General features: G+C 73.5%; 96 protein-coding genes and 4 pseudogenes. 57 read left to right on the top strand and 43 right to left on the bottom strand.

Annotated elements, in window-relative coordinates:
- Positions 1 to 181: 181 nt before the first annotated feature.
- A complete protein-coding gene (locus ABZ920_RS14650; RefSeq protein ID WP_361503551.1) occupies positions 182 to 715 on the bottom strand; it encodes an alkyl hydroperoxide reductase in 534 nt (177 codons plus the stop codon).
- A gap of 2 nt (positions 716 to 717) precedes the next feature.
- Complete coding sequence (locus ABZ920_RS14655; protein WP_361503554.1) at positions 718 to 1,272, bottom strand: peroxiredoxin; 555 nt, start codon at positions 1,270 to 1,272, stop codon at positions 718 to 720.
- A 133-nt stretch (positions 1,273 to 1,405) separates the two neighbouring features.
- Here ABZ920_RS14655 and ABZ920_RS14660 point away from each other — a divergent pair, with 133 nt between their 5' ends.
- The gene (locus ABZ920_RS14660; RefSeq protein ID WP_361503557.1) at positions 1,406 to 2,350 is read left to right on the top strand and encodes a hydrogen peroxide-inducible genes activator; all 945 of its coding nucleotides are present in this window, start codon (positions 1,406 to 1,408) and stop codon (positions 2,348 to 2,350) included.
- Positions 2,351 to 2,627: 277 nt separating this feature from the next.
- Here ABZ920_RS14660 and ABZ920_RS14665 read toward each other — a convergent pair whose 3' ends face one another.
- The 5 genes from ABZ920_RS14665 to ABZ920_RS14685 all read right to left on the bottom strand — a co-directional run bounded on the left by ABZ920_RS14665 (position 2,628) and on the right by ABZ920_RS14685 (position 7,546).
- Complete coding sequence (locus ABZ920_RS14665) at positions 2,628 to 4,967, bottom strand: FtsX-like permease family protein (RefSeq protein WP_361503560.1); 2,340 nt, start codon at positions 4,965 to 4,967, stop codon at positions 2,628 to 2,630.
- Entirely contained in the window at positions 4,964 to 5,662 is a 699-nt protein-coding gene (locus ABZ920_RS14670) for an ABC transporter ATP-binding protein (RefSeq protein WP_361503563.1), read from the bottom strand. The genes ABZ920_RS14665 and ABZ920_RS14670 overlap by 4 nt, the downstream gene beginning before the upstream one ends.
- On the bottom strand, positions 5,659 to 6,183 hold the full coding sequence (locus tag ABZ920_RS14675) for a PadR family transcriptional regulator (RefSeq protein WP_361503566.1): 525 nt from the start codon (positions 6,181 to 6,183) through the stop codon (positions 5,659 to 5,661). The genes ABZ920_RS14670 and ABZ920_RS14675 overlap by 4 nt, the downstream gene beginning before the upstream one ends.
- 104 nt (positions 6,184 to 6,287) lie before the next feature.
- The gene (locus ABZ920_RS14680) at positions 6,288 to 6,605 is read right to left on the bottom strand and encodes a hypothetical protein (RefSeq protein WP_361503569.1); all 318 of its coding nucleotides are present in this window, start codon (positions 6,603 to 6,605) and stop codon (positions 6,288 to 6,290) included.
- On the bottom strand, positions 6,602 to 7,546 hold the full coding sequence (locus ABZ920_RS14685; RefSeq protein ID WP_361503572.1) for an SPFH domain-containing protein: 945 nt from the start codon (positions 7,544 to 7,546) through the stop codon (positions 6,602 to 6,604). The genes ABZ920_RS14680 and ABZ920_RS14685 overlap by 4 nt, the downstream gene beginning before the upstream one ends.
- A gap of 285 nt (positions 7,547 to 7,831) precedes the next feature.
- Here ABZ920_RS14685 and ABZ920_RS14690 point away from each other — a divergent pair, with 285 nt between their 5' ends.
- Positions 7,832 to 10,126, top strand: coding sequence for a transglycosylase domain-containing protein (locus ABZ920_RS14690; RefSeq protein ID WP_361503575.1), 2,295 nt, complete (start codon positions 7,832 to 7,834; stop codon positions 10,124 to 10,126).
- An 804-nt stretch (positions 10,127 to 10,930) separates the two neighbouring features.
- Here ABZ920_RS14690 and ABZ920_RS14695 read toward each other — a convergent pair.
- The 4 genes from ABZ920_RS14695 to ABZ920_RS14710 form a co-directional block, all read right to left on the bottom strand.
- A complete protein-coding gene (locus ABZ920_RS14695) occupies positions 10,931 to 13,078 on the bottom strand; it encodes a SpoIIE family protein phosphatase (RefSeq protein WP_361503578.1) in 2,148 nt (715 codons plus the stop codon).
- Between the two features lie 319 nt (positions 13,079 to 13,397).
- Positions 13,398 to 14,090: a DUF402 domain-containing protein gene (locus ABZ920_RS14700; RefSeq protein WP_361503581.1), complete on the bottom strand. Its 693-nt coding sequence runs from the start codon at positions 14,088 to 14,090 to the stop codon at positions 13,398 to 13,400.
- Positions 14,091 to 14,162: 72 nt separating this feature from the next.
- Positions 14,163 to 15,563, bottom strand: a complete 1,401-nt coding sequence (locus ABZ920_RS14705; protein WP_361503584.1) for a class II fumarate hydratase — start codon at positions 15,561 to 15,563, stop codon at positions 14,163 to 14,165.
- 201 nt (positions 15,564 to 15,764) lie between these two features.
- On the bottom strand, positions 15,765 to 17,453 hold the full coding sequence (locus ABZ920_RS14710) for a fumarate hydratase (RefSeq protein WP_361503587.1): 1,689 nt from the start codon (positions 17,451 to 17,453) through the stop codon (positions 15,765 to 15,767).
- Positions 17,454 to 17,662: 209 nt separating this feature from the next.
- On the opposite strand from ABZ920_RS14710, the gene ABZ920_RS14715 reads away from it, so the two are divergent.
- Together ABZ920_RS14715 and ABZ920_RS14720 are read left to right on the top strand one after the other, a co-directional pair.
- Positions 17,663 to 18,361, top strand: a complete 699-nt coding sequence (locus tag ABZ920_RS14715) for a DUF1707 domain-containing protein (protein WP_361503590.1) — start codon at positions 17,663 to 17,665, stop codon at positions 18,359 to 18,361.
- A gap of 580 nt (positions 18,362 to 18,941) precedes the next feature.
- Positions 18,942 to 19,319: a WhiB family transcriptional regulator gene (locus ABZ920_RS14720; RefSeq protein ID WP_361503593.1), complete on the top strand. Its 378-nt coding sequence runs from the start codon at positions 18,942 to 18,944 to the stop codon at positions 19,317 to 19,319.
- Positions 19,320 to 19,485: 166 nt separating this feature from the next.
- Here the strand turns inward: ABZ920_RS14720 and glpX are convergent, their stop codons facing one another.
- The gene (gene glpX / locus ABZ920_RS14725; RefSeq protein ID WP_361503596.1) at positions 19,486 to 20,520 is read right to left on the bottom strand and encodes a class II fructose-bisphosphatase; all 1,035 of its coding nucleotides are present in this window, start codon (positions 20,518 to 20,520) and stop codon (positions 19,486 to 19,488) included.
- Between the two features lie 127 nt (positions 20,521 to 20,647).
- On the opposite strand from glpX, the gene ABZ920_RS14730 reads away from it, so the two are divergent.
- The gene (locus ABZ920_RS14730; RefSeq protein ID WP_361503599.1) at positions 20,648 to 21,181 is read left to right on the top strand and encodes a DUF4245 domain-containing protein; all 534 of its coding nucleotides are present in this window, start codon (positions 20,648 to 20,650) and stop codon (positions 21,179 to 21,181) included.
- A 285-nt stretch (positions 21,182 to 21,466) separates the two neighbouring features.
- Here ABZ920_RS14730 and ABZ920_RS14735 read toward each other — a convergent pair whose 3' ends face one another.
- Positions 21,467 to 21,718, bottom strand: a complete 252-nt coding sequence (locus ABZ920_RS14735) for an exodeoxyribonuclease VII small subunit (RefSeq protein WP_361503602.1) — start codon at positions 21,716 to 21,718, stop codon at positions 21,467 to 21,469.
- 10 nt (positions 21,719 to 21,728) lie between these two features.
- On the bottom strand, positions 21,729 to 22,946 hold the full coding sequence (gene xseA / locus ABZ920_RS14740) for an exodeoxyribonuclease VII large subunit (protein WP_361503605.1): 1,218 nt from the start codon (positions 22,944 to 22,946) through the stop codon (positions 21,729 to 21,731).
- Positions 22,947 to 23,125: 179 nt separating this feature from the next.
- On the opposite strand from xseA, the gene ABZ920_RS14745 reads away from it, so the two are divergent.
- Together ABZ920_RS14745 and ppgK are read left to right on the top strand one after the other, a co-directional pair.
- Complete coding sequence (locus ABZ920_RS14745) at positions 23,126 to 24,145, top strand: 4-hydroxy-3-methylbut-2-enyl diphosphate reductase (protein WP_361503608.1); 1,020 nt, start codon at positions 23,126 to 23,128, stop codon at positions 24,143 to 24,145.
- Positions 24,146 to 24,220: 75 nt separating this feature from the next.
- Positions 24,221 to 24,967: a polyphosphate--glucose phosphotransferase gene (ppgK, locus tag ABZ920_RS14750; protein ID WP_361503611.1), complete on the top strand. Its 747-nt coding sequence runs from the start codon at positions 24,221 to 24,223 to the stop codon at positions 24,965 to 24,967.
- 562 nt (positions 24,968 to 25,529) lie between these two features.
- Here ppgK and ABZ920_RS14755 read toward each other — a convergent pair.
- Positions 25,530 to 25,898: a DUF6542 domain-containing protein gene (locus ABZ920_RS14755; RefSeq protein ID WP_361503614.1), complete on the bottom strand. Its 369-nt coding sequence runs from the start codon at positions 25,896 to 25,898 to the stop codon at positions 25,530 to 25,532.
- Positions 25,899 to 26,397: 499 nt separating this feature from the next.
- On the opposite strand from ABZ920_RS14755, the gene ychF reads away from it, so the two are divergent.
- The gene (gene ychF / locus ABZ920_RS14760) at positions 26,398 to 27,486 is read left to right on the top strand and encodes a redox-regulated ATPase YchF (RefSeq protein WP_361503617.1); all 1,089 of its coding nucleotides are present in this window, start codon (positions 26,398 to 26,400) and stop codon (positions 27,484 to 27,486) included.
- A gap of 111 nt (positions 27,487 to 27,597) precedes the next feature.
- On the opposite strand, the pseudogene ABZ920_RS14765 reads toward ychF, so the two are convergent.
- From ABZ920_RS14765 to ABZ920_RS14775, 3 genes and pseudogenes are all read right to left on the bottom strand, one after another.
- Positions 27,598 to 28,175, bottom strand: a pseudogene (locus ABZ920_RS14765) (Uma2 family endonuclease).
- A 144-nt stretch (positions 28,176 to 28,319) separates the two neighbouring features.
- Entirely contained in the window at positions 28,320 to 29,258 is a 939-nt protein-coding gene (locus ABZ920_RS14770) for an NADP-dependent oxidoreductase (RefSeq protein ID WP_361503620.1), read from the bottom strand.
- A 159-nt stretch (positions 29,259 to 29,417) separates the two neighbouring features.
- Positions 29,418 to 30,056 carry an HD domain-containing protein gene (locus ABZ920_RS14775; RefSeq protein WP_361503623.1) on the bottom strand — a complete coding sequence of 213 codons (639 nt, stop codon included), beginning with the start codon at positions 30,054 to 30,056 and terminating at the stop codon, positions 29,418 to 29,420.
- A 135-nt stretch (positions 30,057 to 30,191) separates the two neighbouring features.
- Here ABZ920_RS14775 and ABZ920_RS14780 point away from each other — a divergent pair, with 135 nt between their 5' ends.
- From ABZ920_RS14780 to ABZ920_RS14790, 3 genes are all read left to right on the top strand, one after another.
- Positions 30,192 to 31,160 carry a GlxA family transcriptional regulator gene (locus tag ABZ920_RS14780; RefSeq protein ID WP_361503626.1) on the top strand — a complete coding sequence of 323 codons (969 nt, stop codon included), beginning with the start codon at positions 30,192 to 30,194 and terminating at the stop codon, positions 31,158 to 31,160.
- A gap of 170 nt (positions 31,161 to 31,330) precedes the next feature.
- A complete protein-coding gene (locus ABZ920_RS14785) occupies positions 31,331 to 32,008 on the top strand; it encodes a DUF429 domain-containing protein (RefSeq protein WP_361503629.1) in 678 nt (225 codons plus the stop codon).
- 339 nt (positions 32,009 to 32,347) lie between these two features.
- Positions 32,348 to 33,178 carry an SDR family NAD(P)-dependent oxidoreductase gene (locus ABZ920_RS14790; protein ID WP_361503632.1) on the top strand — a complete coding sequence of 277 codons (831 nt, stop codon included), beginning with the start codon at positions 32,348 to 32,350 and terminating at the stop codon, positions 33,176 to 33,178.
- A gap of 282 nt (positions 33,179 to 33,460) precedes the next feature.
- Here the strand turns inward: ABZ920_RS14790 and ABZ920_RS14795 are convergent, their stop codons facing one another.
- A complete protein-coding gene (locus ABZ920_RS14795) occupies positions 33,461 to 34,567 on the bottom strand; it encodes a threonine synthase (protein WP_361503635.1) in 1,107 nt (368 codons plus the stop codon).
- A gap of 443 nt (positions 34,568 to 35,010) precedes the next feature.
- Here ABZ920_RS14795 and ABZ920_RS14800 point away from each other — a divergent pair, with 443 nt between their 5' ends.
- The 19 genes and pseudogenes from ABZ920_RS14800 (at position 35,011) to ABZ920_RS14890 (ending at position 60,767) form a co-directional block, all read left to right on the top strand.
- Positions 35,011 to 35,763, top strand: a complete 753-nt coding sequence (locus ABZ920_RS14800; protein WP_361503638.1) for a GntR family transcriptional regulator — start codon at positions 35,011 to 35,013, stop codon at positions 35,761 to 35,763.
- Positions 35,764 to 36,344: 581 nt separating this feature from the next.
- A complete protein-coding gene (locus ABZ920_RS14805) occupies positions 36,345 to 36,539 on the top strand; it encodes an SPOR domain-containing protein (protein ID WP_361503641.1) in 195 nt (64 codons plus the stop codon).
- Between the two features lie 48 nt (positions 36,540 to 36,587).
- Positions 36,588 to 37,013 carry a (deoxy)nucleoside triphosphate pyrophosphohydrolase gene (locus tag ABZ920_RS14810; RefSeq protein WP_361503644.1) on the top strand — a complete coding sequence of 142 codons (426 nt, stop codon included), beginning with the start codon at positions 36,588 to 36,590 and terminating at the stop codon, positions 37,011 to 37,013.
- A gap of 365 nt (positions 37,014 to 37,378) precedes the next feature.
- Positions 37,379 to 37,807, top strand: a complete 429-nt coding sequence (locus ABZ920_RS14815) for an ATP-binding protein (RefSeq protein WP_361503647.1) — start codon at positions 37,379 to 37,381, stop codon at positions 37,805 to 37,807.
- A 252-nt stretch (positions 37,808 to 38,059) separates the two neighbouring features.
- A complete protein-coding gene (locus ABZ920_RS14820) occupies positions 38,060 to 40,675 on the top strand; it encodes a SpoIIE family protein phosphatase (RefSeq protein ID WP_361503650.1) in 2,616 nt (871 codons plus the stop codon).
- Between the two features lie 983 nt (positions 40,676 to 41,658).
- A pseudogene (locus ABZ920_RS14825) lies at positions 41,659 to 42,690 on the top strand (hypothetical protein); the annotation flags it as partial.
- A 397-nt stretch (positions 42,691 to 43,087) separates the two neighbouring features.
- Positions 43,088 to 45,223: an ABC transporter family substrate-binding protein gene (locus ABZ920_RS14830; protein ID WP_361503653.1), complete on the top strand. Its 2,136-nt coding sequence runs from the start codon at positions 43,088 to 43,090 to the stop codon at positions 45,221 to 45,223.
- Between the two features lie 374 nt (positions 45,224 to 45,597).
- Complete coding sequence (gene typA, locus ABZ920_RS14835) at positions 45,598 to 47,505, top strand: translational GTPase TypA (protein WP_361503656.1); 1,908 nt, start codon at positions 45,598 to 45,600, stop codon at positions 47,503 to 47,505.
- 687 nt (positions 47,506 to 48,192) lie between these two features.
- A complete protein-coding gene (locus ABZ920_RS14840; RefSeq protein ID WP_361503659.1) occupies positions 48,193 to 49,854 on the top strand; it encodes an ABC transporter substrate-binding protein in 1,662 nt (553 codons plus the stop codon).
- Positions 49,855 to 50,035: 181 nt separating this feature from the next.
- Complete coding sequence (locus ABZ920_RS14845) at positions 50,036 to 50,962, top strand: ABC transporter permease (protein WP_361503662.1); 927 nt, start codon at positions 50,036 to 50,038, stop codon at positions 50,960 to 50,962.
- Between the two features lie 33 nt (positions 50,963 to 50,995).
- The gene (locus ABZ920_RS14850; protein WP_361503664.1) at positions 50,996 to 51,919 is read left to right on the top strand and encodes an ABC transporter permease; all 924 of its coding nucleotides are present in this window, start codon (positions 50,996 to 50,998) and stop codon (positions 51,917 to 51,919) included.
- Positions 51,920 to 51,970: 51 nt separating this feature from the next.
- Positions 51,971 to 53,017 (top strand): ABC transporter ATP-binding protein, encoded by a 1,047-nt coding sequence (locus ABZ920_RS14855; protein ID WP_361503666.1) that lies wholly within the window; start codon positions 51,971 to 51,973, stop codon positions 53,015 to 53,017.
- Positions 53,010 to 54,158, top strand: a complete 1,149-nt coding sequence (locus ABZ920_RS14860) for a dipeptide ABC transporter ATP-binding protein (RefSeq protein WP_361503669.1) — start codon at positions 53,010 to 53,012, stop codon at positions 54,156 to 54,158. Before ABZ920_RS14855 ends, ABZ920_RS14860 begins: the two co-directional genes overlap by 8 nt.
- Positions 54,159 to 54,273: 115 nt before the next feature.
- Entirely contained in the window at positions 54,274 to 54,669 is a 396-nt protein-coding gene (locus tag ABZ920_RS14865; protein ID WP_361503671.1) for a VOC family protein, read from the top strand.
- Positions 54,670 to 55,062: 393 nt separating this feature from the next.
- A complete protein-coding gene (locus tag ABZ920_RS14870) occupies positions 55,063 to 56,685 on the top strand; it encodes an ABC transporter substrate-binding protein (protein WP_361503883.1) in 1,623 nt (540 codons plus the stop codon).
- 6 nt (positions 56,686 to 56,691) lie between these two features.
- On the top strand, positions 56,692 to 57,615 hold the full coding sequence (locus ABZ920_RS14875) for an ABC transporter permease (RefSeq protein WP_361503674.1): 924 nt from the start codon (positions 56,692 to 56,694) through the stop codon (positions 57,613 to 57,615).
- Between the two features lie 166 nt (positions 57,616 to 57,781).
- Positions 57,782 to 58,714 carry an ABC transporter permease gene (locus tag ABZ920_RS14880; RefSeq protein ID WP_361503677.1) on the top strand — a complete coding sequence of 311 codons (933 nt, stop codon included), beginning with the start codon at positions 57,782 to 57,784 and terminating at the stop codon, positions 58,712 to 58,714.
- Positions 58,715 to 58,720: 6 nt separating this feature from the next.
- Entirely contained in the window at positions 58,721 to 59,713 is a 993-nt protein-coding gene (locus ABZ920_RS14885; protein ID WP_361503680.1) for an ABC transporter ATP-binding protein, read from the top strand.
- Positions 59,706 to 60,767, top strand: coding sequence for a dipeptide ABC transporter ATP-binding protein (locus ABZ920_RS14890; protein ID WP_361503683.1), 1,062 nt, complete (start codon positions 59,706 to 59,708; stop codon positions 60,765 to 60,767). The genes ABZ920_RS14885 and ABZ920_RS14890 overlap by 8 nt, the downstream gene beginning before the upstream one ends.
- A 193-nt stretch (positions 60,768 to 60,960) precedes the next feature.
- Here the strand turns inward: ABZ920_RS14890 and ABZ920_RS14895 are convergent, their stop codons facing one another.
- A complete protein-coding gene (locus ABZ920_RS14895; RefSeq protein WP_361503686.1) occupies positions 60,961 to 63,078 on the bottom strand; it encodes a prolyl oligopeptidase family serine peptidase in 2,118 nt (705 codons plus the stop codon).
- A 176-nt stretch (positions 63,079 to 63,254) separates the two neighbouring features.
- On the opposite strand from ABZ920_RS14895, the gene ABZ920_RS14900 reads away from it, so the two are divergent.
- Positions 63,255 to 63,449, top strand: coding sequence for a hypothetical protein (locus ABZ920_RS14900; RefSeq protein ID WP_003992731.1), 195 nt, complete (start codon positions 63,255 to 63,257; stop codon positions 63,447 to 63,449).
- A gap of 173 nt (positions 63,450 to 63,622) precedes the next feature.
- On the opposite strand, the gene ABZ920_RS14905 is transcribed toward ABZ920_RS14900, so the two are convergent.
- The 3 genes from ABZ920_RS14905 to ABZ920_RS14915 are packed head-to-tail and all read right to left on the bottom strand — an operon-like array spanning position 63,623 to position 64,930.
- A complete protein-coding gene (locus ABZ920_RS14905; protein ID WP_361503689.1) occupies positions 63,623 to 63,832 on the bottom strand; it encodes a DUF397 domain-containing protein in 210 nt (69 codons plus the stop codon).
- A 13-nt stretch (positions 63,833 to 63,845) separates the two neighbouring features.
- Positions 63,846 to 64,055, bottom strand: a complete 210-nt coding sequence (locus ABZ920_RS14910; protein WP_361503692.1) for a DUF397 domain-containing protein — start codon at positions 64,053 to 64,055, stop codon at positions 63,846 to 63,848.
- Positions 64,052 to 64,930 carry a helix-turn-helix transcriptional regulator gene (locus ABZ920_RS14915; protein ID WP_361503695.1) on the bottom strand — a complete coding sequence of 293 codons (879 nt, stop codon included), beginning with the start codon at positions 64,928 to 64,930 and terminating at the stop codon, positions 64,052 to 64,054. Before ABZ920_RS14915 ends, ABZ920_RS14910 begins: the two co-directional genes overlap by 4 nt.
- A 148-nt stretch (positions 64,931 to 65,078) precedes the next feature.
- Between ABZ920_RS14915 and ABZ920_RS14920 the strand changes: the two genes are divergently transcribed.
- From ABZ920_RS14920 to ABZ920_RS14940, 5 genes and pseudogenes are all read left to right on the top strand, one after another.
- A complete protein-coding gene (locus tag ABZ920_RS14920; RefSeq protein ID WP_361503698.1) occupies positions 65,079 to 65,522 on the top strand; it encodes an ATP-binding protein in 444 nt (147 codons plus the stop codon).
- Between the two features lie 181 nt (positions 65,523 to 65,703).
- Positions 65,704 to 66,600 (top strand): N-acetyl-1-D-myo-inositol-2-amino-2-deoxy-alpha-D-glucopyranoside deacetylase, encoded by an 897-nt coding sequence (gene mshB / locus ABZ920_RS14925; RefSeq protein WP_361503701.1) that lies wholly within the window; start codon positions 65,704 to 65,706, stop codon positions 66,598 to 66,600.
- Entirely contained in the window at positions 66,597 to 67,013 is a 417-nt protein-coding gene (locus ABZ920_RS14930; protein ID WP_361503704.1) for a DUF6113 family protein, read from the top strand. Before mshB ends, ABZ920_RS14930 begins: the two co-directional genes overlap by 4 nt.
- A gap of 195 nt (positions 67,014 to 67,208) precedes the next feature.
- Entirely contained in the window at positions 67,209 to 69,527 is a 2,319-nt protein-coding gene (locus tag ABZ920_RS14935) for a hypothetical protein (protein ID WP_361503707.1), read from the top strand.
- Positions 69,528 to 69,672: 145 nt separating this feature from the next.
- A pseudogene (locus tag ABZ920_RS14940) lies at positions 69,673 to 70,073 on the top strand (ATP-binding cassette domain-containing protein); the annotation flags it as partial.
- Between the two features lie 21 nt (positions 70,074 to 70,094).
- Here the strand turns inward: ABZ920_RS14940 and ABZ920_RS14945 are convergent.
- Together ABZ920_RS14945 and ABZ920_RS14950 are read right to left on the bottom strand one after the other, a co-directional pair.
- Positions 70,095 to 70,946, bottom strand: coding sequence for a transglutaminase-like domain-containing protein (locus ABZ920_RS14945; protein ID WP_361503710.1), 852 nt, complete (start codon positions 70,944 to 70,946; stop codon positions 70,095 to 70,097).
- 599 nt (positions 70,947 to 71,545) lie between these two features.
- Positions 71,546 to 72,538, bottom strand: a pseudogene (locus ABZ920_RS14950) (GNAT family N-acetyltransferase); the annotation flags it as partial.
- A gap of 140 nt (positions 72,539 to 72,678) precedes the next feature.
- On the opposite strand from ABZ920_RS14950, the gene fdxA reads away from it, so the two are divergent.
- Both fdxA and ABZ920_RS14960 read left to right on the top strand, forming a co-directional pair.
- Positions 72,679 to 72,999 (top strand): ferredoxin, encoded by a 321-nt coding sequence (gene fdxA, locus ABZ920_RS14955; RefSeq protein ID WP_361503713.1) that lies wholly within the window; start codon positions 72,679 to 72,681, stop codon positions 72,997 to 72,999.
- 140 nt (positions 73,000 to 73,139) lie between these two features.
- Positions 73,140 to 74,234 carry a bifunctional succinyldiaminopimelate transaminase/glutamate-prephenate aminotransferase gene (locus tag ABZ920_RS14960; protein ID WP_361503716.1) on the top strand — a complete coding sequence of 365 codons (1,095 nt, stop codon included), beginning with the start codon at positions 73,140 to 73,142 and terminating at the stop codon, positions 74,232 to 74,234.
- A 672-nt stretch (positions 74,235 to 74,906) separates the two neighbouring features.
- Here ABZ920_RS14960 and ABZ920_RS14965 read toward each other — a convergent pair.
- Together ABZ920_RS14965 and ABZ920_RS14970 are read right to left on the bottom strand one after the other, a co-directional pair.
- Positions 74,907 to 75,353 carry an ATP-binding protein gene (locus ABZ920_RS14965; RefSeq protein WP_361503719.1) on the bottom strand — a complete coding sequence of 149 codons (447 nt, stop codon included), beginning with the start codon at positions 75,351 to 75,353 and terminating at the stop codon, positions 74,907 to 74,909.
- A 306-nt stretch (positions 75,354 to 75,659) separates the two neighbouring features.
- Complete coding sequence (locus ABZ920_RS14970) at positions 75,660 to 76,703, bottom strand: heavy metal transporter (protein WP_361503722.1); 1,044 nt, start codon at positions 76,701 to 76,703, stop codon at positions 75,660 to 75,662.
- 92 nt (positions 76,704 to 76,795) lie between these two features.
- On the opposite strand from ABZ920_RS14970, the gene dapE reads away from it, so the two are divergent.
- Complete coding sequence (gene dapE, locus ABZ920_RS14975) at positions 76,796 to 77,875, top strand: succinyl-diaminopimelate desuccinylase (protein WP_361503725.1); 1,080 nt, start codon at positions 76,796 to 76,798, stop codon at positions 77,873 to 77,875.
- A 730-nt stretch (positions 77,876 to 78,605) separates the two neighbouring features.
- Positions 78,606 to 79,367 carry a TIGR00730 family Rossman fold protein gene (locus ABZ920_RS14980; RefSeq protein ID WP_361503728.1) on the top strand — a complete coding sequence of 254 codons (762 nt, stop codon included), beginning with the start codon at positions 78,606 to 78,608 and terminating at the stop codon, positions 79,365 to 79,367.
- Between the two features lie 369 nt (positions 79,368 to 79,736).
- Here ABZ920_RS14980 and folP read toward each other — a convergent pair whose 3' ends face one another.
- Positions 79,737 to 80,597: a dihydropteroate synthase gene (folP, locus tag ABZ920_RS14985; protein ID WP_361503731.1), complete on the bottom strand. Its 861-nt coding sequence runs from the start codon at positions 80,595 to 80,597 to the stop codon at positions 79,737 to 79,739.
- 339 nt (positions 80,598 to 80,936) lie between these two features.
- On the opposite strand from folP, the gene ABZ920_RS14990 reads away from it, so the two are divergent.
- Both ABZ920_RS14990 and ABZ920_RS14995 read left to right on the top strand, forming a co-directional pair.
- Positions 80,937 to 81,290, top strand: coding sequence for a DivIVA domain-containing protein (locus tag ABZ920_RS14990; RefSeq protein ID WP_361503734.1), 354 nt, complete (start codon positions 80,937 to 80,939; stop codon positions 81,288 to 81,290).
- Complete coding sequence (locus ABZ920_RS14995) at positions 81,287 to 81,865, top strand: DNA-3-methyladenine glycosylase I (RefSeq protein WP_361503737.1); 579 nt, start codon at positions 81,287 to 81,289, stop codon at positions 81,863 to 81,865. The genes ABZ920_RS14990 and ABZ920_RS14995 overlap by 4 nt, the downstream gene beginning before the upstream one ends.
- Before the next feature lie 35 nt (positions 81,866 to 81,900).
- Here ABZ920_RS14995 and ABZ920_RS15000 read toward each other — a convergent pair whose 3' ends face one another.
- A complete protein-coding gene (locus ABZ920_RS15000) occupies positions 81,901 to 82,704 on the bottom strand; it encodes an enoyl-CoA hydratase-related protein (RefSeq protein WP_361503740.1) in 804 nt (267 codons plus the stop codon).
- A gap of 371 nt (positions 82,705 to 83,075) precedes the next feature.
- On the opposite strand from ABZ920_RS15000, the gene ABZ920_RS15005 reads away from it, so the two are divergent.
- Positions 83,076 to 83,243, top strand: coding sequence for a DUF3117 domain-containing protein (locus tag ABZ920_RS15005; protein WP_069086806.1), 168 nt, complete (start codon positions 83,076 to 83,078; stop codon positions 83,241 to 83,243).
- Positions 83,244 to 83,364: 121 nt separating this feature from the next.
- Here the strand turns inward: ABZ920_RS15005 and ABZ920_RS15010 are convergent, their stop codons facing one another.
- The gene (locus ABZ920_RS15010) at positions 83,365 to 84,063 is read right to left on the bottom strand and encodes an O-methyltransferase (protein WP_361503886.1); all 699 of its coding nucleotides are present in this window, start codon (positions 84,061 to 84,063) and stop codon (positions 83,365 to 83,367) included.
- A gap of 234 nt (positions 84,064 to 84,297) precedes the next feature.
- On the opposite strand from ABZ920_RS15010, the gene sigE reads away from it, so the two are divergent.
- The 5 genes from sigE (at position 84,298) to ABZ920_RS15035 (ending at position 89,635) form a co-directional block, all read left to right on the top strand.
- Positions 84,298 to 84,999: an RNA polymerase sigma factor SigE gene (gene sigE, locus ABZ920_RS15015; protein WP_361503889.1), complete on the top strand. Its 702-nt coding sequence runs from the start codon at positions 84,298 to 84,300 to the stop codon at positions 84,997 to 84,999.
- Positions 84,996 to 86,018, top strand: a complete 1,023-nt coding sequence (locus ABZ920_RS15020; RefSeq protein WP_361503743.1) for a zf-HC2 domain-containing protein — start codon at positions 84,996 to 84,998, stop codon at positions 86,016 to 86,018. Before sigE ends, ABZ920_RS15020 begins: the two co-directional genes overlap by 4 nt.
- Positions 86,019 to 86,149: 131 nt before the next feature.
- Positions 86,150 to 88,111 carry a trypsin-like peptidase domain-containing protein gene (locus ABZ920_RS15025; RefSeq protein ID WP_361503746.1) on the top strand — a complete coding sequence of 654 codons (1,962 nt, stop codon included), beginning with the start codon at positions 86,150 to 86,152 and terminating at the stop codon, positions 88,109 to 88,111.
- A gap of 179 nt (positions 88,112 to 88,290) precedes the next feature.
- Positions 88,291 to 88,719, top strand: a complete 429-nt coding sequence (locus tag ABZ920_RS15030; protein ID WP_361503748.1) for a sec-independent translocase — start codon at positions 88,291 to 88,293, stop codon at positions 88,717 to 88,719.
- Positions 88,720 to 88,963: 244 nt separating this feature from the next.
- Complete coding sequence (locus ABZ920_RS15035) at positions 88,964 to 89,635, top strand: hypothetical protein (protein WP_361503751.1); 672 nt, start codon at positions 88,964 to 88,966, stop codon at positions 89,633 to 89,635.
- A gap of 762 nt (positions 89,636 to 90,397) precedes the next feature.
- On the opposite strand, the gene ABZ920_RS15040 is transcribed toward ABZ920_RS15035, so the two are convergent.
- The 3 genes from ABZ920_RS15040 to ABZ920_RS15050 are packed head-to-tail and all read right to left on the bottom strand — an operon-like array spanning position 90,398 to position 93,446.
- The gene (locus ABZ920_RS15040) at positions 90,398 to 91,531 is read right to left on the bottom strand and encodes an Mrp/NBP35 family ATP-binding protein (RefSeq protein ID WP_361503754.1); all 1,134 of its coding nucleotides are present in this window, start codon (positions 91,529 to 91,531) and stop codon (positions 90,398 to 90,400) included.
- Between the two features lie 42 nt (positions 91,532 to 91,573).
- The gene (locus ABZ920_RS15045) at positions 91,574 to 92,173 is read right to left on the bottom strand and encodes a DUF1003 domain-containing protein (protein WP_361503757.1); all 600 of its coding nucleotides are present in this window, start codon (positions 92,171 to 92,173) and stop codon (positions 91,574 to 91,576) included.
- Positions 92,163 to 93,446, bottom strand: coding sequence for a CBS domain-containing protein (locus ABZ920_RS15050; RefSeq protein ID WP_361503760.1), 1,284 nt, complete (start codon positions 93,444 to 93,446; stop codon positions 92,163 to 92,165). The genes ABZ920_RS15045 and ABZ920_RS15050 overlap by 11 nt, the downstream gene beginning before the upstream one ends.
- 220 nt (positions 93,447 to 93,666) lie before the next feature.
- Between ABZ920_RS15050 and ABZ920_RS15055 the strand changes: the two genes are divergently transcribed.
- On the top strand, positions 93,667 to 94,410 hold the full coding sequence (locus ABZ920_RS15055; protein ID WP_361503762.1) for a hypothetical protein: 744 nt from the start codon (positions 93,667 to 93,669) through the stop codon (positions 94,408 to 94,410).
- A gap of 56 nt (positions 94,411 to 94,466) precedes the next feature.
- Here ABZ920_RS15055 and ABZ920_RS15060 read toward each other — a convergent pair whose 3' ends face one another.
- Together ABZ920_RS15060 and ABZ920_RS15065 are read right to left on the bottom strand one after the other, a co-directional pair.
- Positions 94,467 to 94,979 (bottom strand): hypothetical protein, encoded by a 513-nt coding sequence (locus tag ABZ920_RS15060; RefSeq protein WP_361503765.1) that lies wholly within the window; start codon positions 94,977 to 94,979, stop codon positions 94,467 to 94,469.
- Between the two features lie 22 nt (positions 94,980 to 95,001).
- Positions 95,002 to 96,117: a magnesium and cobalt transport protein CorA gene (locus ABZ920_RS15065; protein ID WP_361503768.1), complete on the bottom strand. Its 1,116-nt coding sequence runs from the start codon at positions 96,115 to 96,117 to the stop codon at positions 95,002 to 95,004.
- Between the two features lie 492 nt (positions 96,118 to 96,609).
- Here ABZ920_RS15065 and ABZ920_RS15070 point away from each other — a divergent pair, with 492 nt between their 5' ends.
- Positions 96,610 to 97,194, top strand: a complete 585-nt coding sequence (locus tag ABZ920_RS15070; protein WP_361503771.1) for a suppressor of fused domain protein — start codon at positions 96,610 to 96,612, stop codon at positions 97,192 to 97,194.
- 50 nt (positions 97,195 to 97,244) lie between these two features.
- On the opposite strand, the gene ABZ920_RS15075 is transcribed toward ABZ920_RS15070, so the two are convergent.
- Positions 97,245 to 98,498, bottom strand: coding sequence for an MFS transporter (locus ABZ920_RS15075; protein ID WP_361503774.1), 1,254 nt, complete (start codon positions 98,496 to 98,498; stop codon positions 97,245 to 97,247).
- Between the two features lie 404 nt (positions 98,499 to 98,902).
- Between ABZ920_RS15075 and ABZ920_RS15080 the strand changes: the two genes are divergently transcribed.
- From ABZ920_RS15080 to ABZ920_RS15090, 3 genes are all read left to right on the top strand, one after another.
- Entirely contained in the window at positions 98,903 to 99,544 is a 642-nt protein-coding gene (locus ABZ920_RS15080; RefSeq protein ID WP_361503777.1) for a DUF6758 family protein, read from the top strand.
- Positions 99,545 to 99,707: 163 nt separating this feature from the next.
- A complete protein-coding gene (locus ABZ920_RS15085) occupies positions 99,708 to 100,565 on the top strand; it encodes a PHP domain-containing protein (protein WP_361503780.1) in 858 nt (285 codons plus the stop codon).
- Positions 100,566 to 100,940: 375 nt separating this feature from the next.
- On the top strand, positions 100,941 to 101,546 hold the full coding sequence (locus tag ABZ920_RS15090; RefSeq protein ID WP_361503783.1) for a MarC family protein: 606 nt from the start codon (positions 100,941 to 100,943) through the stop codon (positions 101,544 to 101,546).
- Between the two features lie 140 nt (positions 101,547 to 101,686).
- Here ABZ920_RS15090 and ABZ920_RS15095 read toward each other — a convergent pair whose 3' ends face one another.
- Positions 101,687 to 101,863 (bottom strand): hypothetical protein, encoded by a 177-nt coding sequence (locus ABZ920_RS15095; RefSeq protein WP_361503895.1) that lies wholly within the window; start codon positions 101,861 to 101,863, stop codon positions 101,687 to 101,689.
- 192 nt (positions 101,864 to 102,055) lie between these two features.
- On the opposite strand from ABZ920_RS15095, the gene ABZ920_RS15100 reads away from it, so the two are divergent.
- Positions 102,056 to 102,961, top strand: a complete 906-nt coding sequence (locus ABZ920_RS15100) for an NYN domain-containing protein (RefSeq protein WP_361503892.1) — start codon at positions 102,056 to 102,058, stop codon at positions 102,959 to 102,961.
- Positions 102,962 to 102,970: 9 nt separating this feature from the next.
- Here the strand turns inward: ABZ920_RS15100 and ABZ920_RS15105 are convergent, their stop codons facing one another.
- Together ABZ920_RS15105 and ABZ920_RS15110 are read right to left on the bottom strand one after the other, a co-directional pair.
- A complete protein-coding gene (locus tag ABZ920_RS15105) occupies positions 102,971 to 103,861 on the bottom strand; it encodes an alpha/beta hydrolase (protein WP_361503786.1) in 891 nt (296 codons plus the stop codon).
- A 788-nt stretch (positions 103,862 to 104,649) separates the two neighbouring features.
- Positions 104,650 to 107,115 (bottom strand): DEAD/DEAH box helicase, encoded by a 2,466-nt coding sequence (locus ABZ920_RS15110; protein ID WP_361503789.1) that lies wholly within the window; start codon positions 107,113 to 107,115, stop codon positions 104,650 to 104,652.
- Positions 107,116 to 107,603: 488 nt separating this feature from the next.
- On the opposite strand from ABZ920_RS15110, the gene ABZ920_RS15115 reads away from it, so the two are divergent.
- The gene (locus ABZ920_RS15115; protein ID WP_361503792.1) at positions 107,604 to 108,350 is read left to right on the top strand and encodes a ferritin-like fold-containing protein; all 747 of its coding nucleotides are present in this window, start codon (positions 107,604 to 107,606) and stop codon (positions 108,348 to 108,350) included.
- A 57-nt stretch (positions 108,351 to 108,407) separates the two neighbouring features.
- On the opposite strand, the gene ABZ920_RS15120 is transcribed toward ABZ920_RS15115, so the two are convergent.
- The 4 genes from ABZ920_RS15120 to ABZ920_RS15135 form a co-directional block, all read right to left on the bottom strand.
- A complete protein-coding gene (locus ABZ920_RS15120) occupies positions 108,408 to 108,677 on the bottom strand; it encodes a hypothetical protein (protein WP_361503795.1) in 270 nt (89 codons plus the stop codon).
- A 207-nt stretch (positions 108,678 to 108,884) separates the two neighbouring features.
- Positions 108,885 to 109,112 carry a DUF3107 domain-containing protein gene (locus tag ABZ920_RS15125; RefSeq protein WP_030854792.1) on the bottom strand — a complete coding sequence of 76 codons (228 nt, stop codon included), beginning with the start codon at positions 109,110 to 109,112 and terminating at the stop codon, positions 108,885 to 108,887.
- A gap of 164 nt (positions 109,113 to 109,276) precedes the next feature.
- Positions 109,277 to 109,921, bottom strand: coding sequence for a TetR/AcrR family transcriptional regulator (locus ABZ920_RS15130; protein WP_361503798.1), 645 nt, complete (start codon positions 109,919 to 109,921; stop codon positions 109,277 to 109,279).
- A gap of 264 nt (positions 109,922 to 110,185) precedes the next feature.
- Positions 110,186 to 110,413 (bottom strand): hypothetical protein, encoded by a 228-nt coding sequence (locus ABZ920_RS15135; RefSeq protein WP_361503801.1) that lies wholly within the window; start codon positions 110,411 to 110,413, stop codon positions 110,186 to 110,188.
- Positions 110,414 to 110,605: 192 nt separating this feature from the next.
- Here ABZ920_RS15135 and ABZ920_RS15140 point away from each other — a divergent pair, with 192 nt between their 5' ends.
- Together ABZ920_RS15140 and ABZ920_RS15145 are read left to right on the top strand one after the other, a co-directional pair.
- Positions 110,606 to 111,805: an alpha/beta hydrolase gene (locus ABZ920_RS15140; RefSeq protein WP_361503804.1), complete on the top strand. Its 1,200-nt coding sequence runs from the start codon at positions 110,606 to 110,608 to the stop codon at positions 111,803 to 111,805.
- An 8-nt stretch (positions 111,806 to 111,813) separates the two neighbouring features.
- On the top strand, positions 111,814 to 113,664 hold the full coding sequence (locus tag ABZ920_RS15145) for a DUF3152 domain-containing protein (RefSeq protein WP_361503807.1): 1,851 nt from the start codon (positions 111,814 to 111,816) through the stop codon (positions 113,662 to 113,664).
- The last annotated feature ends 226 nt before the right edge of the window (positions 113,665 to 113,890 follow it).

Below are 113,890 nucleotides of genomic sequence, written 5' to 3' on the forward strand. Positions count from 1 at the left end.
CGGACCTGGTGCCGAGCGGCGAGCAGTCGGCCGCGGGCCTGCTGGAGGACTGGCTCAAGACCACAACCGGGTCTTGAAGGCCGACGTCACGCACAGGCCCGAATAAACCAACAGCATCCGTGCCGGTGGGCGGGGCCTCGCTCGGCCTCGAATCCGGACGCCTCCGGACCCGTGACGCGGACTACTCGGACAGGACCGCTTCCGCGTCCAGGGTCGTGGCGACCGCCTGGATCACCGCGGCGATCTTGAACGCCTCCTGGATGACGTCACGGTCCAGGCCCGCCTTGCGCAGGACCTGCTCGTGCGAGTCCAGGCACATGCCGCAGCCGTTGATGGCGGAGACCGCGAAGGACCACAGCTCGAAGTCGACCTTGTCGACGCCGGGGTTGCCGATGACGTTCATCCGCAGACCGGCGCGCAGGGTGCCGTACTCGTGGTCCGACAGCAGGTGCCGGGTGCGGTAGAAGACGTTGTTCATCGCCATGACGGCGGCCGCGGACTTGGCCGCGGTGTACGCCTCCGGCGTGAGGTTCGCCTTCGCCTCGGGCTCCAGCTCACGCAGGACGATCGGCGAGCGCGCGGCGATCGCCGTGGCCAGCACGGTGCCCCACAGCTGCTGCGCGGGCAGATCGGAGTTGCCGATGACCGAGCCCAGGTTGAGCTTCAGGTCCTTGGCGTAGTCCGGTACGGCGGACTTCAGGGAGTCGAGCGACACGGTCACTCACCCGCCAGCAGCGCGACCGGGTCGAGGGTCTCGTCGCCCTTGCTCCAGTTGCAGGGGCAGAGCTCGTCGGTCTGCAGCGCGTCCAGGACCCGCAGGACCTCCTTCGGGTTACGGCCGACGGAGCCCGCGGTCACCATGGTGAACTGGATCTCGTTGTTCTGGTCGACGATGAAGACGGCACGCTTGGCGAAGCCGTCCTCGTCCTCGATGCCCAGCTGGCGCATCAGCTCGTGCTTGGAGTCGGCCATCATCGGGAACGGCAGCTCGCGCAGGTCGTCGTGGTCCTTGCGCCAGGCGTGGTGCACGAACTCGGAGTCGCCCGAGAAGCCGAGGATCTGGGCGTCACGGTCGGCGAACTCGTCGTTCAGCTTGCCGAAGGCGGCGATCTCGGTCGGGCACACGAAGGTGAAGTCCTTGGGCCAGGCGAAGATGACCTTCCACTTGCCCTCGTAGGTCTTGTGGTTGATCGTCTCGAACTCCTTGCCCTTCTCCAGCGAGACGCAGGCGGCCAGTTCGAACTCGGGGAACTTGTCACCGACAGTGAGCACGCGCTCTCCTTGCAGCGAAGAAACACCTGGTTTGCGGGCGTTTCCCATGGGTTGGACGTAGGTGATGTTGGCACAGGGTGCATTGATTGCGGAAATAGCTACACTCGGTCGTGTTGATCGGAGGTAGCTATCAGTGACTGGTAGGAAGAGGCAGCCGAGCCTCGCTCAGCTGCGCGCTTTCGCCGCCGTCGCCGAGCACCTGCACTTCCGGGACGCCGCCGCCGCGATCGGGATGAGCCAGCCGGCGCTCTCCGGCGCGGTCTCGGCGCTGGAGGAGGCACTCGGTGTCACCCTGTTGGAGCGTACGACGCGCAAGGTGCTGCTCTCACCCGCCGGTGAGCGGCTGGCCGTGCGGACCAAGGCGGTGCTCGCCCAGGTCGGGGCGCTGCTGGAGGAGGCCGAGGCCGTCCGGGCGCCCTTCACCGGGGTGCTGCGGCTCGGCGTCATCCCCACCGTCGCGCCGTACCTGCTGCCCACGGTGCTGCGCCTGGTGCACCAACGGTACCCGCACCTCGATCTCCAGGTCCACGAGGAGCAGACGGCCAGCCTGCTGGAGGGGCTGGGCGCCGGGCGGCTGGACCTGCTGCTGCTCGCCGTGCCCCTCGGGGTGCCCGGTGTCGTCGAACTCCCCCTGTTCGACGAGGACTTCGTCCTGGTCACCCCACTCGACCACGAGCTGGGCGGCCGTGAGGGGATACCCCGGGAGGCGCTGCGGGAGCTCAATCTGCTGCTCCTGGACGAGGGCCACTGCCTGCGCGACCAGGCTTTGGACATCTGCCGCGAGGCCGGCCGCGAGAACGCGCCGGTCACCACGACGGCCGCGGGCCTGTCCACGCTGGTGCAGCTCGTCGCCGGCGGCCTCGGGGTGACGCTGCTGCCGCGGACCGCCCTGAAGGTCGAGATCTCCCGCAGCAACCAGCTGCTCACCGGCTACTTCGCCGAACCCGCCCCGTCCCGGCGCGTGGCCCTCGCCATGCGCACCGGTGCGGCCCGGGGCGCCGAGTACCGGGAGCTCGCGGCCGCACTGCGGGAGGCACTGCGGCCGCTGCCGGTCCGGGTGCTGGAGGGCGCGGACTGACGGTGCGCCGGTGAGGGGGGCCCGGTGCCCCCGGCTCGCCGTCGGCCGTGCGGCGGGCCGGGGGCACCGGCCGGCCGTCCGCACCGGCCGGCGGTCCGCACCGGCCGGCGGTCCGCACCGGCCGGCGGTCCGCACCGGCCGGCGGTCCGCGCCGGGCGGGCGTCCACGCCGCGCCCGTGCCCGGATGCCGGCCGCCGCGGGCCGGCACCCCGGCACGGTGGTCGCGGGCCGCCGTGCGTGCCCGGGCACCTGGGGTCACCCGCGGCGGGCCCTCGGCCTACTCCGTGCGCAGCCCGTCCGGGCGCATCAGGCGCAGCAGCGGCGGCAGGCTGAGCAGCGTGACCGTCAGGACGACGGCCGCGCCGATACCGGTCATCGCGAGCACGCTGGGCCAGTCCACGCCGACCGTCGTCCCCGTCATCTTCAGCAGCACCGCACCCAGCGTGAGACCCACCGCCGAGGCCAGCAGCAGGCCGAGCACGATCGGGACGGCGGTCTGCCACAGCACCGACAGGCCCAGCGTGCGCCGCCGGGTGCCGAAGGCGACCAGCGCCGACAGCAGTTTCCTCCGCTCGCGCAGCTGCTCCAGCTGGGACACCAGCAGGCTCGCCCCGATCAGCGCCAGGACACAGGACGCGCCGATGAACAGCCCGGTGCGGATGGAGGTGAACCTGCGGGACTGCTCGCCGGCCGCCCAGGTCGTCGCGCCGGCCAGCGGGTCGATCGCGCTCGCGGTGTTCCGCACCCGCTCGCGCACGTCCGGCACGGACTCGTCGAGCGCCAGGTAGACCGTCCCGGTGAGCTGCGCGGCCAGCCCCGCCGGCACGGCCTGCGGCGTCATCAGGAGACCACCGCGCCGCACCCCGGTCGGGTCGTCCACCGACCGGGCCGGCCTGAGCCCCCGCGGCACCGTCCAGGTCAGCTCCGGGCCGCCGTCCGTGCCGCGGGAACCGCTGAAGTACAGCGTGCGTCCCGGCACCGCCAGCTTCGGGGTGTCCTGGTCGTACGCGCCGCCCCGCAGGGCGAAGACGTCGCCGTTCCGGCAGGAGGGCATGCGGGCCACCTCGCGCAGGGCCGCGCAGTCGCCGATCGTCACCTGGCTGGTGCGGTCGGGCCCCCGGTCGTCCCAGGTGCGGTCGCCGACGTCGGCCCACGTCAGGGCGGTCGCCCTGCGCACGCCCCGGGTGGCGGCGAGGTCGCCGGCGGCGGCGCCGGGCTCGACGCCGCGCGGCAGCGACACCTGCATCTGGGCCCGGGACAGGTCGTTGTGCGACTGCCTGGTGTAGTCGCCCTGGACCCCCGCGAACAGCATCTGCAGCGCGATCGCCCCCGCCACCGCCACGGCGATGCCGTTGACCGGGCGCGCCGCCGAGCCGCTGCTCAGCTGGAGCCGCCTGACCGCGAGTTGCCAGGCCACGCCACCGGAGCCGAGCCGGGCGACGACCGCCTCCACGATCCACGGCAGCAGCGCGGTCACGCCGACGAGCAGCAGGACGACACCGCCGGTCACCAGATACTGGTTGAAGTTCCCGTGGTCGCGGCCCTGCCCGACCATGGGGTAGAGCATGGCCAGGCCGCCCAGCGGCAGCAGCAGCCGCCACCACAGCCGGCGCCGCGCGGTCCTGGCGGTGCGCACCACGCCGAGCGGCTCGATCACCACCCCGCGCAGGGCGAACAGGGTGACCAGCACCGCCGCCGCCGGCACGGCGACCGCGACCAGGGCGGCGAGCGCCGGGGAAGGGTCGAGGTAGCCGGGGAACACGCTGATGCCGAGGATCTCCACGGACCCGGCCACCTGGCGGCCGGCCAGGAAGAAGCCGGTGCCGAAGACCAGGCCGAGCAGGGAGCCGGCGAGGGCCTCGCCGGCCGCGATCCGCCGGGTCGTCCGGCCGTCGGCGCCGACCAGCCGCAGTGCGGCGAGCCTGCGGTCGCGCCGCTCGCCACCGAAGCGCACGGCGGCGGCGATGAACACCGCGACGGGCATCAGCAGCACCACGAACATGACCAGGACGAGCAGGATCAGCACCGGGTCCATCTGCTCGGGCGTCGGGTCGGGGTCGCCGAACTCGCTGATCCGGGCCACCCGGTAGCCGTCGATGCGCCCGGCCAGGCCGTCGGCGCCCGCGTAGTAGGCCAGTTCGCGGGAGCCGATGAGCCCGCTCTCCCCGATCGTCCCGGTGACGCGGTAGGGCAGCCGTTCGCGCAGCATCTTCCCGTCGCCGGAGCCGAGCAGGTCCCGCAGGGCGGGGGAGACGACCATGTCGCCCGGGGCGGGATACCGGCGCAGACCCGGCGGGAGCGGGGCCCGTGCCCCCTCGGGCTCCACCAGCCGCCCGCGGACCTCCGCCTGGTGGTACGTCGTGTCGACGTCGGCGATCACCAGGGTGTCGTCGGCCCTGGGCACGGGTTCCCGGCCGTAGGTGTAGTCGAGGCGGGCCTCCTCCCGGTCGTGGCGCACGGCCAGGGCGTTCGGCAGCGCGGTGGTGAGCAGCAGCAGCGCCACGCCCAGGCCGACGCCCACGGCCGTGAGCACCGCCCTGACCCAGCCCTCCCGCCCGCCGGCCAGGGCGAAGCGGACCCCCATCGCGAGGTCGCGGGCCCAGCGGCGCGTCCTCATACGATCCGCTCCATGTCCCGCGACCTGCCGTCCCGTACGACGATCTCGCGGTCGGAGTAGGCGGCCACGCGCGCCTCGTGCGTGACGAGGACGACGGCGGCGTTGGCGGTCCGTGCCGCCTCGGTGAGCAGCTCCATCACCCGCTCGCCGTTGAGGGAGTCCAGGGCGCCGGTCGGCTCGTCGGCGAACAGCACCCGCGGGCCGGTGACCAGGGCGCGGGCGACGGCGACCCGCTGGCCCTGGCCGCCGGACACCTCGCCGGGCCGCTTCCTGCGCAGGTCGTCGACCTCCAGCCGCTCCATCCAGGCCAGCGCGGCGCGTTCGGCCTCCTTGCGCGGGGTGCCGTTCAGCCGCAGCGGCAGGGCCACGTTCTCCACGCAGGTCAGCTCGGGCACGAGCTGGCCGAACTGGAACACGAAGCCGAACTCCGAGCGGCGCAGCGCGCTGCGCCGGGCGTCGGTCATCGCCGACAGCTCCCGCCCGTCGTAGGTGATGGTGCCCGAGTCGGGGGTCACGATGCCGGCGAGGCAGTGCAGCAGGGTCGACTTGCCGGAGCCGGAGGGTCCCATGACGGCGACGACCTCCCCGGGGTGGATGGAGAACTCGGCGCCGGCGAGCGCGGTGGTCGGGCCGTAGGCCTTGTGCAGGTTCTCCGCCGCCAGCAGGGTGCCGGCGGGAGGGGCCGCGTGCGTCATGCGGTCACCGCCTCGCGGAGCCGGTCCAGGCGCGCCGCGGTCAGTTCCAGCCACCGCAGGTCCGCCTCGAGGTGGAACAGGGCGTGGTCGCAGATGAGCTGGTCGGCCAGGTCGCCCTTGCGCTTGCGGTCGGTCAGGATCCGCATGCCGCGCAGGTGTTCGGCGCGCTGGGTGTCCAGGATGTCGGCGGCGTCGCGGTGGGTCAGCAGCGCGAGCACGACCTTGGTGTAGAGCGTCGACTGCAGGTACGGCTCGGGCTTCTCCGGCGTGGCCAGCCAGCGCTCGACGTCCGTGATGCCGGCGTCGGTGATGGCGTAGCGCTTGCGCTCGGGGCCGTCGCCCGCCTCGATGCCGTCGACTTCGACGAGCCCGTGCTTCAGCAGGCGGGACATCGTCGAGTAGACCTGGCCGTAGTGCAGCGGCCGGTCGTGACCGAACTTGTCGTCGAAGGCCCGCTTGAGGTCGTAGCCGTGGCGGGGCCCGGACTCCAGGAGTCCCAGAAGGGTGTGACCGATGGACATGGCCGCACTCTACACACGGTGTATACGCCGGGTGTATACAGCGCGTGCCGCGATCGTGGCAGCCGGTGGGAGGGCCCAGGTCGGGGCCGATTGTCACAGTTCCGCTACCGGGACGCGGACGGGCCGCCGCGCGGAGGGTCCGGTGGAGGGCCGGACGGACCGCCGGACGCAGGGGGCGGTGACCCGGTGCCGCCGCGCGGCGGGCGGCCCCGGCGGGGGAGCGGGCCGGCCTCTCCGGGGAGCCGGCCCGCCTCCGCGAGGGCGCGCCGCAGCAGGAACTCGATCTGGGCGTTGGCCGACCGCAGCTCGTCCGACGCCCACCGGGCGAGCGCCTCGTACACCGACGGGTCCAGCCGCAGCAGCACCTGCTTGCGCCGCTGCGGCCGCCGCTCGGGGGCCGGCCCCCCGGAAGCGTCCGTCACTGGTAGAGCGTCCCGGTGTTCAGCACGGGCTGCGGCGCCCGGTCCCCGCAGAGCACCACCATCAGGTTCGACACCATCGCCGCCTTCCGCTCCTCGTCCAGTTCCACGATGTCCCGCTCGGCGATCCGGGCGAGTGCCGCCTCGACCATGCCGACCGCTCCGTCCACGATCTCCCGCCGGGCGGCGACGACCGCGCCGGCCTGCTGCCGCTGGAGCATCGCCGAGGCGATCTCGGGAGCGTACGCCAGGTGCGTGAAGCGGGACTCGACGATCCGCACGCCGGCCGCCTCCACCCGCGCGTGCAGCTCGGCGGCCAGCTTCTCGGTGATCTCCTCGGCGTTGCCGCGCAGCGACAGGCCGTCGGCCTCGTGGGCGTCGTAGGGGTACTCGATGGCGATGTGCCGCACGGCCGCCTCGGTCTGCGTGGCGACGAACTCCAGGAAGTCGTCCACCTCGAAGGTGGCCTGCGCGGTGTCCTGGACCTTCCACACCACGACCGCGGCGAGTTCTATCGGGTTGCCGTAGGCGTCGTTGACCTTCAGCACGGCGGTCTCGTGGTTGCGGACGCGGGTGGAGATCTTCGTGCGCGAGGTGAGGGGGTTCACCCAGCGCAGCCCGTCCTCGCGGATCGTGCCCCGGTACCGGCCGAAGAGCTGGACGACGCGGGCCTCGCCCGGCGCCACCATGTTCAGCCCGCACATCCCGAGGAACGCCGCGAGGCCGGTCAGCACGCCCAGCAGGATCAGCACGACCTGGACGCCGGTCGCGGTGACGGCCGAGGCGGTGACGAACAGCGCCGCGGCGAGCAGCAGTCCCAGCAGCCCGAGCAGCAGCGCCAGTCCGCCGCCGATGCTGCGCGCGGGGAACTCCCGCACCCGCGGGGCGGGCATCTCCGGCAGGTCGGGCGCGCCGGCGGTGGGCGCGCTGTCGTGCGTGGACATGGAGGTCCCCCGATCTCGTCGTGGCGGTGGCCGCGGGCGCCCGTGCGGGCCGGTGACCACCGCCGGTCATCTATCTAAGTGATAGCACTTTATCCCGCCACGGCAACCCCCAACAGCCCTGGGGCGTCGGTTCCTTGGGATGGGTGCTGATTCTCACGTCCGTAAAAGAGCGGATCGGACGCTCTTTGTCATAGAGGGCGGTGTTAGCTTTCAGAGCTGATCCGGGCCACGCACCGGTCTGACGACCGAGAAGGACGACCGAGAAGGAAGCGGAGTCAGGGACCGATGGGACGAGCGGAAGAGAGACGAGCGCGGCGGCGCGGTGGGCACCGCGCGGCGCCGAGGCGCCGCTCGTCGCAAGCGGCCGGCAAGCCCGGCAGGAGCGGCATACGACGCCTGTTCACCTGGAGGAGGCTCCTCGGCACCTTCCTCGGCGCGTGCCTGCTCGCGATCGGCACGTTCGTCGTCCTGTACCTCGTGGTGGACGTCCCCCAGGGCAACGCCGCCGCCCGCCAGCAGAGCAACGTCTACAAGTACAGCGACGGCACGATCATGGCCCGGGTCGGCACCGTCAACCGCGAGAGCGTGGACCTGGCCAAGGTGCCCAAGAAGGTCCAGCGCACCTTCGTCGCGGCGGAGAACAAGACCTTCTACACCGACTCCGGCGTCGACCTGAAGGGCACCGCCCGCGGTCTGCTGAACACGCTCACCGGCAAGGGCATGCAGGGCGGTTCGACGATCACCCAGCAGTACGTCAAGAACTACTACCTCAACCAGGACCAGACGGTCACCCGCAAGCTGAAGGAGATGGTCATCTCCCTCAAGGTGGACCGCCAGATGTCCAAGGAGGACATCCTCGCCGGCTACGTCAACACCAGCTACTACGGCCGCGGCGCCTACGGCGTCCAGGCCGCCGCGCAGGCGTACTACCGCGTCGACGCCGAGGACCTGACGGTCGAACAGGGCGCGTACCTCGCGGCCCTGCTGCAGGCGCCGAGCCAGTACGACTGGGCCGTGGCGAGCGAGACCGGCAAGCGGCTGGTGCAGAACCGCTGGAACTACGTCCTGGACAACATGGTCCAGCAGCACTGGCTCGACCCCTCCGCGCGGCGGGCCATGCGGTTCCCCGTGCCCCAGCCGCCCAGGGGCACGCCGGGCGAGGAGGGGCAGAAGGGCTACCTGGTCCAGCTCGCCAACCAGCAGCTCGAACGGCAGCTGATGAAGGAGCAGGGCATCAGCCAGGCCCAGGCCGAGGCCGAGGTCGTGGACCGCGGGTGGACCATCACCGTCAACATCGACCGGAAGAAGCAGGCCGCGCTGGAGAAGGCGGTCACCGCGGAGCTGACCCGCAAGCTGGACCCGGAGGCGCGCGACGTCGACGCCGACGTCCAGGCCGGCGCGGTGTCCGTCGACCCGCAGACCGGGCACGTCGTCGCCCTGTACGGCGGCCGGGACTACTTCAAGCACTACGTCAGCAACGCCACCCGCAGGGACTACCAGCCCGCGTCGACGTTCAAGCCGGTCATCCTCGCCGCCGCGTTGGAGGAGGGCTCCACGACGCAGGGCGGGCAGCCGATCGACGCGAACACCGTCTACGACGGCTCGAACCGCCGCCAGGTCGTCGACCACGGCGCCGAGGTCGGCTTCGCCCCGCCGAACGAGGACGAGGCCGGCTACGGGCCGATCACCGTCCAGACGGCGATGAACAAGTCCGTCAACTCCGTCTTCGCGCAGATGGGCGTCGACGTGGGCATGGACAAGGTGATGAGCACCGCCGGCCGGCTCGGCATGGACACCCGGGACATGCAGGCGGTGCCCGCCCAGACCCTCGGCTCCATGGGCGCGAGCCCGCTGGAGATGGCCGGCATCTACGCCACCTTCGACCACCACGGCAAGAAGGTCACCCCGAGCGTCGTCAGGACCGCCGAGCAGAAGAACCGCACGGTCAGGATGCCGGACCCGGTCGGCGGCCAGGTGATCAGCCGGGAGGCCGCCGACACCGTGACCTCCGTGCTGACCGGTGTGGTCGACGACGGCACGGCCCGCGAGTCCGTGCGCGACAACCCGCTGCGCGACGGCCAGCAGGTCGCGGGCAAGACGGGTACGTCGGACAACGACAAGTCGGCCTGGTTCAGCGGCTACACCCCGGACCTGGTCACCTCGGTCGGCCTGTTCGGCGAGGACCCGGAGAGCCACGCGCAGGTCACCCTGAAGGGCGCCACGGGCCAGGTCCCGGGCAGCGGCCGCATCAACGGCGGCGGCTACCCGGCGCGGATCTGGGCGGCGTACACCTTCGGCGTGACCGACCGGGCGACGTTCGACCTGCGGACCACGCAGGGCGCGGCCGTCCAGCCCGAGACGCCCTCCGGGACGCCGTCGCGTACGCCGTCCGAGACCCCGTCGGAGACCCCCAGCGAGACGCCGTCGCAGACGCCCTCGCAGTCGCCGAGCGAGACGCCTTCCCGGACGCCGTCGCAGACGCCCAGCCAGACGCCGTCGCAGACGCCGTCCGAGTCGGCGACGACCAGGGAGCCCACGGGCGGCCTCACCCGCAGCCCGCTGCTTCCGGACGTGCGGTAGGAGTGCGGTAGGAGCCGGTGGACCAGGGGCGCCCGGCGGAAGGCGGGCGCCCCTGGTCCGTGCGCGGACGTGAGGGCCGTGTGCGGCGCCTGACGGGCCGTTGACGGGCCGTCGGCGGGAGGCGGCGCAGGGCAGGCCGGCCGGCGGGACCGCGGCGGACGCGTTCGCACCAGCCCGGCCCGATCCGAACGGAACCGCCCCGGCCCGCCGCCCGGCACGGCGCGCCGCCCCGGCCGGCGCGCACCGTGGCGCCGCCGGGCGGGCTGTGGCGCCGTCGCCCTCCGTGGCGGGTGCGCCGGGGCGGGTGGGCCGTGGCGCCGCCGTCCTCCGTGGCAGCCGCGCCGGGCCGGGCAGGCCGTGGCGCCGTCGGCCTCCGTAGCAGGCGTGCCGGGGCGGGTGGGCCGTGGCGCCGTCGCCCTGGGTGGCAGGTGCGCCGGGTCGGGCGGCTGTGGCGCCCGCCGGGCTCCGTGGCAGCCGCGGCGGGCCCGGGTGGGCTGTGGCGCCCGTCGGCCTCCGTGGCAGCCGCGCCGGGCCGGGCAGGCCGTGGCGCCGTCGCCCTCCGTGACGGGTGCGCCGCGGCGGGTGGGTCGTGGCGCCCGCCGGGCTCCGTGCAGCCGCGGCGGGCCGGGTGGGCTGTGGCGCCCGTCGGCCTCTGTGGCGGGTGCGCCGGGCTGGGTGGGCTGTGGCGCCCGTCGCCCCCCGCGACGGGTGCGCCGGGCCGGGTGGGCTGTGGCGCCCGTCGGCCTCCGTGGCGGGCGCGCCGGGCCGGGCGGGCCGTGGCGCCGCCCGCCCATGCGGCAGGCGCTAGCCCCGGTTCAGCTCGAACCAGACGACCTTCCCCGTGCTCAGCCGGGTGGCGCCCCACCGCCGGGCCAGCCGGTTCACCAGGTACAGGCCGCGGCCGCCCTCGTCGGTGGCCCGGGCCTGCCGCAGCCTCGGCAGCTGCGGCACGTCGTCGCCGACCTCGCAGCGCAGCACGTCGGTGCGCAGCAGGCGCAGGGTGATCGGGCGGGACGCGTAGCGGACGGCGTTGGTGACGACCTCGCTGACCAGCAGCTCCACGGAGTCGGTGAGCTCCTCCAGGCCCCAGCGGGCCAGGGCGCGACGGGCCAGCCGGCGGGCCCGGCCGGGGGCGGAGTCCTCCGGCTCCAGGAACCAGTACGCCACGTCGCTCGGCGCGATCCCGTCGAAGCGCGCGGCGAGCAGCGCGATGTCGTCGTCCCGGTCGCCCGGGCCGAGCATGTCGAGCACCTCGTCGCACAGCGCCTCCAGCGGCGGCGCGTGGTCCGGCCCGGTGAGCTGCGCGGTCGCGGACAGCTTCTCGCGCAGCTGCTCTATGCCGGTCCACACGTCCCGCAGGCGCGACTCCACCAGTCCGTCGGTGTACAGCAGCAGCGTGGCACCGGCCGGTGCGTCCAGCTCCACCGCCTCGAAGTCCACACCGCCCACGCCGATCGGCGCGCCCGCCGGCACCCGCAGCACCTCGGCCCGGCCGCCCAGGTGCAGCAGGACGGGCGGCGGATGGCCCGCGTTGGCGATGGTGATGCGGTGCGCGACCGGGTCGTAGACGGCGTACAGGCAGGTCGCCATGCGGTCGGTGCCCAGGCGCTGCGCCTGCTCGTCGAGGTGGTGCAGCACCTCCTGCGGCGGCAGGTCGAGGCCGGCCAGGGTCTGCGCGGTGGTGCGCAGCTGGCCCATGATCGCCGCCGAGGTCATCGAGTGGCCCATGACGTCGCCGACGACGAGGGCGACCCGGCTGCCGGGCAGCGGGATCGCGTCGTACCAGTCGCCGCCCACCCGCGCGGTCTCGGCGGCGGGCAGGTAGCGCGACGCCAGCCGCACGCCCGTCGGACGGGGCAGCGTCTCCGGCAGCATGGTCCGCTGCAGCTCGTCGGCGATGTACGCCTCGCGCCCGTACAGCACCGCCTTGTCGACGCCGAGCGCGCTGTGCGTGGCGAGCTGGGCGGCGACCAGCAGGTCGTCCTGCTCGAACGCGGGGCGGTCGGGGCGGCGCAGGAAGAGCGCCGCGCCGATGACACGGCGCCGGCCGCGCAGCGGGGCCAGGATGGCCCGCTGCCCGCCGGGCACCGCCAGGTCGGTGTCCTCGCCGAGCAGTTCGCACAGGGCGGCACGGGCGGACGGCGTCTCCGTGAACACCGGCCGCACCCCCCGCAGCACCTCGCCGAGCGCGCTGCCGGGCCGCACCTCGCACAGTTCGTTGGTGACCGCCGACAGCGCGGCGGGCTGCTCGGGCTGCGGCGCGGGCATGAAGCCGTTCTCGCTGTCGCGGTCCGCCGGTATCCGGTCGGTGCGGCGCAGCCGCAGCACGAGCGGGCCGACGGGCCGCTCGTCGCCCACCGGCAGGGGTTCACGCAGGTAGACGAGGATGGCGTCGGAGAAGGTGGGCACGGTGGCCCGGCACAGCCCCATGACGATCTCGTCGAGGTCCATGCCGCGGGCGATGCGCCGGGTGGCCGCCCCCACGAACCGCAGCCGGTCGCCGTCCCTGCGCATCGGCATCGGCCCGCTGCCCGGCAGCCGCTGCCCCGTGCGCCGTTCCCCGCCGGGCCGCTCGGGTGCCGCGCCCGGCTGCTCCGGGACGGCGTCCGCCGGCCGCGGCCGGTGCGCGTCCTGCTCGGCGGTCGCGGGCTGGGCGTGCTCCGGGCCTTCGCCGGAGGCCAGGGGCGCCCCGGGGCCGGTGGAGGTGCCCGCCTGCGCGCCCGCCGCGGGCACGCCGGAGGACGCCGGCTCCACGTCACGGCCGCACGCCGGCGTGGCGCGCGGGCCGGAGGGGGGCTCGGCGGCGGTGGAGGGCTGCAGCGGTAAGGCCGGGCTGCCGGGGGAGGAGCCGGGCGCGCGGAGGTCCTCCGAGGTGCGCAGGAGCGCCCCGCGGTCGTCCGCGGGGTCGACGCCCGCCTGGGGGCGCTCGAAGGAGGTCGGCTGCTCCGTCACGCGTGTCGCATCCATCCGTCCGGGGCCGCGCGCCGGGCGCGCAGTTCGTCCCGCCGAAGACCCGATACCCGCAATACGTGCCCCGGGAACGGATTCGGGTGGTCACGGGTCGGTCCCGCGCCGCCGGCGAACCGTCCACGGCCCGCACGGGTGTTGCCGTCGTACCCCTCGCTCACGTCCTGCCGCCCCTCGGTGACGTCCGGTCGGACTTGCGTGCTGTGGTGGAAAGGCCGCTCTCAACGACCGTGCTGCGCACCGCCCTTGCCCATTGTTGCGGAGGACGATCCTACGTTTGCCGCCCGGGGGTGCTACAAGGGTCTCATGGGGACACGTGCGCCGGCGTGCGGTCCCAGTCCCGCGGCAACGACGGTACCGGCCAGGACGGATCGGGGCGCCAGTGCTGCCAGCCGTCCGAGAACGGCGGGCCCCATGCGGTGATCACCTCCACCGCGGACCGGCCCGCCGCGCGCACCCGCTCGGCCAGTGCTGCGTCCATCAGGCCGTCGCGCTGGGCCTGCGCGAACTCGTCCTCGTCCCGCCAGTGCCAACTGCGGTCCGGGCTGACGGAGATGTCCAGGAAATGGTCCTCGGAGTCCACCCCGCCGGCCCATCGGGCGAGCGGCTCCTCCAGGTTCACGTACCAGTTCTTGAACTGCCAGCCCGGCTCCCAGAACAGCCACACCGACCAGGGCTCGCCGGGCCGCGCCAGCTTCAGCACGCCCGTGCCGAACCAGCGGTCCCGCAGCACCGTCCGCGGCTTGGTGTACCGCGAGGCGAGCGGCTCCAGGTGGACGGGCGTGCCGTCGGCGAGCACGGGCTTGACGCACTCGGTCCCGGGCGCCATCCAGACGGCGAGCAGACCGGGGTCGTCGCGCACGACGGTCACGGGCCGGGCGATGTGGAAGCCCGCGCCGCCGTTCTCCCGGTACCGCCACAGGATCTGGCTTCCGGGGGCCCAGTGGGCCGTCGCACCGCCCGCCTTCACGTCTCTCACCGCTCCGTCCTCTGCCATGAACAGATACTAGGTGCCCCAGGCACACGTCGCCGCGGCACGCCTCGGGGGTTCACGCCCGGGACGGGGAGTTCACGGGCGCGTCATCCGCAGGACGTCCAGCGCCTCGTCGAGCTGCTCCTCGGTGAGGTCGCCACGGTCCACGTACCCGCTCTCCAGCACGACCTGACGGATCGTCTTCTGCTCGGCCAGCGCCTTCTTGGCCACCTTCGCGGCCTCCTCGTACCCGATGTACTTGTTCAGCGGCGTGACGACGGAGGGCGAGGACTCGGCGTACTCCCGCGCCCGTTCGCGGTGCGCGGTGATGCCGTCGACGGTCCGGTCGGCCAGCAGCCGGGAGACGTTCGCGAGCAGCCGGATCGACTCCAGGACGTTCTTGGCGATGACGGGCAGCATCACGTTGAGCTCGAAGTTGCCCGAGGCGCCGGCGGTCGCGACGGTGGCGTCGTTGCCGATGACCTGGGCGCACACCATCAGCACGGCCTCGGGGACGACCGGGTTGACCTTGCCGGGCATGATCGAGGAACCCGGCTGCAGGTCGGGCAGGGCGATCTCGGACAGGCCGGTGCGCGGGCCGGACGCCATCCACCGCAGATCGTTGGCGATCTTCGTGAGGCCGACGGCGATGGTCCGCAGCTGCCCGCTGGTCTCGACGATGCCGTCCCGCGCGCCCTGCGCCTCGAAGTGGTCGCGGGCCTCGGTCAGCGGCAGGCCGGTGGCGCGCGCGACCTCCTCGATGACGGCGGCGGAGAAGCCGGGCGGGGTGTTGATGCCGGTGCCGACGGCGGTGCCGCCCAGCGGCAGCTCGGCCAGCCGCGGCAGGGAGGCGGTCAGCCGCTCGATGCCGTACCGCACCTGGGCCGCGTACCCGCCGAACTCCTGGCCCAGGGTCACGGGCGTGGCGTCCATCAGGTGCGTCCGCCCGGACTTGACCACGTCGGCGAACTCCTCCGCCTTGCGGCTCAGGGCCCGCGCCAGGTGGTCCAGGGCGGGGATCAGCTCCCGGTCGACGGCGGCGGTGGCGGCGATGTGGATCGACGAGGGGAAGACGTCGTTGGACGACTGCGAGGCGTTGACGTGGTCGTTGGGGTGCACGTCCCGGCCGAGCCGCTCGCCGGCGAGGGTCGCGATGACCTCGTTGGCGTTCATGTTCGACGAGGTCCCGGACCCGGTCTGGAACACGTCGACGGGGAAGTGGTCGTCCCACCTGCCCTCGGCGACCTCCTCGGCCGCCTCGTGGATCGCCTCGGCGACGTCCTTGTCCAGCACGCCCAGCCGCGCGTTCACCCGGGCGGCGGCGGCCTTGATCCGGGCGAGCGCCTCGATGTGGGCCCGCTCCAGGCGCTGCCCCGACACGGGGAAGTTCTCCACGGCCCGCTGCGTCTGGGCCCGCCACTTGGCCTGTGCCGGGACGCGCACCTCGCCCATGGAGTCGTGCTCGGTGCGGTAGCGCCGCTCGTCGTCGGTCGTCATCGTCGTCGTACCTCCGGAAGGTCGGAGCACGGCGGAAGGAAGGCCTGTTCCCGTCCGCCGGCCTGGCGTGTCCGGTGGTCCGGGTGCCCTCGCCGCGCTGCGGCAGACCCCCGGCACGGCGGCGGGCGGCCCCCACGGCGAGGTGGGGACCGCCCGCACGGCGGCGTCCGGCCGGTGCTGCCCGCGGCCGGGAAGCCGGCTCTACGCCAGGCCCGGGCCGCGGACCGGGATCGACGTGAACGTGGGCGGCTGCGCCGGGGCCTGGAAGAAGTCGTTGCCCTTGTCGTCCACGACGACGAACGCGGGGAAGTCCTCGACCTCGATCCGCCAGACGGCCTCCATGCCGAGCTCCTCGTACTCGACGACCTCGACCTTCTTGATGCAGTCCTGGGCGAGGCGGGCCGCCGGGCCGCCGATGGAGCCCAGGTAGAAGCCGCCGTGCGCCGCGCACGCCTCGGTGACCTGCTTGCTGCGGTTGCCCTTGGCCAGCATCACCTTCGAGCCGCCCGCCGCCTGGAACTGCTCGACGTAGGAGTCCATGCGGCCGGCCGTGGTCGGGCCGAACGAACCGGAGGCGTAGCCCTCGGGCGTCTTCGCCGGACCCGCGTAGTACACCGGGTGGTCCTTCAGGTACTGCGGCATCTCCTCGCCGCGGTCCAGCCGCTCCTTGATCTTGGCGTGCGCGATGTCGCGCGCCACGACCAGCGGGCCGGTCAGCGACAGCCGGGTCTTCACCGGGTACTTCGTCAGCTCGGCGAGGATCGCGTCCATCGGCTGGTTCAGGTCGACCTTCACCACGTCGCCCTCGTCGAGCTGGGCGTCCGTCGTGTCCGGCAGGAAGCGGGCCGGGTCGGTCTCCAGCTGCTCCAGGAAGACGCCCTCGGGGGTGATCTTCGCCAGCGCCTGGCGGTCGGCGGAGCAGGAGACCGCGATCGCGACCGGACAGGAGGCGCCGTGCCGGGGCAGACGCACCACGCGCACGTCGTGGCAGAAGTACTTGCCGCCGAACTGCGCGCCGATGCCGATCTTCTGCGTCAGCTCGAAGACCTTCTCCTCCAGCTCCTTGTCCCGGAAGCCGTGCCCGAGCTCGGAGCCCTCGGCCGGAATCGAGTCCAGGTAGTGCGCGGAGGCGTACTTCGCGGTCTTCAGGGCGAACTCGGCGCTGGTGCCGCCGACGACGATCGCCAGGTGGTACGGCGGGCAGGCGGCCGTGCCCAGCGAGCGGATCTTCTCCTCCAGGAACTTCATCATGGAGGACTCGTTCAGGACGGCCTTGGTCTCCTGGTACAGGAAGGACTTGTTGGCGCTGCCGCCGCCCTTGGCCATGAACAGGAACTTGTAGGCGCCGCCGTCGGTCGCGTACAGCTCGATCTGCGCGGGGAGGTTCGAACCGGTGTTCTTCTCCTCCCACATCGTCAGCGGGGCCATCTGCGAGTAGCGCAGGTTGAGCTTGGTGTAGGCGTCGAAGATGCCGCGCGACAGGGCCTCCTCGTCGGCGCCCCGCGTCAGCACGTTCTGGCCGCGCTTGCCCATGACGATCGCCGTGCCGGTGTCCTGGCACATCGGCAGGACGCCCGCCGCCGCGATGTTCGCGTTCTTCAGCAGGTCCAGGGCGACGAACTTGTCGTTCGCGCTGGCTTCCGGGTCGTCGATGATGCGGCGCAGCTGCGCCAGGTGGGCCGGGCGCAGGTAGTGCTGGATGTCGTGGACGGCCTCCTCGGCCAGCTTGCGCAGCGCCTCCGGCTCCACCTTGAGGAACGTCCGCCCGTCGGCCTCGAAGGTGGAGACACCCTCGGAGGTCACCAGCCGGTACGGAGTGGTGTCCTCTCCCATGGGGAGCAGGTCGGTGTACGCGAACTCAGGGCGGACAGGGGGGGAACTATGCGGCATCTCGCCCATTCCTCACTCGACAGACGGCGGCCCGCCTCCGTCGGCGGGCGCCCACCAGCGTAGAACCTGCCGCTGAGGGCGGACCTGTGAGGTAAGGCTCAGTCCCCCGGCCGGGGTACGGCCGGGTACGGCCGGGGTGTGGCCGGGTTTTCCACAGGGCGGCAACCGGGGGGTAGTCGCGATCTATCGCGTTTCGCTAGGCTGCTGCCGTGGACCTTCACCAGCAGACCGGAGCGCGTACCGCCGCGCTGCGCGCCTCGGACGCCGACCGTGACCGCATCGCCGACATCCTGCGCGACGCCCTCGCCGAGGGCCGCCTGACCGCCGACGAGCACGCCGAGCGCGTCGAGGGGGTGCTGAGCGCCAAGACGGTCGGTGAGCTGGAGGTCTTCATCCAGGACCTGCCCGCCGCCCACCAGGCCCGCACGGGCCCCGGGTACAGCCACGTCCCGCACCGCCCGGCGGCCGGCACCGTGCCGCCGGAGGCCGACGAGAACGTGGTCGCGGTGTTCAGCGCGGCCGTGCGCAAGGGCCGCTGGCGCGTCGGGCGCCGGATGCACGCGTTCGCCGTCTTCGGCAACGTCGAGATAGACCTCAGCGAGGCGCTGTTCGAGTACCAGCAGATCGTGATCAAGGCGGTGTCGGTCTTCGGCAACGTCGAGATCCGCGTCCCGGAGAACGTGTCGCTGCGCGGCACCGGAGGCGGCGTCCTCGGCACCTTCGAGGTGGACACCCTGGACGCGGCCGACCCCGACGCGCCCGTCGTCTACGTCGACGGCTGGGCGGTGCTGGGCAACGTGGAGGCACGGCCCAAGCGGGGCCGGCTGGTCGCGGACATCCTCGACCGGGTGCAGCGCAAGGTCGACCGCGCGGTGGACCGGCACACCCGCCGGCACCTCGGGCGCTGACGAACCGGCCCTCGCCGGCACCCTCGGGCCGTGCCCAGGCACGGCTCCGCACGGCTCGGGCACGGCTCGGGCACGGCTCCGGCGGGCGGGCGCGGAACCGGCGTGCGGGGCCGCGGCTGGGGGCCGGAGTGCCGGAGTGCGGGGCGGCGGTCCGGGGGTCGGAGTGCCGGCGTGCGGGGTGCCGGCCCGGAGGCCGGCGTGCGGGGCGGCGGTCCGGGGGTCGGAGTGCCGACCTGCACAGCGGGGCGCGGGGGCGGAGTGCCGGCGTGCAAGGCGGCGGCCCGGGGGCGGAGTACCGGCGTGCGCTTCCGGTGTTCGGCGTGGGCCGGCGTCGGGGGAGCGGCGTGCGCGCCGGCAGGACCGCTGGCGGCGAACCCGGACCGGGCGCGGCAGCGCGGGCCGTTGGCGGGCGGCCGCCCGGCCGCTCGGCGGACGGAAGCCTTCCGTGCCCGCCGTGCCGACGGCGGCTCCGGCGCGGCACTGCGGGCCGGCGGACGGGAACTCAGTGCATAGGCGCGCGTACAGCGGGTAGGCCTTGCGCATCGTCTCTCGCTCGCGAAGCCGTCGTCAGGAGAAGACCGTGCTGCAACCGCCGCATTCGTCCGTGCAGGTAGCTGCCCTTCCGGCACAGCGGGTGCCAGCGCGGGACAGGGACCACGACGCACCGTGGCACACCGAGGCGGTGTGCCGGCGCGACGAGGCCGGCCTGTTCTTCGCCCCGTCCAAGGAACCCACCGCCGCCCGGCTCTCGCGCGAGGACGCGGCGAAGCGGGTCTGCGCGCGCTGTCCGGTGATGGTCGAGTGCCGCGAGCACGCCCTGCTGCAGCCCGAGCCGTACGGCGTCTGGGGCGGCCTGACCGCCGCCGAGCGCCGGGTCGTCCTGGCCCGGCGCCGCCGCCGGGACCTGGAGCTGAAGAAGGCCACCCGCGCGACGGGCCGGGTCGCCGCGGCCGGCTAGGCCGGACACGTCACCGGCCCGCGGTGCCGCCGCGACCGTGACACGCGTACGGGGCGCCCCCTCTGCACAGGGGGCGCCCCGTCGTCGTACGGCCGCGGCCGGCCGGGGTCACCGGGACGCCGCCCGGACGATGCCGGGCCGCCGGCCGCGGCCGGCGGCCCGGCGGCTACAGACCCCGGTCGAAGTCGATCGCGCTGTAGGCGCGCAGCTTGCTCAGCCGGTGCTCGGAGTCGATCCGGCGGACCGTCCCGGACTTCGAGCGCATCACGATCGAGTCGGTCGTGGCCGTCTCCGAGCGGTAGCGCACGCCCCGCAGCAGCTCACCGTCCGTGATGCCGGTGGCGACGAAGAAGACGTTCTCGCCGGAGACCAGGTCGTCCGTGGTCAGCACCCGGTCGAGGTCGTGGCCGGCGTCGACCGCACGCTGCCGCTCCTCGTCGTCCTTCGGCCACAGCTTGCCCTGGATGGTGCCGCCCAGGCACTTCACGGCGCAGGCCGAGATGATGCCCTCGGGCGTGCCGCCGATGCCGAGCAGCAGGTCGATGCCGGTCCCCTCGCGCAGCGCCAGGATGGAGCCGGCGACGTCGCCGTCGGAGATCAGCTTGATGCGGGCGCCCGTCTCGCGGATCTCGTTGATGATGCCCTCGTGCCGCGGCCGGTCGAGGATGACCACCGTGACGTCCTCGGGGGTGGCCCGCTTGGCCTTGGCGACGCGGCGGATGTTCACCGACACCGGCGCGTTGATGTCGACGAAGTCGGCGGCGTCGGGGCCGGTGACCAGCTTGTCCATGTAGAAGACGGCGGACGGGTCGAACATCGCGCCGCGCTCGGTGGCCGCGAGGACGGCGATCGCGTTCGGCATGCCCTTGGCGGTGAGCGTGGTCCCGTCGATCGGGTCGACCGCGATGTCCACCTCGGGGCCGGTGCCGTCGCCGACACGCTCCCCGTTGAAGAGCATCGGGGCCTCGTCCTTCTCGCCCTCGCCGATGACGACGACGCCGTTCATCGACACGGTGGAGACGAGGGACCGCATGGCGCGCACCGCGGCACCGTCGGCGCCGTTCTTGTCGCCGCGTCCCACCCAGCGGCCCGCGGCCATCGCCGCGGCCTCGGTGACCCGGACCAGTTCCAGTGCGATGTTGCGGTCGGGGGCCTCGGAGGGGACTTCGAGCTCGGACGGCAGGTGATGATGCTCGGTCATCGGAGCGCACCTTTCTGATACGACGACGGCCGGATGAGGGTCTTGGCCAAGACTCTATCGCCGAGCAGACAAAATGAGCAGGGGACCCCACGGATGAGCGGTCGGGACACCTGCGACGATAGGGGGCGTGGCAGGTTCGAACGGCAAGCAGAAGTCGGTCTGGGACATGGTCCTCTCCCTGGGCCTGATCGTGATGGCGGCAGGGGTCATCTACCTCTTCATCCCGCACGACGACCACGCCCCCGACATCAAGCGGGTGGACTACGGCGTCGAGCTGGAGACGGCGCGCCGGGCGTCGTCGTACCCGGTCGCCGCGCCCGTGGGCCTGCCCGAGACCTGGAAGGCCACCTCCGTCCGCTTCCAGGGCGACAGGGGCGACTCCTGGCACCTGGGTTTCCAGGACCCCGAGGGCCAGTACGTGGCGGTGGAGCAGTCCACCCGGAGCCGCGCGCAGTTCATCGACGAGGCCAGCCAGGGCGCGCACGCGACGAAGACCACCCAGAAGATCGACGGTCGCACGTGGACCCGCTACACCGGCGGCCGCTACGACGCCCTCGTGCTGGAGAGGACCGGCTCCTCCGACTCCCCGACGACGGTGGTGGCCGGCACGGCGTCGTTCGCCCGGCTGACGACGATGGCGGACGCGCTGGAGATGAAGTGACCGCCCGCACGGTCCTGACGGCCGTGCCCGCCCGGACGGCGGCGGACGCGCGGGCCTGAGACGGTCCCGGCACGGACCACCGCCCACGCCTCCAATGGCTACGCGCGCGCCTGGTGGCTACGCGCGCCACGGCGCCTCCGTACGGCTGTGACGGCGTACGCCCACGGCTGCCGCGGCGCAGGCGGGCCCCGACGCGCGTGCACGGCCGCCCGCATCCGTCCGCGCCCCCTGTGCGGGGGCCGGAAGGCGGGCGGGCGCCCCGGCGCCGTCCGGCCGGGCGGCAGATCACCCGGCGGCCCCTTCCTCGTCCTGCTCGGCCTCCTCGGCCAGCGCCGCGTCCAGCCGGGCCCGCGCCCCTTCCAGCCAGCGGCGGCACACCTTGGCCAGTTCCTCGCCCCGCTCCCACAGCGCGAGGGACTCCTCCAGGCTCGTGCCGCCCGCCTCCAGGCGCCGGACCACCTCGATCAGTTCGTCCCGCGCCTGCTCGTAGCCGAGGGCCTCGCCGGCCTCGGCCGTCCCGCTCACGTTGCTGGTCATGCGTCCCACCTCAGGTATCGGTTCGGTCGACTCGTACGGAGAACTCGCCCTCGGCGACCCGCGCGCGCAGCGCCTCGCCCGCCGTCACCTCGGCCGGGTCGCGGACCACGTGCCCGTCGGCCCTCTGCAGCACGGCGTACCCGCGCCGCAGGGTGGCGGCGGGGGAGAGGGCGACCACGCGCGCGTGCGTGTGGGTCAGCTCCGAGTCCGCGCGGTCCAGCAGGTGCCGCAGCGTCCGCCGGCCGCGGTCCAGCAGGGACGCGACGTGATCCGCCCGCTCGTCGACCATGCGGTGCGGGTCCTCCATGCAGGGCCGGGCCAGCGCGTGCGCGAGGCCGCGCTCCTCCCGCTCGACGAGCGCCCGCACGCACCGGCGGGCCCGGTCGCGCAGCTGCCGCACCCGCTCGGCCTCCTCGCCGACGTCCGGCACGACCTTCTTCGCGGCGTCCGTCGGGGTCGAGGCGCGCAGGTCGGCGACGTAGTCGAGCAGCGGCGTGTCCGGCTCGTGCCCGATCGCGGACACCACCGGCGTGCGGCAGGCGGCGACCGCCCGCACCAGCTGCTCGTCGGAGAACGGCAGCAGGTCCTCCACGCTTCCGCCGCCGCGCGCCACGATGATGACGTCGACGCCGTCGATCTCGTCGAGCTCCTTCACGGCCTGCACCACCTGCGGAACGGCGTGCACGCCCTGCACCGGGACGTTGCGCACCTCGAAGCGGACCGCAGGCCAGCGGTGCCGGGCGTTCTCCAGCACGTCCCGCTCCGCCGCGGAGGCGCGGCCGCACACCAGGCCGATCAGCTGCGGCAGGAACGGCAGGGCCTTCTTCCGCTCGGCCGCGAACAGCCCCTCCGCCGCCAGCGACTTCTTCAGCTGCTCCAGCCGCGCCAGCAGCTCGCCGACGCCCACGGGCCGTATCTCGACGGCCCGCAGCGACAGCTGCCCGCGCGGGGCGTACCACTCCGGCTTCGCGTGCACGACGACGCGGGCGCCCTCGCTGACGACGTCGGCTACCGCGTCGAACACCTGGCGGTAGCAGGTCACGCCGACGGAGATGTCGTACGACGGGTCGCGCAGCGTCAGGAAGACCACGCCCGCGCCCGGCCGCCGCGACAGCTGCGTGATCTGCCCCTCGACCCACACGGCGCCGAGCCGGTCGATCCATCCCCCGATCATCCGTGAGACCTCGCCGACGGGCAGGGGCGCTTCGGGGGACGTGGTGACAGCCATGACCGCGAGGGTAGCCGCCGTCTGTGACAACGCCCCGGCACACCGGGCGGCGGCCCGGCGCGATCCCGCCCCGGGCGGGACCTCGTCCGCCACCGCCGCCCCTCCACCGCTGCTCCCCGTCACCGCCCTCGGCTCCGGCGGGTGGCAGGTGATCTCGGCCGGCCGCCCACCCCCTTACGATGGGTGCCATGACTGCTTCGCCTGGCCGCCGTGTCCTGCTCGCCGCCCCCCGGGGCTACTGCGCGGGTGTGGACCGCGCCGTGATCGCCGTCGAGAAGGCCCTGGAGCAGTACGGGGCCCCGATCTACGTCCGGCACGAGATCGTCCACAACAAGTACGTCGTGCAGACGCTGGAGAAGAAGGGCGCCGTCTTCGTCGAGCGGACGGAGGAGGTGCCGCCGGGCAACATCGTGATGTTCTCGGCGCACGGCGTGGCCCCCGTCGTCCACGAGGAGGCCCAGCGCGGCCGGCTCGCCACCATCGACGCGACCTGCCCCCTGGTCACCAAGGTGCACAAGGAGGCGGTCCGCTTCGCCAACGAGGACTACGACATCCTCCTGATCGGGCACGAGGGCCACGAGGAGGTCATCGGCACCACTGGCGAGGCCCCCGAGCACATCCAGCTCGTCGACGGGCCGGAGGACGTCGCGGGCGTCGAGGTGCGCGACCCGTCCAAGGTCGTCTGGCTGTCGCAGACCACGCTCTCGGTCGACGAGACCATGGAGACCGTCGACGCGCTCCAGCGGAAGTTCCCGCAGCTGCTGTCCCCGCCGAGCGACGACATCTGCTACGCCACGCAGAACCGTCAGCTGGCCGTCAAGCAGATGGGCGCCCAGGCGGACCTGGTGATCGTGGTCGGCTCCCGCAACTCCTCCAACTCCAAGCGGCTGGTGGAGGTCGCCAAGATCGCGGGCGCGCGCGCCGCGTATCTGGTCGACTTCGCCGACGAGATCGACGAGGCCTGGCTGGAGGGCGTCTCCACGGTGGGCGTCACGTCGGGCGCGTCGGTGCCGGAGCTCTTGGTCGAGCAGGTCCTCGAGTGGCTCGCGCAGCGCGGCTTCGAGGACGTGGAGATCGTCAAGGCGGCCGAGGAGTCCATCACCTTCTCCCTGCCCAAGGAGCTCCGCCGGGACCTGCGCGAGGAGGCGGCGGACCTGGTCGCGGAGCGCGGCGGAGCCGGTGCCCCGGCCCGGGACTGAGCACGGCACGGATCGCCCGGCACCGATCCCGGGGGTACGGGCGTGACCGTCCGTCGTACGTCGTAACGTGGAGCCATGCAGATCTTCGGCGTGGACATCGGTGGGTCCGGGATCAAGGGTGCCCCGGTTGACCTGGACAAGGGCGATCTGGCCCAAGAGCGTTTCAAGGTGCTCACCCCGCACCCGGCGACGCCCGACGGCGTGGCCGACGGTGTCAGGCAGGTCGTCGAGCACTTCGGCTGGGACGGCCCGGTCGGGCTGACCTTCCCGGGTGTGGTGACCGGCGGCGCCACCGTCCGCACGGCGGCCAACGTCGACAAGGGCTGGATCGACACGGACGCGCGGGCGTTGTTCGGCGAGCGGCTGGGCGGGCTGCCGGTGACGGTGGTCAACGACGCGGACGCGGCGGGCGTCGCGGAGATGAGCTTCGGCGCCGGCCGGGGCCGCAGGGGCACGGTCATACTCCTGACGTTCGGCACCGGCATCGGCAGCGCGGTGTTCGTCGACGGCGTCCTCGTCCCTAACACCGAGCTGGGCCACCTGGAGCTGGACGGCCACGAGGCGGAGAAGCGGGCCTCCAGCAAGGTCAAGGAGGACCAGGACCTGAGCTGGGAGCAGTGGGCCCGCCGGGTGCAGAAGTACCTCGCCCACGTCGAGATGCTGTTCTCGCCGGAGCTGTTCATCATCGGCGGCGGCGTCAGCCGCAAGTCCCACAAGTTCCTGTCCCTCATCGAGGGGGTCCGGGCGGAGATCGTCCCGGCGCAGCTGCAGAACAACGCGGGGATCGTCGGGGCCGCGATGCGGGCGGCGAAGGAGCAGTAGGGGCCGGCGCCCCGGCACGCCCGCCGTCCGGAGCCCGGACGGAGGGCCGCCGGGGTCTCGGGCGCCCCGGCACGCCCGCGCGCGGAGGCGGGGCGACGGCCGGCCGGCGGCCGGTGGCGAACCCGAGCGGGTCGCCGGAGTCTCCGGTGACCGGTGCTCCGGTGCACCTGCGCGCGGAGGCGGGGCGGGGCGACGACTCGCCGGTGGCCTGGGGGGCACGCGGCCGGAGGTCGGGCTGGGCGACGGCCGGCCGGTGGCCTGGACGGCAGGCGCCCGGAGATGGCCCCGAGCGGGCTGCCGAGGGCTCCGGTGACCGGTCGCGCGTGCCGAAGGCGCGGTGGGGCGACGGCCGGCCGGTGGCCCGGGGCCACGCGCCCGGAGGCGACCCCGAGCGGGCCGCCGGCGGCCGGCGGCCTGACGGGCACGCGCGCCCGGAGGCGGCCCCGAGCGGACCGCTGGGGTCTCCGGTGACCCGTGCTCCGGTGGCCCGGAGCACACGCGCGCGGAGGCGGGCCGGATCGCGGCCGGCCGGCCGGCCGGGCCGCTCGGCCGGGGCGGCGGATCACGCCCGCGGACGCGGCGGCCCCACGGGCCGCCGGCGCGCGAGGCCCGTCTCGCGCACGTACACCACGCGCCGCACCAGAGTGATCACCCCCGTGATCAGGGTCCCCAGGTACAGCCACCCCGCCTGTGTGGCGAGCCCGGTGACCAGCCACATCAGCCTGCCGCCGAGGCCCCCGCCGCCGTCGCCCAGGGGCAGCAGTCCGACGGCGAACCCGATCGGCGCCACGACGGGCGCGGTCAGCAGGTCGCCGGCCCGCACCCAGACCGCGGTCAGCACGCACACCGGCAGGAACAGCACGCCGTACGCCGTGAGGGAGCCGGCGAAGAGCAGCCGGTCCAGGCAGCCGAGCGCGAACATCGCGGCCATGCAGAACAGCCCGCCGCCCAGGCCGGTCAGCCGTGGATTGGGCAGCTCCCGCGCCCGCCGGAGCAGGGCCGGCAGCGGTAAGGCCGGAGCCGGTGCCCTCCCGGGGGCCGGCCTCCGCACGGCGTGCGGGCCGGGCGCACGGGCGGCCGGCGGACGCCGGGACGCGGACCGCTCGGGCCCCGCGCCGGCCTCCGGACCCCCCGCTCCCCGCTCCCTCCGTGCGGCGGCTCGCGCCTGCCCTCCCGGGCCCGCGCGGTCGCCTCCCGCCTGGGGAGGCAGTGGCGGCCTGCCGGGTCGCGGTCCGTCCTGCTGGCGTCGCGTCCTGTGTTGCTCCACTCGACCAACCTAGGTCTGATGATGTGCCGATTAGCCCATCAGACACGCCGTCGGGGCCAGCTTGGCCGAGCTCGATCCGTCGCCGGGACGGGCGCGGGCACGCCGTAGACTGGTGGATCGGCCCCCTGGCCCCCAGTCCTCTCACGTACGGGAAGTCGCAAACGTGTCGCTCACGATCGGAATCGTCGGCCTGCCGAACGTCGGCAAGTCGACCCTGTTCAACGCCCTGACCAAGAACGACGTGCTCGCGGCCAACTACCCGTTCGCCACGATCGAACCCAACGTCGGTGTCGTCGGCGTCCCGGACGGCCGCCTCGCCCAGCTCGCCTCGATCTTCAAGTCGGAGCGGATCCTGCCCGCGACGGTCGACTTCGTCGACATCGCCGGCATCGTGCGCGGCGCCAGCGAGGGCGAGGGCCTGGGCAACAAGTTCCTCGCCAACATCCGCGAGTCGGACGCCATCTGCCAGGTCATCCGCGCCTTCAAGGACGAGAACGTCGTCCACGTCGACGGCAAGGTCTCGCCGAAGGGCGACATCGAGACGATCAACACCGAGCTGATCCTCGCCGACCTCCAGACCATCGAGAAGGTCCTCCCGCGCCTGCAGAAGGAGTCGCGGATCAAGAAGGACGTCGCCCCGAAGGTGAAGGCCGTCGAGGAGGCCAAGGAGATCCTGGAGAAGGGCGACACGCTCTTCGCGCACGGCATCGTCCAGGGCGGCGAGCGCGCCGAGCTGCTGCACGACCTGCACCTGCTGACCACGAAGCCGTTCCTCTACGTCTTCAACGTCGACGAGGACGAGCTGGTCGACGAGGACTTCAAGAACGAGCAGCGCGCCCTGGTCGCCCCCGCCGAGGCGATCTTCCTCGACGCCAAGCTGGAGGCGGACCTCGCCGAGCTGGACGAGGAGGAGGCCCTGGAGCTGCTGCAGTCCGTCGGCCAGGAGGAGCCGGGCCTCGCCACGCTCGCCCGCGTCGGCTTCGACACGCTCGGCCTGCAGACCTACCTGACGGCCGGCCCCAAGGAGTCCCGCGCCTGGACGATCAAGAAGGGCGCGACGGCCCCTGAGGCCGCCGGTGTCATCCACACCGACTTCCAGAAGGGCTTCATCAAGGCCGAGGTCATCTCCTTCGAGGACCTGGTCGAGGCCGGCTCGGTCGCCGAGGCCCGCGCCAAGGGCAAGGCCCGCATGGAGGGCAAGGACTACGTCATGAAGGACGGCGACGTGGTGGAGTTCCGCTTCAACGTCTGATCGGTGCGTTGCCGGGCGCCGGGCATCGCGTCGGGCGTGCGGGTGAGAGAAAGGCCGGGCTCTGCCGAGCCCGGCCTTTCCACGTCTCCCGTGCCCCGCCGTGCCGGCCCCCTAGCCGCGCCGTGGCGGGGTGAGCCCGTCGAGATCCAGGCTGATCTCGAACGGCACCGGGCGCTTCAGGGTGCCCCGGAAGAAGCCCGCGGGCGCGTAGTGGCCGGTCGGTTCGTCGAGTTCGTACACGCGGACGACGGGAGCGCCGTCCTCGTCCTCGACGCACCAGTAGTGCGGGATGCCGGCCTCCGCGTACTTGCGGAGCTTGACCGTGCGGTCCCGGTGGGCGGACCCGGGTGAGACGACCTCGATGACCAGTCGTACCTCGTCCGGTGCGAACCAGGTACGGTCTCCGTCGTAATCGGCCGTCGTGACCAGCAGATCCGGTTCCGGCCGGTTTCGCTCGTCGAGCCTTATGGTCATCCCGCAGCCGACCCTGACATCGCTGGGCGCCTGCTCCATGAGGGCTACGGCGAGCATGGTGACGAGGTGGCCGTGCCACCACCTCTGCGGCGCCCTCACGAAGACGAGGGCTCCGTCGATCAGCTCGGTGTGGCGGCCTCGGGGAGGCGGTCCAGGTCCTCCGCGAACCAGCCTTCCTCGCGCGGCGGGCGCATCCAGTCGGGCAGTGCGGTCATGGCTCAACGGTAGGGATTCGACCAGGCGCGGGCCAGGAGATCGTCAACGGGACGACCGCCCCACCCGTCGTCCCGCAGCCCGGACCTGCCGCCGGTCCTGGTCCGTGCCGGCTCGGATCCAGCCATGGGGCGTGCAGGAGGCATTCACCCCACCCCCTCACTCTCGTCCTCGGCGACGCGGATGATGGTGCGGCCGGGGACGTGCTGCCGGGAGGCGAACGAGGCGGCTGCCTCGGCCAGCGGCGGCACCGCGCCGACCCGCACCTGGAGCCGGCCGTCCCTGAGGCGCCGGGCGAGGTCGGCGAGGCGTGCGCGGTCGGGTTCCACGACGAAGAACACGGCCCGCCCGTCCTCGGGGCGCACGGTGGGCGGGTGAGCGATGGTGACGAGTGTGCCGCCGGGACGCACCAGCGCGGCCGAGCGGTCGAGGATCTCGCCGCCGATCACGTCGAACACGACGTCGGCCTGCCCGGCGTCCTCCAGGCGATCGTTGTCCAGGTCGAGGAACGCGTGCGCGCCCAGGTCCAGGACGGTGTCCCGGTGGGCGGCGCGGCCGGTGCCGACCACCCGGGCCCCCGCTTCGCGGGCGAGCTGGACGGCCACCGAGCCGACAGCGCCGGCGGCGCCGTGGACGACGGCGGTCTGGCCCGTGGTGAGACCCGCGTGGTCGAACAGGCCCTGCCAGGCGGTGAGCCCGGAGACCGGCAGTGCGGCCGCCACCGTGTGGGCGACGTCGGCGGGGAGCGGGGCGAGGTTGCGGGCCTCCACGGCGACGTACTCGGCGAGCGATCCGTCGCGGGCCCAGTCGGTCAGCCCGAAGACCCGCTGGCCGACGGTGAGGCCGGTCGTTCCGTAGCCGAGTTCCGCCACCACCCCCGAGACCTCGTGGCCGGGCACGCTCGGGATGCGGTCACGGCCGGCGCGGTCGCTCCAGGTCGCGGGCCAGTCGAGCTCTCCCCGGGTGAAGCCCGCGGCGTGCACCCGCACGACGACGTCGTTCTCGGCGGCGTGCGGATGGGGAAGGTCTTCCAGGGTCAGCCCCGCGACCCCGGCCTCGCGGTCCCGGACGGTGATGGCTCGCACGAGCACTCCTTCACTGCTGTCTGCTGCTGTCTGCTGCTGTCTTCTGGTGTCTGCCGGTGTCTGCCGGTGTCTGGTGGGGGACGAGGACGTGGCGCGGCGCCGCACGGCCGGTCACGTCACGGCCGGGAACGCACCGGCCCGCCACCGGCTGCTGCCGGGTCACCGCGGCCAGGGAGCGTCGAGGACGCGCTCGACCATGGACGCGCGGCGGAATCCGGGAACGAAGTGCTCCAGGACGTCCGCGTTGATGGTTCCGTACGTGGTGTCCGGGCGGTCCTTGAGGCCGTCGACGAATTGCTGCAGGAACTCCTTCTTGAAGTCACCGCGCGGATGAGCGGCGACTATCTCGTCGACCCGGTCGCCGTCCAGTCCGTCCAGCCCCCAGCCGAGCGCGTCGGTCAGCACGCCCTGGTTCATGGCGGCCGTCTCGGGACCCATCCGGCCGGGAATCGCCGGCGTCGTGTGCAGGGCGATCGCCGTCCAGACCACCTCGGCCGCGTCCTCGGAGAACCCGCGGTCGAGCAGGAACTTCCGCGCGTGGTCGGCGCCGTCCAGCTCGAAACGCTGCTGCGTCTCCGAGAACGGGATGGAAAGACCCGTGTCGTGGAACATCGACGAGATGTAGAGCAACTCGGGATCGGGCTGGAGGCCGAGTTCGCGGGCGTGCAGTGAAGCGAAGAGGAATACCCGCCGGGAGTGGTGGAAGATCAGGGGATTCGTCCTCTCCCGGAGGAAGTCCGTGGCCTCCGCGACGGCCGAGGTTCCGGGTATTTCCACTCCTGCGATGATGTCGGTCATGGTGTCCGTGCTTTCCGGTGCGATGGGGGGCGAGTGGACCGTGCGTCCGTTTCCCACGGTGCCGACCACGCGGCCCCCGGCGCCGCCTCGGTCCGGCCATGAACCACTCGAATCCAGTCACCTCAGGATGGGCCTGTGAGCTCCGGCACGCATCGGGTGGCGGTCCTCGTCTACGACGGGGTCAAACTGCTGGACGTCGCCGGCCCCGCCGACGTGTTCGGGGAAGCGAACCTGCTCGGTGCCGACTACCGGATCACCCTGGTGTCCACGACGGGGGCCGACGTCGCCTCCTCGATCGGGATGCGGATCGCCGCCGACGGCAGCGCCGCCACGCAGCCGGACCCCGACACGTTCCTGATGCCGGGCGGAGACATCTACCCCAGGACCCCGGTCACGCGTGATCTGGTCGAAGCCGCCAGGGACCTGGCAGCCCGTTCCGGCCGGGTCGCCTCCGTGTGCTCCGGTGCCTTCGTCCTCGGCGCGACCGGCCTCCTGGACGGCAGACGGGCGACCACCCACTGGAAGATCGCGGACAGACTCGCCGCCCGGCACCCCAGGACCCGCGTCGAACCCGACGCCATCTACGTGCGCGACGGCACGGTGTACACCTCGGCGGGTGTCACCGCGGGCATCGACCTCGCGCTGGCCCTCGTCGAGGAGGACCACGGTCCCGGCCTCGCCCGGGAGGTGGCCCGCTCCCTGGTCGTCTACCTGCAGCGGGCGGGCGGCCAGTCGCAGTTCTCCGCTCCCCTGCAGGGCCCGCCGCCCCGGTCGCCCGCCCTGCGCAGGGTCGTCGACCTGGTCACGGCGCAGCCCGCCGGCCACTACTCCCTCGCCGAACTGGCCGCGCGTCTCAACCTCAGCACGCGTCACCTCACGAGGCTGTTCCGGGAGGAACTGGGCACCACGCCGGCCCGGTACGTCGAGTCGATCCGGTTCGGCATCGCCAAGTCGCTGCTCGACCAGGGGTACACCGCGACGCAGTCGGCGTCCTTGGCCGGATTCCCGAGCTACGAAAGCCTCCGCCGCGTCTTCGCACGGGAACTGTCCCTCAGCCCCGTCGCCTACCAGCGCCGCTTCGCCACGACCCGCAACGCCGAGTAGGGCCCGACGGGCGGCGGTACGGGTGGGTCACGGCCGCCGCGCCGGGCCGGCCCTGTGCCCGGGCATGCTGCGAGGCCGGGCCCGGAGCGGGATCCTCGTCATCGTCGGGGCAAGGGGCCCGGGCACCGGCCCGGCTCCCGGACGGGTTCTTGCGGTGAGGGGTGGAGCGGATGGATGTCCTCGGAGTCGACGCCTGTGGCAAGCAGGGGTGGGTGGGCGTCGCGCTCACGGACGGCTCGTACGCGGGCAGCCTCGTGGACCGGCGGCTCGGTGCGCTGATCGAGCGTGCCGGCGACGTGCGGGTGATCGCGGTCGACATGCCGCTGGGGCTGATCGAGAGGGGCTGGCGCGCCGCGGACCTCGAGGCCCGGACGCTCCTCGGGGCGCGGCGCAGCAGCGTCTTCCTGGTGGCGCCCAGACCGGCGTGGCAGGAGACGGACTTCGGGGCGGCCGGAGACCGGTGCCGGGAACTCACCGGCAGCCGCCTGAGCCGGCAGGCGTGGGCCCTGGCACCGAAGCTGCTCGAAGCGAGGGAGTGCCGGGCCGTGGACGAGCGGATCCACGAGGTGCACCCCGAGCTGTCCTTCCAGGCCCTGGCGGGCGGGGTGCCGCCGGCGTACGCCAAGAAGACCTGGCGTGGGCAGAACCTGCGCCGCTCCCTGCTGTCGCGGGCGGGGCTGGTGCTCCCGGACGAGCTCGGCGAGGCCGACCGGGTGCCCGCGGACGACGTGCTCGACGCCGCCGCGGCCGCCTGGTCGGCCCACCGGATCGCGCTCGGAACCGCCGTCCGGGTGCCGGAGACGCCGGAACTGGACGCGGAGGGACGGCTGGTGGAGATCCGCTACTGACCGGCTGCCGCCGGCCCGTCCAGGTCATGGCCTCGGCGGCGCCGGAGGCAGCGTTCTCGGGGCCGCCCTCCGTTGCACGCCCAGAGACCGGTCGGCAGGGGGTCGCCGGCCCCGACCCGGCGGCGCGCGGATCCGCTCGCCGGGCGCCGGCTGGGGCACGTGCACCCGCTCGGCCGTACGGGTGCAGCGCGGCTCCCCGGTCACGCGTGCCCGATCGGCGCAGGTCCCGGGCCCGGGCGCTCCTCGTCACGGCCGCCGGCCGGCACGGCGGATCCCGGGCGCGTCACCGGTTCCGGCGCGAGCCTGGAGGCGTGGCCGGTGGCGAGGCGAGGAGTGGTCATGGACAGGGTGTGGCTGGTGACCGGCGCGAGCAGCGGCTTCGGCCGGGCGATCAGCGAGGCGGCGCTGGCCGCCGGTGACGTCGTGGTGGGCGCGGCCCGGCGGACCGAGGCGCTGGAGGACCTGGTGGCCGCCCGGCCCGGCCGGATGGAGGCGCTGCGCCTGGACGTCACCGACACGGCCGCGGCCGAGACGGCGGTCCGGGAAGTGGTGGCCCGGCACGGGAGGATCGACGTCCAGGTCAACAACGCCGGCCGGACGCACGTCGGCGCCGTCGAGGAGACGACCGACCAGGAGCTGCGCGGCCTGTTCGACGTGCACGTCCTCGGGCCCGCCGCGCTCGTCCGCGCGGTCCTGCCGCACCTGCGTGAGCGGCGCTCGGGCGCGATCGTGCAGATGAGCAGCGTGGGCGGACAGAGATCCTTCGCGGGCTTCGGGGGCTACAGCGCGGCGAAGTTCGCCCTGGAGGGGCTGTCGGAGGCGCTCGCCGACGAGGTCGCCGAGTACGGCATCAGGGTGCTGATCGTCGAACCGGGCGCGTTCCGGACGTCGGTGTTCGCGGCGAGCAGGGCCGGCGCCAGCCCGGACAGCGGCGTGTACGAGAAGGTGACCCGCAGCCGCGCGTGGGTGTCCGGGGGCGACGGCACCCAGCCCGGTGACCCCGCGAAGGCGGCGGCGCTCATCCTCGCCGCCCTGGACGCGGACGACGCCCCGCTGCGGCTGCCCCTGGGCGAGGACGCGGTCACGGGCGTGCTCGAACACCTCGACGCCATCCGCGGCGACATCGCCGCCTGGGAGGAGCGCACCCGCGCCACCGCCATCGGCGACTGACCGCCGGACACCCCGACGCTGCCCGACCTCGCCGGGCACCCGACGCTGACCGACCTCGCCGGGCACCCGACGCTGACCGACCTCGCCGGGCACCCGACGCTGACCGACCTCGCCGGGCACCCGACGCTGACCGACCTCGCCGGGTCGGAGCGGGGGCGAACACCCGTGAGGCGCCGCGTCCTCGGGTCCGGAGGTGCCGGGTGCGCGGCCGGGCGCCGGGTGCGGCCTGGCGTCGGGGTGGGGCGGGGCACCGGGGTGCGGCGCCCGCGGGACGCGCGGTGGCTACGGCCGGGCCAGGCCCGACTTCAGTCCCGCCCCGCACAGCGGCACCACCGCCGACTTCTGGCCGAGCGCCCCCTCCCGCACCGCCGCCCAGCAGGCCACGGCCGTCGTCTCCACGTACAGTCCACGGGACGCCAGGTCCAGCTGCGCGTGCCGGATCTGATCCTCCGTCACGGTCAGGAAGGTGCCCCCCGACTCCCGCACCGCGCGCAGGATCTGGCGGGCGCGGGGCGGACGGGGAATGGCGATGCCCTCCGCGTAGGTGGGGGCCATCGGCGTCACCTCGGTCAGATCCTCCGCGCCCTGCTCCCAGGCCCGGGCCAGCGGGGCCACCGCCGCCGACTGCACCGCCCACAGCGCCGGTCGGCGGTCCAGGAGCCCGGCCCCGTACAGCTCGGAGACCGCCAGTGCCGCGCCCAGCAGCAGCGTGCCGTTGCCCACCGGGAGGACGAGGACCTCGGGCAGGCGCCCGCCGAGGTCCTCCCACAGCTCGTGGACGTAGGTCTTGGTGCCGTGCAGGAAGTACGGGTTGAACACGTGGGAGGCGTAGAAGACGCCCGGCTCGTCGGCCGCCGCGCGGGCGGCCTCGGCCGCCGCCTCCCGGTCGCCGTCGACCACGTTCAGCCGGGCCCCGTGCGCCTCGATCTGCTCCAGCTTCTTGGCGGACGTGCCCTGCGGGACGTACACCGTGCAGGGCAGCCGCGCCCGGGCGCAGTACGCGGCGACCGCCGTGCCCGCGTTGCCGCTGCTGTCCGCGACCACCAGGCGCGGCCCGAGGCGCAGCGCCAGCCCGGCCAGCAGCACGGCGCCCCGGTCCTTGAACGACAGGGTCGGCATCAGGTAGTCGAGTTTCGCCGACACCTTGTCCGTCAGTTCGACCAGCGGGGTCCGGCCCTCGCCGAGCGAGATCGAGGGCGCTGACAGCGGCAGCGTCTCGGCGTACCGCCACAGCGAGTTCACCCGTCCGGTCAGGGACTTCAGCGGGGCGGGAGTGGGGGCGAAGTCGAGATCCAGGGGGCCGTGACAGGACGGGCAGCGCCAGGCGAGGGAGTCGCTGGGGACGCGCACGCCGTCGGTGGGGCAGTAGCGGTCCGGCAAAGGTGTCATGTGCGCAGGTTAGAGCCCGCGTTCACGCGGGTTCGCCGGACACGGCCGACGGTGGCCGCCGATGCGGCGGACGTGAGCCGTCGTGCTGTCCGGCGTCCGGTGTCCCGTCGTGCTGTCCGGCGTCCGGTGTCCCGTTTCGCGCTGTCCGGCGTCCGGTGTCCCGTCGTGCCGCGAGTTCCGGGGGCGCGTCCGCCGGTTCGTCACCGCTCGCGAGGCTCCGGGGCCTGCCACGGCAGGCCCCGGAGACCGGCGGGCGGGTGGCGGCGGGGGTGACGGTGTCGCGGCGGAGGTGTGACGGCGGCTGGAGCGGGGAGAAAACCGCCTGCGTAATGCCTTCGGGCCGCTCCTGTCATCACATCGGGTGATTCTCTGGCCTCCACTTGCGTGGCACAACCCACGGTTGCCAGTCTGTTGCTGTCTGTACAACCTGATGGGAGCGGCCAGTGACTTTCGGTGAGCAGCCGGCGTATCTGCGCGTCGCGGGTGATCTCCGCAAGAAGATCGTCGACGGTCTGCTGCCACCGCACACCCGTCTGCCGTCCCAGGCCAGGATCCGCGAGGAGTACGGCGTCTCGGACACGGTCGCGCTGGAGGCGCGCAAGGTGCTGATGGCCGAGGGGCTCGTCGAGGGCCGCTCCGGCTCGGGGACGTACGTACGGGAGCGGCCCGTGCCCCGCAGGATCGCCCGCTCCGGCTACCGGCCGGCCGGCGGGGCCACGCCCTACCGCCAGGAGCAGGCCGACGCCGAGGCGCGCGGCACCTGGGAGTCCAGCAGCGAGCAGACCGAGGCCGGCAGCGCCATCGCCGAGCGGCTCGGCATCAAGCCCGGCGACCGCGTGATGCGCACCAGGTACCTGTTCCGGGAGGGCGGTGAGGCGATGATGCTGTCCACGTCCTGGGAGCCGCTCGCCGTCACCGGCCGCACGCCCGTCATGCTTCCGGAGGAGGGCCCGCTCGGGGGCATGGGCGTCGTCGAGCGGATGCGGGCCATCGACGTCATCGTCGACAACGTCACCGAGGAGGTCGGCGCCCGCCCCGGACTCGCGGAGGAACTGCTCACGCTCGGCGGTGTCCCCGGCCATGTGGTGCTCGTCGTCCAGCGCACCTTCTACGCCTCCGGCCGCCCCGTCGAGACGGCGGACGTGGTCATCCCGGCCGACCGCTACCGGGTCGCGTACCACTTGCCCGTGAGGTGACCCGCGGCCGGGCGGGCAGCCCGCTGGCGCCTGCCCCGGTGACCGGTCGCGTGCTGTCTCTGCCAGCGCTGGTGGCCGGTCGCGTGCTGCTCTGCCGACGCGGTGACCGGCCGGGTGCCGCCTCTGCGGGTGCCGTGGCCGGCCGGGTGGGGCCCCGCCGGTGTCGGAGGCCGGCGGCCCCCGGCGGAAGCCCGCTGCCCCGCGAGCCGGCGCGGGGGCGTTTCAGCGCCCTGGCCCGCGCGTGAACCGACGGAGCGGGCGTCACCCCGCCGGGGTGGCGCACGCCCCCGGCGGCGGCACCCGGCACTTACCTGCGCGCGAGGTCCCCGACAGGCGCAGCAATCCGGCCGTTCTCGCAGGTCGCCCCGGCACCCGCCGCAGGCCCCTGACCGGAAACACCTCCGCACGGCAGGGCGCATTCGTCTCCGTGCGCCCCCTGCGTACTGGCCGGTTGCCTACCTCTTTGTAAAAAGCCGTATTCGCTCAGTGAAGGTAAGGCGTAGGCTCGGGCATATGCGGACTGCGGTTTCCTTATCGGGCGGGTCACGGCGGGAGCCGGGATCGGGCAGTGGAGGGGCGCGATGAACGACAGCACGATCACTCTCCCCTGGCTCGTCATACGGCAGGACGACAACGGCAACCGCTACCGCGTGGGCCAGTACGCCACCCGCGCCGAGGCCCAGAGGATCGCCGACAGCCTCGACAGTCGCGGTCACCAGCGGCTGTACTGGGTCGAGCGCGTCGGAGAGCAGGGCGCCGCGGGCGTCGGCGACTGAGCCCTTCCCCCGCCGGACGCGCCACCTCGCTCCCGTAGGCTCCGGCGTATGACCGAACGCATCGTGGTGGTGGGTGCCGCCCTGCTCGACGGCGGGCGCCTTCTCGCCGCACGGCGCAGCGCGCCCGCGGAGCTGGCCGGGCGCTGGGAGCTGCCCGGCGGCAAGGTCGAGCCCGGTGAGCGGCCCGAGGCGGCCCTGGTGCGCGAACTGTGCGAGGAACTGGGCGTCGACGCGGAGACCGTCGACCGGGTTCCCGGCAGCTGGCCGCTGAAGGCCCCTTACGAACTCCAGGTGTGGACCGCGCGTCTGCGCCCCGGCTCCGCCGCACCCGCCCCCCTCCAGGACCACGACGCGCTGCGCTGGCTGGGACCCGGCGAGATCTGGGACGTGGCGTGGCTCGACCAGGACGTTCCCGCGGTACGGGAGACGCTCGCGCACCTCACGACCGGCGCGCGGGAGGGCGGCGGCGCCTGAACCGGCGGGCAAGCGGGATGGCCGGAATCACCGCGCATCCTGGCATGCCGCGCGCTCCCTCCGGACGTCCCGCGCCTCCTCCGGATGTGCCGTGCTTCCTCCGGATGTCCCGTGCTCCTTCGAGCGGTCCGAGCGCCCTCGTGCGCCCGGAATGCCTCCGGCCGCTTCCGTCCCCGCCGGCCCCCTCGGACGCGCCTGACACCCCCGGCACCCCGGCGGCACCCAACGCCCCGCACGCTCCGCGCGACCTGAGCACTCCGCACGTCCCGAGCTCCTCTGGGCCGTTCGCGGCGGGCTTCCGTCACGGGCGGTACTGCCACCCCGATACCGGGTATGGGCCCATTGACCGCCTGAAACCCGACGTGATGGGCTTGCCGGCCTGGGAAGTGATCGGCGTGATCGACACCGTAGGCGAGTGCGCCGAGTGGACCTTCGCCGAGGACCCGGGTGCCGTGCGCACCGCCCGCGCCGTGGTCCGCGGCCAGTTGCACTCCTGGGGTCTGGACAGCCTCGGCGACACCGCCGCCCTGCTGGTGAGCGAGCTGGTCACCAACGCCATGCGGTACGCCACCGGACCCATCGGGGTGCGCCTGCTGCGTCCCGCCGGCCTGCCGGCGGTGCTGCTGGTCGAGGTCTCCGACGCGCTGCCCGAGCCGCCCCACGAACGTCCCGCGGGCGTCGACGACGAGCGCGGCCGCGGCCTGCAACTGCTCGCGTCGGCCTCCCGCCGCTGGGGCACGCGGCCCGACGGAGCCGGCAAGACGGTCTGGTTCGAGCTGGCGCTGCCCGACTGAGGGGCTGTACAGGCGCGACGGCGGTGTCGAACGGCCGGGCGGGGCCGGGGCGGCCGATGCCCGCGGACGGGGTTGGACCGGGTCCTGCCTGGTTAGAAGACAGGTTGTGTTGTCGCAGGCCCGGACCGAAAACCGTCGGGACGGCCCTGTGATCGTGAACACCGTGTTGCGCGGCGCCGTAGTGCTGGATACTGCGGGCAGCCGCCCCCGGTGACCGGTGCCGGACGCGGTGAGCTGGAGGGGACGGTTCGCGTGAGCGAGATACCAGCGAAGGCCACGGAGTCCGAGGACCCGTCGGACGGCGCGAGGGCTGAGGCCGCAGGTGGTACTCCCGCCGGGGAGGCGCCGCCCGCGGGCGCCATGTGGCAGAGCAGTCCGCCCGGCTCCATGTACGACTACATCAAGGTCGCCTCCTTCTCCATCGGCCCGGACGGGCACGTCGACCAGTGGAGCCTGCGCGCCGAGCAACTGTTCGGCATTCCCGCCGCGCAGGCGGTCGGCATGGACCCCATCGAGGCCTTCGTCGACCCCGACCTGCGTGAACAGAGCCAGCGCAAGATGGCCGAGATCCTCGACGGACGGGAGTGGACCGGTGTGGTCCCCTTCCGCATCCCGGACGGTGAGGACGGCGGCGGGCACGGCGAGGAGGGACTCGCCGAGGTCTACGTCATGCCCACGCGGACCGCCGAGGGCGAGAAGGCCGCCGTCTGCATCGTCGTCGACGTCCGCACCCTGCGCCGTATCGAGACCGACCTCGCCGCCTCGCAGGCGATATTCGGCCAATCTCCCTTCGGCTTCCTGCTCATCGACGCCGACCTGCGGGTCCGCCGCGCCAACCAGCGGTTCGCCTCCATCTTCGGCGGCACCGTGGACGACCACCGGGGCAAGGGAGTCCACGACTACCTCCCGCGCGGTGAGGCCGAGCGGGTCGCCGCCACCCTGCGCCGGGTGCTGGACACCGGCGAGTCCATCACCGACATGCACGTCACGGGCTACGTGCCCGACTCGGACGAGCGCCGCCACTGGTCGGTCAACCTCTACCGCGTGCACAGCGGCAGCGGCCGCCCCATCGGCATCGCCTGGCTCGGCGTCGACATCACCGCCCGCCGCGCCGCCGCCCGGGAGGCGGCCGCCGCGCGGCGCAATCTCGCCATGCTCAACGAGGCCGGGGCCCGCATCGGCAACTCCCTGGACCTGGAGACCACCGCCCGCGAACTCCTCGACGTCGTCGTCCCCGGCTTCTGCGACCTCGCCACCGTCGACCTGTACCAGGGCCTGCTGGCCGGCGACGAGACCCCGCCCGGCCTCGCCGACGGCAGCGCCGAACTGCGCCGGGTCGCCTTCGCCAGCGCCGTCTCCGACGCGCCCTTCACCGGCACCGGCGCGCCCGTTCCCCTCGGCGCCGTGCACCACTACCCCTTCAACTCGCCGTGCGCCGACGCCCTGCGCACCGCCCGTCCGCAGGCCGTCCCCGGCGAGGACGGCGGGCTGGTGCACTCCACGCTGGCCGTCCCGATGGTCGCCCACGACACGGTCGTGGGCCTCGCGCAGTTCTCCCGGACCAAGGGCAGCGAGCCGTTCGGCGAGCGCGACCGGGACCTGGCCGTCGAACTCGCCGCCCGCGCCGCCGTCTGCATCGACAACGCCCGCCTGTACCGGCGCGAGCACGAGCGGGCGCTGATACTGCAACGCTCCCTCCTGCCACCCGGCGACCCGGAGGCCTCCGGCCTCGACATCGCCTGCCGCTACCTGCCGGGCAACGCCAACACCGGCCGGCCGAGCGAGGTCGGCGGCGACTGGTTCGACGTCATCGAACTGCCCGGCCACCGCACCGCGCTGGTCGTCGGCGACGTCATGGGACGCGGTCTGCGCGCCGCCGTGGCCATGGGCGAACTGCGCACCGCCGTACGGACCCTGGCCCTGCTCGACCTCGAACCGGCCGAGGTCCTCTCCCAGTTGGACGAGATCGCCCGCGGCCTCGGTGCGCCGGGCGGTGTCCAGCAGGCGACACGCGCCGCCCGCCGCCCCCGCGAGGCCGACCTGTCCGAGGTGTACCTGGCGACCTGTATCTACGCGGTCTACGACTCGGTGACGCGCCGCTGCACCTTCGCGAACGCGGGGCACCTGCCGCCCGTCCTCGTCGAGCCCGGCGAGGCCGCCCTCATGCTGGACGTGCCGCCGGGCATGCCGCTCGGCGTGGGCGGCGAGCCGTTCGAGGAGGTGGAGGTCGAACTGCCCGAGGGGGCCCTGCTCGCGCTCTACACGGACGGACTGGTCGAGTCCCGCGACCACCCGCTGGACGAGGGGCTGCAGGCGTTCGTCGGAGCCCTCACCGACCCGACCCGGCCCCTGGAGGACGTGTGCGACCAGGTCCTGCACACCCTCGACACCCACCACGGCGAGGACGACATCGCGCTGCTGATGGCACGCGTCCAGGGCCTGCCCGCCGAGTCCGTGGGCGACTGGACGCTGCCGCGCGAGCCGCGCAGCGTGGGGCGCGCCCGTGAGTACGCCCGCGCCCAGCTGATCGGCTGGGACCTGGAACCGCTGGTCGACACGACGGAACTCCTCGTCAGCGAACTGGTGACCAACGCGCTGCGGTACGGCGAGGGCGAGATCAGGCTCCGGCTGCTGCTCGACCGCACGCTGGTGTGCGAGGTGTGGGACTCCGGGCTGGTCCAGCCGCGGCGCCGCCGCGCCCGCGACACCGACGAGGGCGGGCGGGGACTCCAGCTCGTGGGGCTGCTGAGCGCCGCCTGGGGTTCCCGGCGGACACCGCGCGGCAAGACGGTGTGGTTCGAACTCCCGCTCCCGGACGGCGAGAACGGCCTCACGGATCCCGCCGAGGCGCTGCTGAGCCTGTTCTGACGACGGCCGCCCCCGCAGGGCAGGGCGGCTGCGCGGCCGCATTCCGCACGCGGGGGAAGACGCGCGTTCCGCGTTCCGGGGGCCGTGTGTCCCTGCCCGGTCCGTGGTGTTGGTCCGGTGTCCCACGGCGGTGGGGCGGAGCGTGAGGCGCCCCACCGGACGGGCTTCTCAGGACGGCCCCTGCCGGGCCTCCGGGCGGCCGGGAGTCGTCCGCGTCCTGGCCCGCCGGGCGCGGCGCACGCGGGCGCACCCGGCGAACACGCCCGCCGCGCCGGCGGCCGCGAGGGGCGGCAGCAGATCGACGGCGGACGTCCCGTCGTGCGGCTGCGCGGGCACGCCGGGCCCGGGCGACGCAACCGCCGCCCCATGAGTGATCGTCATCCCCGTCAGTACCCACCACAGGACCACGGCCGCGCACCCCGGCACGACGCGCACCGTCCGCGCGGACGTACGCGGTCGCGTTTGCCGCGGCCGGTCCGCCCGGCCCCCGGAAGACGTCACACCGGGGAGCGTAGGGCCGCCGTCGCGGCCCCGCGACCGGGGCCGCGTCCGTGGTGGGGCGGACGAGAAGCGGTGCGGCGGGAGGGGACACGGGGATGGACGACGTCACGGGCACCGGACCGGACGCGCAGCCGGAGAGGCCGTCGGGCGTGGAGCGCGGGCGCTCCACGCCCGACGAGCACGGCACGGACGTGGGCTGCCCGGTGCCGAGAAAACCCGGCACCGTCACCCGAGCCGCCCCGGAACCCCGAGCCGTCCCCGGCACCGCCGCTGAAGCGGTCGGCCCCCAGACCGCCCCCGGACCTGACTCGGTGTCGGGTGCCGTTGCGGAGACCGCGGCTGCTGCCCGAGCCGCCCGGGACTGCGGTGCCGAAGCCGGAGCCGGCCCTGGCACCGGGGCCGAAGCGGAGGCCGCTTGCGACAGTGGTGCCGAAGCGGAGGCCGGCTCTGACAACGGTGCCGAAGCCGCCCCCCGTACCCGCGCCGGGGCGCCCCGCCGGGCCCGCCGGTCTCGCTGGGTCAGGCGGGGCGTCCTCGTCGTCGTGCTGGTGGTGCTCCTGCCGCTGCTCGCCGCCGAGACCGCGCTGCGGGTGAACTACACGGGCGACCCGGCCCGCGGGACGCACACCCGTGGCCGGGACGCGATCTGGCTGGGGCACGCCTGGGTGGACGGGCGGAAGAAGGACGCCGACGTCGCGGCGCTGGCCGGGCGGCTGCGCGGGACCGGCATCCGGGACCTCTACGTGCACGCCGGCCCGCTGGAGCACGACGGCACGCTGCCGGCGTCGGCGTATGCGAACGCCCGCTGGCTGGTACCTGCCGTGCACCGGGCGCTGCCCGGAGTCCGGGTGCAGGCCTGGCTCGGCGACGTGCTGGCGACCGAGAGCCCGGAGGGCCTGCGCCTGGAGCGGGCGGCGACCCGCGCGGCCGTGGTCCGCTCCACCCGCGCGGTCCTGGCCGCCGGATTCGACGGCGCCCACTTCGACCTGGAGCCGCTGCACTCGGGCGACCGCGACTACCTCGCCCTCCTCGACGCCCTCCACGACGTCACCCGGGCCCGGGGCGTCCCCCTGTCCGTCGCCGCGCACCAGATCGACCCGCTGCCGGGGTTCCACTCCATCTGGGGCACGCTCACCAACCACCCGAAGTGGTGGTCCCAGGCGTACTTCGCCGAGGTCGCCCGCCGCGTCGACCAGATCGCGGTCATGTCGTACGACACCATGCAGCCGCTGCCGAGCCTCTACGGCGGGTACGTCGCCCAGCAGACCTCGCTCGCCCTGGAGGTCACCCCGCCGACGACCGACCTGCTGATGGGCCTGCCCTTCTTCCACGACAACCGCTTCGGCCACCGCGAGGCCGCCGAGACCGTCCCGGCGGCCGTGCGCGGCGTCCGCCTCGGGCTGTCCCGCACGGACGCGGACCGCGAGCGCTTCGGCGTCGCCCTGTACGTGGACTTCGCGGCCACGGAGGAGGACTGGACCGCGTACCGCGAGGGCTGGATACCGTCGTCCTGACCCCATTCGCCGCGCGTCCCGGCCCACGACCGTCCCGACCACGACCGTTCAGGTCCGGCGGCCGCGCGTCCCGACGACGACCGTTCAGGCCCGGCCCGCGCCTCCTGACCACGGTCGTTCAGCCCCCACCCACCCGGAACGCCGGCCGGTGGCGGCGACACCCCACGAACCGGTCGGTGGAAGCGACACGAACCGGCCGGTGGCAGCGGCGCCGCACGGGCCGGCCGGTGCCTGCGGACAGGTGTGCACGGGTTGCGCCGCACGGGTGGGCTTGCAGCTCCCGTCGCCGTGTCGCCGCCCGCTGCCGAACCCTTTCCTCTTCAGTGGCCGCATAGATCTGATCAGCTCCATATACCGCCGAACGTGACCGGAACCCGCGCTCCCGGAGGTACCACAGATGACCCACGACGGCGTCGGACTGCGGGCGGTCATGCGCTCGGTCGCCTTCCTGACGGCGGGCGCGCTCGCGGTGCCCGCGCTCGCCGGCTGCGGATCCGACGACGACGACGGGAGCAAGCCGCTGGCCGGGCAGGACATCGGGCCCGCCGCACGCGAGCGGATCGCCGACGGCGGCACCCTGCGCTGGGCGGTGGACTCCCTGCCGGAGACGCTGAACGCCTTCCAGGCGGACGCCGACGCCGGCACCACGCGCGTCGCCCAGGCCGTGCTGCCCGCGATGTTCCGCCTCGACGCCGCCGGACGCCCGCAGCCCAACCGGGACTACCTGGACTCGGCGAAGGTCGTCGACACCGAGCCGAAGCAGGTCGTCGTCTACCGGCTCAACCAGCAGGCCGTCTGGAGCGACGGCCGCGAGATCGGCGCGGCCGACTTCGTCTCGCAGTGGCGCGCCCTGTCCGGCAAGGACACCGCCTACTGGACCGCCCGCAACGCCGGCTACGAGCGCATCGAGAAGATCGAGCGCGGTGCCGGCGACCTGGAGGTCAAGGTCACCTTCGGCCGGCCCTACGCCGACTGGAGGTCGCTGTTCTCGCCGCTGTACCCGAAGGACGTCACGGGCACCCCGGACGCCTTCAACGACGGGGCGCGCAGGAAGCTGACCGTCACCGCCGGCCCGTTCGCGGTGCAGAAGGTCGACACCGCCGCGAAGGACGTCGTCCTCACCCGCAACCCGCGGTGGTGGGGCCGGCCGGCCAGGCTGTCGCAGCTGGTGCTGCACGCCGTGCCGCGCGGCAAGCGGGCGGACGCGCTCGCCGACGGCACGGTGGACGTCGCCGACGTCGACCCCGCCGAGGCCGAGCGCGTCACCTCCGCGGCCGCCGCCAAGGGCAGCGCCCCTCTCCGCGGGTCCGGCGGCCGTACCGCCGCCAGGGCGCTGCGGTCGTGGGCCGTGCTGCACGGCTCCGACAGGAAGTCGGCGCGGGCGGAGCGCGCCGCGCTGACCACGTACCTGCGCCGGGAGCAGGCGCTGCGCGGCATCGAGGTGCGCAAGTCCCTGGAACCCGCCTACACCCAGCTCGCCCTCAACGGCGCCGACGGCCCCCTCGCCGACGAGCGGGTGCGCCGGGCGGTGGCCCGGGCCCTGAACCGCCAGGAGCTCGCCGAGACCGCCCTGAAGCCGCTCGGCCTGCCCGCGGTCCCGGTGGGCAGCCACCTCGCCCTGTCCGGCCAGGCCGCGTACGCCGACAACAGCGACGCGCTCGGCGGGCAGGACGCCGCCCAGGCGAAGGCGCTGCTCGCGGACGCCGGATGGAAGCCCGGCCCGGTCGAGAAGCGCAAGAAGGGCGAGAAGGCGGCGGGCGCCGAGGCGCACACCTCCGAGAGCCCGTCGCGGGGCGGCGACGACGGTACGTACATCGTGGGGGAGGACGACCGGACGGGCACCCCGACGGCGGGCGCGACGGCGGCGGGCAGCGAGCGGCCGGACGACCACAAGTCCGACGACCGCAAGGACCACGACGCGCCGGTGAAGCAGGACGGTGCGAGCGGGGCGTACGCCCCCAAGGGCACCGCGGCGCCGGCGGGGACGGGGACCAAGCCGCTGGCCAAGGACGGCAAGCCGCTGACGCTGCGCTTCGTGCTCCCCTCCGGCCCCGGCTCGCAGACCCTGCACAAGGTGGCCGAGCGCATCACGGCGATGCTGGACAAGGTCGGGATCGGCACCGAGACGACCAAGGTCGCCGACGCCGGCTACTTCAAGGACCACATCGCCTCGGGGCAGTACGACCTGGCGCTGTACTCCTGGCCCTCGTCCGCCTTCCCGGCGACCGACGCGCGTCCCATCTACGCCAAGCCCGTGCCCGGCGCCGACGGCTCCCTGAACGTCCAGCAGAACTACACGCGCGTCGGCACCGACCAGGTCGACCAGCTCTTCGACCAGGCGCTGACCACGCTGGACGAGGAGGAGGCGCGCGACCTGGTCCGCAGGGCCGACGCCCGCATCTGGGCGGTGGCCGGCTCGATCCCCCTCTACCAGCGCCCCCAGCTGACGGCCGTGCGCAGCAACCTGGCCAACGTGGGCGCCTTCGGCTTCCGCACACCGGTCTACGAGGACATGGGCTTCCTGAAGAAGTAGCCCGGCCCACCCCCGGCCGCCGGCCGCCGTACGTCCTCGCCCGCCCGCCCGGCCCCGTACCCGTACCCGTACCGGTCCGGGGCGCCCGGGCGGCGAGGGCGGCGGCGGACCCTCCTCGGGCGAGTCCCGTGGCGCCGGGTCCGGCCCGTCGGCGCCGGGCCGCGTCCCGCGTCGCCCGCCGGCCGCCCGGGCACCTTCCGCACCGCACCTGAGCTGCGCGGACGTGGGCGGCGGCCGCTCCCGCACCACGGCCGGGCAAGCCTCCCGGCCACAACGCCGTACCATGGGGTGAGGCCGTGGCACGCGCCCGGCAGGGCCCGCGTAGGACCGACATACGCGACGGCCGTCCTCACACTCCCGGGAGTACGCCTTATATGGCCACGCGCCACGACATCCGTAACGTCGCCATCGTCGCCCACGTCGACCACGGCAAGACCACCATCGTCGACGGCATGCTGAAGCAGGCCGGTGCCTTCGCCGCCCACCAGCTCGACCAGGTCGACGACCGCGTCATGGACTCGAACGACCTGGAGCGTGAGAAGGGCATCACGATCCTCGCCAAGAACACGGCGGTCAAGTACCACCCGAAGGACGGCGGGGACCCGATCACGATCAACATCATCGACACCCCCGGCCACGCCGACTTCGGCGGCGAGGTCGAGCGCGGTCTGTCGATGGTGGACGGCGTGGTCCTGCTCGTGGACGCCTCCGAGGGCCCGCTGCCCCAGACCCGGTTCGTGCTGCGCAAGGCGCTCCAGGCCCGGCTGCCCGTCATCCTGTGCATCAACAAGACGGACCGCCCGGACGCCCGCATCGACGAGGTCGTCAACGAGACCTACGACCTCTTCCTCGACCTGGACGCGGACGAGGAGCAGATCGAGTTCCCGATCGTCTACGCCTGCGGCCGTGACGGCATCGCCTCGCTGACCAAGCCGGAGAACGGCACGGTCCCGGCCGACTCCACCAGCCTGGAGCCGTTCTTCTCCACCATCCTGGAGCACATCCCGGCCCCGACCTACGACGAGGCCGCCCCGCTCCAGGCCCACGTCACCAACCTGGACGCCGACAACTTCCTCGGCCGTATCGCGCTGCTGCGCGTCGAGCAGGGCGAGCTGCGCAAGGGCCAGACGGTCGCGTGGATCAAGCGCGACGGCTCCGTGCAGAGCGTGCGCATCTCCGAGCTGATGATGACCGAGGCCCTCACCCGCAAGCCCGCGGAGAAGGCCGGCCCTGGTGACATCTGCGCCGTCGCCGGCATCCCGGACATCATGATCGGCGAGACCCTCGCGGACCCGGAGAACCCGGTCGCGCTGCCGCTGATCACGGTGGACGAGCCCGCGATCTCCATGACCATCGGCACCAACACCTCCCCGCTGGTCGGCCGCGGCGGCACCGGCAAGGGCGCCGACGCGAAGGCGGCCGTCAAGGACCGCAAGGTCACCGCCCGCCAGGTCAAGGACCGTCTGGACCGCGAGCTGATCGGCAACGTCTCGCTCCGCGTCCTCGACACCGAGCGCCCCGACGCCTGGGAGGTCCAGGGCCGCGGCGAGCTCGCGCTCGCGATCCTCGTCGAGACCATGCGCCGTGAGGGCTACGAGCTGACCGTCGGCAAGCCGCAGGTCGTCACCAAGGAGGTCGACGGCAAGGTCTACGAGCCCGTCGAGCGCATGACGGTCGACGTGCCCGAGGAGCACATGGGCGCCGTCACGCAGCTCATGGGCGTGCGCAAGGGCCGGATGGACAACATGTCCAACCACGGCTCGGGCTGGGTGCGCATGGAGTTCGTCGTGCCCTCCCGCGGTCTGATCGGCTTCCGCACCGAGTTCCTGACCCAGACCCGCGGCACCGGCATCGGCCACTCCATCCACGAGGGCTTCGAGCCCTGGTTCGGCACGCTGACGACCCGCAACAACGGCTCGCTGGTCGCCGACCGCGCGGGCGCCGTCACCGCCTTCGCGATGACCAACCTCCAGGAGCGCGGCGTGCTGTTCGTGGAGCCGGGCACCGAGGTGTACGAGGGCATGATCGTCGGCGAGAACTCGCGCTCCGACGACATGGACGTCAACATCACCAAGGAGAAGAAGCTCACCAACATGCGGTCCTCGACGGCCGACGTCGCCGAGTCCATCGTGCCGCCGCGCAAGCTCTCCCTGGAGCAGTCCCTGGAGTTCTGCCGCGACGACGAGTGCGTGGAGGTGACCCCGGAGGCCGTGCGCATCCGAAAGGTCGTCCTCGACCAGCGTGAGCGCGCCCGCGCCGCGAGCCGGGCGAAGCATGCCTGACCCACCCGCACCGTCCGACAGGCCGGGCACCTCCGTCACGGGGGTGCCCGGCCTGTTTGTTGCGCCGGTGCCTCCCCCGGCCGCTCACCGGGCGTCAGGTCCGGGCGCACGGGCGGGCACCGTAGGGCCGGCCGAAGGGTAGGGAAAACCCTGCGTTCCGGAGCGGAACCGGCACTCGGCCACCGGTTCCCATTAGGCTTCGCCGGGCGTGCGTGCCGCCGGTGCACGGTGATTCCGGCACCGCGGCCGCGGCCACGCTGGGTGAGATGGGGCAACGGCCCCGGCGCACGGCGGCGTTGGCCGGATCTCGACGTCCGGGGCGCTTCGCGGGCATGGCTCGGCCACCCCGCACGGAGACCACCGTAGGCGCAACGGGTTTTCATCTCATCGACGTCCGGAATGCGGACACCCGAGACCGATAGATGTGTAACAAGTCCGTTTCGCAGGGATCTTTCGCGAAACCCTTTGTCCGGATTTTGGAAGAAGTAGGCGGCAGGTGTGATCGGATCGCAACCTTCTCGGTGTGGTTCGTCCACGGCCCATGGCAGATAGTTAGGCGCGTAGAGCTCGGATCAACGGGTCACGCGCTAGCCGGCGCCGACTCACGAGCGCGGGGGCGTCTGACTATCTCCGGCACCGGTGACGGTGTACGTCGGCCGCCCCTCCATGCGGTGAACCATTGGACTCATGAGGAGGAACCCCATGCGCGGTGCCAACAGCGCCAAGTGGGTCGCGGGGGCAGTAATCGTTGCTCTTGCTGCGACTGCCTGCGGAGGCAGCGACAACGACGGCGGCAGCAAGGGCGCGGGCAAGGCCGGCGGCACCTTCCGGATGGGCATCACCGAGCCGGTCGCCATCGACCCGTACAACGCTCAGGAGTCCGAGGGCATCCTGGTCACGGACAACCTCTTCACGGGGCTGTACGAGCCGACGCCCGACGGCAAGGTCAACCCGGCCCTGGCCACCTCCAAGGAGGTCAGCAAGGACGGCAAGACCTGGACCTTCAAGATCAAGGAAGGCACCAAGTTCTCCAACGGTGAGCCGGTGGACGCGCAGTCCTTCATCCGCGGCTGGAACCGTGTGGCGCAGAAGGTCGCCGCCTCCGACGTCGCCTACCACATGGCGGGCATCGAGGGCTTCGAGGACGTCCAGGCGGGCAAGTCGGACAGCATGTCCGGCCTGAGCGCCCCGGACGCGAACACCCTTCAGGTGAAGCTCTCCGCGCCGGACTTCGAGTTCTACATCAAGACCACGCACACGGTCTTCAGCCCGGTTCCCAAGGTCGCCGGCAACGCCAAGAACAAGACCTTCAACGAAGCCCCCATCGGCAACGGGCCCTTCAAGGTGCAGGGCAAGTGGGAGCACAACAAGTCGATCACCCTCGTCCGCAACGACGACTACGGCCTGACCAAGGCCAAGCTGGACAAGGTCCAGATCGACATCCTGAACTCCAACAACGGTGTGACGCTGGAGTACCAGGGCTTTGAATCGGGTCAGTACGACTGGGCCCGCATGCCCACTCCGCAGCAGCCGGCCGCCAAGGCCAAGTACGAGCCCCAGGGCGAGTGGCTGCAGGAGGACACCAACGGCATGAACTACCTCCTGCCGATCACCGACAACGGCCCGCTGAAGGACGTGAAGGCGCGTCAGGCGGTCTCCTACGCGATCGACCGTGACGCCATCATCAAGGGCGTCTTCCAGGGCATGCAGACCAAGTCGACGACGATCCTGCCGCCCGCCTTCGCCGACGTGTACCAGAAGGACCTGTGCGCCACCTGCGTCAAGCAGGACAAGGCCAAGGCCAAGCAGCTCGCGGCGCAGTCCGGCCTCAAGCCCGGCACCACCATCGAGCTCGGCTACAACACGGGCGCCGGCCACGAGGAGTGGATCCAGGCCGTCAAGCAGCAGCTCGAGGACGTCCTCGGCGTGAAGGTGAAGGCGACCGGCAAGCCGTTCGCCGAGCTGCTCGCCGACCAGCAGAAGCCGAAGGCCAGCGGCGCCTACCGCTTCGCCTGGGGCGCGGACTACCCGACGCCGGACAACTTCCTGTACCCGCTGCTCGACACCGCGTCCATCAACAAGGACGCCTCGGGCAAGGTCACGGGTGACAACCGCGGCCGCTACAGCAACAAGGCGTTCGACGCCCTGCTCGCCAAGGCCCGCGCCACCGAGGACCAGGCCGGCCGCAACGCCCTGTACAAGCAGGCGGAGAAGGTCGCCCTCGACGACCAGGCCCTGATCCCGCTGTGGAACCGCACTCAGCTGCGTCTCGCCAACACCAAGAAGTTCGCCGACCTGAAGATGGACTTCCACGAGGACCCGAACCTCGCCGAGATCAGCCTGAAGTAACCGGGCACCGCGTAGCGCGGAGTCGATGACGGGGGCCGTGGTACCGGGCGTGACTCGGATGCCACGGCCCTCGACGACCGTCGGGAGCGGCGCGATCCGCCCTCCCGTCCCCCAACCCACCCCCACCGATCTTGGGGTGAGGGAGCTGCTCAGGAAGCGGCAGCGAGGCAGAGAGGCAGTCATGGGAAGGTATGTGGTCCGCAGGCTGGGCCAGTTGGTCGTGGTCGTGCTCGGCGCGACGATGATCCTGTTCGCCTGCCTGTTCGTGCTCCCGGGCGACCCGGTCGGGCAGATCGCGGGCAGCGACAAGGCGCGCGACCCCGCGGTGATCGAGCAGCTGCACAAGCAGTACGGACTCGACAAGCCCCTGGTCGTCCAGTACGGCAACTACGTCGGGAAGCTCGTCACCGGCGACCTCGGCGAGGACTACACGCAGGGCCGGCCGGTCTCGGAGATCCTGGCGCCGAAGCTGGGCAACACGGCCAAGCTGGCGGTCGCGGCCATCGTGATCGACATCGTCATCGGCATCTCCGTCGGTGTGCTGGCGGCGATGCGCAGATACTCGGTCTGGGACGTGTCGGCCACCTTCATCACCACCCTCGCCATCGGCGTGCCCTCCATCGTGCTCGGCATGATCATGCAGCGCTTCTTCGTGGTCGAGCTGAACTGGTTCCCGCTCATCGCCGACGGCAGCTTCAACTCGATGGTGCTTCCCGCCTTCACCCTGGCGATCATCGACGCGGCGCTCGTCGCCCAGCTGGCACGCAGCACGATGCTGGAGGTCCTGCGGGCCGACTACGTCAAGACGGCCGTGGCCAAGGGGCTTTCGCGTCGGACCGTGCTCTTCCGGCACATCCTGCGCAACTCGGTCATTCCTGTGATCACCTACCTGGGCATCTCCTTCGGCGCGCTGCTCGGCGGCGCGATCATCACGGAGACGATCTTCAACTGGAACGGCATCGGCCTCGCGCTGATCCAGGCGATCCAGCAGAACAACAACCCCATCATCGTGGGAGTGGTGACGATCAGCGTGGGCGTGTTCGTCCTGCTGAACCTGATCGTCGACCTGTTGTACGCCGCCCTCGACCCGCGCATCCGCCTTGCCTGACCCGCAGGGTCGCCCCCATCTAGGAGTCACACCATGACCGAACTCGTCACGGGCACGGGAGAGCCGACCACGGCCGGCCCCGCCGCGGCGCGGCAGGACGCCGAACCCAGCGTCGCCAGGGTCAGCCAGTGGGCCGACATCCGGCACCGCTTCTTCGCCAACAAGCTCGCCGTCCTCGGCCTGGCGATCATCGTCCTCCTCATCCTCGTCGCCATCTTCGCGCCGCTCCTCGCGCCGCACGACCCGCTGCGGCAGGACCTCAACGCCACCCTCCAGGCCCCCGGCTCCGGGCACGTGCTCGGCACCGACGCACTCGGCCGGGACCAGCTGTCCCGCCTCATCTACGGCAGCCGCATCGCCGTGATCGTCGGCCTCGCCTCGATCCTCGTCGCCATGACCATCGGCATCCTGTTCGGCGCGCTGGCCGGCTACTACGGCCGCTGGGTCGACACGGTGATCATGCGCACGGCGGACATCTTCTTCGCCTTCCCGCTGCTGATCGGCGCCATCGTCATCATCCTGCTGATGGGCCGCGGCGTGCTGCCGGTCGTGCTCTCGCTCGGCATCTTCTCCTGGGCCACGTACGCCCGCCTGCTGCGCAGCCAGATCCTGTCCGTGCGCGAGATGGACTTCGTGCACGCCGCCAAGGCGCTCGGCGCGAGCCAGGGCCGGATCATCCGCAAGCACATCCTGCCCAACTCGATGACGGCGGTGCTGGTCTACGGCACGAGCAACGTCGGTATCGCCATCGTGGCCGAGGCCTCGCTGTCCTACCTGGGCGTCGGCGTGGACCCGGAGGTCGCCGAGTGGGGGAACATGATCTCCGCCGGCCGCGGGTTCATGGGCGTCAAGGACTTCATGTGGACCTACCCGAGCCTGGCGATCGTCATCACCGCGCTGGGCTTCATCCTGCTGGGCAACGGTCTGCGCGACGCGCTCGACCCGAAGCTCCGGTGAGGCGCGACCATGACTCGACCCCCCTTGAGCAAGCAAGACGAAGGTGACGGCATGACCAGCCTGGAGATGGTCCCCACGAACGCGGGACCGGACGGGACCGCACCGCTCCTCGAAGTCCGCGACCTGCACGTGGAGTTCAAGATCCGCGACTCCGTGACCAAGGCGGTCAACGGCGTCAACTACAGCGTCAGGGCGGGCGAGACGCTCGCCGTCCTCGGCGAGTCGGGCTCCGGCAAGTCCGTCACCGCGCAGGCCGTCATGGGCATCCTGGACAGCCCGCCCGGACGGATCTCCAAGGGCGAGATCCTCTTCCAGGGCCAGGACATCCTGAAGCTGCCGGAGCACGAGCGCCGCAAGCTGCGCGGCGCCAAGATGGCGATGATCTTCCAGGACGCGCTGTCCTCCCTGAACCCGGTGCTGTCCGTCGGGTTCCAGCTCGGCGAGATGTTCCGGGCGCACCAGGGCATGTCCCGCAAGGACGCCAAGGCCAAGGCGATCGAGCTGATGGACCGGGTGCGCATCCCGGCCGCCCGGGAACGCGTGGGCGACTACCCGCACCAGTTCTCGGGCGGCATGCGCCAGCGCATCATGATCGCGATGGCGCTCGCCCTGGAGCCGGACCTGATCATCGCCGACGAGCCGACGACGGCTCTCGACGTGACGGTCCAGGCGCAGGTCATGGACCTGCTCGCGGAACTGCAGCGCGAGTACAACATGGGCCTGATCCTCATCACGCACGACCTGGGCGTCGTCGCGGACGTGGCCGACAAGATCGCCGTCATGTACGCGGGCCGGATCGTCGAGACCGCGCCGGTCCACGAGCTGTACAAGCGCCCGGCGCACCCCTACACCCGGGGCCTGCTGGACTCCATCCCGCGCCTGGACCAGAAGGGCCAGGAGCTCTACGCCATCAAGGGCCTGCCGCCCAACCTGCAGCAGATCCCCTCCGGCTGCGCCTTCAACCCGCGGTGCGGCCGGGCGCAGGACATCTGCCGTACCGAGATCCCGCCGCTGGCCCCGGTGACCGAGCGGGACGGTACGGAACTGGTGGGACGCGCGTCCGCGTGCCACTTCTGGAAGGAGACGATCCATGGCTGAGCTCAGCAAGAACGACGAGCCGAAGGACGCCACGCCGAACGTCTCCGAGGTGGACGTCGTCGACGCCCGCACCGAGGAGGCGGCGGTCAGCGCGATCGAGGCGCCGGTCGAGCGCGGGGAGCCGATCCTTCAGGTGCGCGGCCTGGTCAAGCACTTCCCCCTGACCCAGGGCGTCCTCTTCAAGAAGCAGATCGGTGCGGTCAAGGCCGTCGACGGCGTCTCCTTCGACCTGCACCAGGGCGAGACCCTGGGCATCGTGGGCGAGTCCGGCTGCGGCAAGTCGACGGTGGCCAAGCTCCTGATGAACCTGGAGCGGGCCACGGCGGGCGAGATCTTCTACAAGGGCCAGGACATCACCAAGCTGTCCGGACGCGCCCTGAAGGCCGTGCGCCGCAACATCCAGATGGTGTTCCAGGACCCCTACACCTCGCTCAACCCGCGCATGACGGTGGGCGACATCATCGGGGAGCCCTTCGAGATCCACCCGGAGGCGGCGCCGAAGGGAGACCGGCGCAGGCGGGTGCAGGAGCTGCTGGACGTCGTCGGCCTGAACCCCGAGTACATCAACCGCTACCCGCACCAGTTCTCCGGCGGCCAGCGCCAGCGCATCGGCATCGCCCGCGGCCTCGCGCTCAACCCCGAGATCATCATCTGCGACGAGCCGGTCTCCGCGCTGGACGTGTCCGTCCAGGCCCAGGTCATCAACCTGATGGAGCGCCTGCAGAACGAGTTCGACCTCTCCTACCTCTTCATCGCGCACGACCTGTCGATCGTCCGGCACATCTCGGACCGCGTGGGCGTGATGTACCTCGGGAAGATGGCCGAGATCGGCACCGACGAGCAGATCTACGACCACCCGACGCACCCCTACACCCAGGCGCTGCTGTCGGCGGTCCCCGTGCCGGACCCGGACGCCCGCGAGCACCGCGAGCGGATCATCCTCACCGGTGACGTGCCCTCCCCGGCCAACCCGCCGTCGGGCTGCCGCTTCCGCACCCGCTGCTGGAAGGCGCAGGAGAAGTGCGCCCAGGAGGTGCCGCTGCTGGCGGTGCCCGAGCGCTTCAAGGGCTCGGACTCCCCGGCGGCCCACGAGTCGGCGTGCCACTTCGCCGAGGAGAAGGACGTCGTGCACGCCGGCTGAGCCGCCCGGCCGCACGCACCGACCGGAGGTGCCCGGACCCGCGAGGGGTTCGGGCACCTTCTCCTTTGCCCCCTCCGCCTCCACCTGCCGCCGCTGCCCGGAAGGAAGCCGGACGATGCTGCACCACGTCGAGCTGTGGGTCCCCGACCTGCCGCGTGCCGCCCGTGAGTGGGGCTGGCTGCTCGGCCGCCTCGGCTACCGCCCCTACCAGGAGTGGCCGCACGGCCGCAGCTGGCGGCTGGGCCCGGCGTACCTCGTCGTCGAGCAGTCGCCCGCGATGAACGGCACCCGGCACGACCGGATGCGCCCGGGCCTGAACCACCTCGCCTTCCACGCCGGAGACCCCCGCGACGTCGACGCGCTCGCCGCCGAGGCGCCCGCCCACGGCTGGCACCCGCTGTTCGCCGACCGCTACCCGCGTGCCGGGGGCGCGGATCACTACGCGGCCTACCTCGCCAACACGGACGGCTTCGAGGTCGAGCTGGTCGCGGGGGAAGAGCCGCAGGCCTGACCGGGACGGGCACCGCGAGGCGGACGGAGCCGGCCCGCCGGTGCCAAGGGGAGCGCCGGCCGGACGGAGCCGCCCCGGCACTGCGTACGGGTCCGCCGGCCGGACGGAGCCGCCCCGGCACTGCGTACGGGTCCGCCGGCCGGACGGAGCCGCCCCGCCGGCGCGAACGGGCTCGTCGACCGGGCGGGCCGGCCCGCCGTCCCGCCCGCACCGAGCCGGCCCGCCCGCCCGGACGAGGCAGGGCTCGCAGAGGCGTACGCACATTCGGCGGGAGTCGGGGAGCCCCCGGTGAGGCGACCATGTGATAGGCCGGTTATGTGCTGATATAGGCCCGTCAGGGCAGCGTGAACGGCGCCGGCGGCACAGCGCACTGCGAGGGAGGCACCCATGCGTATGCGGGGAGCCAGGCACGCCCGCCGGGCGGCGTGCGCGGTGGCGCTGGCACTCCTGCCCACCGCCTGCGTGAGCGGCGCGGGCACCGGCGCGGGCGCCGGGGTGCTCACCTCCTCCTGGGGAGACCCGCAGAACCCGCTCGAGCCGGCCAACACCAACGAGGTGCAGGGCGGCAAGGTCCTGGACATGATCTTCCGCGGGCTGAAGCGGTACGACCCGAGGACCGGCGAGGCCGAGAACATGCTCGCCGAGAGGATCGAGACGTCCGACTCGCGCAACTTCACGATCACCGTCAAGGACGGCTGGCGGTTCAGCAACGGCGAGGCCGTCACCGCCAGGTCCTTCGTCGACGCCTGGAACTACGGCGCAAGCCTCCGCAACAACCAGAAGAACGCGTACTTCTTCGGCTACATCGAGGGCTACGACAAGGTCCACCCCGAGCGCGGCGCCCAGCGCGCCGACACGCTCTCCGGGCTGCGGGTCACCGGGCCGAGGACGTTCACCGTCAGGCTGAACCAGAAGTTCTCCACCTTCCCGGACACCCTCGGCTACGCCGCCTTCGCCCCGTTGCCCCGCGCGTTCTTCACCGACCACGCGGCCTGGGTCGGCAAGCCGGTCGGCAACGGCCCGTACGTGATCGACAGGTACACCAAGGGCTCGGCGATGTCCCTGAAGAGGTGGGACGCCTACCCCGGGGACGACAAGGCGCGCAACGACGGCGTGACGCTGCTGGTCTACACGGACAGCAACACCGCGTACACCGACGTCCTGGCCGGCAACCTGGACCTCGTCGACGACGTCCCCATCACCCAGCTGAAGAACGTCAGGACGGACCTCGGCGGCCGCTACCTGAACACCCCGGCCGGCATCCTGCAGACCCTCGCCTTCCCGTTCTACGACCCCGCGTGGAAGAGCGAGGGGGCGCGGAAGGTCCGCACCGGCCTGTCGATGGCCATCAACCGCCGGCAGATCACCGACACCCTCTTCCGCGGGACCCGCACCCCGGCCACCGACTGGACCTCCCCGGTGCTCGGCGCCGACGGCGGGTACCGGGCGGGCCTGTGCGGCAGGGTGTGCGCGTACGACCCGGCCGAGGCCAGGAGGCTGGTCAAGGAGGGCGGGGGGATCCCCGGCGGGCAGGTCAGGATCACGTACAACGCGGACACGGGCTCGCACAAGCAGTGGGTGGACGCCGTGTGCAACTCCATCAACAACGCCCTCGGCAACGACAGGGCGTGCGTCGGCAACCCGGTCGGCACCTTCGCCGACTTCCGCGGCCAGATCTCCCGGCACACGATGCCCGGCCCGTTCCGCGCCGGCTGGCAGATGGACTACCCGCTCATCCAGAACTTCCTCCAGCCGCTGTACTACACGGGCGCCTCCTCCAACGACGGCCAGTGGTCCGACGAGCGGTTCGACCGCCTCGTCGACCGGGCCAACGCCGAGACCGACACCGCAAGAGCGGTACGGCTCTTCCAGCAGGCGGAGGAGGTGGTGCGCGACAACATGGCCGCGATCCCGCTCTGGTACCAGAACGGCAGCGCCGGCTACTCGGAACGGCTGTCCCACGTGACGCTGAACCCGTTCAGCGTGCCCGTCTACAACGAGATCAAGGTCGGCTGAACGGCCGTGGAACGCTACGTCCTCAGGCGCCTGCTCCAGATGGTCCCCGTGTTCGTCGGGGCGACCCTGCTGATCTTCCTGATGGTCAACGTGATGGGCGACCCGGTCGCCGGGCTGTGCGGGGAACGACAGTGCGACCCCGCGACGGCCGCGCAGCTGAGGCGGGACTTCGGCCTCGACAAGCCGCTCTGGCACCAGTACCTGACCTACATGGGGAACGTCTTCACCGGCGACTTCGGGACGGCGTTCAACGGCCAGCCGGTGACGGAGCTGATGGCGACGGCGTTCCCCGTCACCCTGCGGCTGACCGTCGTCGCGGTCCTGTTCGAGATCGTCGTCGGCATGACCCTCGGGGTGCTCACGGGGCTGCGGCGCGGCCGTCCGATCGACACGGCGGTCCTCGTCCTCACCCTCGTCGTCATCTCCGTCCCCACCTTCGTCACCGGTCTGCTGCTCCAGCTGCTGCTCGGCGTCCAGTGGGGCTGGATCAAGCCGTCGGTCTCCCCGGCGGCGGCCCTCGACGAGCTGATGGTGCCGGGACTGGTCCTCGCCTCCGTCTCCCTCGCCTACGTGACCCGTTTGACCCGCACCTCGATCGCGGAGAACAAGCGGTCCGACTACGTCCGCACGGCCGTCGCCAAAGGACTGCCCCGGCGCCGGGTCGTCACCCGGCACCTGCTCCGCAACTCGCTCATCCCCGTGGTCACCTTCATCGGCACCGACGTGGGCGCCCTGATGGGCGGGGCCATCGTCACCGAGCGGATCTTCAACATCCACGGCGTCGGCTACCAGCTCTACCAGGGGATCCTGCGGCAGAACACCCAGACCGTCGTGGGCTTCGTGACCGTGCTCGTCCTGGTCTTCCTGTTCGCCAACCTGCTCGTCGACCTCCTGTACGCCGTACTCGACCCGAGGATCCGCTATGCCTGAGCAGCCGTACGGGCCCGAGGCTCTCCGTGAAGCGGGCGGAGCCGGCGGGCCCGGGGGATCGCGACGGCCCGACGGAGCGGGCGCGTCCGGCGGACCGGGGGGCTCCGGAGGTACCGGGGAATCCGGTGGCCCTCCTCCCGGGGGCGGCCGGGTCGCCGGGACCGGCATGGGCGGCGGGATGGACCTCGCGGCGAGCGAGGCGACGGCGGCGGAGCGGGCACCGGGCGGCCCGGCGCGGGGCGGGCCGCAGGACAGGCCGCGCTCCCTGTGGTCGGACGCCTGGCGCGACCTGCGCCGCAACCCGGTCTTCGTGGTCTCCGCACTGGTGATCTGCTTCCTGGTCCTCATCTCCCTGTGGCCGTCCCTGATCGCGTCCGGCAACCCCCTGCAGTGCGACCTGGCCAAGGCCCAGGAGGGCCCCCAGCCCGGCCACCCCTTCGGCTTCGACGGACAGGGCTGCGACGTCTACACGCGCACCGTGTACGGCGCCCGGGCCTCCGTCACGGTCGGCGTCTGCGCCACGCTCGGGGTCGCGCTCCTCGGCTCCGTGCTGGGCGGCCTCGCCGGCTTCACCGGCGGGACCTGGGACGGGCTGCTCTCCAGGGTCGCCGACATCTTCTTCGCCATCCCCGTCGTCCTCGGCGGCCTGGTGCTGCTGTCGGTGGTGACCAGCAACAGCGTCTGGCCGGTCGTCGGGTTCATGGTGCTGCTCGGGTGGCCGCAGATCTCCCGCATCGCGCGCGGCTCGGTCATCACCGCCCGGCAGAACGACTACGTCCAGGCGGCCCGCGCCCTCGGCGCCTCGCCGTCCCGCATCCTGCTGCGGCACATCGCGCCCAACGCGGTCGCACCGGTCATCGTGGTGGCGACCATCGCGCTCGGCACGTACATCGCGCTGGAGGCGACCCTGTCCTACCTCGGGGTCGGGCTCAAGCCGCCGAGCGTGTCCTGGGGCATCGACATCTCCGCGGCCTCCCCCTACATCCGCAACGCCCCGCACGCGCTGCTGTGGCCCTCGGGAGCCCTGGCGGTGACCGTCCTCGCGTTCATCATGCTCGGCGACGCGGTGCGCGACGCCCTCGACCCGAAGCTGAGGTGAGCCGCCGTGCTGCTCGACGTCCGCGACCTGCGGGTGGAGTTCCGCACCCGCGAGGGTGTCGCCCACGCCGTCAACGGCGTGACCTACCACGTCGACGCGGGGGAGACGCTCGCCGTGCTCGGGGAGTCCGGCTCCGGGAAGTCGGTCACCGCCCAGGCGGTCATGGGCATCCTCGACGCGCCCCCCGGCAGGATCACCGGGGGCGAGATCCTCTTCCGCGGCCGCAACCTCCTGACGCTCAAGGAGGAGGAGCGGCGCAGGATCCGGGGCGCGGAGATGGCGATGATCTTCCAGGACGCGCTGTCGGCGCTGAACCCGGTGCTGTCCGTGGGCGACCAGCTCGGCGAGATGTTCGTCGTGCACCGGGGCATGTCGCGCAAGGACGCCCGCGTCCGGGCCGTGGAGCTGATGGACCGGGTGCGCATCCCGGCCGCCCGGCAGCGCGTGCGGGACTACCCGCACCAGTTCTCGGGCGGCATGCGCCAGCGCATCATGATCGCGATGGCGCTGGCGCTGGAACCGGCGCTCATCATCGCCGACGAGCCGACGACGGCCCTCGACGTCACCGTCCAGGCGCAGGTCATGGACCTGCTCGCGGAACTGCAGCACGAGTACCGCATGGGGCTGATCCTCATCACGCACGACCTGGGCGTGGTCGCCGACGTCGCCGACCGGATCGCGGTGATGTACGCGGGACGGATCGTGGAGTGCGCGCCGGTCCACGACCTCTACAAGGCGCCCGCGCACCCGTACACCCGCGGCCTGCTGGACTCGATCCCGCGCCTGGACCACAAGGGCCGGGAGCTGTACGCCATCAAGGGCCTGCCGCCCAGTCTCCTGGCCATCCCGCCGGGCTGCCCCTTCCACCCGCGCTGCCCGATGGCACGGGACGTGTGCCGGACGGACGTGCCGTCGCTGTACGCCGTGGACGAGGCCGGCGCGGCCGCGGGGGCGCGGGGGAGCGCCTGCCACTTCTGGAGGGAGTGCCTGCATGGCTGAGCCGATCCTGGAGGTCACCGGGCTCGTCAAGCACTACCCGCTCACCCGGGGCGTCCTGTTCAAGAAGCAGATCGGCGCGGTCAGGGCCGTCGACGGCGTCGACTTCACCCTGGCCCGCGGGGAGACGTTCGGCCTGGTCGGCGAGTCGGGCTGCGGCAAGTCCACGGTCGCCAGGCTGCTGTGCAGCCTGGAGCGGCCGACGGCCGGCGCCATCCGGTTCCGGGGCGAGGACGTCACCGGGCTGTCGGGACGCGCCCTGAAGGCCGTGCGCCGCAACATCCAGATGGTCTTCCAGGACCCCTACACCTCGCTCAACCCGCGCATGACGGTGGGCGACATCGTCGGCGAGCCCTTCGAGATCCACCCGGAGGCGGCGCCGAAGGGCGACCGGCGCAGGCGGGTGCAGGAGCTGCTGGACGTCGTCGGCCTGAACCCGGAGTACGTCAACCGCTACCCGCACCAGTTCTCCGGCGGCCAGCGCCAGCGCATCGGCATCGCGCGGGGCCTGGCGCTGCGCCCGGAGGTCATCGTCGCCGACGAGCCGGTCTCCGCGCTGGACGTGTCGGTGCAGGCGCAGGTGATCAATCTGATGGAGCGTCTGCAGGACGAGTTCGACCTGTCCTATGTCTTCATCGCGCACGACCTGTCCATCGTGCGGCACATCTCCGACCGGGTCGGGGTGATGTACCTCGGGCGGATCGTGGAGACCGGCACGGACACCGAGATCTACGACCACCCGACCCACCCGTACACCCAGGCACTGCTGTCCGCCGTGCCCCTGCCGGACCCGGCGGCCCGCGAGCACCGCGAGCGGATCATCCTCGCCGGCGACGTGCCCTCGCCGGCGGACATCCCCTCCGGCTGTCGCTTCCGCACCCGCTGCTGGAAGGCGCGGGAACGCTGCGCGGTGGAGGTGCCGGCGCTGGCGGTGCCCACCGCGTTCCGCCATGACACCGGGCCCGCCGCCCACGACTCGGCCTGCCACTTCGCGGAGGAGAAGCAGGTGGTGCCGCCCGAGGAACCCCCGGGCCCCCGCGGGACGGTTCCGGCGTAGCGGGACGGGGGGCCAAACGCGTTAACACACAGGCAACTTCACCGAAGCCGTACCGATATGCGGACGCGTCATCGTGGAGGGTGTACGGCCGTGCGGGTGCCGTGGACGGGCCGGGGACGCTTCGTGCGGCCCCGGCCCGTTGCCGTGCCCAGGACAGCCCGTGGCCGTGCCCCAGGACAGCCCGTGGCCGCGCCTAGGACAGACCCAGCGCGCGCCTGAGGAAGTCCACCTGGAGCAGCAGCAGGTTCTCCGCGACCTGTTCCTGCGGGGTCATGTGCGTGACGCCCGAGAGCGGCAGCACCTCGTGCGGGCGGCCGGCGGCGAGCAGGGCGGAGGACAGGCGCAGGGAGTGGGCGACCACCACGTTGTCGTCCGCCAGGCCGTGCACGACCATCAGCGGGCGGTGCTGCCCGGCCGGGGCGGACAGGCCGTCGTCGGTGACCAGGGAACTGCGGGCGTACGCCTCCGGGGACGTGGCCGGGTCGCCCAGGTACCGCTCCGTGTAGTGGGTGTCGTACAGCCGCCAGTCGGTGACCGGGGCGCCCGCGATGCCCGCGTGGAAGACGTCCGGGCGGCGCAGCACGGCCAGCGCCGACAGATAGCCGCCGTAGGACCAGCCGCGGATCGCGACCCGGGACAGGTCGAGCGGGTACCTCTTCGCCAGGTCCTGCAGGGCCTCGATCTGGTCGTCGAGGCTGACCGTGAAGTCGTGGTGGACGGCCTTCTCCCAGGCGGGGGAGCGGCCCGGGGTGCCGCGGCCGTCGGCGACGACCACCGCGAAGCCCTGGTCGGCGAACCACTGGGAGGTCAGGTGCGCGTTGTGCGCGGCGACCACGCGCGAGCCGTGCGGACCGCCGTAGGGGTCCATGAGGACCGGCAGGGGAGTGTCACCGGGGTAGTCCGCAGGCATAAGCAGGGCGCACGGAATTCGGCGTGCGCCCCCCTGGGTGAGCGTGACGCGCGGGGTCAGACCGGGATCCTCGGCGCAGGAGGCGACGGTCGCCACCGGCGTGCCGTCGCGCAGGATCCGCACCCGGGCACCGGGCCGGTCGAGCGTGGCGGAGACCAGTACGGTCACGTCCGCCGCCCGCACGGCCGTGTGCACGCCGGGCTCCTGCGAGACGCGCTCCACGCCGCGCTCGCCGACCCGGTAGACGTGCACCTCCCCGGTCTCCGGCTCGGCCGCCTCCTCGCCCGCCGAAGCCGAGACCAACACGTCCTCGTCGCTGACGTCGAGCACCGCGCGGACGTGCAACTGCGCTCCGGTGAGCGGGCGTTCCCCGACCGCCAGCACCCGCGCGCCGCCCTCGTCCGCGATCCGCACGAGCCGGCCCGACGGGGTCCAGCAGGGCACACCGGGGAAAAGTTCAAGCCATGTTGGATCTTCGTCGGCGTGCACCATCCGGGTGGTGCCCGAGTCCGCGTCCACCGCCAGGTAGAGCTGGCTGCGCTGGTCCCGCGCCTGCACCAGAAGCAGCGGCGCACCCGCCTCCGACCAGTGCACTCGTGCCAGATACGCGTACCGCTCCCGGTCCCAGACCACCTCGGTGCGCGTCCCGTCGAGGCCGATCACGAACAGCCGTACGTCCGCGTTGTCCGTGCCCGCCGCCGGGTACGCGACCCGCTGCGGCTCGGTGTCCGGGCGCGCCGGATCGGAGATCCACCACCGCCGCACCGGCGTGTCGTCCACGCGCGCGACCAGCAGCCGGTCCGAGGAGGGCGCCCACCAGAAGCCCCGCGACCGGCTCATCTCCTCGGCCGCGACGAATTCGGCCAATCCGTAGGTGACGGACTCCGACTCCGGCTCGGCCAGCGCGCGGTCGCCCTCCCCCTCGGCGCCCACCACGCGCAGGGCGCCCCGGGCGACGTAGGCGACGTGCCGCCCGTCCGGGGAGGGGCGCGGGTCGATCACCGGTCCGGGGACGTCCAGTTCGCGTGCCGTGCCGGCCCGCAGCTCGGCCGTGAAAAGCCGCCCTGACAAGGTGAAAGACGCCAACTCGACAGCCCGGTCGGTGGCGTGGCCGACGATGCCGGCGCCGCCCTCACGACTGCGTTCGCGGCGTGCGCGCTCCTCGGGCGAGAGGTCCTCCGAGGCCCCGCCGAGCAGGGCGCGCGGATCGGCGGCCACGCGCTCCGCACCGTCCGCCAGGTCGAGGACCCACAGCGCGTTGGCCCGGTCCGTACCGGACCGGGAGCGCAGGAACACGACACGTGAGGCGTCGGGCGCCACGGTGAACGCACGGGGCGCGCCGAGCGTGAACCGCTGGGTGCGGGCGTGCCGTCGGGGGAAGGAGACAGGCTCGGTCGTCATCCCCTGACCATATTGGCCATGCGCCCCCTTGTGCGGCCGTGCGCCGATCGATGCGCGCGTACGGATAGTTATGATCACTGGCGCAGAGTGGGTAAGTACCTGCTGCCCGCTGGGTGGATGTGTATGCCCCCATGGTCCGAACCCCCGCGTCCTGGAAACTTTGGAGGTGAGCCGCCGTGGCACTCTCGATTTCGGCGGTGGTGCTGCTGGCGATCATCGTCTTCCTGCTGATCAAGAAGTCCGGACTCAAGGCAGGCCACGCGATCGTGTGCATGCTGCTCGGCTTCTATCTCGCCTCTTCCACGGTCGCTCCCACGATCAGCGAGCTGACCACGAACATCGCGGGCATGATCGGCAGCATCAAGTTCTGAGCGGAGCCACCGGAGCGCGGGACCCGGAGGGCAATGACCTGGGTCCCGCGCGCCGGTCAAGACGCGGTCCGGCTGCGACGCCACGACGGCGCGCCAGCTGAGCGCGGCGCTGCGCGCACGCCGCGCTTCAGCGCCGCTGTGGCCGGCCTGCCCCCCGGCCGCGAGCGGGCCCGTCAGATCCCGACCACGTGGGGCACGAAGCCGGTCCAGGCGGCGGGGGAGAAGGCGAGGCGGGGGCCTGCGACGTTCTTGGAGTCGCGGATGTGGACGGTGCGGGGTGTGGCGGCGACCTCCACGCAGGAGTCGCCCTCGTTCCCGTCGCTGTAGCTGCTCTTGAACCATGCCAGGCCCGAGGTGGTCCCGGCTGCGGCGGTACGCATCATGGCCTGCCTCACCTCAGTGCTCGATCGCGTGAGGCACGAAGCCGGCCCAGGCGGCGGGGGAGAAGGCGAGGCGGGGGCCGTCGACGTTCTTGGAGTCGCGGACGTGGACGGTGCGGGGGGTGGCGGCGATCTCCACGCAGGAGTCGCCCTCCGGACCGCTGCTGTAGCTGCTCTTGAACCATGCCAGGCCAGAGGTGGTCCCGGCTGCGGCCGTACGCATCATGTCTCTCCCAGCAGTTGCTCGATGAGGGCCAGAGTCTCTCCGGGCGGAAGCGCCTGTGCCCGGATCGTGCCATAACGCAGCTCAAGGATGCGCAGTTGCTTGGGTTCCGAGGTGGGACGGCCGTTGAAGGCGCCGTCGGAACGCCCCACCGCTGTACCGTCCTCGAATTTCAGCAGTTCGATCCTGCCGCCCATGCCCGGATGCGCCACGCTGTCCATCGGCATCACCTGAAGCGTGACGTTGTTCCATCGCCCCACTTCCAGCAGGCGTTCGAACTGCGCTCTCCGCACCATTGTGCCGCCGACCCTTCGCCGCAGCGTCGCCTCTTCCAGCACGAAGCTGACGGAAGGCGCAGGGGAACGGTCGAAGACCGCTCGCCGTGCCAGGCGGGCGGAGACCAAGCGCTCCACCTCCTCCGGTGAGTAAGGGGGCTGGCGCACCTCGAACAGGGCTCGCGCGTGTTCGGGGGTCTGCAACAGGCCCGCAACGCTGCTGCACTCATAGACTCCGATCTCCACCGCCCTCGCCTCCATCTGGGCCAGATCCCGCACCTTCTTCGGGTACCTGACCCTCTTCACGTCCTCCTTCATCGCCGCGAGCAGACCGCCGGCCCCCAGCACCTGGTCCGCCCTGTCCAGGTACTCGGGGCGCGGGATGCGCTTGCCGCTCTCGATCTTGTAGACCATGTCCTCGCCGTAGCCGACCGCCACCGCGAAGTCGCAGGCGCGCATCCCCACGGCCTCGCGGCGCAGCTTCAGTTGGCGTCCGACCGTGGCGACGACCGCGACACCCCAGTCGTCGTCCGGGTCGACCTCCCAGCCCGGCTCGTCCGCCTCGTCCCGCAGCCGCCCCGTGTCACCGTCCGCGTTCCTCACAGGCCCTCCCGTCGTACGTCCGTGCAGTGACGCTCTCCCTGCGCAACGATTCGACAGGCCGGACACCGCTGGACAAGTGCCGGACAGTCACCGTACGTACCGAAGACGTCACTGGTCACGGTAGGTGCGGGCGGCCACGCTGAGTGACGTGAATCAGGAAACCGCCTCGTCCGGCAGTCAACTCGAAGCCCGTGTCCGCAACTTCAGCGTCCTGCTGTCACCGACGCCACGCGGCGCCCGGCTCGGCCGCCTCCTCGCCACCGAGCAACTGCGCACCTGGGGGCTTCCCACGGACCCGGCGGCGCACGTCGTCGCCGAACTGGCCGCCAACGCGGCCACCCACGGGCGCGTCCAGGGACGTGACTTCCGGCTCACCCTCTACGTCGTCGGCCGCACCCTGCGGATCGAGGTGACCGACACCCGCGGGGACCGGCTCCCCTGTGCCGGACGTCCCGCCGACGACGCCGAGTCGGGGCGCGGGCTCGTCCTCGTGGACGCCCTCGCCGACCGGTGGGGCGTGATTCCGGCGCCGTGCCCCCGCAAGACGGTGTGGGCCGAGCTGGATCTCGCACCGGCGCCCGAGGCCCTGTGAGGGGTCCCGACCGGGAACCACGAGGGTGACGGGCCCCGCCACGCCCGGCCTTGCCGTGACGCGTCGCCCGTTCCGGTGCCGGAGGGCCGGCGCCGGCCGGCGGTCTCCCGCCCGTCGGGGGCACCCGGCCGGGGCCGGGGAGGGGCGTGGGGGCGGGCCGGGGCCTCGTAGGGTGGGACCCATGACGGAACTGCCCGCCCGGCGTCTGCTGCTGGTGCACGCGCACCCGGACGACGAGTCGATCAACAACGGCGCGACCATGGCCCGGTACGCGGCCGAGGGTGCCCAGGTGACCCTGGTGACCTGCACCCTCGGTGAGCGCGGCGAGGTCATCCCGCCCGAGCTGCGGCACCTGACCGGGGCGGCGCTCGGCGCGTACCGCCGCCAGGAGCTGGCCGCGGCCATGGGCGAGCTGGGCGTCGCGGACTTCCGCCTGCTCGGCGGTGCCGGGCGCTACCAGGACTCCGGGATGAGGGGACTCGCCGACAACGACGACCCGGACTGCCTGTGGCAGGCCGGCCTCGACGCGGCCGCCCTGCACCTCGTCGCCGTGATCCGGGAGGTGCGCCCGCAGGTCCTCGTCACCTACGACGACAACGGCGGTTACGGCCACCCCGACCACGTCAAGGCCCACCGCGTCGCGATGCGCGCCGCCGACCTGGCCGCCGACCCCGCCGTCGGCGCCGAGCTCGGCGCACCCTGGCGGATCGCGAAGATCTACTGGAACCGCGTGCCGCGCTCCGTCGCCGACGCGGCCTTCGCGCGGCTCCAGGAAGACCTGGCCGGCCTGCCGTTCGAGAAGGCGGCCACCGTCGCCGACGTCCCCGGAGTCGTCGACGACGAGCGGATCACCGCCGCGATCGACGGCACCGCCCACGCCGCCGCCAAGGCCGCCGCGATGCGTGCGCACGCCACCCAGATCACCGTGGCCGAGCCCTGGTTCGCCCTCTCCAACGACCTCGCGCAGCCGCTGTTCACCACCGAGTACTACGAGCTGGTGCGCGGAGAGGCCGCCGGGCCGCAGGAGAGCGACCTGTTCGGCGGTATCGCCGGCACCCCGGCCGAGGAGAGCGCATGAGCACGCCGGGCCGCCCCTCGCCGCTCGCCCAGCCCCTCCAGCCGCCCTCGGCCGGACGCGTCGCCGCGTACCTGGGCCTCCTGGTGCTCGGCGCGGTGACCGCGGCGGCCGGCGCGCTGGTGCAGGCGGCGTGGTTCCCCGGCGGGCTGCTGCTCGCGCTCGCGGGCGCCGCCGGGCTGTTCCTGGGCGGGGCACGGGCCCTCGGCAGCCGGGGCGGGGCCGTGGCGCCCGCCGCGGGGTGGACGATCGCCGTCGTGCTGCTCACCGTCAGCCGCCCGGAAGGGGACTTCCTCTTCGCCGCGGGCGGCGGCTCGTACCTCTTCCTGCTCGGCGGCATGGCCGTCGCTGTGATCTGCGCCACCCTGGGCCGGGGGCGGCAATCGCACGGCGACGGCGTCCGACTTGGCAAGTGACGTACCACTTCCCGGCGCCGCACGCGTGCGGGTCCCGTGTGGGTTTCCCCGGCAGTCGTGGGATACGCGCCAGAAGTGGCCAGTATCGTGGTGCGCGCCGCCGAGCCTCCCCCTAACCCCTCGGCTTCGCCCGAGCGGGGGGACCCCACCGTCAGAGGTCGTGCCGGGCGGCGGAGCCAACCGGGAGAACCTGCCTTGAGTCGTGAAACTGACACTCCGTCCTCCGGCCCCAACGGGCGCGGCGGAGCCGCCTATCCGTCGGGGACCCCGCCGTACGGCACTCCGATCGTGTCCGACGACGGTGCGGACGCGGGCCGTTCGGCCGCGCAGCCGGAGGAACGCAAGACCGAGACCACGCTGACGACCCGGATCCGGATCAACATCCCCGGGTCCCGGCCGATCCCGCCGGTCGTCGTGCGCAAGCCCGTCGCGGAGTCCGAGGGCACGGGGGGCGACGCCGCGGAGACGCAGGCGCAGCCCGTCGTGACGTCCGCCGGCACCACCGAGCCGCCCGCCGAACCCGCCGCCCCCGCCGAGGAGAAGGCGCCCAGCGACTGGTTCGCGCCACGCAAGTCCGCCCCGGCCAAGGGCGGTCAGGGCGGCGGCTCCACCAACGGTGCCGGACTGCCCGGCGGTTCGGGCGCGCCGGCCGGCGGCACGGGCACGCCCGCGGCCGGACCCGGCGCGGGCGCCGGACTTCCCGGCGCCGGGGCTCCTGGTGCCGGCGCCCCCGGCGGTGCGCGGCCGGGCGCCGCACGTCCCGGTGGCGTGGTCGGCTCCATGACCGCGCCGGGCGCCGCACGTCCCGGTGGCGTGGTCGGCTCCATGACCGCGCCGGGCGGCTCCCGGTCCGGGGGCGCGAGCGGTGCCCGTCCCGGAGCCACCAACGGCGCCGGACTGCCCGGCGCCACGGGCGGCCCCGTCGCGCCCGGCCACGGCGGCGGCACCGGCTCCTTCGACGTGACCGAGGCGCTGGCGGCCGGCCCGCTCGGCGGCGGCGCGCGCCCCGGTGGCGGTCAGCCCCGCCGCGACGACCTGCCCTACTTCTCGGAGGACGGCGGCCAGAACGGCCGGCCCCCTCGGGCCGGCCAGCACGGACCGGCCGGACCGGCCGGTTACGGCGGACCGGGCGCCCCGAACGGCGGACCCAGCGGTCCCAGCGGCTTCGGCGGGCCGGGCGCCCCCGGCCGTCCCGGCGGCCCGCAGGCCCCGGCCGGCCCGACCGGCGGCCCGGTCACCGGCGACACCCCGCTGACGGCGGTGCCGGGCACCACGCCCGGCGCGGCTCCCGGCGTGCCCGGCACCCGGCCCGGCGGCGGCCTGAGCGACGACACCGCGGTCCTCACCCCCCAGAAGCCGGCCCCCGAGCCGGGCGCCCCCGGCCACGGCACGCCGGGCAACGTCTCGGGGCACACCGTCACCAGCGGCATCCCGGTCGTGCCGCCCGGCGGGAACCAGCCGTACGGTGCGGGCCCCGGCGCCGGCACGGTGCCGCAGCCGGCCCCGAAGGCGGCCGGGCCGGCCTCCCGGAGCGCCCCGGCCAAGAAGAAGAAGGGGCGCAGCAAGATCGCGCTGCTCGGCGGCGGACTGGTCCTCGTCGCCGGTGTCGCCTACGGCGCCGGGCTGCTGATGAACCACTCCGACGTGCCCAAGGGCACCTCCGTGCTCGGCGTCGACATCGGCGGCGGCACCCGCGACGACGCGGTCAGGAAACTCGACGCGGCCTTCGGCAGCCGGGTGAACACGCCGCTCAGGCTCCAGGTCGACGGCAGGACCGTCACCCTCAAGCCGGACCAGGCCGGGCTCCAGTTCGACACCCAGGCCACCGCCAGCGCGGCGGCGAAGAGCGACTACAACCCCGTCTCCGTCATCGGCTCGCTGTTCGGCAACCACCGGGTGGTCGATCCGGTCATGCCCGTCGACGAGGAGAAGCTCCAGGTCGCCCTGCAGAACGCGTCCGGCGCCCCGGCCTCCTCGTCCGGCGGCGGGGCGGTCACCGAGGGCGGCATCAGGTTCGAGTCCGGCAAGGCCGTGCCCGTCTACGGCAAGGCGGGCAAGGGCATCGACGCCGCCCAGTCCTCCGACGAGGTCGAGCGGGCCTACCGCGCCCAGGTCGAGACGGGCGCGGCCACCCCGGTGCGGCTGCCCACCACCACCCGCCGGCCGACGGTCCCCGACGCCGAGGTCGACCGGATGATGAAGAAGTTCGCGCAGCCGGCGATGTCCGGGAAGGTCACGGTCAAGACCGCCGACGGCCTGCACTCGGTGGCGTTCAGCCCCGAGAAGTCGCTGTGGAAGTTCCTCCAGGTCAAGCCCGTGGGCGGCAAGCTCGTCGAGTCGTACGACAAGGCGGCGCTGAAGGAGCTCTACGGCGGCACCTTCGACGGTGTGCTGATCACCCGCGGCACCGGGCAGAAGACGGCCGTCACGGTCGAGGACGTGATCAGCGCCCTGCGCCCCGCCCTGGTCAGCACCACCGGCCGCGTGGGCGTCATCGAGACCGACCCCAGCTGACCGGGCCCACCGCGGGGTAGGGCGCCCGGCACCGGCCGGGCGCCCTACCCCGTCGGCCGCGGCGCCGTCATCCCGGCCGCATGACGTCCGGCATCCGGCATCCGGGACCGCCGACACTGCCGTGCCCCGGCGCCCCGACGCCACGGTGGACGGCACGACGACGACAGCCCGGAACGCCACCGCGACCACGGCGGTGGCGTTCGACCAGGTGACGAAGAGCTACGGGGACGTACGGGCCGTGGACGGGCTCACCCTCGCCCTGCACCCCGGGGAGACCGTGGCCCTGCTCGGCCCGACGGCGCCGGCAAGTCCACCACCCTCGATCTGCTCCTCGGCCTCCGGCAGCCCGACAGCGGCACGGTCCGCGTCCTCGGCACCGTGCCCGGCGACGCGATCGTCGCCGGCCGCGTCGGCGCCATGCCGCGGAGCGGCGGGCTGATGGAGGACGTCACCGTCGCCCAACTCGTGCGCCTCGCCTGCGACCTGCACCCCCGGCCGTACCGGGTCGCCGACGTGCTCGCCCGCGCCGGCGTCTCCCGGATCGCCGGCCGCGGGGTCCTTGACCGCTCAGTTGAGCCTCGCGCGGGCCGCGACCGCCTGCCCCCGCAGGCGCTCGGCCGCCGACGCGTCCACCGCGTCCACCACCTGCGCGTACGCCTCCAGCTCCGCGGCGCCGCCGAGGAAGTCCCCCCGCTGCACCAGCACCTGCGCCCGCTCGTACCGCAGCCGCGCCGGATGCGACGGCAGCAGCAGGGACAGCTCCACCGCCCAGAGGGCCACGTCCGAGCGCTCGGGCCGGGCCGCGGCCCACGCGCGGATGTTGTTCAGGATGCGCGCGACGACCTCCAGCGGCGTCGCCGGCACCAGCATCGACGGGTCCAGCGGCGCCCCCGTCGCCCCCACGACCAGCAACTCGGCGTCGGCCCCGGTCAGCACCCGCCCCCCGTCGAACGGATCGGCGAGCACCTGTTCCTCGGCGGTCCCGAAGCCCACCACGAAGTGCCCCGGCAGCGCGACCCCGTACACCGGGGCGCCCGCCCTGCGCGCGACCTCCATCCACACCACCGAGAGCAGGATGGGCAGCCCCCGGCGCCGTCGCAGCACCGCGTGCAACAGCGAGGACTCCAGGCGCCGGTAGTCGGCGCCCGAGCCGTGGAAGCCGCACCGGTCGCCGAGGACCTCCCGCAGGGCCACCGCCCAGGCGCGCGGCCCGCCCGGCCGGTAGGGCAGCAACCCCGCGAGCCGGTCCAGCTCCACCTGCGCCGCGTCCATGCCGTCCTCGTCCAGCGTCCCGTCGGCCTCCGCGGCCACCAGCAGGCACAGCTCGGCCAGGTCGGGGCGTTCGGCCCGCGCCTCTTCGGCGAACCTGCGCCGCAGCTCGGCGGAGCGTTCGGGCGACGGGGGGCAGGGGGAGGGCATGGCAGGATCGTGCCCCTTCACGGCGCGCCGTGCGAGCCGTGCCGGCCGCGGGGGCCGACGGGGCCGGAATCCGCGGCGGAAACCGGCCCCGCCGCCGTCCCGCGCGGCCCGGCTTCTCCGGACGACGTGCGCGGCCCGGCATCTCCGGGCGACGTGCGCGGCCCGGCTTCTCCGGGCGACGTGCGCGGCCCGGACGACCGGTACGCCCGGCCGTCGGCGGCCTTCGTCCCCGGCGCCGGGCACGGTCCACAGCCCCCCGAACCCGCGACCGGCTCACGGCCCGGGTCCGTGCCGGGCTCGCCGGCCGACCCCGCGCCCGGATCACCGTCCCCCGAGTCCGGCTCACGGCCCGGTTCCACTTCCCGGTCCGCGCGCGGCGCGCCGCCCGGTGCCGCGTCCGGCTCATGGCCCGGGTCCGTGTCACGCCCGTCGGTCGGGTCAGCGCCCCGGTCCGTGCCGGGCCCGTCGGTCGGTTCCTCTCCCCGGTCCGTGCCCGGCTTGTCGCCTGGCTTGGCGTCCGGCCCATGGCCCGGATCCGTGCCGGGCCCGTCGACCGGCTCACGGCCCGGGTCCGTGCCGGGCTCGCCGGCCGGGTCCGGTGCCGGTTCGCGGTAGTGGTGGTACGCGTGGTGCGCCGTGAAGCCCATTTCGGCGTACAGCGCCCGCGCGCCCGCGTTGTCGGTCTCCACCTGGAGCCAGGCCGCCGACGCGCCCTCGTCGAGGGCCTGCCGGGCGAGCGCCGCCATGACCGCGGTGGCCAGCCCCCGCCGCCGCTGCTCCGGGTCCACCTCGACGGCGGCGAACCCGGCCCACCGCCCGTCCACGACACACCGCCCGATCGCGGCCGGCGCACCGCCGGCCGTCCCCGGCACCGTCGCGAACCACACCGACGGCCCGCTGCCGAGCACCTTCAGCGCCACCTCGCCGACTCCCTTGCGCCGGTAGCGCGCCAGCCAGGCCTCGCCGGCCTCCCGGGAGAGGGTGACTCCGGCACCCTCCGCCCGGTCCGCGAGGGGAGCGAGCGCGCCGGTCCACAGCTCGGCGGTCACCTCACGCACCCAGCCGCGGCGCTCCAGCTCCGCGCACAGCATCTCCTGCGTGCCCTCGGCACCCGTGGCCGTCTGGACGTACGCGGGCAGGCCGCGCTCGCCGTACCAGCGCCGGACGGCGGCCAGCGCCTCGTCCAGGGGCAGGCCGGGGTCACCGGCCGGGAGCACCGAGTTGGCCCGGCGCGTGAACCCGGCGGCGGCCCGCAGCTCCCACGCGCCCAGCCGCTCGCTCTCCACCGGCCGCCAGGCCCGGGATGCGACACGCGCCAGTTCCTCGTAGGAGGCGGCCGGTCCCCGCCGCCGCGCCGGTGCCGGCGGCACGACCTTGCCCGCGACCAGGGAGGATTCCGCGATCCGGACGGTTTCACCGCTCTTCCGCGTGATCAGCAGCACACCGTTGTTCCATGATGTGAGAACACCGACCGTGTCGGTGAACGTCTCACCCGGCGTTCCAGGTTCGCTCCAGCGCCGTACGGAGACCCGTTTGCCCACGTCAGTAGCGGTGATACGGACCTCGAGGCGCCCTGTCGCCGATATTTCCACAGGTCAGTTCACCCCTCCTGTTCGGATCATGCCCAAGAACGGAGATACTAGGGGCGGGCATCGACGACGCCGCGCTCCCGCGCGCCAGGCGGCGGAGCCTGAGGAGGCCCGCCAGCGCCCTATCGAGGAGGAACGACAGCGTGACCTACGTCATCGCGCAGCCTTGTGTCGACGTCAAGGACAAGGCGTGCATCGAGGAGTGCCCGGTCGACTGCATCTACGAGGGCCAGCGGTCCTTGTACATCCACCCGGACGAATGCGTCGACTGCGGAGCCTGTGAGCCGGTCTGCCCGGTCGAGGCAATCTTCTACGAGGACGACGTCCCGGACGAGTGGAAGGACTACTACAAGGCCAACGTCGAGTTCTTCGACGAGCTCGGCTCTCCCGGCGGTGCGAGCAAGCTGGGGCTGATCGAGCGCGACCACCCGCTGGTCGCCGCGCTGCCGCCGCAGGGCGAGTAACCCGTAAGCGGCCCGCATCACGCGCCGCCTCGGTCCCGTACGGCCCGATCACCCCGATCGCTGCCGCACGGGACCGAGGCGTTTGCCGTACGGGCCCCGCACGGACGGCCCGTACGCGTACCAGAAAGTGAGCCAGAACCGTGTCCGCAGTCTCCGACCGGCTTCCCACCTTCCCCTGGGACAAGCTGGAGCCCTACAAGAAGACGGCCGCCGCGCACCCCGACGGCATCGTCGACCTGTCCGTCGGCACCCCGGTCGACCCGGTCCCCGAGCTGGTCCAGAAGGCGCTGATCGCCGCGGCCGACTCTCCCGGCTACCCGACCGTCTGGGGCACGCCCGAGCTGCGCGACGCGATCACCGGCTGGGTCGAGCGCCGCCTCGGCGCCCGCGGCGTCACCCACCGCCACGTCCTGCCCGTCGTCGGCTCCAAGGAACTGGTCGCCTGGCTCCCCACCCAGCTGGGCCTCGGCCCCGGCGACCGGGTGGCCTTCCCCCGGCTGGCCTACCCGACGTACGAGGTGGGCGCGCGACTGGCCCGCGCGGACCACGAGGGCTACGACGACCCGACGCAGCTCGACCCGAGCGGCCTGCGGCTGCTGTGGCTGAACTCCCCGTCCAACCCGACCGGCAAGGTGCTGGGCAAGGACGAGCTCACCCGGATCGTGGCCTGGGCCCGCGAGCACGGCGTGCTGGTCTTCTCCGACGAGTGCTACATCGAGCTGGGCTGGGAGGCGGACCCGGTCTCCGTCCTGCACCCCGACGTCAACGGCGGCTCCTACGAGGGCATCGTCTCCGTGCACTCGCTGTCCAAGCGCTCCAACCTCGCCGGCTACCGCGCCGCCTTCCTGGCCGGTGACCCGGCCGTCCTGGGCCCGCTGCTGGAGATCCGCAAGCACGGCGGCATGATGACGTCCGCGCCCACGCAGGCGGCGGTCGTCGCGGCGCTCGGGGACGACACCCACGTGCGCGAGCAGCGGGAGCGGTACGCGTCCCGGCGCACGGCGCTCCGCGAGGCACTGGTGCGGCACGGTTTCCGCATCGAGCACAGCGAGGCGAGCCTCTACCTGTGGGCCACCCGCGACGAGTCCTGCTGGGAGACGGTGGCCCACCTGGCGGAGCGCGGCATCCTCGTCGCGCCGGGCGACTTCTACGGGCCGGCGGGCGAGCGGTTCGTCCGCGTGGCCCTGACGGCGACGGACGAGCGGGTTCGCGCCGCGGTCGAACGCCTGGCGTAGGACGGCAGCGGCGGGCGGGCGGCACCCGCCGCCCTGCCGCCCTGCCGCCGCTGCCGTCCGCCTGCGGCCTGCCGTCCGTCGGCCCGGCCTGCTGTCTGCCGTTCGTCGGCTCGGCCTGCTGCCTGCCGGCCGGGGCCTGTTGGCTGTCCGCCGTGGCTTGCGGCCCGCCGGCCGTGGCCTGTTGGCTGTCCGCGGTGGCCTGCCGCCCACCGTCCGCGGCCTGCCGTTTCGCCGGTTCGTAGCCTGTCGGCCGTTCGCCGTGGCCTGCCGTTTCGCCGTGGCCCGCCGTCCGCCGTGCCTTACGGCCCGCCGGCCGTGGCCTGCCGCCCGCCGTCCGCGGCCTGTCGGCTGTCCGCGGCCTGTCGGCTGTCCGCGGCCTGTCGGCTGTCCGCCGTGGCCTGCGGCCCGCCGGTTCGTAGCCTGTCGGCTGTCCGCCGTGGCCTGTCGCCCACCGTCCGCCGTGCCTTACGGCCCGCCGGCTGTGACCTGCTGCTCCCCGACCGTGGCCTGCCGGCCGTCCGCCGTAGGCGGCGGTTCCGCGGAGGCGGTCCGGGCGGGCTCCCGCTGCGGCGCCGGGGGCGGCCGGCCGTCCTCGCCGGCTGCACGGCCCCCGCACATGGAGACGGGGTCCAGGGAACTCCCTGGACCCCGCCCGAGCTCACGTCCCGGTGCTCAGCCGATCCCCAGGCCGTCCACCGGCAGGGACGACGTCGGCAGCCCGCCCTTCGTGACCGAGTCCGTCGGCAGCCCGCCCTTCGTCGCCTTCGCGGCGGTGTCGCCGAGGAGGCGCCCGGCCGAGCCTGTGGCGGCCCCGGCCGTCTTCTGCGCGGCCGGCGCGGCCTTCTTCGCGACCTTGCCGCCGGCCTTGCCCGCGGCCGGCACCGTCTGCTTGACCGTCTTGCTGCCGGTGTCACCCGCGAGCCCGGTGACCTCCCGCGCCGCGGCGTCGGCGGTGCTGCCGACGTAGGCTCCGTCCAGGGCGGTCGGAGCGCCGAGGCCGGGTGTGGCGGGCAACTCGGGGGCCGCGCTGGCGGAGCCGGCCGCACCGACGCCGGCGGCCGCTCCCGCAGCGACGAGTAGCGCGGCACGGGCGATCCGGCGGGTCAGGGGGAGGGACATGTTGCTCCTTCGACGGGAGAGAACTGGAAAACCGACCGCGCCCGGAGGTCGCTCGACCCAGGCTCGGACGCAGTGACTACCGCTCGAAGCCCGGGAAGGTTGCGGCGGGCCGACGTAAAGAATTGGCAATGCGCCGCTCGCCGGCCGTGGACGAAAGAGGGGCGGGGGCGTCGCCGCGAAGGCCGGGCGAATCCTTACGGCCCTGTGCTCCCAAGGGCTCGGACGCACCGGGATGATGACGCGACAACCTGCCCGGCGCCAGGGTCCCGCCACCCCGCACGTCACCTGGACGGGTGAAGATCCGTACTACTGGCCGGTGACGATCCGGACCGATGCCGCGTGCCTCTCCGCCCCCGCGGTGCCCTGCGGACCGGCGGAGCGCCACTGGCTGTCGGTGATCCCGGCCGTCCACTCCTGCCCCGCGAACGAGACCCGCTGGATGTGCAGTCGTGAGGCGTTGGCCACCGCCCAGTGCGCCAGCTGCCAGCCCCGCTCCCGCTCGTCGCGCACCGTCCCGTCACCGGACCCGGCCGGCACGGGAAGCGTCACGGTCCGCTCCTCCGCGGCCACGGGCGACGCCGGGCCGGAGGGGGAGGCGGCGGCGGGCGCCGAAGCCGCGCCCGGCGGGTCCGTGCCCTCGGGTGCCGGCGACGCGTCGTCGCCGGTGTCCGGGTCGACCTCCGCGCCGGCCTGCTCCACCACGTCCCGGCCGAAGTCCCGCACCAGCGCGGCCCGCACGCCGTCGGGGCTCGGAGTGCGCGTCGCGCCCGGGCGTCCCTCGCAGGTCAGCGTGGCCGCGGCGCGGCCGGTCAGGGCGGCGGCGAGCAGTGTGGCGTCCGGTTCGTGCTTGGCGTACGCCTGCGGGTAACCGCTGCGCTGGACGCGCTGCGCCGCCACGGTCAGCGGCAGCCGGGTGTAGCCCGGCACCTTGCCCAGGTGCTCGTAGAACTCGCCCGCCGAGTACGTCGGGTCCATGATCTCCCGCGGCGTGCCCCAGCCCTGCGAGGGCCGCTGCTGGAACAGGCCCAGGGAGTCCCGGTCGCCGTGCCGGATGTTGCGCAGCCCCGACTCCTGCAGGGCGGTCGCCAGCGCGATGGTCACGGCCCGCTCGGGCATGCCGCGCCCGGTGCCCACGGCGGCGATCGTCGCGGCGTTCACCGCCTGCTCCGGCGTGAACTCGTACGTCGCGCCGTCGCCCTTGCCGGAGACGACCTTGCAGCCCGGCGCACCCGTGCCACCCGTGAGGTACTGCACCGTCAGATAGCCGGCGAGTGCGAGCAGGACCACGAAGGCCGCCCCGAACCGGAGCAGGCGGCCGCGACGCTTGGGGGTGGGGGACGGCTCTGGCACGCGTACAAGGTACTGGAGAAGGCCGCGCCGGCCGAGCCGGGTGCGGACAAACCGGTCCCGCCCGCGCGGTGTTCTGCGGTTAGGGTCGGGGCATGGCCGATACCCCGCTTGATCTCACGCTGGACGCCGCGCGGCTCACCGCGCAGCTCGTCGACTTCCCCTCGGAGAGCGGCACGGAGAGGCCGCTCGCCGACGCGATCGAGGCCGCGCTGCGCACTCTGCCGCACCTGACGGTCGACCGCTTCGGCAACAACGTCGTCGCGCGGACGCGTCTGGGGCGCGCCGAACGCGTGATCCTCGCGGGCCACATCGACACCGTGCCGATCGCCGGCAACGTCCCCTCGCGCCTCGACGAGGACGGCGTCCTGTGGGGCTGCGGCACCTGCGACATGAAGTCGGGCGTGGCGGTGCAGCTGCGCATCGCCGCCACCGTCCCGGCCCCGAACCGCGACCTGACGTTCGTCTTCTACGACAACGAGGAGGTCGAGGCCGAGCGGAACGGCCTCAAGCACATCGCCGACGCCCATCCCGACTGGCTCCACGGCGACTTCGCGGTCCTGCTGGAGCCGTCCGACGGCCAGGTGGAGGGCGGCTGCCAGGGCACGCTGCGGGTGCTGCTGAAGACGAAGGGCGAGCGGGCCCACTCGGCGCGGGGCTGGATGGGCGCGAACGCGATCCACGCCGCCGCGCCGATCCTCGAGCGGCTGGCGGCCTACGAGCCGCGGCACCCGGTGATCGACGGCCTGGAGTACCGGGAGGGCCTCAACGCCGTCCGCATCTCGGGTGGCGTCGCCGGCAACGTCATCCCCGACGAGTGCGTCGTCACCGTGAACTTCCGCTACGCGCCGGACCGTACGGCGGAGGAGGCCGTCGCGCATGTGCGTGAGGTCTTCGCGCACTGCGGGGTCGAGGAGTTCGTGGTGGACGACCACAGCGGCGCGGCGCTGCCGGGGCTGAACCACCCCGCCGCGGCGGCGTTCATCGAGGCGGTCGGCGGCACCCCGCAGCCCAAGTACGGCTGGACGGACGTCTCCCGCTTCTCGGCGCTGGGCGTCCCGGCGGTCAACTACGGCCCCGGCAACCCGCACTTGGCGCACAAGCGGGACGAACGGGTGGAGACGGCGAAGATCCTGGCCGGGGAGGAGCGCCTGCGGGCCTGGCTGAGCAGCTGACACCGGGTCGGGCCTGTGCGCGCGTGAAGTCGGCCTGTGCGGGTCGCGGGCGGGGCGGGCCGTGGGGTCCTGGGAGACGTGCGGGTTGCCGGCCCACCGGTGGCCGGGACGGCAGCCGGTCGTAACGGCCGCCGGCTGAGCGCGTTCACCGGCCGGACTGCCGGACTGCCGGACTGCCGGACTGCCGGACTGCCGGACTGCGGGGCTGCGGGGCTGCGGGGCTGCGGGGCTGCGGGGCTGCCGGGCCGCCGGACTGCCGGACTGCCGGACTGCCGGGCTGCCCGGCTGCCGGACCGCCGGACTGCGGGGCCGCCGGGCTGCCTGGGCTGCGGGGCCGCCGGGCGCCGCGAGGTGCGGACGCCGCTCGTGGCCGGTGGCCGGCCGGCGCCGGGCCGTGGCGGCCCTCGACCTCACCCTCCCCGGCCGCGGCGGCTGCCGTCCTCGCCGGCCCCTCGCCACCGGCCGGATCGCCGCGGGCGCCGCCCACCGCGACCAGGCGGCGGCGATCCCGGCGCTCCCGCCCGCCGTGCGGGGCCGGCCGCCCCTGGCGTCCGGCGCGAGCCTGTGACCAGGACACTTCGCGGTGGACACGCTGAGGTCCCCCGTCCGTAACCCGCGTAGATCTACGCTGGGGCGGATAGACCTTCCCCGAGGCACTCGGCTCTCCCCACGGTTCCGGCCGGGCGGGGAACCGGGTGAGAAGGGAAGACCCGAAGCGGAGGGAGCGCACATGGCCACCGGTAATCCTGAGGGCAAGCCGCAGCCACCGGAGGAGCAGCGTCTGGGACCGGTCCTGCGGCGGCGGGGCCAGGTCCAGGCCAGCACCACGGACCAGCGGCTGCTGGACGAGCGCGCTCCCACGGACTGGGTGCACACCGACCCCTGGCGGGTCCTGCGCATCCAGTCGGAGTTCATCGAGGGCTTCGGCACGCTGGCCGAACTCCCGCCCGCCATCAGCGTCTTCGGCTCCGCCCGCACACCCGTGGACTCGCCGGAGTACGAGGCCGGCGTCCGGCTCGGCCGGGGCCTGGTGCAGGCCGGCTTCGCGGTGATCACGGGCGGCGGGCCCGGCGCGATGGAGGCGGCGAACAAGGGCGCCTGCGAGGCGGGCGGCATCTCCGTCGGCCTCGGCATCGAGCTCCCCTTCGAGCAGGGCCTGAACCCCTACGTCGACATCGGGCTCAACTTCCGCTACTTCTTCGTGCGGAAGATGATGTTCGTGAAGTACGCGCAGGGGTTCGTGGTGCTGCCGGGCGGCCTGGGCACCCTGGACGAACTCTTCGAGGCGCTGACCCTGGTGCAGACCCAGAAGGTCACCCGCTTCCCGATCGTCCTCTTCGGCACCGCCTACTGGGGCGGCCTGGTCGACTGGCTGGAGAGCACGCTGATCGCCCAGGGCAAGGCCGCGCAGGCGGACCTGTCGCTGTTCCACCTGACCGACGACGTGGACGAGGCCGTGGCCCTGGTGTCGAAGGAGGCGGGCCGCCCCTGAGCACCCGTCCGCCCCTCCCCGCCGGGCCCGCGGCGCGTCCCCGGCCCGGCGGCCGGGAGGCGCCCCGGCGCACCGCCTGAACCAGGGCGGGTCCGCCGGATCACGGCGGCTGCGAGGTGTCGCCGGTCTCCGGCGTGATCCGCCGGACAGTCCCTGGGCCGTGTCCGCGAAGTCCCGCCTGCCCCGCGACGCCTGGCACGCTCCCCCGAGCTCCCGGCTTCGCTCGAGCAAAGTCCCCCCGCTCGCCGCACCGGGCGAAGTCCCGAGTACATCCCGTACGAGGGTCTGCGCCCGGCAGGCCGAGAGCACGCACCGGACGCCGCAGGGCCCGCCCTCCGGGCGGACGACGGGACTGTGCGGACAACACCCCTAGGCCAGTCCGCGCCGGGCCACCGCGGGCTCCCGGTGGCCCGCGATGGTGGCGACCATGTCCAGCACCTGCCGGGTCTCGGCCACCTCGTGCACCCGGTACACCTGCGCCCCGAGCCACGCCGACACCGCCGTCGTCGCCAGCGTGCCGAGCAGTCGCTCCTTCACCGGCCTGTCGAGCGTCTCCCCGACGAAGTCCTTGTTGGACAGCGACACGAGGACCGGCCAGCCGGTCGCCACCATCTCGTCCAGCCGCCGCGTCGCCTCCAGGCTGTGCCGCGTGTTCTTGCCGAAGTCGTGGCCGGGGTCGATCAGCACCGACTCCCGGGGCACACCCAGCGACACCGCCCGCTCGGCCAGTCCCACGGTCACCCGCAGGATGTCGGCCATGACGTCGTCGTAGGCCACCCGGTGCGGCCGGGTCCGCGGCTGCGCGCCGCCCGCGTGCGTGCACACCAGGCCGGCGCCGTACCGCGCCGCGACCTCCGCCAGCCCCGGGTCCACTCCGCCCCAGGCGTCGTTCAGCAGGTCGGCCCCGGCCTCGCACACCGCCTCGCCGACCTCGGCCCGCCAGGTGTCGACGCTGATGACCACGTCCGGGAAGCTGCGGCGCACCTCCGCCACGAACCCGACGGTGCGCCGGGCCTCCTCCTCGGCGGACACCTCGTCCCCGGGGCCCGCCTTGACCCCGCCGACGTCGATGATCGCCGCGCCCTCGGCCACCGCCTGCTCCACGCGGGCCAGGGCCGGCTCGTCGTGGAAGGTGGCCCCGCGGTCGTAGAAGGAGTCGGGGGTCCGGTTCACGATCGCCATGATCACCGGCTCGTGCGCGCCGAATTCACGCCTGCCCAGCCTGAGCATCCCCTGTGACCTCTCCTCGTCCATGACGGTCGCCGCCCGCGTTGCCGGTCCGGGCCGGCCGTCGCCGTCCCCGCCGCCCTGCCCGGCCGCCCCGGTCCCGCGGCCGCCTGCGACCCTAACCGTCAGACTCGCATGGCACGATCGGACCCTGACACATTCGGCACCGGGCGGGCGCACGGCCCGCCGGATCCGACCGGCAGACCCGTCACCCGACACCACTGGACCGACACAAACGCGGCCGGCGCGCAACGCGGCCGGCCCAACCTGACCGACACACAACCGATTCGACTCTTGCGTGCAGGCGCCCGGAGCGCCGGCACAGACCGTGGGGACCCAGCGATGGTTATGTTCTTGTTCCTGGTCGTCGCGCTCGCCGTCGTGGTCGCCGCGGTGACCCTCGCCGTGGTGGGCGGCGGCGAGGGCACCGGCCCGCTGCCGGAAGCGGCGCCCGAACGCCTGCACGACCCGCTGCCCCCCGACCGCCCCCTCGACCGTGAGGACGTGGAGCGGCTGCGCTTCCCGCTCGCCGTCCGCGGCTACCGCATGGCCGACGTCGACGACGCCCTCGGCCGGCTCGGCGCCGAACTCGCCGAGCGCGACGCGCGCATCGCCGACCTCGAGGCCGCGCTCGCCGGCGCCCGCGCCGCCGCCCGCCCCCGCCCGGACAAGCCCGGCGGGGAGGAGCAGCGATGAGGGCCGCCGTCGCCGGGCCCGACGGTGCCCTGCGCTGTCCCTGGGCCCTGTCCGCCCCGGAGTACGTGGCCTACCACGACGAGGAGTGGGGCCGTCCGGTCCACGGCGACGACGCGCTCTACGAACGGCTCAGTCTGGAGGCCTTCCAGTCCGGGCTGTCGTGGATCACGATCCTGCGCCGCCGCCCCGGCTTCCGGTCCGCCTTCGCCGGCTTCCGGATCACGGCGGTGGCCGCGTTCACTGAGGCCGACCGGGAGCGGCTCCTCGCCGACCCCGGCATCATCCGCAACCGCGCCAAGGTCGACGCGACGCTGGCCAACGCGCGGGTGCTCGCGGAATGGCCGCCGGGCGAGCTCGACGGCCTCGTCTGGTCCCACGCCCCCGACCCGGCGACCCGGCGCGCGCCGGCGACCCTCGCCGACGTCCCGGCGGTCACCGCCGAGTCCACGGCGCTGTCCAAGGCCCTGAAGAAGCGGGGCCTGCGCTTCGTCGGCCCGACCACCGCCTACGCCCTGATGCAGGCGTGCGGCCTGGTCGACGACCACCTCGCCGACTGCGTGGCCCGCCGCCCCTGACCCACCGGCCGGGGGCGGCGTCCGCCACGCGCGGGTCAGCGGCCGAGGTACTTCGGCTTCTCCTTGTCGACGAAGGCCTGCACCGCGATCGCGTGGTCCTCCGACGACCCCGCCCGCGTCTGCAGCTCGTCCTCCTTCTCCAGGGTCTCCTCCAGGGAGTGCGTCAGCCCGTAGGCGACGGCCTCCTTGAGCGCCGCGTAGGCGACCGTCGGCCCCCCGGCCAGCGCCCGCGCCACCTTCCCGGCCTCGGCGCGCAGTTCGGCGGCCGGCACGACCCGGTTGGCGATGCCGAGTTCGTAGGCGTCCTGCGCGGTGATGCTGCGCGGGAAGAGCAGCAGGTCGGCGGCGCGGGCCGGCCCGACGACCCGCGGCAGGGTCCAGGAGATGCCCGAGTCGGCGGTGAGCGCGACCCCGGCGAACGACGTGTTGAAGGAGGCCGTGTCCGCGACGATCCGGTAGTCCGCCGCCAGCGCGAAGCCGAAGCCCGCCCCGGCCGCCACGCCGTTCACCGCCGCGACCACCGGCTTCCGCGCCCCGGCCAGCGCCCGGACGATGGGGTTGTAGTGCTCGCGCACGGTGGTCATCGTCTGCCGCGAGCCCGTCTCCCGGTCGGCGGCCAGCAGTCCGATGTGCTCCTTGAGGTCCTGGCCCACGCAGAAGGCGCGGTCCCCGGCGGCGGTCAGCAGCACCGCCCGCACGGCCTCGTCGGCCGCCGCGGACTGGACCGCGTCCCGGAGGGCGACCTTGGCTGCGACGTTCAGCGCGTTCATCGCCTCGGGGCGGTTCAGCGTGATCGTCGCGAGCCCGTCGCTCACCTCGTAGAGCACGGTGTCGGCCATGGGACATCCCCTCCGGTGTCACAGGTGTGGCGTACCGGCCGGTACGCCCTCGTCCGAAGACAGCATGGCGGACTTCACCGGCGGCGCACCGGAGCGGACGTGTGACCTGCGTCAAAGAATTTCCGTCGATTTCCGGACGGCGAATGTCCGGGCGGGTGCGCAGTATCGCAGCCACATCGCCGAATTGAGTGGTTTTGCTCGCGCGCGTTGCCCAAGCGATGCCGATGGATGTTGGTCATCGGGTCCTGGCATGCGGGATAATGGCTGGGAAGCAATGTGTTCGATGCCGGTGTCGCGTGTCCCCCACGGATCGCGCGTGCCCTCTTGGGGCCGTCGGCGACGATGAGCTGGTTTCAGGAAGGGGAACGAGCATGGCGGCCATGAAGCCGCGGACGGGCGATGGCCCGCTCGAGGTGACCAAGGAGGGGCGGGGCATCGTCATGCGCGTTCCGCTCGAAGGCGGCGGTCGGCTCGTCGTCGAGCTGACCCCTGACGAGGCCGGCGCTCTCGGCGACGCCCTCAAGAAGGTCGTCGGCTGACGCCCGAGCGATCCTGACCTTGCGGCTTCCCCGGCATCGCGTGCGGTGCCGGGGAAGCTGTTTTCCGGGGGCGGCCGGCCTTCTGGGGGCGCACGCTCGCCGGGTGGCGCGGGCGCGGTGCTCAGCGCTTGACCGCGCAGAGCAGGCCGTCGCCCACCGGCAGCAGCGAGGGCACCAGGTCCGGACTCTCGCGCAGCGTGCGCAGCAACTCCCGCAGCCGCAGGACCTCCGTCGGCTGCGGACCGGAGTCCACCGTCCGCCCGTGCGCGAACACGCCCTCGAAGACGACCAGCCCGCCGGGGCGCAGCAGACGCAACGATTCGGCGAGGTACTCCGGGTACTCCAGGCGGTCGCCGTCGCAGAAGACCAGGTCGTAGCCGGCGTCCGCGAGGCGGGGCAGGACGTCCAGGGCGCGGCCCGGGATGAAGCGGGCGCGGTTGCTGGCGAAGCCGGCGGCGCGGAACGCCTGCCGGGCGAACTGCTGGTGCTCCGGCTCGGTGTCCACGGTGGTCAGCACCCCGTCCGGGCGCATCCCGTAGAGCAGGTGGATGCCGGAGACGCCGGTACCGGTCCCGATCTCCGCCACCGCCTTCGCGTCCACGGCGGCGGCCAGCAACCGCAGCGCAGCGCCCGTGCCCGGCGTCACCGCGCGCAGCCCTGCCTCACCGGCCCGGTCGCGGGCCCAGTGCAGCGCCTCGTCCTCGGCGACATAGGCGTCGGCGAACGCCCAGCTCGTCTGCCGGTTGCCGGTAATGACCCTCTCCTGTCCCCATGGATGCCTGGGCGTGACTGTATCCGTTGGCGTCGGGAACCCGCAGATGGGACCGGTCGTTTGTCGGGATGAGGAAGTCGCGGCGAACACGACGGGGGGTATGCGGTGGAACGGGACACCGAGCAAGAGCTGCCGCGGCCGCACGAGCCCGGGCAGGGCGTGTCAAATTCTCGTAAAACCGCTTATCCGGAGCTAACGGGCGAGGTGGCTATGGTAGGGGCTCCACTGGACACCACCAGAGCCGACAGGGGAGGTGCGGCCGCACCCGGGGACCGGGGAGGAGTGCTGCGGCGCTTCCTCGGGTCGGCGGGCAGGCCGAAATCCGTGAACGACACCGCTGCTGACCCGAGCCACGCCGCCGACCGCGCCCAGACCGCGACGTTCGCCACCGACGCGGACGGGCAGGCGTGGACTCCGCCCACCTGGGAGGAGATCGTCAGCACCCACAGCGGCCGCGTCTACCGCCTGGCCTACCGCCTCACCGGCAACCAGCACGACGCCGAGGACCTCACGCAGGAGGTGTTCGTGCGCGTCTTCCGCTCCCTGTCGACGTACACGCCGGGCACCTTCGAGGGCTGGCTGCACCGCATCACCACCAACCTGTTCCTCGACATGGTCCGCCGCCGGCAGCGCATCCGCTTCGACGCGCTGGGCGACGACGCGGCCGAGCGGCTGGCCAGCAAGGACCCCACCCCGCAGCAGCTCTTCAACGACGCGCACTTCGACGCGGACATCCAGCAGGCCCTCGACACCCTGGCGCCGGAGTTCCGCGCCGCGGTCGTGCTGTGCGACATCGAGGGGCTGTCCTACGAGGAGATCGCCGCGACGCTGGGCGTCAAGCTCGGCACGGTCCGCTCCCGTATCCACCGCGGCCGCTCCCAGCTGCGCAAGGCGCTCGCGCACCGCTCGCCCGAGGCCCGTGCCGAGCGCCGGTCGTTCGTGCCCCGCGTCCCCGCACTGGGGGGAGGGGGCGCGTCCGCGTGAGTGGCTCCCGACCCGATCCCGCCGCGGGGCAGCTCGCGGAACAGCACCTGGGAGACCGCCTCTCCGCGCTGGTCGACGGAGAGCTCGGTCACGAGGCGCGCGAGCGCGTCCTGGCACACGTGGCCACCTGCCCGAAGTGCAAGGCGGAGGTCGACGCGCAGCGCCGGCTGAAGAACGTCTTCGCGGAGACGGCCCCGCCCCCGCCCTCCGAGAGTTTCCTGGCCCGGCTCCAGGGCCTCCCCGCGGGAGACGGCACGGACGGCGGCGGCTCCCTGCTGGGCGGGGGAGCGTTCGGCGGCATCGGCGGCTCCTCCGGGCGGTCCGGCGCCTTTGACGTCGAGCGCGGCGGGCGGTTCTCCTTCGGCTACGTCCCCGCCGGCCCGCACGCCGACGGGCCCCTGGCCGCCACGGCGGACCGCGGCTTCCGCATCCACCCCGTGGGCCGCCCCGACGGCGACCGGCCCTCCTCCCGGGGACTGCGGCTCGCGTTCGCCGCCGCCGGCGCGGTGTCGCTCGCCGCGATCGCGCTGGGCGGGGTCGCCCCCGGCATCACCGCCGGCGACACGGCCGCGGAGGCCCGCGGCGGCTCCCGCTCGGGCAGCAACATGACCCCGGCGCGCACGGCGGGCACGGGAGCGGCGACGGCACCCGACTCCTCCCGGCGCCGGTCGGCGGGAGCACCGTCGGCCCAGGGGCCGGGCGTGCCCGGCAGGACTGCACCGACGGCGCCGACGGCACCGTCCGCGCCGCTGCTGCCCGGAGTACCGGCCCCGGCCGCCGGGCGGACCGAGGACGTGACGCACACGCTGACCACCCCGGTCGTCGCGGGCGCCGCCGTCGTCTCCCCGCTGATACGCCCCCTCACCACGGCACCACCGGTCGCCCTGACCTCTTGGTCCGCGCGCCCACCGTTCGTGCCGCCAGGCATTCTGGCCGCCCCCGTCCCCGAGACGGCAGCCGCTCCGTCCCCTTCCGTCTCTCCCCCGGGGGACCCCGCTGCGGCGCGCCAGATCCGCTGACCGTCCTCTGCTGGGCGGCCCGGGAACCTGGTTGAATCCGGGTGGTCGCGCCCTCGGCAGTGGTGGGGGCGCGGAGTCGACGACGTGCGGTCGCCGCCACGAGCCGTGCCGCGGCCAGTTGTGGGGAGAACATGAACGAGGGGAAACCCACCGAGTCCTCGCGGCCGAGGTGGTGGAGCCGGTTCCGGCCGGGCCTGGACCGGGCGGAGAGCTCTTCCCCGGCCCCGAGGGCCGGGGAAACGATCCGGCACGAGAACGCCGAGGCGACCCCCGGCTCGGCCGCGCTGTACGCCGGGCCGGTCCCGCCCGGCCCGCACCCGTGCGCCGGGCCGGTGCCACCCACCGTGCCGGCCCAGGCCGGCGGTCCCCAGCCCCACGGCAGCCCCCTGGACGCACTCCCGGCAACGGGCGCCGGGACCACCGCGCAGCCCGGCCCGGCACCAGCCGACCCGGCCGCCGCCGGCCCGCCGCCGGGTGGTCCGGTGCCTGCCGACCTGGCCGCGGCCGTTCCGTCGCCGAGTGGTCCGGTGCCGGAGGCCGTTGGCAGTCCGCCGCCGAATGGTCCGGTGCCGGACGCCGTCGGTAGTCCGCCGCCGAATGGTCCGGTGCCGGACGCCGTCGGTAGTCCGCCGCCGAGCGGTCCGGTGCCTGTGGCCCCGGGTGCCGCCGTCCCGCCGCTCAGCGGTCCGGTGCCGGCTGACCTGGCCGCCGCCGGCCCGCCGCCGGGTGGTCCGGTTCCTGCCGACCTGGCTGCGGCCGTTCCGTCGCCGACTGGTCCGGTGCCGGAGGCCGTTGGCAGTCCGCCGCCGAATGGTCCGGTGCCGGACGCCGTCGGCAGTCCGCTACCCAGCGGTCCGGTGCCTGCCGACCCGGGCGCCGGCAGTCCGGCGTCCAGCGGTCCGTGGAGCCGCTACGACCCCTGGGCCGCCGCTCCCTTGCGCGTCCCCCTCCAGCAGCACGCTGCGGGTGTGCCGGCGCCGCGCCGACGGCGCCGGCGGGCCCTCCTCGGCGGAGCTCTGGCGCTGGCGCTGGTCTCCGGTGGTGCCGGCGGGTTCGTCGGGGCGTACGTCGAGCGCAACGGCGGCGTCGGCGCCGTGCGGCTGCCGCAGGCCGGGAAGGAGCCCGCCGGGCGGGCCCCGGACAGCGTCGCCGGGATCGCGGCCCGGGCGCTGCCCGGCGTCGTCACCCTGCACGTCGCCGGCTCCGACGAGCAGGGCACCGGGACCGGCTTCGTGCTCGACCGCCTCGGACACGTCCTCACCAACAACCACGTCGTCGAGCCCGCGGCGTCCGGCGGCGAGATATCCGTGACCTTCAGCGGCGGCCAGACCGCCAGGGCGAGCATCGTCGGCCGGGACTCCGGCTACGACCTCGCCGTCGTCCAGGTCCACGGGGTCCGCGGCCTGACCCCCGTGCCGCTGGGCAACTCCGACAACGTGCGGGTGGGCGACCCGGTCGTCGCCATCGGTGCCCCCTTCGACCTGGCCAACACCGTCACGTCCGGCATCATCAGCGCCAAGGAACGGCCCATCACGGCGGGCGGCGAGAAGGGCGACGGCACCGACGTGTCGTACGTCGACGCCCTGCAGACCGACGCCCCCATCAACCCCGGCAACTCCGGAGGCCCCCTGCTGGACGCGCGGGGCCGGGTCGTCGGCGTCAACTCCGCGATCCGGTCCGCCGGCAGTGGTGCCGACGTGCAGGACGGGCAGGCCGGCTCCATCGGGCTCGGCTTCGCCATCCCCGTCAACCAGGCCAGGCGCGTCGCCGAGGAGCTGATCAACACCGGCCGGGCGACCCACCCGGTGATCGGTGTCACCCTCGACATGGCGTACACCGGCGACGGCGCCCGGGTCGCCGCCGGGAGCCGCGGCGGGGGAGCCCCGGTGACCCCGCGCGGGCCCGGCGCCGAGGCGGGCATCAGGGCGGGCGACGTCATCACCGCGGTGGACGGCCGGCCCGTGCACACCGGGGAGGAGCTGATCGTCAGGACCCGCGCGCACCGCCCCGGCGACCGGCTGGAGCTGACGGTCGAGCGCGACGGGAGGCGGCGGACGCTCTCGCTCGTACTCGGGTCCTCGGGCGGCGACTGACCCGGCGGGCCACCGCGCCGGGCGTACGGGCCGGAAACCCCCGGTGTACACGCAGCCAGGGCGCGGCGGCACGGTACCCGCCGGCCATGTGCGGCGGGTACCGTGGACCCGGCCCGGACCACGGAAGACCGCAGGGACCACCGAGGGCCGCGGACCGAGGACATCGCAAGGAGCTTCAGGTGTTCAATGACATAGGACCGCTCGAGCTGGTGACGCTCGTCGTCCTGGCCGTGCTCGTGTTCGGTCCGGACAAGCTCCCGAAGGTCATCCAGGACGTCATGCGCACGATCCGGAAGATCCGAGAGTTCTCGGAGAGCGCCAAGCAGGACATCCGCAGCGAGCTCGGCCCCGAGTTCAAGGACTTCGAGTTCGAGGACCTCAACCCCAAGACGTTCATCCGCAAGCACCTGGACAACGAGGACCTGGGTCTGAAGGAGATCCGCAACGGCTTCGACCTGAAGAAGGAGATGGCCGAGGTCACGGACGCGGTCCACAGCCGCGAATCCGACGCGCCGGCGGCCCCGTCCGGCGGCCGGATCGACATGACCAAGAAGCCCGAGGTCCCGGCCCCGGCCGAGCGCCCGCCCTTCGACGCGGACGCGACCTGAGCCCCCTGCGCCGCCGGCGCCGCACGTCACGGGCGGTGCCGCGCCGCCGGACGTGACGCGTCTCATGTCCCGCGGCCGCCGCGCGCGGCCGGAACCCTTCGTTCCCGCGAGCCACGCGCCGAGCGCGTTCCCGGCTGCCCGCGGCGGGCTCGATATGCTGCCGAGTTGTTGTGCGGACCGGACGAGTACGCCCGAAGGGGGGCGGGCCGACCGGTCCGACGAGAGCGAGGAGGCGTCCGGGAACATGGAGACGACGAGTCGGGCAGTCGCGCAGACGCCGGCCGCGGAAGGCGGACAACAGGTCCCCTCCGGCCGGCGTGCGGTCGACGGCTACCTGCTGGCGCCCTTCCCGTGGTACGGCCTCGACGAGGCCTTCACGGGGCCGCGCTGGCTGATGCAGGTCGGCACCTCGGCCGACGGGGTGGTGGAGCACGGTTCCATCGGGCACGGCGACGAGCCGTCCGTGCGCAACGAGCACCTGGCCGCGGCGCCGAACGAGCCCAGGGAGAAGTTCGCGGTCGTGGTCACCGTCGCGGCCAACCCGGTGCGCCGCAGCGCGGACGGCACCGGCCTGCTGGAGGCCACCTCGGTGTCCTCGGCGGCCTGGCTCGCCGGGGTGGGGCTGCTGTCCTTCACCTGGCCGGGCCAGATGGACCACAGCCTGCGTGACGACTGGCTGGAGCAGCAGACCGAGACGGCGTGGGTGCTGGCCGACGACCTGTCGGGCCCGGCGTGGTCGACGCTGTCGCTGCCCGTGGACGGCGTCCCCACGTCCTTCCACTACCGGGAGTCCGAGTTCGGCTGGGTGCTGGCCGGGTCGACGCCCCAGGGTGTGCACGTGGGTGCGTACGGGCGGGGCATGAGCGCGTACGGTCTCGGCTTCGCGGTCGTCAAGGACATCGCGGCGTACGCCTGACGCTCCGGGGGACCGCCGGGACGTCGAGGCGGTCCCCCGGGCCGGCCGCTGCCCTCAGCCGTCGGGCCGGCCGGTGCTCCGCTGCCACGTTCCGGCCCGTGCTGGATCCGCGGCCGTGCCGGGAGGCACCGCGCGGCGGCACCGGCCGGCGGCGCCAGGCGGGGTCCTGAGCAGGCCGCCCGCACCCACGGCTGCCGCGCCCGCCGCACGGCGCCTGGCGCGGCGTGGGGACGTCCGGAGAGGCCGGAGGCCCGTCGGGCCGGGCGGGCCCGGCTGCGCACCGGGCGCGGCCCGCGCGCACAGGACGCCGGGGGCGGCCGGACCCGTCACGGACCGCCCACGGGCGTCCGCGGCGCCGGAGAAGGCCCGCGCCGGGCTGACCCGTGTTCGCGGCGCCGGAGGAAGGCTCACGCCGGCTGACCGCACGCGCGATGCCGGCGAAAGGCCTGGGACGACCGCCCGCCTGTGTGGCGTCGGGCCACCCGCCTGCGTGCCGCCGGAAGACCGGCGCACGACGGACTGACCGAAGGCGCGATGCAGGAGAGGGTTCCGCGACGGGCCGACCGCTTGCCTGCTGCCGGAGAAGGGCCTGCTCCGGCCGCCCGCCCGCATGACGCGGACAAGGGGCCTACGACAAGCCGTGCGAGTGCGTGCCGCCGGAGGAGGGCCCGCGCTCGCGCCGCCCGCCCGCGCGCGGCCGGGCAACGCATGCGACGAGGGGGCGCCGTTCCGGTGGAACGGCGCCCCCTCGTCGTGGCGGTGTCAGAACTTGTTCCTCGGGGTGATGCCCAGCGACAGCCCCGCGAGCCCCCGCTGCCGTCCGCCGAGCTTGCCCGCGATCGCCCGCAGGGCGGAGCCGGCCGGGGACTCCGGGTCCGTCAGGACCACCGGCTTGCCCTCGTCACCGCCCTCGCGCAGGCGGACGTCGATCGGGATGGAGCCGAGGACCGGCACCGTCGCACCGGTGGTCCGCGTCAGGCCGTCGGCGACCATCTGGCCGCCGCCCGTGCCGAAGACGTCGACCATCTCGCCGCAGTGCGGGCAGGGCAGGCCGGACATGTTCTCGACCACGCCCACGATCTTCTGGTGGGTCTGCACGGCGATGGAGCCGGCCCGCTCGGCCACCTCGGCCGCCGCCTGCTGCGGCGTGGTGACGACCAGGATCTCCGCGTTCGGGATGAGCTGGGCGACGGAGATCGCGATGTCGCCCGTGCCCGGCGGGAGGTCGAGCAGCAGGACGTCCAGGTCGCCCCAGTACACGTCCGCCAGGAACTGCTGCAGCGCGCGGTGGAGCATCGGGCCGCGCCAGACCACCGGCGCGTTGCCCGGGGTGAACATGCCGATGGAGATGACCTTCACGCCGTTCGCGGACGGCGGCATGATCATGTTCTCGACCTGGGTGGGACGCCCGTCGGCGCCCAGCATGCGCGGCACGCTGTGGCCGTAGATGTCGGCGTCCACGACACCGACCTTCAGGCCGTCCGCCGCCATCGCCGCCGCCAGGTTCACCGTGACCGACGACTTGCCGACGCCGCCCTTGCCGGAGGCCACCGCGTACACGCGGGTGAGGTTGCCCGGCCTGGCGAAGGGGACCTCGCGCTCGGCCTGGCCGCCGCGCAGCGCGGCCGCCAGCTCGCGGCGCTGCTCGTCGCTCATCACGTCCAGCGCGACGTCGACCCGGGTGACACCCTCGACACGCGAGACCGCGCCGGTCACCCGCTGGGTGATCGTCTCGCGCATCGGGCAGCCGGAGACCGTCAGGTACACGGTGACCGCGACCGCACCGTCCGCGCCGATGTCGACCGATTTGACCATCCCCAGCTCGGTGATGGGCCGGTGGATCTCGGGGTCGTCAACCGTCGCCAGCGCTTCGCGCACCGCGTCTTCCGTAACCATAGGACGATGGTACGGCGCGCGGTGGCGGCGCCGGGACCCCCGTCAGTGGTCGTCCGCGTCACGTCCGCGTGGGTGTTCCGCCGGGAATACGCCGGCCGGGCGATGGCCGTCGACCCGCAGTTCGTCCAGCTCCTTGACCAGGTCCTGCAGCTCCGAGCGGATCCAGTCGCGGGTCGCCACCTCGCCGAGGCCCATGCGCAGCGCGGCGATCTCCCGGGTCAGGTACTCCGTGTCGGCGATCGACCGCTCGTTCTGCCTGCGGTCCTGCTCCAGGTTGACCCGGTCGCGGTCGTCCTGCCGGTTCTGCGCGAGCAGGATGAGCGGGGCGGCGTAGGAGGCCTGCAGGGACAGCATCAGCGTCAGGAAGATGAAGGGGTACGGGTCGAAGCGCAGGTGGGGCGGCGCGGTCAGGTTCCACGTCAGCCACGCGATGATCACGAACGTCATCCAGACGATGAACCGCCCGGTCCCCAGGAACCGCGCGATGCGCTCCGACAGCCGTCCGAAGGCCTCCGGGTCGTACTCGGGCAGCAGTCGGCGTCGGCGCGGGCCCGGCTGGTCCAGCCGGGGCACCCGCGGCCGGTGCGTGGCCGTGGCCCCGGCCGGCTGGCGCTCGCGGGTGCCCTCGCGCTCAGGAGCCATCGGTACCCGCCCCCTCGTCCAGGTGGAACTCCGTCTCCCGCCAGTCCTCGGGCAGCATGTGGTCGAGGACGTCGTCCACGGTGACCGCGCCGAGCAGCGATCCGGCCTCGTCGACGACGGGCGCGGCGACCATGTCGTACGTGGCGAAAAACCCCGCGACGACCGGCAGCTCGGCGTCCGGCGCCAGCGACTGCAGCTCCTGGTCGACCAGGGAGCTGACCAGGGTGTACGGCGGATCGCGCAGCAGACGCTGGAAGTGCACGGTGCCCAGGTACTTGCCGGTCGGTGTCTCGTCGGGCGGGCGGCAGACGTAGACCTGGGCGGCGAGCGAGGGGGAGAGGTCGGGGTTGCGGACGCGGGCCAGGGCGTCGGCGACCGTCGCGTCCGGACGCAGCACGATCGGCTCCGTCGTCATCAGGCCGCCGGCCGTGTGCTCCTCGTACGACATCAGCCGGCGCATGTCGGCCGCGTCGGAGGGCTGCATCAGGCTCAGCAGGCGCTCCTTGTCCGCCTCCGGCAGCTCGCCGAGCAGGTCGGCCGCGTCGTCGGGGTCCATCGCCTCCAGGACGTCGGCGGCGCGTTCCTCCTTCAGCTTGCCGAGGATCTCGATCTGGTCGTCCTCGGGGAGCTCCTCCAGGACGTCGGCCAGACGGTCGTCGTCGAGGGCGGCGGCGACCTCGGTGCGCCGCTTGGGGGACAGGTGGTGCAGCACGTTGGCGAGGTCGGCGGGGCGCAGCTGCTCGAAGGTGGCGAGCAGGTTCTCCGCCCCCTGGCCGTGCTCCTCCAGGGAGAAACCGGTCACCGCGGACCACTCCACCGTCAGCGTCTCGCCCCCGGCACGCCGCAGGGCACCGCCCTTGCGGCCCTTGCGCACGAAGACGCGGTCGACCTCCCAGTCCCGGCGGGCGGGCAGCTGCTGCACCGACACGTCCAGGACCGTCACCTCCTCGCCCGTCTCCACCAGCATCACCCGCCGGTCGAACAGCTCACCGAAGACGAGCCGCTCGGTGGGCCGCTGCTCAAAGCGCCGGACGTTGAGCACGCCCGTGGTGATGATCTGACCGGACTCGACGCTGGTCACCCGGGTCATGGGCAGGAAGATGCGGCGCCGGGTGGGGAGTTCGACCACCAGCCCGAGCAGGCGGGGCGGCCGGCGTCCGACGCGCAGCATGACGACGAGATCGCGCACCCGCCCGACCTGGTCGCCCGCCGGATCGAAGACGGCGACGCCGGCGAGGTGGGAGACGAAGATGCGGGGGGTGCCCGCTGCCATGTCCGCGCCTCCTTTTGTGTGCTCCGTGATGCGTTTGGTGCCCGACGTGTGTCGTGGGCGTCGTTTCCCGATTGCCCGCTGAGGTGGGCTTCAGGCTAGCCCGTCCTCTTCGGATACGCGCTGGTGGGCGGTGCGGACGATCTGGCTCCGCCCGGCCCGGGCGACCCCGGTACGCTGCCGTACGCCGCTCAGGACACCCGTCAGAAAGGCAGCCTCACCTGTGACTGCGATGCCCCAGGGCCGTGCCCGCCGGTCCGCGCTGACGAGCGCGGTGTGCGCTCTGGTCGTCACGGGGACCGCGCTGACGGGATGCGCCGGGGAGGACCCGGACGCCGGCACGAACGGCGTCGGCAAGCTGCCGGCCGCGCAGATCCAGTCCCGCACCCGGGCGGCCGCGGACACCGCCGACGCCGTGCACCTGTCCGGGAACGTGGTCACCAACGGCCGCACGTACCGCATCGACATGCGCCTGAAGTCCGGCGGCGGCTCCGGCTCGGTCACCTCGCAGGGGGCGACGTTCGGGCTGCTGAGGATCGGGTCCCAGCTCTATCTGAAGGCGGACGCCGAGTTCTGGAACCACGCCGACGGCGGCGGCGACACCGGGGCGGCCGACAAGCTCGACGGCAAGTACGTGAAGGTGCCGCAGGACGATCCCGCGTACAGGAAGTTCAGCGGCTTCACGGACAAGACCGTCCTCCTCGACGGCCTGCTGACGCTGCACGGCACGCTGGCGACGGACGGCCGACACAAGCAGTCCGGCGTGCGCACGGTCCGTGTCACCGGCGACCAGGGCTCCGGCGGGACCCTCGACGTCTCCCTGGAGGGCAGGCCGTACCCGCTGCGCCTGGTGCGCGCGGGAGGCGCGGGCACGCTGACCTTCTCGGACTGGGGCAGGGACTTCCCCCTGCGGGAGCCGGAGAAGAGCGACACGGTCGACTACGGCAAGCAGCTGCCGACGTCCTGAACCGGCCGCCCGGACAGTCCGACGGTCCCGGCAGCGGAGCCGTCCCGGCGCTCGCGCTACTTCCGCCGGCGCCGCTTCAGCAGCAGCCGCGGCAGTCCAGCGGGGACGGGTCGCCGGGTCGTCGCCGGCGTCGGCACCGGCGCCGCGGCCAGCGAGCCCTCGGGCAGCGGATGCGTCGTCCCCTCCGGCTCCAGCCGCAGCACCCGGCACTCGCGGGCCCACCGCTGCGTGATCGCCTCGCCGTCGGGCGCGTTCAGGCGCTTGCCCTTCAGGTCGGCCACGGCCGCCTGCCACGCCTCGGAGTCCGGCGCCAGTTCCACGACCCGCGCGGTCCACACGACCAGCCGGCCGCCCTTGTCCTTGCTGCGCACGGTCACCTCGGCCTCGGCGCCGTCGGCCAGACCGGGCAGCGGCTGCTCACCGGGTCCGTCGCCGACCAGGCACGCCGCGCCCTCGTGCCAGACGTGCCAGAGGGCGCGGGCCGGGCCGGCGGGGCCCTTGACCCAGATGAGGCCGGACTTCTTGGTGGCCTCCTCGACGAGGGCCTGGCCGAGCAGCTCGCTAGTCATGGAAGAAGGGTAACGAGCCGGCTCACAGCCAGCCGTTCCGCTTCAGCGTGCGGTGGATGCCCAGACAGATGGCGACCGTGATGCTCATGATCACCGGGTAGCCGTACCGCCAGTGCAGTTCGGGCATGTGCTCGAAGTTCATGCCGTACACCCCGCACACCATCGTCGGCACGGCGATGATCGCGGCCCACGAGGTGATCTTCCGCATGTCCTCGTTCTGCGCCACGGAGGCCTGCGCGAGGTTGGCCTGCAGGATCGAGTTCAGCAGTTCGTCGAAGCCCACGACCTGCTCCTGCACCCGGGCCAGGTGGTCGGCGACGTCCCGGAAGTACTTCTGGATGTCGGGGTCGATCAGCCGCATCGGACGCTCGCTCAGCAGCTGCATGGGCCGCAGCAACGGCGACACCGCCCGCTTGAACTCCAGGATCTCGCGCTTGAGTTGGTAGATGCGCCCGGCGTCCGTGCCGCGCGGCGTGCCCTTGCGCCCCGGCGAGAAGACCTCCGTCTCCACCTCGTCGATGTCGTCCTGCAGCGCGTCGGCGACCGCGATGTAGCCGTCGACGACGTGGTCGGCGATGGCGTGCAGGACGGCCGACGGGCCCCTGGCCAGCAGCTCCGGGTCCTCCTGCAGCCGGTGCCGCAGCGACCGCAGCGAGCCCTGGCCGCCGTGCCGGACGGTGATGAAGAAGTCCCGGCCGGTGAAGCACATCACCTCGCCGGTCTCGACGACCTCGCTGTTGGCGGTGAGCCGGTCGTGGTCGACGTAGTGGATCGTCTTGAAGACGGTGAACAGCGAGTCGTCGTACCGCTCCAGCTTCGGCCGCTGGTGCGCCTGGACCGCGTCCTCGACGGCCAGCGGGTGCAGCCCGAACTCACGGGCGATACCGGCGAACTCCTCCTGCGTCGGCTCGTGCAGCCCGATCCAGACGAAGCCCCCGTCGCGCCGCACCAGGCGCATCGCCTCGTGCGGCCCGAGCGGCGCGTCCGTCTGGACGCGGGCCCCGTCGCGGTAGACCGCGCAGTCGACGACGGCCGACGGCGTCGCCGGGTCGCGCGTGGTGTCGTACGTGCCGGTGTCCTTGCGCGGCGCCGGACGGGTGGGGCGGACCGCGGCACGCAGGTCACGGATCATCGACATGGCAGGCTCCTTCGCAGCGAGCAACGAAAGGCCGCTACGACGGCTGGAACTGCCCGGAATGAGGACGTTCAGACTCCGCATGTTTGACACGTCCACAAAGCGGGGAGCACCGCACCGTCGCGGTAGCGGGGTTCGCTACTGACAGATCAGACAGATCAGGCAAAACGAAACGAAGTGCTCTTCCGTGGTGGCACGGATGCGAGAGGCGGCAGCCGGAAAAAACCCGAACGGTGCATCAGCGGCCGGAAGAGCGGGTGGTACTGCACGGTCGACTTCGATCCATGACAGCCCCACCTCCTCCGGCCGGTCCCTCGTGAGGGACGATCCACGCCCTTGCTGAAAAGGGTGCCCCTACAGGGGAAAATCAACGGTGTCGGGACTCGATGCGCACCGCTTCTGCGGGCTGCCCCAAAACCACCGGGCAAGACTATCAGCCGACTGATGTGTCAAGGCGCAGCTTTGCCCGCTGCTGACGAGTTCTATGCTCGCCGCATGGCAGATGTTCTTCCTCTGGTCGAGGCCCGGTTGCGTTCCGCGCTGGGCGAGCCGGACGCGCGTGCCGCCGTCACCTTCCTGGGCGCGGACCGGATCGAGGTCCTGCGGTTCCACGAGGGGGACATCGTCCGCTACGCCACCCTCGGCATGTCCGCCCAGCCCATGGCGGACCCCACGGCGATGCTCGCCGACCCCGTCAAGGGGCCGCGCGCCGAGCTGGTCCTCTCCGTCCGCCCCGGCCGCGCCGAGACCGACAAGGTGCTCCGTCCGCTCGCCGTGCTCGCCGCGTCCCCGCAGGTCGAGGGAGTGGTCGTGGCCCCCGGCGCCTCGCTGGACGTGGGCGACCCGCTGTGGCCCGGCGCGCCCTTCACCTCGGTCCTCGTCGCCGAACCGGGCGGACTGGTCGAGGACCTGGCGCTGGACGAGCCGCTGGATCCCGTACGGTTCCTGCCGCTGCTGCCGATGACCCCGAACGAGGCCGCCTGGAAGCGGGTGCACGGTGCCCAGGCCCTCCAGGAGCGCTGGCTGACGCACGGGACGGACCTGCGGGATCCCACCCGGACGTCCGTCCCGCTGGAGTGAGCAGGCTCACCGAAGGCCCCCGGGGAAGACGCCGGTTGGCGGTCGGCCGGCTACTCGGCGAACACCGTGACGCCGTCCTGCGTGGCGTGCTGCGGCTGGAGCTCCTCCGCCTCGTGGGTGAGCGCGCGGCGCCGGACGAGGACGACCAGCGCGCCGAGCACCGCCGTGACCCCGGCCACCACGAACGGGACGTGGAGGTCGGTCCACTCCTCGATCTTCGGCGCGAGGTACGGCGCGGCCGCCGCCGCGAACCAGCGCACGAAGTTGTAGCCGGCGCTGGCCACCGGGCGCGGCGCGTCCGACACGCCGAGGGCCAGCTCGGTGTAGACGGTGTTGTTCACGCCGATGAAGGCGCCGGACAGGATCGTGCAGACGACGGCGGTGGTGTGGTCGCCGTAGCCGAGGACCACCACGTCGGCCGCCAGCAGCACCAGCGAGCCGCCCAGCACCTTCAGCGAGCCGAACCGCTCCTGCAGGCGCGGCGCCACGATCACCGAGAAGACCGCCAGCAGCACGCCCCAGGCGAAGAACACCCCTCCCGACTTGTACGGGGTCATGTTCAGCACGAACGGCGTGAAGGCCAGCACGGTGAAGAACGTGTAGTTGTAGAAGAACGCCGAGACCGCCGCCGAGGCGAGTCCGCCGTGGCCGAGCGCCCGGACCGGGTCGAGCAGCGAGGTCTTGCGGGCCGGCTTCGGCTGCTCCTTGAGGAACGCCGTGATGCACAGGAAGCCGACGGCCATCAGGAACGCGGTGCCGAAGAACGGGTAGCGCCAGCTGGCGTCGCCGAGCAGCGCGCCGAGCAGCGGGCCGCAGGCCATGCCGAGGCCGAGCGCGGACTCGTACAGCAGGATCGCCGCGGCGCTGCCGCCGGCCGCCGCGCCGACGATGACGGCGAGGGCGGTGGAGACGAAGAGCGCGTTGCCGAGGCCCCAGCCGGCCCGGTAGCCGACCAGCTGGCCGACCGAGTCCGAGGTGCCCGCGAGCGCGGCGAAGACCACGACGAGGGCGAGGCCCAGCAGCAGGGTCCTGCGGCCGCCGATGCGGCTGGAGACGAAGCCGGTCAGCAGCATCGCGAAGGCGGTGATCAGGAAGTACGAGGTGAAGAGCAGGGAGACCTGGCTGGCGGTGGCGTGCAGGCCCTGGGCGATGGACGGCAGGATCGGGTCGACCAGTCCGATGCCCATGAACGCGACGACGGACGCGCCGGCGGTCGCCCAGACGGCCTTGGGCTGACGCAGGATGCTGCCCGCGCCCGCGTCGAAGGGGTCGCCGTCGGAGGGCTCTCCTGTCTTGGTGTCCATGCCTGCTCCATTCGGGATCGGGGGTGCGGGAGTGGCTTCCCCGGCAATCGTTGCTGTTTACACACAATAAGTTAGCTGGGCTAATGAATGCAAGTGCCATCTAGTTTGTTTCCCGGCGGGGCGTGGCCGCTGGGGGGTCGCGCTGCGGCCGGCGGGATCGAGCCGGGCGGGCGGGCCCGGTGGGGGTCGAGGCCGCGCCGGCGGTCGGGTCCGGGTGGTGGACCGGCGCGCGCTCGGGCGACCCGGGTGGCGGGCCGGGCCGTGGTGGCGGACCCGGCGCGCTCGGGTGGCTCGGGTGGGGGGCCGGGCGGCGGCGGGCGGCGGGGCGGAGCGTGGACGGTTCTCCCCGCCGGACGGGTGATCGTCCTTGACGTGGCGCATCTCGGGTAGGACCGTGGGGGCCTATGAGGGGCGAACCCAGTTGCCCGAGGTGCGGTGGCCGGGTCAGGGCTCCCGGACTCTTCAGTGATTCCTGGCAGTGCGAGGTGCACGGGCCCGTGCATCCGCTGCAGCCCGTGATCCCGCCCAGCGTCGAGGCGCTCAGTGTCGTGGTGAGCCGCGCGCACGTGCCGGTGTGGATGCCGTGGCCCCTGCCGGTCGGCTGGCTGTTCACAGGGGTGGCCTCCGCCGGCGACGACCGCAGCGGCGGCCGTGCCACGGCCGTGGCGTGCTCGGGGCCGGGACCGCTCGGCGGGATGGGCGAGCTGGTCCTGGTGGCCGAGGAGCTCGGCGTGGGGCTCGGCGCGCGGTACGCGGGCATCGCCGGGCCCGACCCGGGTCCGTACATGAACGTCGAGAAGCCGCCGCAGGTCAAGGTGCTGGCCGGCGGGCGCCCGACGCCGCTGTGGCTCGTCACCGGCAGCCCCGACGACCGCGCCGTCTTCGCCGGCGAGGCGCGCGGACTGTGGCTGTGGGCGGTGGTGTGGCCGGAGCAGTCGGGGATGCTCATGTACGACGAACTGGTGCTGGCCGACCTGCGGGACGCGGGGGCCGAGCTGGACCTGGTGCCGTGCGGGGCGCTGTCTCCGCGGCTGCTGGAGCCGTAGGGCCCACCTGGGGGCTCCGTGGCGTCGGGGCCTGCGGCCGGTTCCGGATGCGCGCGGGGCTGCGCTGTAGGGGGCGCAGCGGGGCAGCGGGTGTGACAGGGCGTCTCCCGGCTCCCGTTATGCTGGGGTGTCCCTTCCGCCCCGTCACCGCCTGGAGTCCGTCGTGCGTATCGACCTGCACACCCACTCCACCGCGTCCGACGGTACGGACACCCCCGCCGAGCTGGTGCGCAAGGCGGCCGCGGCCGGCCTGGACGTGGTCGCGCTCACCGATCACGACACCACCCGCGGGCACGCCGAGGCGCTCGCCGCGCTGCCCGGGGGGCTGACCCTCGTCACCGGTGCCGAGCTGTCCTGCCGTCTCGACGGCGTCAGCATGCACCTGCTGGCCTACCTCTTCGACCCCGAGGAGCCCGCGCTGCTCGCCGAGCGCGAGCTGGTGCGCGACGACCGGGTGCCGCGGGCCAAGGCCATGATCGCCAAGCTGAACGCGCTGGGCGTGCCGGTCACCTGGGAGCAGGTCGCACGGATCGCCGGCGGCGGTTCCGTGGGCCGGCCGCACGTGGCCTCCGCCCTCGTCGAGCTGGGCGTCGTGCCGACCGTGAGTGACGCCTTCACGGCCGACTGGCTGGCCGACGGCGGCCGGGCGCACGTGCAGAAGCACGAGACGGACCCCTTCGAGGCGATCCGGCTGGTCAAGAACGCGGGCGGGGTCTGCGTGTTCGCGCATCCGGCGGCCGCCAAGCGGGGCCGGACGGTGCCGGAGTCCTCGATCGCCGAGATGGCGGCGGCCGGGCTCGACGGCATCGAGGTCGACCACATGGACCACGACCCCGACACACGCGCGCGGCTGCGCGGCCTGGCGAAGGAGCTGGGACTGCTCGCGACCGGGTCCAGCGACTACCACGGCAGCCGGAAGACCGTCGCGCTCGGCGAGTACGCGACGGACCCCGAGGTCTACGGGGAGATCACCCGGCGGGCGACCGGGGCGTTCCCGGTGCCGGGGACCGGCGGGGCCTGAGTCCGCAGGCCGGCGGCCCCTCCGGCGCCGGCACGCGCGGCCCGGGCCCGGACCGGTGGGGTTTCTGCCCCCCGGTGGGTCCCCCGGCCTCCCGGCTCGGCGGGCCCCACGTCCCGTCGCGCCCGGTCCTACGCCCCCTCGCGGGCAGATCTGTGCGCTCGCGAGCCGGAAACCCCGTGACCGCAGCCTCCGACGCCCGGACGGTGCGGGCCCGGAAGCCCGGTCGGCGGTGACCGGGTCGCCCGCATGAAGCGGGCAGGGGGCTGGGGGTCAGGGGACCGGCCGGGCCGCGCCCCACCATCACGTCACCCTCCTGTTCGTACCGGCGTACCGCTTTCGTGCGCCCTCACTTCTTCGGCAAGGCCTTCTCCACCCATGTTCGACGTCGCCGTCTTCGGCTCCCTCTTCCTCACCCTCTTCGTGATCATGGACCCGCCCGGGATCACCCCGATCTTCCTCGCACTGACCGCCGGACGCCCCGGCAAGGTGCAGAAGCGGATGGCCCTCCAGGCCGTCTGCGTCGCCGGCGGCGTCATCGCCGTGTTCGGCCTGCTGGGGCACCAGATCCTCGACTACCTGCACGTCTCCGTGCCGGCGCTGATGATCGCCGGTGGTCTGCTGCTCCTGCTGATCGCGCTCGACCTGCTCACCGGCAAGACGGACGAGCCGAAGCAGACCAAGGACGTCAACGTCGCGCTCGTCCCGCTCGGCATGCCGCTGCTCGCCGGGCCCGGGGCGATCGTGTCCGTCATCCTCGCCGTGCAGAGGGCGGGCAGCGTCACCGCGCAGGTGTCGGTGTGGTCGGCGATCCTTGCCATCCACGTCGTGCTGTGGCTGGTCATGCGGTACTCGCTGCTGATCATCCGGGTCATCAAGGACGGCGGTGTCGTCCTGGTGACGCGGCTGGCGGGCATGATGCTCTCCGCGATCGCCGTGCAGCAGATCATCAACGGCGTGCTGCAGGTCGTCCGCGGGGCGTGAGGCGCCGCCTCCGTCCGCGGCGCGTGAGCCGCCTCTGCGCGGACCCCGCCCGTCCGCGCCCCCGCACGGCGCAGGCCCCGTGCGGTGTCGTACCGCACGGGGCCTGTGAAGAGTGAACGCTGTGAGTGAGAAACCGCTTCTTACGAGGCCGGGCTGTCGGCCGGGCGGATCCAGAGCCGCTGGCCGACTGCGGCGGCCTGCTGAACGATCCGGTTGACGGAGGCGGCGTCCACGACGGTGCTGTCCACGGTGGTGCCGTCGACCTCGTCGAGTCGCATGATCTCGAAGCGCACGGGCTTCTCCCTTCGTCTGGTCATCCTCCTGCGGAGAATTGCTCGGTGCGGCGCACGGGCCGTCGGTGCCCCGTGCTCCATAGGTATGCAACCCCATCCGTGTTACATCCATTCCCTACGCTAAAGAAAATTTTCGAACAGCTAACTACTGACCGGTAAGGGAGTCTCGGTGGACCAACCGGGAGCGGTTGTGTCCACAGCGTGACCGCCGGGACAATGGAGGCGATGAACGACGACCTGGCGGCGCTCTCCGACCGCATCGACCGCACGAACGGGCTGCTGGAACGCATGCTCGTCGAGGTGGCGAAGACGCCCTCGACCCACGCGATCTTCGTCGACGCCGGGTATCTGTACGCGGCGGCGGGACGGCTGGTGGCGGGCACGGAGGACCGCCGCGCCTTCGACCTGGACGCCGAGGGGCTGATCGACGCGCTCATCGACAGGGCCCGCACGGTCTTCGCGGACAGCCGCCTGCTCCGCGTCTACTGGTACGACGGAGCCCGCCGCCGCATCCACACCGCGGAGCAGCAGTCGATCGCCGAACTCCCGGACGTGAAGGTCCGGTTGGGCAACCTCAACGCCAACAACCAGCAGAAGGGCGTCGATTCCCTCATCCGCTCCGATCTGGAGTCGCTGGCGCGGCACCGCGCCATCAGCGACGCTGCGCTGCTCGGCGGTGACGAGGACCTCGTCTCGGCCGTGGAGGCGGCCCAGGGCTACGGCGCCCGGGTCCACCTGTGGGGCATCGAGGCCGCGGAGGGCCGCAACCAGGCGGAGCCGCTGCTGTGGGAGGTCGACAGCCAGCGCACGCTCGGCCTCGACTTCGTCAAGCCCTATGTCTCCCGGCGCACGGCGCCCACCTACGAGGCGACCGCCGGGGTCCGGCCGACCCGCGAGGACGTCCGGTTCGTGGGTGCGCAGATCGCCGCGAAGTGGCTGGCCGCACGCGGCCGGGAGGCGCTGGTGGAACTGCTGCCCGGGCACCCCTACCTGCCGGGTTCCGTGGACCAGGACCTGCTCGTGGAGGCCGAGGGCGTCCTGCAGTACTCCCTGCGCGGCCAGGCGGACCTGCGGCGCGCCCTGCGGGACGGCTTCTGGGAGCACCTGCAGACGCAGTACTGAGACCCGGCTTCAGCCGTCGCCGCCCGGGGTGACGCCGTCCCAGAAGTCGGCCAGGGCGCGGGCGGTGGCGAGCGGCCGGTCGGTGTTGGGGGAGTGCTCGGCGCCGTCGATCACCGTGCGCCGGGCCCGGAGCCGTACGGCCATGTCGTCGAGGAGCGGCAGCGGCCAGGTGTCGTCGCGCGCGCCCGACAGGACGTGGAACGGCAGGGGCAGCGCGGCGAGTTGCGCGACGCGGTCCGGCTCGACGCACAACTGGCGCCCCGTGGCGGTCAGCTGGGCGGGCTTGTTGCTCAGCCAGCGGCGGCGCAGGTCCAGCCGGTCGTCGAGGCCGGCGTCCAGCTCGGTGCCGGTGTCGGTCTCCTCCGGCAGTTCAGCGGCCTGGATGGCCTCCCACACCTCGGCCATCGACATCACCGCGAGCGCGTCCCGCAGCAGCTTCACACGCTGCTGCTGGGGCGCGGAGATCTGGGCGGGGCCGGACGCCATCAGGGTGAGCGAGACGAAGGGGGAGTGGTCGAGGAGCACGGCCGCGCGCGCGATCTGGCCGCCCAGGGAGTGGCCCAGCAGGTGCACGGGCGTGCCCAGTGCCGTCGCCTGCGCCAGCACGTCCAGCGCCAGCTCCTGCTGCGCGTAGGCGGACTCGTCGTCAGCGGGGCCGTCCGACTCGAACTGCCCCCGCCCGTCCACGGCCACCGTCCGGTACCCGCGCGCCGCGAGCGGCTCGTGCAGCGGGTTGAAGTCCTCCTTGCTCCCGGTGAACCCGGGCAGCAGCAGGACGGTGCCCCTCGCCTCCGCGCGGGCGTCCGCGGGCGCGTCGACCACGGCGAACTCGCCCCGGGCGGTCCGCAGACGGTAGGCCCGGGCGCCGGGCGGCGGGACGAAGGTGGGGGGCCGGCTCATGCGCCGAGGCTATCGGTCGCCCGGGCGGCGGCGGGGAGGGGCCCGGCCTCGGCCGAGAGCAGCGGGAGGCTTGCACGCCGCGGCCGTGCCTGCCGCCCGGGTGCACCGCCCGCGCCTGCCGAGGGGCGCGTGGTCCCACCTCAGCGTGGGGCCGGGCCGTCCGGTCGTGCGTCCGGTGTACCGCCTGCGCCTGCCGAGGGGCGTGGGCCATGGTGTCTCGGCCGGGTGCAGCGTGTCCCTGCCCGCGCCGCGCCGCGCTGGGCCGTCCCGTCGTGCGTCCCGGCGCACTGCCCGTGCCTGCCGAGGGGCGCGCGGGTCACGGCGTCTCGGCTGGGCGCAGCGCGTCCGAGCCGTCGCCGCGCCGCGCCGCGCCGGGCTGGGCCGGGTGGGGCGAGGTCCCCGCAGGCAACGACCGGACGGCCCGGCCCCACGCGAGGTGGGGCCGGGCCGGACCGTCGTGTGTCCGGTGTACCGCCTGCGCCTGCCGAGGGGCGTGGGCCATGGCGTCTCGGCCGGGTGCAGCGTTTCCAGGCCCGCGCCGCGCCACGCGGGACGTCCGGTGGTGCGTCCCGGCGCACTGCCCGTGCCTGCCGAGGGGCGCGCGGGTCACGGCGTCTCGGCTGGGCGCAGCGCGTCCGAGCCGTCGCCGCGCCGCGCAGGCCGGGTGGGGCGAGGTCCCCCGCGGGCAACGACCGGACGGCCCGGCCCCACGCGAGGTGGGACCGGGCCGTCCGGTCGTGCGGTGGCTCGTACGGGCGGGCCGTACGGCCGGATGCGCGTGAGCCCGATCAGGCCTCCGCGGCCTCCACGGCGGCCGTGGCCTTGCGGGTCCGGCGCGCGGGCTTGGCCGGCTCGCCCGCCGGGGCCGTGTCACCGGTCGCCTCGGGGGCTTCCGCGGCCTTGCGGGTGCGGCGGCGCGGCTTGGCCTCCTGCTCCCCGGTCGCCTGCGCCGGGATGTCGGCCGTGGTGGCCTCGGGAGCCTCGGCGGCCTTGCGGGCGCGACGGCGCGGCTTGGCCTCGGCCTCCGCGGCGGCACCCTCGGCGGTGTCGACCGCTGCCTGGGCGGCGACCGCCTTCTTCCGTGTGCGGCGCGGCTTGGCCTCGGCGGCCTCGGCCGTGTCGACCGCTGCCTCGGGGGCCTCGGCGGCCTTGCGGGTACGCCGGCGCGGCTTGGCTTCCGCCTCCGCGTCGGTCTCCGGTGCCTGAGCCGTCGCGGCCGCCGTCTTGCGGGTGCGGCGCGGCTTGGCCTCCGCCACGCCCTCGGCGGTGTCGACGGCACTCGCGGCGTCAGCGGTGGCCGTCGCCTTGCGGGTGCGGCGGCGCGGCTCGGCCTCGGCGGAGTCGACCGCCTCCGCAGTGGCCTCGGCCGTGTCCGCGGCCGCTCCGGCAGCGGCGGCCGCCTTCCGGGCACGACGCGGCTTCGACTCGGGCGCGGCGGGCTCCTCGGCACCCTCGGCCGTGGCGACCACGGCCTCGGCGGCGTCGGCGGCCTGGGCGGCCTTGCGGGTACGCCTGCGCGGCTTGGGCTCGGTGGCCGTCGTCTCCGCGGCCTCCGGCGTCCCGGCCGGTGCCGTGTCGCCGATCGCGTCCGGGGACGCGGCCGGTGCGGCGGCGTCGACGGCCTCAGCGGCGGTCACCGCGCGCTCCGCCGACTTGCGGGTACGGCGGCGGCGCGGCGCGGCCGGGGCATCGGCGGCGTCGAGGGCCGGGCCCTCCGCCGTCGTCACCGCGGCCTGGGCGGTCTCGGGCGCGGCAGCCACGGCGGCCGGCTCGGCGGCGGCAGCCGCCTCGGCGGTCACCGGCTGCGCCGGCACCCCGCCGCGCATCCGCCGGCGGCGGCGCGGCGTGCGCGTGCCGGAGGCCTCGTCGGCCGCGGGGGTCTCGCCGGCCGCCGGCGCGGTGACGGCGGACGTGCCGCCGGGAGCCGAGTCCAGCAGCTCACCGCTGCGGGTACGGCGCCGGCGGCGCGGCGCGCGCTCCGGGCGCTCGCGGTCGGCCGTGCGGGCGGCGTCCCGGTCGCCACGGTCACCCCGGCCGCCGCGACCGCGTCCACCGCGGCCACCGGTCTCACCGAGGTCCTCCAGCTCCTCCGCCGCCAACCCGGCGCGCGTGCGCTCCGAGCGGGGCAGGACACCCTTGGTGCCGGCGGGGATGTCGAGGTCGGCGAAGAGGTGCGGCGACGTGGAGTACGTCTCCACCGGGTCGTTGAAGTCCAGCTCCAGCGCCTTGTTGATCAGCTGCCAGCGCGGGATGTCGTCCCAGTCGACGAACGTGACCGCCGTGCCCTTCGCGCCCGCGCGGCCGGTACGGCCCACGCGGTGCAGGTAGGTCTTCTCGTCCTCGGGCGACTGGTAGTTGATGACGTGGGTGACGCCCTCGACGTCGATGCCGCGCGCGGCGACGTCGGTGCAGACGAGAACGTCCACCTTGCCGTTGCGGAAGGCGCGCAGGGCCTGCTCGCGGGCGCCCTGGCCGAGGTCGCCGTGGACGGCGCCCGAGGCGAAGCCGCGGCGCTGCAGCTGCTCGGCGATGTCGGCCGCCGTGCGCTTGGTGCGGCAGAAGATCATCGCCAGCCCGCGGCCCTCGGACTGCAGGATGCGCGCGATCATCTCCGGCTTGTCCATGGAGTGCGCCCGGTAGACGAACTGCTTGATGTTCGCGACGGTCACGCCCTCGTCGTCCGGCGCGGTGGCGCGGATGTGCGTGGGCTGGGACATGTAGCGGCGGGCCAGACCGATCACGGCGCCCGGCATGGTCGCCGAGAACAGCATGGTCTGCCGCTTCGCCGGCAGCATGTTGATGATCTTCTCGACGTCGGGCAGGAAGCCCAGGTCGAGCATCTCGTCGGCCTCGTCGAGGACGAGCGACTTGATGTGCTTCAGGTCAAGCTTCTTCTGGCCCGCCAGGTCCAGCAGGCGGCCCGGGGTGCCGACGACCACGTCGACGCCCTTCTGGAGCGCCTCGACCTGGGGTTCGTAGGCCCGGCCGCCGTAGATGGCGAGGACCCGCACGTTGCGCACCTTGCCGGCGGTGAGCAGGTCGTTGGTGACCTGCACGCACAGCTCGCGCGTGGGGACGACCACGAGCGCCTGCGGCGCTCCGGTGAGGTCCTCGGGCTTCGCGCGGCCCGCCTCGACGTCGGCGGGTACGGTCACGCGGTCCAGGAGCGGGAGGCCGAAGCCCAGCGTCTTGCCGGTGCCGGTCTTGGCCTGGCCGATGACGTCCGTGCCCGAGAGGGCCACGGGCAGCGTCATCTCCTGGATGGGGAAGGGAGTGGTGATGCCGACGGCCTCCAGGGCCTCGGCGGTCTCGGGAAGGATTCCGAGTTCACGAAACGTCGTAGTCAGGGTGCTGCCTCTTCTGTGTGCGCGGCGCGAGGCGAGCGCGGGGGTCGTGTCGTCCGACCGTGCCGGGAACGGACGGCCGCTCTCACGGGCGGACCGTGTGGCACGGGACCACAGCCGACGCTCTAGCGCTCGAACCGCTGAGGGTCCCTCCGGCCGTCGTACACGCGAGGGCGTACGGCAGGCCGGGGAGGGCTGTCGGGTCGGAGCCGATCGGGCCACCGACCGGGCATCCTCATGCGTGCGCCCTGTCGAGGTACTTCGGAGTACTCGCCGGGCGCACTTACCACCATACCCTGGATTCGCGCACACGCGATGGCCGATTCGGTCACGTAGTCGTCGTCACACTGAATGACCATGTCCGTGCATGACGCGGGGAGCGAGCTATTGTGCGCTGCATGACGAGCTCTGACAAGCCTGACAACGTCTCCGACGCACCGGCCGCGCGCACCGGGGTCTCCGCCCGGGACTGGACGTCGGCGTCCGCCGACCCGCAGTACCGCGCCGCGGTCGTGGACCTGCTCGGCGCGCTGGCGTACGGGGAGCTGGCGGCGTTCGAGCGGCTCGCGGAGGACGCCAAGCTCGCGCCCACCCTCGCGGACAAGGCCGAGCTGGCGAAGATGGCCTCGGCCGAGTTCCACCACTTCGAGCGGCTGCGCGACCGGCTGACCGAGATCGGCGAGGAGCCGACCGTGGCCATGGAGCCGTTCGTCGCGGCGCTCGACGGCTTCCACCGGCAGACGGCGCCCTCGGACTGGCTCGAGGGCCTCGTCAAGGCGTACGTCGGCGACTCCATCGCCAGCGACTTCTACCGCGAGGTCGCGGTCCGCCTGGACGCGGACACCCGCGAGCTGGTGCTGGCCGTCCTCGACGACACCGGCCACGCCGGCTTCGCGGTGGAGAAGGTGCGCGCCGCCATCGACGCGGACCCGCGCGTGGGCGGCCGGCTCGCGCTGTGGGCGCGGCGTCTGATGGGCGAGGCCCTGTCGCAGTCCCAGCGGGTCGTGGCCGACCGGGACGCGCTGTCGACCATGCTCGTCGGCGGGGTCGCGGACGGCTTCGACCTGGCCGAGGTCGGCAGGATGTTCTCCCGGATCACCGAGGCGCACACCAAGCGCATGGCCGCGCTCGGCCTGGCGGCCTGACGGCCCGAGGCCCGGGCGGGCCGCGTGGTCAGGGGACGCGCCGACGCCGGCGCCGGATCAGGCCGGCACGGACCGTCGGCGCAGTCTGCCCGCGGGGCGCAGCAGCAGCGACAGCGACGCGGCCGAGACGACCGCCGCGCCCACCAGGCTCGGCAGGACACCGCCGGTGCCCAGCGCGCTGTGCGTCACGAAGTCGCCGAAGAGCGCGCCCGCGACGCCGGTCGACAGCACCAGCGGCGTGGAGGGCAGGCGGTGCGAGAGCCGGTGGAGCGCCGCCCACGCGAGCAGCAGACCGAGGACGGCCGAGCCGAACGCTTCCAAGATCATGAGTGGTCCCTCCCGCACGGTCGGCCCGTGCCCGACGATCGTGACCCGTCATACCCCTGACCTGCGGAAGGCAACCCTCCCTGTGGGTCGTTCGTGTGAGACCCGTGAAGACGGGACGGGGGCGGACGGTGCCGAGGGGAGTCCGCGCGCACGCGAAGGGCCCGGCGGTCCTCAGAACCGCCGGGCCCCCGCTCGTCTCGTCCGGGACTACAGCGCGCCGAAGCCCACCTTGCGCGGGGCGGGCTCGCCGATCTCCACGTATGCCAGCCGGTCGGCCGGAACCAGGAGCTTGCGGCCGTGCTCGTCCACGAGGCTCAGCAGCTGCGACTTGCCGGCCAGCGCCTCGGCCACGACGCGCTCGACCTCCTCGGCGGTCTGACCGCTCTCCAGAACGATCTCGCGGGGCGCGTGCTGCACGCCGATCTTGACCTCCACGGCTATGTCCCTCCGACGGTCAGTGAAGTGCGCGACCTTCCGCGCCGTACCAGCACACATTAGCCCGGTGAGGGGACGTAAACGCTGTGGCGGGGCACGCCAGGAGCGAACAGCCGGCGGGAATGACAACCGGCCGGCACCCGTTCCGGCCGGCCGGGGCCGGCTCAGTGGTGCTGCTCGTTGCCGTGGAGGGGGAAGCCCGCGATGCCGCGCCACGCCAGGGACGTCAGCAGCTGCACCGCCTGATCGCGCGGGACGCTGCGGTCGCTGTGCAGCCAGGACCGCGCCACCACCTGGGCGAGGCCGCCGAGACCGGAGGCGAGCAGCATCGACTCGGCGCGCGAGAGACCCGTGTCCTCGGCGATCACCTCGCAGATCGCCTCGGCGCACTCGTTCGTGACCTTGTCGACGCGCTCGCGCACCGCGGGCTCGTTCGTCAGGTCGGACTCGAAGACCAGCCGGAAGGCGCCGCCGTCGTCCTCGACGTACGCGAAGTAGGCGTCCATGGTGGCGCGCACACGCTGCTTGTTGTCCGAGGTCGACGCGAGCGCGCTGCGCACGGACTGGATGAGCGAGGCGCAGTGCTGGTCCAGCAGGGCGAGGTAGAGGTCGAGCTTGCCCGGGAAGTGCTGGTAGAGCACCGGCTTGCTGACGCCGGCGCGCTCCGCGATGTCGTCCATGGCGGCCGCGTGGTAGCCCTGCGCCACGAAGACTTCCTGGGCGGCACCCAGCAGTTGGTTGCGCCGGGCGCGGCGCGGCAGGCGTGTACCGCGCGGGCGTACCGCCTCTGTCTGCTCGATGGCTGTCACGCCGCCTCCCAAAGTCGTCCCTGTGCGGTGTGGACCGCGCCGCCATCGTACTTTTCGGTAACCGTGCTGTGCGCGGTGCGAGCGCAGTTTTTCACGGACCGGACGGTGCCGACGGCGGCGCGGAAGGTTTCAAACGGGATCATGCCGGGCAAAGCGCGGCTCCGCTCCTGTTCAGCAGCGGTCTTCGCCGTGCGTCACCGCGGACGGCGGCGGGCCCGGCGTCCGGCACCCGGCCCGCGGGCCACCGCGCGCCCGTCCCGTGCGTCACCGGTAGTCGTCCTCGTCGAGGGAGACGACGCGCGCCTGCTCCGCGAGGTCGGCCTCATTCGCCCGGTCCGGCGCGACACCGGTGAGGGGCTCGTCGCGGTCGGGCGCGACGTCCGCCAGCTGCTCGGCGGCGTCGCCCTCGGGGGCCTCGACGCCGATCTCCCTGCCCGCCTCGGCGTCCTCGGTGTCCTCGAACGTCTCGGGGTCGGTGGGATCGATGGTCATACTGGGCTCCCTTCCTACGTATGTCCCTGGGAATCAGGGGGCCACATGCGGGTGCCCTGTGTACGAGCGTAGGAGACACCCCAAGTGGACGCCATGCGTCTGCGGGCGCGGGGGTCCGGCCGGCCGGACCGGTCCGGTCCGTGTGACGGCGAACACGTGATTCGCCGCGTGATCGTCTCGTAACATTGCCGCATGTCTTCGACCGAGCTGCCCTCCGTGCCGCCCGCCAACGTGCTTCCGAAGGTGGCGCCCGTCAGGGTCGAGGAGGGTGAACGGCTGCGGACCGTCGGACTGCCGGGGGTGACCCTGAGCGTCCGGTCCAGGCCGCCCGCGCGGGAGGGCCTGCCGCCCGCCCTGTACGTCCACGGGCTGGGCGGGTCCTCGCAGAACTGGTCGGCGCTCATGGCCCTGCTCAAGGGGGTCGTCGACGGCGAGGCGCTCGACCTGCCGGGCTTCGGGGACTCCCCGCCGCCGGACGACGGCGACTACTCCGTGACCGGCCACGCGCGCGCGGTCATCCGCTACCTCGACGCCTCCGGACGCGGTCCCCACCACCTGTTCGGCAACTCGATGGGCGGGGCGATCGCCACGCGTGTGGCCGCCGTGCGGCCCGACCTCGTCCGCACGCTCACCCTCGTCTCCCCGGCCCTGCCCGAGATCCGCGTGCAGCGCAGCGCCGTGCCGACGGGACTGCTCGCCGTGCCGGGCATCGCGCCGCTCTTCACACGCATCACCAGGGAGTGGACGGTCGAGCAGCGCGTCCGCGGGGTCATGGCGCTGTGCTACGGCGATCCGGGACGGGTGACGCCCGAGGGGTTCCGCAACGCGGTGGAGGAGATGGAGCGGCGGCTGCGGCTGCCGTACCACTGGGACGCGATGGCCCGCTCGGCGCGCGGCATCGTGAACGCCTACACGCTCGGCGGCCAGCACGGACTGTGGCGCCAGGCCGAACGCGTCCTGGCGCCGACACTCCTCGTCTACGGCGGCCGGGACCAGCTCGTGGGCTTCCGCATGGCGCAGAAGGCGGCCCGCGCGTTCCGCGACGCCCGCCTGCTCACCCTGCCCGACGCCGGGCACGTGGCGATGATGGAGTACCCCGAGACGGTCGCGCTGGCTTTCCGGGACCTGCTGCGGGACGCGGGGCAGGCCCCGGAGGGCGACGCGACCGCTCGTACCGCTCCGGGTGACGGGGCCACGGCCGGCTCCGCGCGCGGTGAGGTGCGCGGGGTCTCCCCGGACGGCGGACCGCCGGGCGGCGGTGCGAGAGCGGACGGTGCGCGGCCGGACGGTGCGCAGCCGGACGGTGCGGGATTGGACGGTGCGCGGCTGGACGGTGCGCGGCCCGGTGGCGCTGATGCCGACGCGAGCGCCGATGCGGGTACGGGAGGCTGAGGGGCGACGTGGGACGCCACAGCCGCCGCGGGCCGGCCGCCAAGGACGGCGGCACCGCGGAGACAACTGCAGGACGGGACGGCCGCGACGGCCGAACGGGCCGCGAGGGACGGGAAGTCCGGGACCGGCGCGAGGACGGCGACCGGCGGGAGAGCGGCGAGGGCCGCGACCGTGGGGCCGGCCGGCCCGGTCCGGGCGCGGTCCGGGACGGCCGGCAGCCGCAGGGTGCCGCGCCGGCCGGCCGACGGCCGGGCCCCGCGCCGGCGCCGGGGCAGCAGCCGCGGGGCGCGGTGCCGGGACAGGCTTACGGAGATTTCCGGCTGCCCGACGGGACGCCCGCGTACGGGACGCCGAGGACGGCCGGCGGTGGGACGCCCGCGTACGGGACGCCGAGGACGGCCGGCGGTGGGACGCCCGCGCACGGGACGCCGAGGACAGCCGGCGGCGGGACGCCCGCGCACGGGGCGCCGCGCTTCGCCGACGGGACCCCGGCCCGTGGTGTTCCGCGGGTGCCGGACGGCGCAGCGGCTCGCGGTGTCCCGGGTGCGCCCGCGGGAACCCCGGCCCACGGTGTCCCGGGCGCGCCCGACACGGCCCCGGCCCACGGCGGCCGGGCCCGTGGCGGTCATCCCGAACAGCGTGAAGCGGGCGGCGCCTGGGGCGCGTTCGAGGCCCGTGGGGGAGTCAGCGGTGCGCGGGAGCGCCGGGCCGCCCGCCCGGATGTCGCCCTTCCCCGGCAACGGCAGGCGCCGCCCGCCGGACCCCGGCAGGCGTACCTGGACGCCTTCGACGAGGAGGAGGACGCCTTCGCGCGCCGCAGTCCGGCCACCGTGCCCTCCTCGGACCCGTCGTCCCCCCCGCCCGGACGGAACGCGGCGTCCGGGCGGTACGCGGAGACGGGACGGAACATCCCGCCCGGGCGGAACGCCGCGTCCGGGCGGTACGCGGAGACGGGACGGAACATCCCGCCCGGACGGGGCGCCGGGTCCGGGCGGACCGCCGAGCCCGGTGGTGGCGGGGGCGACGGCGCCGCGTCGCCGGCCGGCGAGCCGGCGGAGCGCAGGGGAACCAAGGGGCGGACGTTCACCGGCATCGCGGCCGCCGCCGTCACCACGGTGCTCGCCGTCGTCGTCGCCGGGCAGGTCACCGACGGCCGCACCGGCAACGCGGCGCAGCCGCAGTCCGCCGCCGACGGCGCCGGTGAGGCGATCGCCGCGGGCGGCCCCGACGGCTCGTCCGGAGCGCCCGGCGCCACGCCCCTGTCGTACGAGCAGAAGATGAACCTGACGTACCCGCTCAGTCCGACGCTGAAGGGTTCTGGGGCGTTCGACGTGGTGCCCGGGTTCGCCGAGGCGCCGGGCAAGGGGCGGAAGTACACCTACCGCGTGGACGTGGAACGGGGGCTGGGACTGGACGGCGAGCTCTTCGCCGAAGCCGTGCACAAGACGCTCAACGACGACCGCAGCTGGGCCCACGGCGGCGAACGCACCTTCGAGCGGGTCTCCTCCGGCGAGCCCGACTTCGTGATCACGCTGGCCAGCCCGGGAACCACGGCCGAGTGGTGCGCCAAGTCGGGGCTGGACACCACCGAGGACAACGTCTCGTGCGACTCGGCCGCCACCGAGCGCGTGATGATCAACGCCTACCGCTGGGCGCAGGGGTCCACGACCTACGGGAAGCGGATCCACGCCTACCGGCAGATGCTGATCAACCACGAGGTCGGCCACCGGCTCGGCCACGGCCACGTCGACTGCGAGAAGGACGGCGAGTTGGCACCGGTGATGCAGCAGCAGACGAAGTTCCTCGACCACGACGGGATCCACTGCCTGCCCAACGCCTGGGTGCACCCCGAGGGCTGACGCGCGACCGCGCGTCGCGCGCAGCGGGCGCAGACGCTCCTTCGTCACGGTGCGTCGGTGAGTGATCCCCTAGCGCGACGGAACGCCTCCCGCGCGGGAAAGTTACGGCCGTTCACCCCTTTTGGTGGCACGACGGACAACCGTCCGTCGCGCCACCGGCATGTCCGCATACGTTCGTCCCGCTGCGAGCCGCCCGTGCGACGGCGGCTCCCCGGACGGAGGAAGC

Source organism: Streptomyces sp. NPDC046831, from assembly GCF_040645305.1.
GTDB lineage: Bacteria > Actinomycetota > Actinomycetes > Streptomycetales > Streptomycetaceae > Streptomyces.

Coding starts and splice junctions, on each gene's coding strand:
- ABZ920_RS14665 (WP_361503560.1), bottom strand. CDS start 4,967: ATGAGGACGCGCCGCTGGGCCCGCGACCTCGCGATGGGGGTCCGCTTC.
- ABZ920_RS14670 (WP_361503563.1), bottom strand. CDS start 5,662: ATGACGCACGCGGCCCCTCCCGCCGGCACCCTGCTGGCGGCGGAGAAC.
- ABZ920_RS14675 (WP_361503566.1), bottom strand. CDS start 6,183: ATGTCCATCGGTCACACCCTTCTGGGACTCCTGGAGTCCGGGCCCCGC.
- ABZ920_RS14685 (WP_361503572.1), bottom strand. CDS start 7,546: ATGTCCACGCACGACAGCGCGCCCACCGCCGGCGCGCCCGACCTGCCG.
- ABZ920_RS14690 (WP_361503575.1), top strand. CDS start 7,832: ATGGGACGAGCGGAAGAGAGACGAGCGCGGCGGCGCGGTGGGCACCGC.
- ABZ920_RS14700 (WP_361503581.1), bottom strand. CDS start 14,090: ATGGCAGAGGACGGAGCGGTGAGAGACGTGAAGGCGGGCGGTGCGACG.
- ABZ920_RS14705 (WP_361503584.1), bottom strand. CDS start 15,563: ATGACGACCGACGACGAGCGGCGCTACCGCACCGAGCACGACTCCATG.
- ABZ920_RS14710 (WP_361503587.1), bottom strand. CDS start 17,453: ATGCCGCATAGTTCCCCCCCTGTCCGCCCTGAGTTCGCGTACACCGAC.
- glpX (WP_361503596.1), bottom strand. CDS start 20,520: ATGACCGAGCATCATCACCTGCCGTCCGAGCTCGAAGTCCCCTCCGAG.
- ABZ920_RS14735 (WP_361503602.1), bottom strand. CDS start 21,718: ATGACCAGCAACGTGAGCGGGACGGCCGAGGCCGGCGAGGCCCTCGGC.
- xseA (WP_361503605.1), bottom strand. CDS start 22,946: ATGGCTGTCACCACGTCCCCCGAAGCGCCCCTGCCCGTCGGCGAGGTC.
- ABZ920_RS14745 (WP_361503608.1), top strand. CDS start 23,126: ATGGGTGCCATGACTGCTTCGCCTGGCCGCCGTGTCCTGCTCGCCGCC.
- ppgK (WP_361503611.1), top strand. CDS start 24,221: ATGCAGATCTTCGGCGTGGACATCGGTGGGTCCGGGATCAAGGGTGCC.
- ABZ920_RS14755 (WP_361503614.1), bottom strand. CDS start 25,898: ATGGCCGCGATGTTCGCGCTCGGCTGCCTGGACCGGCTGCTCTTCGCC.
- ABZ920_RS14775 (WP_361503623.1), bottom strand. CDS start 30,056: ATGACCGACATCATCGCAGGAGTGGAAATACCCGGAACCTCGGCCGTC.
- ABZ920_RS14785 (WP_361503629.1), top strand. CDS start 31,331: ATGGATGTCCTCGGAGTCGACGCCTGTGGCAAGCAGGGGTGGGTGGGC.
- ABZ920_RS14790 (WP_361503632.1), top strand. CDS start 32,348: ATGGACAGGGTGTGGCTGGTGACCGGCGCGAGCAGCGGCTTCGGCCGG.
- ABZ920_RS14795 (WP_361503635.1), bottom strand. CDS start 34,567: ATGACACCTTTGCCGGACCGCTACTGCCCCACCGACGGCGTGCGCGTC.
- ABZ920_RS14805 (WP_361503641.1), top strand. CDS start 36,345: ATGAACGACAGCACGATCACTCTCCCCTGGCTCGTCATACGGCAGGAC.
- ABZ920_RS14810 (WP_361503644.1), top strand. CDS start 36,588: ATGACCGAACGCATCGTGGTGGTGGGTGCCGCCCTGCTCGACGGCGGG.
- ABZ920_RS14815 (WP_361503647.1), top strand. CDS start 37,379: ATGGGCTTGCCGGCCTGGGAAGTGATCGGCGTGATCGACACCGTAGGC.
- ABZ920_RS14830 (WP_361503653.1), top strand. CDS start 43,088: ATGACCCACGACGGCGTCGGACTGCGGGCGGTCATGCGCTCGGTCGCC.
- typA (WP_361503656.1), top strand. CDS start 45,598: ATGGCCACGCGCCACGACATCCGTAACGTCGCCATCGTCGCCCACGTC.
- ABZ920_RS14840 (WP_361503659.1), top strand. CDS start 48,193: ATGAGGAGGAACCCCATGCGCGGTGCCAACAGCGCCAAGTGGGTCGCG.
- ABZ920_RS14845 (WP_361503662.1), top strand. CDS start 50,036: ATGGGAAGGTATGTGGTCCGCAGGCTGGGCCAGTTGGTCGTGGTCGTG.
- ABZ920_RS14850 (WP_361503664.1), top strand. CDS start 50,996: ATGACCGAACTCGTCACGGGCACGGGAGAGCCGACCACGGCCGGCCCC.
- ABZ920_RS14855 (WP_361503666.1), top strand. CDS start 51,971: ATGACCAGCCTGGAGATGGTCCCCACGAACGCGGGACCGGACGGGACC.
- ABZ920_RS14860 (WP_361503669.1), top strand. CDS start 53,010: ATGGCTGAGCTCAGCAAGAACGACGAGCCGAAGGACGCCACGCCGAAC.
- ABZ920_RS14865 (WP_361503671.1), top strand. CDS start 54,274: ATGCTGCACCACGTCGAGCTGTGGGTCCCCGACCTGCCGCGTGCCGCC.
- ABZ920_RS14870 (WP_361503883.1), top strand. CDS start 55,063: ATGCGGGGAGCCAGGCACGCCCGCCGGGCGGCGTGCGCGGTGGCGCTG.
- ABZ920_RS14880 (WP_361503677.1), top strand. CDS start 57,782: ATGGGCGGCGGGATGGACCTCGCGGCGAGCGAGGCGACGGCGGCGGAG.
- ABZ920_RS14890 (WP_361503683.1), top strand. CDS start 59,706: ATGGCTGAGCCGATCCTGGAGGTCACCGGGCTCGTCAAGCACTACCCG.
- ABZ920_RS14895 (WP_361503686.1), bottom strand. CDS start 63,078: ATGACGACCGAGCCTGTCTCCTTCCCCCGACGGCACGCCCGCACCCAG.
- ABZ920_RS14905 (WP_361503689.1), bottom strand. CDS start 63,832: ATGATGCGTACCGCCGCAGCCGGGACCACCTCGGGCCTGGCATGGTTC.
- ABZ920_RS14910 (WP_361503692.1), bottom strand. CDS start 64,055: ATGATGCGTACGGCCGCAGCCGGGACCACCTCTGGCCTGGCATGGTTC.
- mshB (WP_361503701.1), top strand. CDS start 65,704: ATGACGGAACTGCCCGCCCGGCGTCTGCTGCTGGTGCACGCGCACCCG.
- ABZ920_RS14930 (WP_361503704.1), top strand. CDS start 66,597: ATGAGCACGCCGGGCCGCCCCTCGCCGCTCGCCCAGCCCCTCCAGCCG.
- ABZ920_RS14945 (WP_361503710.1), bottom strand. CDS start 70,946: ATGCCCTCCCCCTGCCCCCCGTCGCCCGAACGCTCCGCCGAGCTGCGG.
- ABZ920_RS14965 (WP_361503719.1), bottom strand. CDS start 75,353: ATGTCCCTCCCCCTGACCCGCCGGATCGCCCGTGCCGCGCTACTCGTC.
- dapE (WP_361503725.1), top strand. CDS start 76,796: ATGGCCGATACCCCGCTTGATCTCACGCTGGACGCCGCGCGGCTCACC.
- ABZ920_RS14980 (WP_361503728.1), top strand. CDS start 78,606: ATGGCCACCGGTAATCCTGAGGGCAAGCCGCAGCCACCGGAGGAGCAG.
- folP (WP_361503731.1), bottom strand. CDS start 80,597: ATGCTCAGGCTGGGCAGGCGTGAATTCGGCGCGCACGAGCCGGTGATC.
- ABZ920_RS14990 (WP_361503734.1), top strand. CDS start 80,937: ATGGTTATGTTCTTGTTCCTGGTCGTCGCGCTCGCCGTCGTGGTCGCC.
- ABZ920_RS14995 (WP_361503737.1), top strand. CDS start 81,287: ATGAGGGCCGCCGTCGCCGGGCCCGACGGTGCCCTGCGCTGTCCCTGG.
- ABZ920_RS15000 (WP_361503740.1), bottom strand. CDS start 82,704: ATGGCCGACACCGTGCTCTACGAGGTGAGCGACGGGCTCGCGACGATC.
- ABZ920_RS15005 (WP_069086806.1), top strand. CDS start 83,076: ATGGCGGCCATGAAGCCGCGGACGGGCGATGGCCCGCTCGAGGTGACC.
- ABZ920_RS15025 (WP_361503746.1), top strand. CDS start 86,150: ATGAACGAGGGGAAACCCACCGAGTCCTCGCGGCCGAGGTGGTGGAGC.
- ABZ920_RS15035 (WP_361503751.1), top strand. CDS start 88,964: ATGGAGACGACGAGTCGGGCAGTCGCGCAGACGCCGGCCGCGGAAGGC.
- ABZ920_RS15040 (WP_361503754.1), bottom strand. CDS start 91,531: ATGGTTACGGAAGACGCGGTGCGCGAAGCGCTGGCGACGGTTGACGAC.
- ABZ920_RS15045 (WP_361503757.1), bottom strand. CDS start 92,173: ATGGCTCCTGAGCGCGAGGGCACCCGCGAGCGCCAGCCGGCCGGGGCC.
- ABZ920_RS15050 (WP_361503760.1), bottom strand. CDS start 93,446: ATGGCAGCGGGCACCCCCCGCATCTTCGTCTCCCACCTCGCCGGCGTC.
- ABZ920_RS15060 (WP_361503765.1), bottom strand. CDS start 94,979: ATGACTAGCGAGCTGCTCGGCCAGGCCCTCGTCGAGGAGGCCACCAAG.
- ABZ920_RS15065 (WP_361503768.1), bottom strand. CDS start 96,117: ATGTCGATGATCCGTGACCTGCGTGCCGCGGTCCGCCCCACCCGTCCG.
- ABZ920_RS15070 (WP_361503771.1), top strand. CDS start 96,610: ATGGCAGATGTTCTTCCTCTGGTCGAGGCCCGGTTGCGTTCCGCGCTG.
- ABZ920_RS15075 (WP_361503774.1), bottom strand. CDS start 98,498: ATGGACACCAAGACAGGAGAGCCCTCCGACGGCGACCCCTTCGACGCG.
- ABZ920_RS15080 (WP_361503777.1), top strand. CDS start 98,903: ATGAGGGGCGAACCCAGTTGCCCGAGGTGCGGTGGCCGGGTCAGGGCT.
- ABZ920_RS15090 (WP_361503783.1), top strand. CDS start 100,941: ATGTTCGACGTCGCCGTCTTCGGCTCCCTCTTCCTCACCCTCTTCGTG.
- ABZ920_RS15095 (WP_361503895.1), bottom strand. CDS start 101,863: ATGACCAGACGAAGGGAGAAGCCCGTGCGCTTCGAGATCATGCGACTC.
- ABZ920_RS15100 (WP_361503892.1), top strand. CDS start 102,056: ATGGAGGCGATGAACGACGACCTGGCGGCGCTCTCCGACCGCATCGAC.
- ABZ920_RS15105 (WP_361503786.1), bottom strand. CDS start 103,861: ATGAGCCGGCCCCCCACCTTCGTCCCGCCGCCCGGCGCCCGGGCCTAC.
- ABZ920_RS15110 (WP_361503789.1), bottom strand. CDS start 107,115: ATGACGCTGCCCGTGGCCCTCTCGGGCACGGACGTCATCGGCCAGGCC.
- ABZ920_RS15115 (WP_361503792.1), top strand. CDS start 107,604: ATGACGAGCTCTGACAAGCCTGACAACGTCTCCGACGCACCGGCCGCG.
- ABZ920_RS15120 (WP_361503795.1), bottom strand. CDS start 108,677: ATGATCTTGGAAGCGTTCGGCTCGGCCGTCCTCGGTCTGCTGCTCGCG.
- ABZ920_RS15135 (WP_361503801.1), bottom strand. CDS start 110,413: ATGACCATCGATCCCACCGACCCCGAGACGTTCGAGGACACCGAGGAC.
- ABZ920_RS15140 (WP_361503804.1), top strand. CDS start 110,606: ATGTCTTCGACCGAGCTGCCCTCCGTGCCGCCCGCCAACGTGCTTCCG.